The following is a 114,742-nucleotide window of genomic DNA, read 5'->3' as shown; positions in this document are numbered from 1 at the left end:
CCGGTCGCAGGGCCGCGGCACGTTCACGGCCAGGCCGACGGGGTATGCCCCGGCGCCGGCCGAGACGGCGGTCCGGCGGTAGCGAAGGAATGGCCCTCCCGTACCGGGGAGGGCCACTCCTCACGTCGGGGCCGGTTCAGCAGTCCCTGAACTCCGGCGACTGGTTCAGCACCTGCGAGCGCACCGACGTGAAGCGGGCGTACGTCTCACCCGTGGCCGACTCCGGGCGGAACGCCGCCACCCGGTGGCAGTTCTGGAAGGCCAGGACCACGCCGAAATGGCGCTCCAGGCTGCCGCGGATGGCGTCGCTTGCGAGGGCGCGCAGGAGCTGGCCGCGCTCCTGCTCGGACGGGGGAGGGGTCTGGTTGTCGGTGAACTCGGCGATGCCGCCCTTGAGTCGGCCGGCGAGGCCGGCGATCAGGTCGTAGGCGTAGGGGAGGGAGGTGCGGACGGTGTCCACGAAGTCCTCCTCGCGGACGGTGCCCTGTTCGGCTTCGGCGAGGAGCTTCGGGGAGACGTCGAGAGACATGCGCTGCGGTTCCTGTTCTGTCGGGGGACGGGGTCAGATGAGGGAGGCGGGGCCCGGTACGAAGTCCGGGTCCACCTGTGAGGCCAGGTCGAGGCCGGTCGCCGCGTTCGCCCAGGCGCGGGCGTTGCGGAGGTGGAACTCGACCGCGTGCCCGTGGAGGGCGGCCCAGTCGCGGGGGTGGGCGTCGACCGTGTCGCGCAGGACCGACAGGGCATGCCGGTTGTGGGGTTCCAGTGACTCCAGGCCGCCCTCCGCGCGGCCCTGTTCGGCCGCCCGCACCCAGGGCGACTGGACCAGGTGGGTCACCAGGTCGTCACCGACGTGCTCCTTGAGGAAGAGCAGGTCGTCCTCGCCGGTCACCTTGTTGCCGACCACGGCGATCCGGATACCGAACTCCCGTGCGTGGTCCCGGTACTGGCGGTGGACCGAGACGCCCTTGCGGGTGGGTTCGGCGACGAGGAAGGTCACGTCGAAGCGGGTGAAGAGGCCGGAGGCGAACGCGTCCGCGCCCGCCGTCATGTCGACGACGACGTACTCGCCGGGGCCGTCGACCAGGTGGTTGAGGTAGAGCTCCACCCCGGCCAGCTTGGAGTGGTAGCAGGCCACCCCCAGGTCGCTCTCGTCGAACTCGCCCGTCACCATCAGCGGGACGTCACCCACCCGCCGGACGTGCCGGGCGTGCAACTCGTCGTCGCCCAGCAGGCGCAGCAGACGTGAACCGCGGCCCGGCGGAGTCGTCTTGACCATCGCCTCGCGCGAGGTGATGCGCGGATTGGTGCCGCGCAGGAGGTCCTTGATGCCGGCCACGTGTGCGCCCAGGGGAGGGGCGCCCAGGGAGGCCGGGTCGCCGTCGTGGCCGAGCGCCTCGGCGAGGTGCTGGTTGATGTCGCCGTCCACGGCCAGCACCGGTGCGCCGGACCGGGCCAGGTGACGGCAGAAGAGCGCCGACAGGGTGGTCTTGCCGCTGCCGCCCTTGCCGACGAACGCGATGCGCACTACCGCTCCATCTTTTTGAAAATGGATGTCATGTTGCTAGGTTCTATGGCGTCCGTTCGATCACTGTCAAATCGCCCCGCGATCAAGCTGGAAGGCTTAATGCATATGATGTGCAAGTGCGTAACTACAGCATCAGGGCCGCGGGCCCGGACGACCTCGACGGTGCGCGAGCCGTGATGCTCGACACCGTCTACCGCGACTTCGGAACCGGATACGTGCCCCGCTGGCACGGCGACATCGTCGACCCGGCCGCCGCCTACCTGGCCCCCGCCCGCCACACCCTCCTCGTCGCCCTCGACCCGAACGACCGCCGGACCGTCGTGGCCACCGCCGCCCTCGACTCCCGCGGCCCCGCCCACCCGCCGAACCCGCGCCGACTCGCCGAGCGCTACCCCTCGGGCGAGACCGCGCAGCTGCGCCGGATCTACGTCCGCCCCGAGCACCGCAGGCGCGGCCTCGCCCGGCGCATGGTCGCCGAGCTGCTCGCCTTCGCGGCCGCCGACGGCGGCTACCGCTCCGTCTACCTGCACACCGACCCGGCCGTCCCCGGCGCCGAACCCTTCTGGCGCTCCCTCGGCAAGGTCGTCCACGACGAACGCGAGACCACGGGCGGCGTCAGCAACGTCGTCCACTTCGAGATACCGATGGGGCGATAGAACCACCATGCGACGCCGACACCTGCTGGGCTCCCTGCTGCTCGCCCCCGTCCTCACCGCCTGCTTCGCCTCCGCGGGCGGCGACTCCTCCGGCCAGGGAGACGACGGCTCACGCCTGCGCGTCGCCCTCGCCTTCCCGCCCACCGAGAACCTCTCGCCGTACGGCGCCGACGCCACCCTCCTCAGCCGCCTCGGCGTCACCGAGGGCCTGACCGCCCTCGACGCCAACGGCGCCGCCGCCCCCGCGCTCGCCGAGTCCTGGCGCCGCGAGAACGACCGCAGTTGGCTGTTCACCCTGCGCGAGGCCACCTTCCAGGACGGCTCCGAGGTCACCCCGGCCGCGGTCGCCGCCGCCCTCACCCACGCCACCGGGGCCAGGCCCGCCCCGGCCGCGCTCGCGGGCGTGACGCTGAAAGCAGAGGCGGCGGGGGACGCCGTACGCGTCACCACGAGGACGGCCGACCCGGTGCTGCCGCTGCGACTGTCCAGCCCCAACCTCGCAGTGCTCGCCCCCAAGGCCTACACCGGCGCGGACGTCGACCCGGTCGGCACCGCCACCGGACCCTTCGAGCTGACCAGGGTCACCGGCTCCAGCTCCGCCGCCCTCGACCGCTTCGACGACTACTGGGGCGGCCGCGCCCAGGCCTCCGGCGTCGACGCCCGCTTCGTCGCCGACGGCACCGCCCGCGCCAACGCCCTGCGCACCGGCCAGGTCGACATCGCCGAGGCGATCCCCGTCGCCCAGGCCGCCGCCCTCGACAGGGCCACCCTCAGGGAGACCGCGACCACCCGCACCACCAGCCTCCAACTCAACACGGAATCCGGCCCGTTCAAGGACCCCGAGCTGCGCGCCGCCGCCCGCGAGGCCGTCGAAGGCTCCGCACTCGTCAAGGGCGTCTTCGAGGGGTACGCCGATCCCGGCGCCGGCATCTACGGACCGGCCGTGACCTGGGCCGAGGGCAAGCGCGTCCAGCCCACCGGACGGGCCGCCGCCGCGCGTCCTAACGGCACCGCGATCACCCTCGCCACCTACGACAACCGCCCCGAACTCCCCGAGGTCGCCCAGGTCCTCCAACAGCAGCTCCAGAAGGCCGGGTTCAAGGTCAGCCTTCAGGTGCGCGAGTACTCACGGCTCGAAAGCGACGCGCTCGGCGGGAAGTTCGACGCGTTCGTCGGAGCCCGCAACAGCCTCGTCGACACCGGCGACCCGGTCGGCGTCCTCGCGAGCGACTACACCTGCGACGGCGGCTACAACCTCGCCCAGCTGTGCGACAAGAAGGTCGACAAGGCGGTCGCCGCCGCCGACCTCGTGTCCGACACCGGTGAACGCCAGGAGGCGGCCCTGCGCGCCGAGGCGGCGATCCTCGGCACCGACGCCGTGGTCCCGCTGGCCCACCAGAGCATCATCGTCGGCGTCGGCACCGACGTGCGGGGGGTGCGCCTCGACCCGTACGAGCGCACCCTGGTCGGCACCGGAACGCGACGCTGATCCATGCGGCACCGCGTCGCCACCCTCCTGTGGCGGGCCCTGCTCGCGGCGGCCCTCGTGTGCGGGATCGGCCTGCTGCCGTGGCTGTCCCGCACCGACCCGGCGCTCACCGTGCTCAAGGCCCGCTCGGCGGACCGGGACCCCGACCCTCGCACGCTGGCCGACATCAGAGCCCAACTCGGCCTGGACCAGGGCCCCTTGCACCTGCTCGGCCAGTGGCTCGGCGGACTGCCCCGCGGGGACGCGGGACGGTCGTGGCTGAACGGCACGGAGGTCACCCCGGCCGTCGTCCAGGCGCTCGGGGTGTCCCTGCTGCTGGTGACGGCGGCACTCGTGGTGGCCGCCGGCACCGCCGCCCTGGTGTGCGCCCGCACCCTCGGCCTCGGCGCACAGCGGCGTCTGGACGGGCGGCGGGCCGGCGGCGGCGCCTCGGCGATGCTCGCCGCACTGCCCGAGTTCCTCACCGCCTCCGTGCTCGCCACCGTCGTCGGCGTACAGCTCGGCTGGCTGCCCGCCCTCGGCTGGTACGGCCCGCGGTGGACGGTCCTGCCCGCCCTCGCCCTGGGCCTGCCCGCCGGGGCCGTGCTCGGCCGCCTCCTCGACGACCTGCTGCCCGGCGCCTTCGCCGAACCCTGGGCGCTGGCCGCCGAGGCGCGCGGGCTGCGCGGCCGTACCGTCGCCGCCCAGGCGGTCCGGCGCTGCGTCCCCGCCCTGCTGCCCAACCTCGGCCTGTTCGTCGTCGGCCTCACCGCCGGATCCGTCGCCGTCGAGCAGATCTACGACATCCCCGGCCTCGGCCGCACCACCCTCCAGGCCGCCCTCGCCCAGGACCTGCCCGTCCTCCAGGCCGGCACCCTCGCCCTGCTCCTCCTCGCGGCCGCCGCCACCGGCCTCGCCGCCCTCGCCGTCCGTCTCGTCACCGGCCCGGCGCTGCGCGACGGCGCCCTCGACTCGCTGCACCGGCCGCGCCCGTCCGCCCGCAGCACCCTGCCGTTCGTGTACGGCGGTCTCCTCACGGCCGTCGTCACGCTCGGCCTGCTCCGCGACCCGCTCGCCCTCGACACCGGCGCCCGGCTCCAACCCCCCTCCTGGGCCCACCCGTTCGGCACCGACGCGCTCGGCCGTGACCTGCTCGCCCGGGTCGGACACGGTGCCCTCGACACCCTGCTCGTCGCCGTGGCCGTCAGCGTCGCCGCACTGGTCGTCGGTGTGCTGCTCGGGCTGCTGCCCCGGCTGTCCGGACCGCTCGTCGACACCGTCAACGCCGTACCGCCGGTGCTCGCCGCGCTGCTCGTCACCGCCGTCGCCGGAAGCGGGGCCACCACGCCCGCCGTCGCCGTGGCCACCGTCTCCTGGGCGGCGCTGGCCGCGCACACCTCGTCCCTGCTCCGGCAGGAGCGCGCCACCCCGCATCTCGCCGCCACCCGCGGCCTGGGCGCGAGCCGCTGGTATCTCCTGCGCCACGAACTGCTGCCCGCGGTCCTGCCGCCCGTCACCCGGCACGCCCTGCTGCGGCTGCCCGGTGTCGCCCTCGCCCTCGCCTCCCTCGGCTTCCTCGGTCTCGGCACCCAACCGCCGTCCCCGGAATGGGGGTTGATCCTCGCCGAGAACCAGCCCTACGCCGAACGCGCCCCCTGGGCCGTCCTCGCCCCGGCCGCCGCGCTGGCCCTGCTGGGAGCGCTCGCGGTGAGTGCGGCGGGCGGGGTGCGGTGGCCTCGGCGACGCGTGCCGCGAGCTCGTACCGCTCCCTCGGACTCCGAACGGCTCGTACCTGCACGGGAGTTGGTGGAGACCGGATGACGTCCACCTCGGTCGAGACACCCCGGGTCGGGCTCTCGCCGCTGCTGCGGTTGCTGATCCTCACCCAACTCGCCTTCAACATCGGCTTTTTCGCCGTGCTGCCCTTCCTGGCCGACCACCTGGGACAGGCCGTCGGGATGGCGGGCTGGCTGGTCGGGTTCGTGCTCGGGCTCAGGACCTTCAGCCAGCAGGGGCTGTTCGTGGTGGGCGGGGCGCTCGCCGACCGCTACGGGATCCGGCCCGTCGTCCTCGCCGGATGCGCGCTGCGGATCGGCGGGTTCTGGTGGCTCGGGTACGCCGAGCGGACGGGGTCGGTCATCGGGGCGGTGCTGCTCATCGGGTTCGCGGCCGCGCTGTTCTCGCCGGCCGTGGAGTCGGAGGTGGCACGGCAGGCCGTCCTGCACGAGGAGGCGGGCGGCCACCGTACCCGCGTCCTCGCGTTGTTCACCGTCGCGGGGCAGGCGGGCGCGTTCGTGGGGCCGTTGCTCGGCGCGCTGCTGCTGTCGGTGGACTTCCGCACGGTGTGCCTCGCGGGCGCCGGGGTCTTCGTGCTCGTCCTCGCCGGGCACGCGTGGCTGCTGCCGCAGCGTGTTCCGGGACGGCGGCAGGTACAACTCAAGGGCGGTCTCGGGGTGTTGGCCCGCAACCGCCGTTTCCTCGCGCTGTGCTGCGCGTACGGCGCCTACCTGCTCGGCTACAACCAGCTCTACCTCGCCCTGCCGGAGGAGGTGGAACGCGCGACCGGTTCGCAGTCGGCGCTGGCCTGGCTGTTCGCGCTGTCCTCGCTGCTGGTGGTGACCGCCCAGCTGCCCGTCACCCGCTGGGCCGGCACCCGGCTGGCGCTGCGCCGGTCCATGGCGGCGGGACTGCTGCTGATCGGCGCCGGGTTCGCGGTCGTCGCGGCGGCCCGGCCCGCCGACTGGACCGGCGTCCGGGGACTGGTGCCGTCGGCGGGGTTCGTCGTCCTGCTCACCCTCGGGCAGATGCTCGTCGCACCGGCGGCCCGCGCCTGGGTCCCCGACCTCGCGCCGGAAGGACGGCTCGGCCTCTACACCGGCGCGCTGTCCTCGGTCTCCGGCCTGATCGTCCTGGCCGGCAGCTCCCTCACCGGGTCCCTTCTGGTCGCCGGCCTGCCGCCCGCGGTGCCGTGGCTGGTGCTGGCCGCGGTACCGGTCGCGGCGATCGGCCTCCTGCCGCGCGAGGAGGACACCGATCGCCTGTCCGGGGCGCCGGGTTCGTGAGGCGCTGTCTCACGGGGCCTGCCGAGGATGAGTGTCGCCTACGGGGGTGCCGGGTGAAGTCGCGGGCGGGTGCGGGTGCGTCGGGGCTGGTCGCGCAGTTCCCCGCGCCCCTGGGGAGGTGCAGCCGACGCGCGCTGCAACGGAAACCGTGCCCAGCCCAAGCGCAGGCCCTCGCGAGTCCCCACCGGTCGCCCACCCCCTGGGCGCCCGGCTCAACCTCACCCGGCACCCCCACAGGCCCCCCGGCGATAAAGTCCCCCCATGGAGACTCAGGACATCCAGGTGGAGATCGTCCAGGAGGCGGGGCAGGAACTCGTCGACGCCTTCGGGCGGATGCTGCCCCAGCTGTCCTCGACCGCCGAGGCACTCGACCTCGCCGCGCTCGACCGGATCCTGGCCTGCGACGCCAACACCATGCTGATCGCGAGGGCGTCGGGCGGGCCGGTCGTCGGCACCCTCACCCTCGTCATGTTCCCGGCACCCGCGGGCCTGCGGGCCCGTATCGAGGACGTGATCGTCGATCACGCGGCCCGCGGGCAGGGTGTCGCCGGACTGCTGATCAGGGAGGCCATCCGGCTCGCCCGGGAGGCCGGGGCCCGGACCGTCGACCTCACCTCGCGCCCCGACCGGGCGGCGGCCAACCGGCTGTACGAACGCCAGGGGTTCCGACAGCGGGAGTCGACGGTGTACCGGGTTCCCCTGAAGGGCTGAGCCCCCTTCAAGCCCCTCTCGAAGCCCCGTTCAGATCAAGGCCCCGCTTCAGGAAGCCACGACCTGCCGCCGCGCCGGCACCAGCTCCAGCAGCTCCTCCACCGCCGCCTGGTCCGCCCGGTGCGTGCGCCACAGCCACAGGACGTCCCGGCCGAACGACCAGAGCAGGGTCCCGAGGGCCAGCGCCACCACCCCGAAGGTCGCCGCGAACGGCAGGTACCCGGACGCGGCCACCAGCAGCAGGATCCCCTGGAGCGCGGCCACCGTCTTGCGGGCCATGCTCGGCGGCAGCGGGGCGTTCAGCCAGTTCCAGACGCGGGCCGCCGCCACGAAGCCGTAGCGCATGCCGCCGATGAGCAGCACCCACGGACCCTGCGACATCGACACGTACACGCTGAGCACCAGGATCAGGAACGCGTCGACCTCCATGTCGAACCGCGCGCCCAGCGGGGTCGAGGTGCCCGTCGCCCGGGCCACCTTGCCGTCGACGCCGTCGAGGATCAGCGCCACCGCCGTCAGACCGACGAAGAGCGTGACCGGCGGGGAGTCCTGGAAGGAGTCCGCGACCAGGGCCGTCACGCCGCCGACCAGGGTGGCCCGGCCGAGCGTGACCCGGTTGGCCGGACCGAACGATCGCGGCCGGGTGCGGTGCAGCGCCCTGGAGAGCACGGCCCAGGTGGCGACGGCGAAGGCGAGGCCGGTCAGCCAGCCCGCCGGCCCCATGCCGATCGCCGTGCCGAGCAGAGCCAGCAACAGGATCTGAACGCCCGCTCCCACAGCGGTCTCCTGCTGGACCAGCCTTGCTTCGTAAGTGTTGTTCAGGGCCACCGCTGATTCCTCCGGCCAGATGACAGAGTCGATCAAGGCCGCGTACTGTGCGCGGCCTGTGCACACCTCGGTTACGTGACGAGGTACGTGCACGGGTTCCCGATCGTTCAGGAGGGTTTCGATGAAGGCCGCCGCACGCGCGTTCTGGCTCCGCTCGCCGGGGGAGGGCGAGCTGCGGGAGGTCGCCCTCCCCGCCCCCGGCGAGGACGAGGTGCTGGTCCGCTCGCTCTACTCGGGAGTCAGCAGGGGCACGGAGACACTCGTGTTCCGCGGCCAGGTGCCCGAGAGCCAGCACGCGGCCATGCGGGCACCCTTCCAGGAGGGCGACTTCCCGGGACCGGTGAAGTACGGCTACCTCAGCGTCGGTGTGGTGGAGGAGGGGCCGTCCGCGCTGAAGGGCAGGACCGTCTTCTGTCTGCACCCGCATCAGACGCGGTACGTAGTGCCCGCGAGCGCCGTGACGGTCGTACCGGACGACGTGCCGCCTGCCCGGGCCGTCCTCGCCGGCACGGTCGAGACCGCCGTGAACGCCCTGTGGGACGCGGCCCCCCTGATCGGCGACCGGATCGCGGTGGTCGGCGGCGGCATGGTCGGCAGCTCGGTCGCCGCCCTTCTCGCCCGCTTCCCCGGCGTCCGCGTCCAGCTGGTGGACTCCGACCCGGCCCGCGCCGAGACCGCCGAGGCCCTCGGCGTCGGCTTCGCGTCCCCCGCGGACGCCCTCGGCGACTGCGACCTCGTCGTCCACGCCAGCGCCACCGAACAGGGCCTCGCCCGCGCCCTGGAACTCCTCAGGGCCGAGGGCACGGTCGTCGAGCTGAGCTGGTACGGCGACCGCCGCGTCGGCCTGCCCCTCGGCGAGGCCTTCCACTCCCGGCGGCTGACCGTGCGCAGCAGCCAGGTCGGCACCGTCTCCCCGGCCCGCGCCCACCGCGGTTACGACGGCCGGCTGGCCCTCGCGCTGGAACTGCTCGCCGATCCGAGGCTGGACGCCCTCATCACCGGGGAAAGCGCGTTCGAAGAACTCCCGGAGGTGATGCCTCTGCTGGCCAGTGGGGAGATTCCGGCCCTCTGTCACCTCGTGAGGTACGACAAGACCGCCTGACCTGAGAAAAGAGTGAGATCCGGCTGAACAAGGGGACACGGAGAGCCGTACTACACGGCATCCCCCGGCAGGGATCAGCCGGGGGACCAGACGCGCCGCACCTGGAGGGTCGTCCGTTGTTCAGCATCACCGTCCGCGATCACATCATGATCGCCCACAGCTTCCGCGGCGAGGTCTTCGGCCCCGCGCAGCGACTGCACGGAGCGACGTTCCTGGTGGACGCCACGTTCCGGCGCGAACAGCTGGACGACGACAACATCGTCGTCGACATCGGCCTGGCGACCCAGGAACTCGGTGCCGTCGTGAGCGAGCTGAACTACAGAAACCTCGACAACGAACCGGACTTCGCCGGAGTCAACACCTCCACGGAGTTCCTGGCGAGGGTCATCGCGGACCGGCTCGCCGAGCGCATCGAGAAGGGCGCTCTCGGCGAGGGCGCCAAGGGTCTCGCGGGACTGACCGTCACCCTGCACGAGTCGCACGTCGCCTGGGCGAGTTACGAGCGTGCCCTGTGACCGACCTGACCACCGGGCGGGCGGCCACGCTGGACTACGTGCCCGTGCAGCACGCCGCCCTGAAGAAGGCCGAGATCATCCCGATGTCCCTGCGTTCCGTGCACTTCGTGATGCCCGGCGGCGTGGACGACCCGACCGCGCCGAGCGGCGGCAACGCCTACGACCGGCGGGTCTGCCTGGACCTGCCCGGCTTCGGCTGGCAGGTCGAGCGGCACGCGGTGGCCGGCAGCTGGCCCCGCCCGGGAGCGGCGGCCCGCGCCGAACTGGCCCAGACCCTGCGGGACCTGCCCGACGGCACAACCGTCCTCATCGACGGCCTGGTCGCCTGCGGGGTCCCGGAGATCATCGCCCCCGAGGCGGAGCGCCTCGGCATCGCCGTCCTCGTGCACCTGCCGCTCGGCGACGAGACCGGCCTAGAACCCGGGCTCGCTCTCGAACTCGACGCCAGGGAGCGCGAGGTGCTGCGGGCCGTGCCCGCCGTGATCGCCACCAGCGACTGGGCCGTACGCCGCCTCGTCTCGCACCACGGCCTCGCCCCCGAGCGGGTCCATGTGGCCACCCCGGGCGCCGACATCGCGCCTCTCGCCTCCGGCACCGACGGTGTCTCCCGGCTGCTGTGCGTGGCCGCGGTGACGCCCCGCAAGGGCCAGCACCGGCTGATCGAGGCCCTCGCCGGCGCCCAGGACCTGCCGTGGAGCTGCGTGTGCGTCGGCGGGATCACCCAGGACCCCGAGTACGTCGCCCACCTGCGGATGCTCATCAAGCGGTACGGCCTCCAGGACCGCCTGCACCTCGCGGGACCCAAGGCCGGGGCCGAGCTCGACGCCAGCTACGCCGCCGCCGACCTGATGGTCCTCACCTCCTACGCCGAGACCTACGGCATGGCGGTCACCGAGGCCCTCGCGCGCGGCATCCCGGTGCTGGCCACCGACGTCGGCGGAGTGGCCGAGGCGGTCGGCCGCGCCCCCGACGGAGGGGTGCCCGGCATCCTCGTCCCGCCGGAGGACCCCGCCGCCCTCGCCGCCGAACTGCGCGGCTGGTTCGGCGAGGCGGACGTACGACGCAGGCTCAAGGCGGCTGCCCGGGGCCGGCGGGCCGCCCTGGACGGCTGGGCGACCACGGCCCGCAGCCTGGCCGGAGTGCTCGGCCGACTGCCGAACGAACCCAGGAGGGCGGCATGAGGAAGACGGCGACCAAGGAGAGCGGGAAGATCCCGGCACAGCCGGCCCCTCGAGAGGTGACGTCGGTGAAGCCTGCTGTCCCGTCCGACACGGAAGCGGTCATCCCCGGTGCCGGACCCAGTGTCCGTCCCGGTGAGCGGCCCACCGTACGGCTGAGGGACGCCGGTCCCGACGACGCCCCCCGGTACGCGCCCGAGTGGCTGGAGCTGCGGGAAGGCCCCGACGCGGCCGCCCGGTCCGGGGACCTGATCGACCCGCTGCGGATCCGGCTCGCCAACCTGCCGGGCAAGGCCGGTCTCGTCATCCACGACCTGGGCTGCGGCACCGGCTCCATGGGCCGCTGGCTCGCGCCCCGCCTGGACGGCCCCCAGCACTGGATCCTGCACGACCGGGACCCCTACCTGCTGCACTTCGCGGCCGTCGCCTCCCCGCGCTCCGCCGCCGACGGCAGCCGGGTCACCGTCGAGACCCGCCGCGGCGACGTCGGCCTGCTCACCCCGGACGCCCTCGCCGGCGCCTCCCTGGTGACGGCCTCCGCGCTCCTCGACGTCCTGACCCGCGAGGAGATCGGCACCCTCGCCGCGGCCTGCACCGGCGCCGGCTGCCCGGCCCTGCTCACGCTGTCCGTGGCCGGCCGCGTCGAGCTCAGCCCGGCGGACCCGCTGGACGAGGAGATCGCCGACGCGTTCAACGCCCACCAGCGGCGCGGCGGACTGCTCGGCCCGGACGCCATCACCGTCGCCTGCGAGGCGTTCTCCGACCGGGGCGCGACCGTACGGCTGCACCCGAGCGCCTGGCGTCTGGGTCCCGCCGACTCCGCGCTCACCGTGCAGTGGCTGCGCGGCTGGGTCGGCGCCGCCGTCGAGGAGCGGCCCGAGCTGAAGGAACGCGCCGAGCGCTACCTCCAGGACCGGCTCGAGGCGTGCCGCGCGGGCGTGCTGAACGTCGTCGTCCACCACAGCGACCTGCTGGCGCTGTCCCGGCCGACGGGCGGAGCGTCATGAGCGTGGAGACGGTGCGACCGGCCGGCGAGCGGCACGCGACGAAGGCCGACCGGCCGAGCCTGCCGGTCCGGAGCGCCGACCGTGACGCGGCGGGGCCCCGGGAGTCCGGCACGGTGTCCCACCGCGCCCTCACCCTGCGTACCGAGGTGCTCCAGACGGGCAACGACGTGCTCACGGCCCGCGCCGACGCCCTGGTGGCCCGCGCCGAGATCCTCGAAGCGGCCGGGGAGTCCGCCGCCGACCTGCGCGCTGCCGCGGCCGTCTCCGGGGACCGCATCGGTGTGATCGTGACCGAAGGCCGGCCCCGCCCCGCGCGGTGGCGCGGCGCCCTGCGGTCCGTCCTCGACTCCCGCGCCCTGCGCACCCACTTCGGCACGGTCGCCGGTGTCACCATCCTCGCCGTGCTGCTGTGGCGCCTGGGCACCGGCGTCTTCGTGGAGGGACTGCGCCGGATCGACACCCCGGCCCTTCTCGCGGCGCTCGCGATCGGCGTGCTGACCACCGTGTTCAGCGCCTGGCGCTGGCAGTTGGTGGCCCGCGGCCTGCGCATCCGGCTGCCGCTGGGCCCCGCCGTCGCCGACTACTACCGTGCCCTGTTCCTGAACGCGGCCCTGCCCGGCGGCGTCCTCGGCGACGTGCACCGCGCGGTACGGCACGGACAGAGCTCCGGGGACATGGGCCGCGGAGTGCGCGCGGTCGTCCTCGAACGGGCCGCGGGCCAGATCGCGTTGGCCCTCGTCGGCGGTGCCGTCCTGCTCACCATGCCGTCCCCGGTGCAGGCCGACGCCCGCCAGCTCGCCCCGGTCCTCGGCCTCGCCGGCCTGGGCGCGCTCGCCGTCGTCGCGGCCCTGCGCATGAACCGGGCCCCCTCCTCGCGCCGGGGCCGGGCCCTGCGAGCGACCCTGGCCGAGGCGCGCGAGGCACTGCTGTCCCGCCGCAACTGGCCCGGCGTCACGCTCTCCTCGGCCGCCGTCCTCGCCGGCCACCTCGGCATGTTCGTGCTCGCCGCCCGCATCGCGGGTTCGGGTGCCTCCGTCGCCGTACTGCTGCCGCTGGCCGTGCTCGCCCTGCTCGCCATGGGACTGCCCCTGAACATCGGCGGGTTCGGCCCCCGGGAGGGCGTCACCGCCTGGGCGTTCGCCGCGACGGGCCTCGGCGCCGAGGCCGGCCTCGCGACCGCGATCGTCTACGGCGTCCTCAGCTTCGTGGCGAGCCTGCCGGGCGCGGCCGTCCTGGTCGTCCGCTGGTACCAGGGACTGCGGCGCCCGGCGGAGGAGTCCTACTCGGCGCCGGACGCGGTACCGGCCCCGGATTCGGCCCCGGTGCCGGATTCGGTCAGCATCGAGAAATACGTTCCGAAGGAAGCCGCGAGGCTCTCAAGCAACGCTTTCCCTTTTTCCGCGGAGCCCAGCGAAGGGCGCCCGATGACACCGGAATCGGTGTAACCGGACATACCGAGGGTGAGGAGATGACGACGGTCGTCCGCGATGAAATCGGAGGTCTCGTAACCGGGGCGGAGCGATTCGGGGTGCGTGTGCAGAAGAATGGAGGTCTCGATTTCTCCCGCGTGCATGTCGGTGAGCAGCGAGGTGACCACTCCCGCGTCCAGCCGGGCCGCCTCCCAGTCCTCCGCCGCCGGGAACAGCGCCGTCCGCTCCCCGCGCGCGGACGCCTCCTGGACGACGTTTCCCAGCACGTAGTTGCCGCCGTGCCCGTTGACCACCACCAGGGCCTCGACGCCCGAGCGGCGCAGCGAGTCCGCGATGTCCCGTACCACCGCGTGCAGGGTGACGGAGGAGATGCTGACGGTCCCGGGCCAGGCCGCGTGCTCGTGCGAGCAGGAGATCGTCACCGGGGGGAGGAGGTGCACCGGGTACGCCGCGGCGATCTGCCGCGCCACGGCACAGGCGACGAGGGTGTCGGTCGCGAGCGGAAGGTACGCACCGTGCTGTTCGAAGCTTCCGACCGGAAGGACCGCGACCTGTGTTGAGACACCCGCCCCTCGTGTCCGTACGTCTTCCGTAGTGTCCGTCGGCAACAGACCGTACGCCGCCGACCGTATTTCCGAACCACTCATCTTTTCTCGGCCTTTCGTCTCTGCTTAGGAACCAGATCATGACAGACAAAGTTGGCGTACTCGGCAAGAAGGCACCACAGCGTACGGGTGTGGAGCGCGTGGTGAATGCCCCGCTGCCCACCGTGTACGGGAAATTCCAGGCAGTCGGTTACCTCGATCACGACCGGGGTGACGAACAAGTCGCCCTGGTGCACGGTGACATCGGCTCGGAGAACGTTCTCGTCCGGCTGCATTCCGAGTGCCTGACCGGAGACGCGTTCGGCTCCCAGCACTGCGAGTGCGGCGACCAGCTCGACGCCGCGCTGCGGGCCGTGGTCAAGGCGGGCAGCGGGATCGTCGTGTACCTGCGCGGCCACGAGGGCCGGGGGATAGGCCTGCTCGCCAAGCTGCGCGCGATGGCGCTCCAGGCGGAGGGCCTGGACACCGTGGAGGCGAACCTCGCGCTCGGCCTGCCCGTGGACTCCCGGGACTACGGCGTCGCCGCCGGGATCTTCCACGACCTGGGCGTGAACTCGGTGCGGCTGATGTCCAACAACCCGCGCAAGCGCGAGGCCCTCGAGCGGCACGGCATCGAGGTCACCGAGACGGTGCCCCTGCTGATCACCCCGTGCGAGAGCAACATCACCTATCTGCGCACCAAGCGGGAGCGGCTGGACCACGTCCTGCCGCATCTGGACGCGGTGGCCCACCTGTCCTGATCGCCGGACGGATTCCGGGCCGGGAAATCCGGACAGGAAGAGGGAATGACCGACGACGTCCTCTTCCTCTCCGGAGAACAGGTCACCCGCCTGCTCGACACGGATGCGGCCATCGCCTCGCAGCGCGCGGCCTTCACCGCGCTCGGCTCCGGGTCCGTCACCCGGGCGGTGGTGCGTGCCGCGGCGCGGGCCGCACAGGGGGAGTCCGGATGAGCGTGGTCGTCGTCGGCGGCGGGGTCATGGGCACGAGCATCGCCCGCCACCTGGCCCGGGCCGGGGTACCGGACGTGGTCCTCGTCGAGCGGGACGAACTCGCCTCCGGCTCCACCTCCAAGGCGGCCGGCGGGGTGCGGGCGCAGTTCTCCGACGAGCTCAACATCCTGCTGGGGGCCCGAAGCCTGGAGGCGTTCGGGCGCTTCGAGCAGGACACCGGGCAGGACATCGGGCTGCACAGGACCGGCTATCTCTTCCTGCTGTCGACGCCGGAGGAGGTCGCCTCCTTCGAGGCGGGCGTCGAGCTCCAGAACTCGCTGGGCGTCCCGAGCCGCATGACCGACCCGGCCGAGGCCCGGCGGCTCTCCCCGCTCATCACCACGGACGGCCTGCTCGCGGCCGCCTTCTCGCCCGAGGACGGCCACTGCACCCCCGAGTCGGTGGTGCACGGCTACGCGGCCGACGCCCGCCGCCACGGCGCGACGATCCTGCGGCACACCGAGGTCACCGGCATCGAACTCCGCGGCGACACCATCACGGCCGTGGTCACCACCCGGGGCCGGATCGCCACCGACACGGTGATCTGCGCGGCCGGAGCCTGGTCGCGGGCCCTCGGCGCGATGGTCGGCGTCGACCTGCCGGTGCAACCGCTGCGCCGCCAGATCGCGGTCACCGGACCGGTGCCGGGACTCCCGCCCGACCTGCCCATGACCATCGACTTCACCAGCAGCCTCTACTTCCACGGCGAGGGCCCCGGCCTCCTCCTCGGCATGTCCGACCCCGACGAGAGACCCGGCTTCGACACCGCGACGCACGACCGATGGATCCCGCGGCTGGCCGAGGCGATGGCCCACCGCGCCCCCGCCCTCCTCGACCTGCGCCGCACCGGCGGCTGGGCCGGCCTCTACGAGATCACCCCCGACCACAACGCCCTGATCGGCGAGGCCACTTCGGTCTCCCGCTTCCTGTACGCGACCGGCTTCTCCGGCCACGGCTTCCTCCAGGGACCGGCCGTCGGCGAGGTCGTCCGCGACCTGTACCTGGGACGCGTACCCTTCGTGGACATCAGCCCGCTCAGCGCCGGCCGGTTCGCGGCCGACGCCCCGCGCCCGGAGGCCAACCGCGTATGACCGAGCTCCATCTGTGGCTGCGCCACGAGGTCCGTTCCACCGAGCGGCGCACGCCCCTCGTGCCGTCCGACGCCCGGCGCCTCGTCGAGGCCGGGGCGACGCTGACCGTCGAGGAGTCCCCGCAGCGGATCTTCCCCGTCGAGCAGTACGAGGCGGCCGGCTGCGCGGTCGCCCCCGCGGGCTCGTGGGCGTCCGAGGCGCCACGGGACGCGGTGGTCGTCGGCCTGAAGGAACTCCCCGACGAACCCGCCGCCCTGACCCACCGTCATGTCTACTTCGGACACGCCTACAAGCAGCAGCCCGGCGCCCCCGAACTGCTGCGCCGGTTCGCCGCCGGGGGCGGGGCACTCCTCGACCTGGAGTACCTGGTCGACGACCAGGGCCGCAGACTCGCCGCGTTCGGCTACTGGGCCGGTTACCTGGGCGCCGCTCTGGCCGTCCTCCAGCACCGGGGCAGGCTGACCGCGCCCCTCACGCCGACCTCGCAGGAGGAGCTGGAGGAAGTCCTGCGGCCGGTCGCCGGGGACGAGGAGTTCACGGCGCTGGTGGTCGGCGCCCTGGGCCGCAGCGGCCGGGGCGCGCGCGTCGCGCTGGGGGCCGCCGGACTCGACCCGACCTGCTGGGACCTCGAGGAGACGAGGAACCTGGACCGGCCCGCCCTGCTCGCCCACGACCTCCTGGTGAACTGCGTCCTCGCCACCAGCCCCGTCCCGCCCTTCGTCCGCGAGGAGGACCTGGACGACCCGGCGCGCAGACTGCGCACCCTCTCCGACGTCACCTGCGACGTCGGCTCCCCGCTGAACGTCCTGCCGGTCTACGACCGCGTCACCGAGTGGACCGAACCGGTCCGCCGGCTCCACAAGGAGCCCCCGCTCGACCTCATCGCCATCGACAACCTGCCGTCCCTGCTCCCGGAGGAGTCCAGCACCGGCTTCTCCGGCTCGCTGCTGCCCCTGCTGCTGGAGTTCGGCACCGGTGGGCCCTGGGGGCGCTGTCTGGAGCGGTTCCGTCAGGCGTGCCGTGAACTCGGCATCACGGAAGGAGGATCCCTCAGTGTCTGACCCGGTTCCCGCCACCGGCACCGTCCACTGGATCGGCGCCGGACTCTCCACCGGCAGCGGTCTGGCCGCACTGTGCGACACCGCCGACCGCGTGCTGCTGTGGCACCGCACCGAGGAACGGGCCGAACAGGCCCTCGAAGGACTGCGGCTCAACGGCCGGGCCGTGCCCCGCGCCTACACCTTGGCCGCGCTCACCGCCGAACTGGCGCCCGGGGACGTCGTGGTGTCGATGCTCCCCGCGTCCGAGCACTCCGGCCTCCTCGCCGCCTGTGTCCGCGAGCGGGCCCACTTCGCCTGCTCCAGCTATGTGTCCGACGCCCTCCTCGAACGCGTCCCGGAGGCGGAGAAGGCCGGCGTCGTCGTCCTCACCGAGGCCGGACTCGACCCCGGGATCGACCACCTCTTCGCGCACGACCTCGTGGCCAGGGCCCGCGCGGCGATCGGCGGCACGACACCGGCGTCGTACGCCCTCACCTCCTACTGCGGCGGTGTCCCGGCCGTCCCGAACGACTTCAGGTACCGCTTCAGCTGGGCCCCGCTCGGTGTCCTCAACGCCCTGCGCTCGCCCGCCCGTCACCTCGACGACGGCACCCCCGTCACCGTCGAGCGGCCCTGGGAGGCGACCCGGCGCCACGTCGTGGACGGTGAGACCTTCGAGGTCTACCCCAACCGCGACAGCGTGCCCTTCGTCGAGCAGTACGGGCTGCCGGCCGCGTGGACCCCGCGGACCTTCGTGCGCGGCACCCTGCGCCTCGACGGCTGGCTGCGTGCCTGGGAACCCGTCTTCGAGGAGCTGCGGACCGGCGACGACGCCCGGATCGCGGCCCTGGCCCAGGAGTTGGCGGCCAGGTATCCCACCACGGACGCCGACCGCGACCGGGTCGTCCTCGTGGTCTCCCTCGACGTGCGTGCGCAGGACGGCCGCACCTGGTCCGGCGGGTACCTCCTGGACACGGTGGGCGACGAGGACGACAGCGCGATGGCGCGCTGCGTCTCCCGCACCCTCGCCCTGGGCATCGGCCACATCCTCGACGGCACCCTGCCGGCGGGCCTGAACCGCGCCGCCGAGACGGCCGCCCGCTCGCGGCAGTGGCTGGGCGAACTGTCCCGGGCGGGCCTGCACTTCACGCTGCGGGTGGACCAGGAGGGCGACGGGGCTAGTTGACGACCGCCTCGTGGACCAGACGCTTCAGGTCGGGGAAGACCTTCAGCGTCTTCGGCCGTACCTGGGTGTAGAACTGCACGCTCAGATCGCGGACCGGATCGACCCAGAAGGTCGTGGACGCGGCCCCGCTCCAGCCGAACGTGCCGAGGCCCGCGGGGGCGACGGTGCGGGCGGGGTCGACCACCACGGAGACGCCGAGACCGAATCCGAGGCCGTCGTTGCCGGGCTCGTCATGGGCGGGCTTCGTGCCGAACGCGCGCAGGTCGGCGCCGCCCGGAAGGTGGTTGGAGGTCATCAGGTCGACCGTCTCGGCGGACAGCAGCCGGGTGCCGTCCAGTTCGCCCCGGCGGCGCAGCATCTCCGCGAAACGGTGCACGTCGTGGGCCGAGGCCGCCAGTCCGCCGCTGCCGGACAGCAGCCGGGGGCGTCCCCGCAGCGGCAGCCCGGGCACCGGCTCGATCGTGCCGTCGTCCTTCTCGCCGTACAACTCCGAGAGTCTGTGCGTCTGTTGCTCGCTCACCCAGAAACCGGCGTCGGTCATCCCGAGGGGGCCGAAGACACGTTCGGCGAAGAAGGCGTCGAGCGTGGTCCCGGAGACGATCTCGATGACCCGGCCCAGCACATTGGAGGCGACCGAGTAGTTCCACTGCGTGCCCGGCTCGAACTGGAGCGGCAGGCCCGCGTACACGGCGACCGTCTCGGCGAGGGTCGAGCCGGGCAGCACCGACGAGTCCAGACCGGCCTCGCGGTAGAGCGCGTCGACCGGGTGGGAGTGGTAGAACGCGAAGGTCAGGCCCGCGGTGTGGGTCATCAGGTGCCGGATCCGTATCGGACCGTCGGCCGGGCGGGTCGTGAGGGTGTCACCGGCCCCATCCACGTACACGCGCGGTTCGGCGAACTCCGGGAGGTGGTCGGCGACCGGGTCGTCCAGGGACAGCCGCCCCTCCTCCACCAGCAGCAGGGCCGCGACCGCGGTGACCGGCTTGGTCATCGAGTAGATCCGCCACAGCGTGTCGGTCTCGACGGGCAGTCCGGCCGCGAGGTCGCGCCGGCCGTGGACGGTGAGGTGCGCGACGCGGCCACCGCGGGAGACGCAGACCAGGAAGCCGGGCATCCGGCCCTCGTCGACGTAGTGCGCCAGGTGCTGGTCGAGGCGGTCGAGGACCTTCTCGTCCAGCCCCACCTCACCCGGATCGACCTCTTGCCGCAGCTGTGCCATCGTTCTCCTCCGTCACGTCCGTCGAGGCGCGGACCGGATACCCGCTCCGGACCGCCCTCAGACATCATCGTCGCTCAGGAAACCGCGACCGGCCGCGGGTCGGCCGGGAACGGCCGGAACGGGAATGCGGGGCGCGGGCGGTCCGGTTGACCGGGATATGACTCAGGACGCGACGCAGGACGCACTGCTCCGGCTGCTCTCCCAGGGCCACGGCGGGGTACTGACCACGCTCAAGCGCGACGGCCGCCCCCAGCTGTCGAACGTCACCCACGCCTACTATCCCGACGAGCGCGTCATCCGGATCTCCCTCACGGACGACCGTGCCAAGACCCGCAACCTGCGCCGGGACCCCCGCGCCTCCTACCACGTGACGACTCCGGACCGCTGGGCCTACACGGTCGCCGAGGGCACCGCCGACCTCATCCCGGTGGCGAAGGACCCCCACGACGACACGGTCGAGGAACTGATCCGCCTGTACCGCGACGTCCAGGGCGAGCATCCGGACTGGGACGACTACCGCGCGGCGATGGTCCGCGACGGACGCCTGGTGCTGCGCCTGCGGGTGGAGCGCGCGTACGGCATCCCGGCCAGGGGCGACGAGGGCTGAGGGCCGGGGCCGGGGGCCGGCGCCGGGACGGGGCGGCCTGCGACGCCGACGCGGTCCTGCGGAGACACGGGGCCTGCGCAGACACCGGGCCCCCTGCGGACCGACTCGCCGCAAGCCGTGGGCGGTCCTACGACCCGGGGCGCAGGGCCGACGGCCGATGTGCCGGGCGGGGTCGGCTGCCTACGCTGAGCGGCACACCGACATCGCGTGAAGAGGTCACCATGCCCGTGAACGGCCGCAGTCACATCCGGATCGCCCGTCCCTCCCGGGACCTCGCGGCCGCCGAGCGGTTCTGGGTCGAGGGGCTCGGGCTGGGGGTCGTCTGGCGCGCGGAGGGCGGTCCCGAACCCGGCGAGCACGACCTGCTGATGCTCGGCTGGCCGGACGCCGGCTGGCACCTGGAACTCGTCCGGGAACAGAGCCGGCCCGTCGAACCCCGGCCCACCGAGGAGGACCTCCTGGTCGTCTACGTCGACGGGCCGGTACCGGACGACCTGGTGGCCCGCCTGGAGACGCACGGCGGGAAGCGGGTGCCCTCGCCGAACCCGTACTGGAACGAGTGGGGCGTCACCGTCGAGGACCCGGACGGGTACCGCCTCGTGCTGTGCACCCGGGGCTGGAGCAACGCGTAGGAAGCGACGCGGGGAGCGCGGCCGGGCCCCCGGAGCCGTGACGGCGTCCGGGGGCCCGGGGGATGTCCGCGTCGGGTCAGGCCGTGACCCTCTCCGGCCGTGGGACCTCGCCGGGGGTGCGGGTGCCGAGGTCCTCCGTGGGGACCTTGTGGGTCTCGCGGGCGGTCAGGGCGGCGATCACCGGGGGGACGCACAGGGCCGCCGTGAACAGGGCCACCGACGACCAGTCCGTCCCGTCGGGCCCCGCGATCTGCGCCGCGAAGGTCACCGCGAACCCGGCCACGGCGAAGCCGATCTGCGTGCCGATCGCCATCCCGGACAGCCGGACCCGGGTGGAGAACATCTCCCCGTAGAAGGACGGCCACACCCCGTTCGCCGCGCTGTAGACGACACCGAACGTGACGATGCCGAGCAGCAGGATGAGCGGGTAGGTGCCCGTGGAGACCGCCCACAGGTACAGGAACATCATCACCGCGCTGCCCACCGCGCCGATCAGGAAGACCGGGCGTCGGCCGATGCGGTCCGAGAGCGTGGCCCACAGGGGGATCGCGGCGAGCGCGACCAGGTTGGCCAGCGCGCCCACCCACAGCATCGAGGAACGGCTCATCCCGACCGCGTCGCTCGTCGCGTACGCCAGCGCCCACACCGTGAAGATCGTGGACACCGAGGCGATGACCGCGCCGCCGATCACCCGCAGCACGTCCGCCCAGTGCTCCCGCAGCAGCACCGCCAGCGGCAGCTTCACGACCCCCGCGGAGGCGGCCTGCCGCTCGAACGCAGGGGTCTCGGCCAGCTTGCGGCGGATCACGAAGCCGGCCACGGCGACCCCGACGCTCAGCCAGAACGGCACCCGCCAGCCCCAGGACAGCAGTTGGTCCTCGGGCAGCGCGGCGACCGGCAGGAAGACCAGCGTGGCGAGCAGCTGTCCGCCCTGGGTGCCGCTGAGCGTGAAGCTGGTGAAGAAGCCCCGCCGGTGCGCCGGCGCGTGTTCCAGGCTCATGGAGTTGGCGCTGGCCTGCTCGCCGGCCGCCGAGATGCCCTGGAGGACCCGGCACAGCACCAGCAGGACCGGGGCGAGGGTGCCCACCTGGTGGCGGGTGGGCAGACAGCCGATGAGGAAGGTCGACAGGCCCATCAGGATCAGCGTGAAGACCATGATCTTCTTGCGGCCGACCCGGTCGCCGAAGTGCCCCATGAAGAGCGCCCCGACCGGCCGGGCCGCGTAGGCGACCCCGAACGTGGCCAGGGACAGCAGGGTCGCGGTGGCCGGGTCGGACTCGTCGAAGAACACCTTGGGGAAGATCAGGGCGGCGGCGCTGCCGTAGATGAAGAAGTCGTAGTACTCCAGGGCGCTGCCGATCCAGGCGGCGGTGGCGGCCTTTTTCGGTTGCCCGACGGCGTCGGCGGGGACGGACACGGCGGTGCTCCTTCGGGGGGACTCCGGGAGCTACCCAGTTAATTAACCCACTGGGTAGTTAGTAGCGGTTGCCGAGGATGGTGCGCCCGCGTTTCCCGCGTGTCAAGGGTCCGGGACGGAGGGATTCAGTCCCCGGCGCGGTCCGCGGTCAGGTACGCGATCACCATGTCCCCGAGCATCGCGCGGTAGTGCTCGCGCTGCTCCGGCGCCACCAGGTCGCGGCCGAACAGCGCCCCGAAGGTGTGCCGGTTGGCCACCCGGAAGAAGCAGAACGAGCTGATCATCGCGTGCAGGTCCACCGCGTCCACGTCGGCGGTGAACAGCCCGGACTCCTGTCCCGAGGCCAGGATGCGGCGGATCACGTCGAGCGCCGGGGAGCCGATGCGGCCGAGCTTCTCGGAGGCGGCGATGTGCTCGGCCCCGTGGATGTTCTCGATGCTGACCAGGCGGATGAAGTCGGGGTGCTGCTCGTGGTGGTCGAAGGTCACCTCGGCGAGGCGCCGGATCGCCGCGACCGGGTCCAGGTGCTCGACGTCCAGTTCCTGTTCGGCCTCGCGGATCACGCCGTAGGCCCGCTCCAGGACGGCCGTGAACAGCTGCTCCTTGCCGCCGAAGTAGTAGTAGATCATCCGCTTGGTGGTGCGGGTGCGCGCGGCGATCTCGTCGACCCGGGCGCCGTCGTAGCCGGCCCGCGCGAACTCCTGGGTGGCCACGTCCAGGATCTCGGACCGGGTGCGGGCCGCGTCGCGGATCCGTCCGTGCGGTCGTGCCGGTTCGTCGACGCTGGTCATCGGGTCCCTTCGGGAAGTGCGGCCGGTGCCGCAGATTCTAGAAGGCGCGGGCGAACCCTTCCCCGGCGGCGGTCCGGCTGATATAGCTAACGTACTGGTTCGTACATTAATGACGATTCACCGATCAGCTCAGGAGGTCCGCGTGGCCAAGGACTCGTTTCTCGTCGGACTGATCGGCGCGGGTGTCGGGCCCTCGCTGAGCCCGGCGCTGCACGAGCGGGAGGCGGACCGGCAGGGCCTGCGCTATCTGTACCGGCTCATCGACATCGACGCCCTCGGCGTACCCCCCGAGGCGGTCGGCGACCTGGTACGGGCCGCCCGTGACCTGGGCTTCGACGGGCTGAACATCACCCACCCCTGCAAGCAGCTGGTCATCGGGCACCTCGACGCGCTCGCCCCGCAGGCCGAGGCGCTCGGCGCGGTCAACACCGTCGTCTTCGAGGACGGCCGGGCCACCGGCCACAACACCGACGTCACCGGTTTCGCGGCCTCCTTCGCGCGCGGGCTGCCCGACGTGCCCCTGGAGCGGGTCGTGCAGCTGGGCGCCGGCGGCGCGGGTGCGGCCGTCGCGCACGCCGCGTTGACCCTGGGCGCCGAGCGGGTCACCGTCGTGGACGCGCTCGCCGACCGGGCCGCCGCTCTCGCGGACGCCCTGAACCGGCACTTCGGCGAGGGACGCGCGGCCGCGGCCGGCCCGGAGCGGCTGCCCGCACTGCTCGCCGGGGCCGACGGCGTGGTGCACGCCACCCCCACCGGCATGGCCGCCCACCCGGGACTGCCCTTCCCGGCCGACCTGCTCCGCCCCCAGCTGTGGGTCGCCGAGGTGGTCTACCGCCCACTGGAGACCGAACTGCTGCGCACCGCCCGCGCGTTGGGCTGCGCCACGCTCGACGGCGGCGGCATGGCGGTCTTCCAGGCGGCGGACGCGTTCCGGCTGTTCACGGGCCGCGAGCCGGACTCGGCACGGATGCTCGCGGACATCGCGGAGCTGGCGGGCGAGGTCGCCGCACCCGGACAGACCGCGCGCTGACATCAGGGCCGCCTCCGCAACCTCCGCCCGTTCACTGCCGGTTGACGGTACGGGTGACCCCCGCGAAGACCGTGGTCGCGAGGATCCAGCCCGCGATGACGAGGGCGTACGACAGCCACTGGTACCCGCCGCGAGGCGCGAAGGCGCCCTCCTGGCCGAAGGAGATCACCGGCAGCAGCAGGTCGAGGGTGAAGAACAGCGCGTTGAAGCGCGGGGCCTCGTCCGCCTTGAGCGGCGGCGGGTGGTGCAGGCCGTAGGCGATCGTGCCGACCGCGAGCAGGGAGACCAGCCAGACACCGGCGCGCAGCGGATGGAAGCCGTAGCCGACGGCCGCGTCCTGGACGTGACCCCACAGCCGCCCGTACCAGGGAAGGGTGGCGCGGCGGCGCCGCTGCTTGGCGAGCTGGACCTGCCGGGCCGCGTAGTCGTCCCCGATCCTGCGGTACGCGGCGGTCAACTGCTCGTAGGCGTGCGGGACATAGCCCTCACGGTCCCGCTCCAGCATCGGCAGCCGGCGCGCGGGCGGTTCCTGCGGGGTCAGCGAGGTGTAGACGAGCCCGTTGAACTGCACCTCGTCCGGCACCGACTCCGGCTCCAGGAACAGCTCGTCGATCTGTGCGCGGCGCAGGGTGAGGGCGCCTTCCATGGCGGGGCCCTTGCGGATCCACAGCTCCCCGATGGTGCTGCTGCTCGCCCTGAGCGCCGCGTCACCGGGGTTCGACAGGTGCGCGTAGGAGAAGTCGAGGCGGCCCGCGATCCGGGCGCCCCGCAGGCCGATCCAGCCGAAGGTGTGCACCCGGCGCAGATGGACGTCGCCCTCGACGCTCAGGGTCTGGGCGTCGAGCACGAGGTCGCCCGGGTTGCTGAGCCGGGCGTCGTTGAGGTTGACGGAACCGGCCACGGACGTGCCGTTGAGCCGTACCTCGCCGTGGCAGCGCAGACCCGGCGCCCACAGGTCGTCGCCGATGCTCATGTGGTTCAGCTGCAGCGCGGGCTCCCCGGCGCCGTCCGCGACGATCTCGGCACGGTCCATGAACAGGGCCCCGGCGATCTGCGCCCCGCCCAGCCGAACCGGACCTGTCACCCGGCAGTCCGTCAGCCGCAGCACCGCCTCGACGTGCAGGGTGGCGGCGGTCAGGCCGGGCAGCACGGAGTTGCTGAGGTTCAACTGGCGCAGCCGGCAGCCGTAGAGCAGCGGTACGTCGTCGAAGTGGCAGTGGCTGAGGCGTACGGCGTGGCCGACCGTCCCGTACTGGAGGGCGAGCACACCGGTGATCCGGGCGCCCGCCAGCTTCAGAGCGGGTATCTCCCCGTCCTCCTGCGGCCCGTTGAGCATCAGGAACCGCAACACGGAGGCGCGCACGGTGCGTTCGGGGCCCCAGTCGGCACCGCCCGCCACGTCCTCGTCGTCCGCCGCCCGGAAGTCCACGGCCTCGCCCCGGGGAAAGGCGCGCCACACCCGCCGTTCGGCCGGGGTCAGGTTGTTGATCTCCATCAGCGGTGACTCTCCAACGCACGCGCCCCGGTGTCAACAGGCCCTCGACGACGCGGACGGCCCGGGAGGCGTGCTCCCGGGCCGTCCGCAACTGCCGTACTAGGCGCGTGTGTTCCACTCCGCGATCACCGGCCGGTCGTGCTCCGTCGACAGCCGGCTCACCGTGCCCGTGGCCAGCTGGAAGAGCCGGCCGTCCGCCGGGGCGAGCCCCAGCCGGCGGGCCGTGAGGACCCGCAGGAAGTGGGCGTGGGCCACGAGGATCACGTCGCCGTCAGTGAGCGCCGTGTCCACCCGGGCCAGCACCCGGTCGGCCCGCCGGCCGATCTGCTCCGGCGACTCCCCGGGGTGCCCTTCGGGCCCGGGCGGGACCCCGTCGGTCCACAGGTCCCAGTCGGGCCGGGTCCGGTGGATGTCGACCGTGGTGACGCCCTCGTAGGCGCCGTAGTCCCACTCGTGGAGGTCGGGGTCGGTCACGGCCCCGGTGATGCCCGCCAGTTCGGCGGTGCGTATCGCGCGGCCCAGCTCACTGGTCAGCGCGAGCGAGAAGGTCCGGCCCGACAGGAGCGGAGCGAGCAACTTGGCCTGTTCCTCGCCGTGCTGGGTGAGGGGCAGGTCGGTCCAGCTGGTGTGTTGTCCCGACACGCTCCACTCCGTCTCGCCGTGGCGGACCAGAAGAAGATCCCCCACGACGCGCCTACTTCTTCGCTTCGACGGCGTGACCGCCGAACTGGTTGCGCAGCGCCGCGATCATCTTCATCTGCGGGGAGTCGTCCTGACGGGACGCGAACCGCGCGAAGAGCGAGGCGGTGATCGTGGGCAGCGGCACCGCGTTGTCGACTGCCGCCTCCACGGTCCAGCGGCCCTCGCCGGAGTCCTGCGCGTAGCCCTTCAGCTTGTCGAGGTGCTCGTCCTCGTCGAGGGCGTTGACCGCGAGGTCGAGCAGCCACGAGCGGATGACGGTGCCCTCCTGCCAGGAGCGGAACACCTCCCGCACGCTGTCCACCGACTCGACCTTCTCCAGCAGCTCCCAGCCCTCGGCGTACGCCTGCATCATGGCGTACTCGATGCCGTTGTGGACCATCTTGGAGAAGTGCCCGGCGCCGACCTTGCCCGCGTGGACATAGCCGTACGGCCCCTCGGGCTTGAGCGCCTCGAAGATCGGCTGGAGCCGCTCCACGTCCTTCTTGTCGCCGCCGACCATCAGGGCGTAGCCGTTCTGGAGGCCCCACACGCCGCCGGAGACACCGGCGTCGATGAAGCCGATGCCCTTGGTGGCCAGCTCCGCGGCGTGCTTCTCGTCGTCCGTGTAGCGGGAGTTGCCGCCGTCGACCACGGTGTCACCGGAAGACAGGAGGTCGCCGAGCTCGTCCACGACGGACTGGGTGGCGGCGCCGGCCGGCACCATCACCCACACCACACGCGGGGCTTCGAGCTTGTCGACCAGCTCGGCGAGGCTCGCCACGTCGGAGACCTCGGGGTTGCGGTCGTAGCCGATGACGGTGTGGCCCGCGCGGCGGATCCGCTCGCGCATGTTGCCGCCCATCTTGCCCAGGCCGATGAGTCCCAACTGCATGTCAGAGCACTTCCTTCAGTTCACGGTAGGCGGCCACCAGGGCGGTGGTGGAGGGGTCGAGACCGGGGACGTCCGCGCCCTCGGTCAGGGCGGGCTCGACGCGCTTGGCGAGGACCTTGCCGAGCTCGACGCCCCACTGGTCGAAGGAGTCGATGTTCCAGACCGCGCCCTGGACGAACACCTTGTGCTCGTAGAGGGCGATCAGCTGGCCGAGGACGGAAGGGGTGAGCTCCTTCGCGAGGATCGTGGTCGTGGGGTGGTTGCCCTGGAAGGTGCGGTGCGCCACCTGCTCCTCGGGCACGCCCTCCGCACGGACCTCCTCGGCGGTCTTGCCGAAGGCGAGCGCCTGTCCCTGAGCGAACAGGTTGGCCATCAACAGGTCGTGCTGCGCCTTGAGTTCGTCACTCAGCTCGTCGACCGGGCGGGCGAAGCCGATGAAGTCGGCCGGGATGAGCTTGGTGCCCTGGTGGATCAACTGGTAGTACGCGTGCTGTCCGTTGGTGCCGGGCGTGCCCCACACCACCGGACCGGTCTGCCACTCCACCGGACGGCCGTCGCGCTGCACCGACTTGCCGTTGGACTCCATGTCCAGCTGCTGGAGGTACGCGGTGAACTTGGACAGGTAGTGGCTGTAGGGCAGCACGGCGTGCGACTGGGCGTCGTGGAAGTTGCCGTACCAGATGCCCAGCAGGCCGAGCAGCAGCGGGGCGTTGGCCTCGGCGGGGGCGTTGCGGAAGTGCTCGTCGACGATCCGGAAGCCGTCGAGCATCTCCCGGAAGCGGTCCGGGCCGATGGCGATCATCAGGGAGAGCCCGATCGCCGAGTCGTAGGAGTAGCGGCCGCCGACCCAGTCCCAGAACTCGAACATGTTGTCCGGGTCGATGCCGAAGTCCGTGACCTTCTCGGCGTTCGTCGACAGGGCCACGAAGTGCTTCGCGACGGCCTTGTCGTCGTGGAGTCCGGCGGGGCCCTCGAGGAGCCAGGAGCGGGCCGAGGTGGCGTTGGTGATCGTCTCGATCGTGGTGAACGTCTTCGACGCCACGATGAACAGGGTCTCCGCCGGGTCCAGGTCCCGCACCGCCTCGTGCAGGTCGGCGCCGTCCACGTTGGAGACGAAACGGAAGGTCAACTCCCGTGCTGTGAAGGCCCGCAGGGCCTCGTACGCCATCGCGGGACCGAGGTCGGAGCCGCCGATGCCGATGTTGACGACGTTCCTGATCCGCTTGCCGGTGTGGCCGGTCCACTCGCCGGAGCGGACCCGGTGCGCGAAGTCGCTCATCTTGTCCAGTACGGCGTGCACACGGGGCACGACGTTCTCGCCGTCGACCTCGACGACCGCGTTCGCGGGAGCGCGCAGCGCGGTGTGCAGGACCGCCCGGTCCTCGGTGAGGTTGATCCGCTCACCGCGGAACATGGCGTCCCGCAGGCCGAACACGTCGGTGGCGGTGGCCAGTTCCTGGAGCAGGGCCAGGGTCTCGTCGGTGATCAGGTGCTTGGAGTAGTCGATGCGCAGATCGCCGACGCGCACGACGTAGCGCTCCGCGCGCCCCGGGTCCTTCGCGAACAGCTCGCGCAGACGGGGGGTCCCCTCGGCGCGGTGGTCCTCCAGGGCCGTCCACTCGGGGCGGCGCGTCAGCAGGGGGGAGTCAGACATGAGCAGGGGTCTCCTTGCTTCCCTCGCCCCGGAGGGCGACGGCGTACATCTCGTCGGCGTCGAGGCGGCGAAGTTCCTCGGCGATGAGTTCGGAGGTGGTGCGGACCTTGAGGGCGAGGGTGCGGGAGGGCTGGCCCGGCAGGGACAGCGTGGCCAGCGGGCCCTCGGGGCGGTCGATGACGATCTCGCCGTTCGCGGTGCCCAGACGGACGGCCGTGACGACCGGACCGGCGGTGACGACCCGCTCGATCCGCACCTTGAGGCGGGCCTCCAGCCAGCGCGCGAGGAGTTCGGCGGCGGGGTTGTCGGCCTCGGCCTCCACGGCCCCGGAGATGATCTGCGCCCGGGCCTGGTCGAGGGCCGCCGCCAGCATCGAGCGCCACGGCGTCAGTCGGGTCCAGGCGAGGTCGGTGTCGCCGGGCGCGTAGGAGCGGACCCGGGTGTCCAGCACCGCGAGGGGGTCCTCGACGGCGTACAGGTCGGTGATCCGGCGCTGGGCCAGTGCGCCCAGCGGGTCCTTCGCCGGGTTCTCCGGCGCGTCCACCGGCCACCACACGACCACCGGGGCGTCCGGCAGCAGCAGCGGCAGCACCACGGAGTCGGCGTGGTCGGAGACCTCGCCGTAGGTCCTGAGGATCACCGTCTCGCCGGTGCCGGCGTCGGCGCCCACGCGGACCTCGGCGTCCAGCTTGGAGGACATCCGGTCGCGGGCGGTGCGGGCGTGCCGCTTGATGACGACCAGGGTGCGCGAGGGGTGCTCGTGCGAGGCCTCCTCGGCCGCCTTGATCGCGTCGTAGGCGTTCTCCTCGTCCGTGACGATCACCATCGTCAGGACCATGCCCACGGCGGGCGTCCCGATGGCGCGGCGACCCTGCACCAGCGCCTTGTTGATCTTGCTTGCCGTGGTGTCGGTCAGGTCGATCTTCATGGCCTGCGCCAGCTCCGTCCGTCTCGTGCGAGCATCTCGTCGGCTTCCTCGGGTCCCCAGGTACCCGACGCGTACTGCGCCGGACGGCCGTGGTGGGCCCAGTGCTCCTCGATCGGGTCGAGGATCTTCCAGGACTCTTCCACTTCCTGGTGACGCGGGAACAGGTTGGCGTCCCCGAGGAGGACATCCAGGATGAGCCGCTCGTAGGCCTCCGGGCTGGACTCCGTGAACGACTCGCCGTACGCGAAGTCCATCGTCACGTCCCGGATCTCCATCGAGGTGCCCGGCACCTTCGACCCGAACCGGACCGTCATGCCCTCGTCCGGCTGCACCCGGATGACGATGGCGTTCTTGCCGAGCTCCTCGGTGGCCGTGTGGTCGAAGGGGGAGTGCGGGGCGGACTGGAAGACGACGGCGATCTCGGTCACGCGCCGGCCCAGCCGCTTGCCGGTCCTCAGGTAGAACGGCACGCCCGCCCAGCGGCGGTTGTCGACGTTCAGCCTGATGGCCGCGTAGGTGTCCGTGGTGGAGTGGGGGTCGATGCCCTCCTCCTCCAGGTACCCGAGCACCTTCTCGCCGCCCTGCCAGGCACCCGCGTACTGCCCGCGCACGGCGCTCTTGCCGATGTCCTCCGGCAGCTTCACGGCCCGCAGGACCTTCAGCTTCTCGGTGAGCAGCGACTCGGCGTCGAAGGCGGCCGGCTCCTCCATGGCGGTCAGGGCCATCAGCTGGAGCAGGTGGTTCTGGATGACGTCACGGGCGGCGCCGATGCCGTCGTAGTAGCCGGCCCGGCCGCCGATGCCGATGTCCTCGGCCATCGTGATCTGCACGTGGTCGACGTACGACCGGTTCCAGATCGGCTCGTACATCTGGTTGGCGAAGCGCAGTGCCAGGATGTTCTGGACGGTCTCCTTGCCCAGGTAGTGGTCGATCCGGAACACCTGGTCCGGCTCGAACACGTCGTGCACGAGGGCGTTGAGCTCGCGGGCGCTCTTCAGGTCGCGGCCGAACGGCTTCTCGATGACCGCGCGCCGCCAGGACCCCTCGGGGGCGTCCGCGAGACCGTGCTTCTTGAGCTGCTTCACGACCTTCGGGAAGAACTTCGGCGGCACGGAGAGGTAGAAGGCGTAGTTGCCGCTGGTGCCGCGGGCCTTGTCGAGGTCCTCGACGGTCTGGCGCAGCTGCTTGAACGCCGTGTCGTCGTCGAAGTCGCCCGGGATGAACCGCATGCCCTCGGAGAGCTGCTGCCAGACCTCCTCACGGAACTCGGTCCGCGCGTGCTCGCGCACTGAGTCGTGCACGATCTGCGCGAAGTCCTCGTCCTCCCAGTCCCGGCGGGCGAACCCGACGAGCGAGAAGCCCGGCGGGAGCATGCCGCGGTTGGCGAGGTCGTAGACGGCCGGCATCAGCTTCTTGCGGGACAGGTCGCCGGTGACGCCGAAGATGACGAGACCGGAGGGCCCGGCGATCCGGGGGAGACGCCGGTCGCGCTCGTCGCGCAGCGGGTTCTCCCAGTCGGCGGTGATGGTCATTCCGCGTCAACTCCCTTGCTGTTCAGCGACTTGGTGACGGCGTCCAGCAGGTCCTGCCAGGCCACCTCGAACTTGGCGACGCCCTCGTCCTCCAGCTGCCGCACGACCTCGTCGTAGGAGATCCCGAGCGCCTCCACGGCGGCCAGGTCGGCGCGGGCCTGCGCGTAGCCGCCGGTCACCGTGTCGCCGGTGATGCCGCCGTGGTCGGCGGTGGCGTTCAGCGTGGCCTCGGGCATGGTGTTGACCGTGCCGGGGGCGACCAGGTCGTCGACGTAGAGGGTGTCCTTGTAGGCCGGGTCCTTCACGCCGGTCGAGGCCCACAGCGGGCGCTGCCGGTTGGCGCGGGCGCCGCCCAGAGAGTTCCAGCGCGCTCCGGAGAAGACCTCCTCGTACGCCTGGTAGGCGAGCCGCGCGTTGGCGAGCGCCGCCCTGCCCTTGAGCGCGAGGGCCTGCTCCGTGCCGAGGACGGTGAGCCGCTTGTCGATCTCGGAGTCGACCCGGGAGACGAAGAACGAGGCGACCGAGTGGATCGTGGAGAGGTCGAGGCCCTTCTTCGCGGCCTTCTCCAGGCCGGCCAGGTAGGCGTCCATGACCTCGCGGTAGCGCTCCAGCGAGAAGATCAGCGTGACGTTGACGCTGATGCCGAGGGCGATGACCTCGGTGATCGCGGGGAGGCCGGCCTTCGTCGCCGGGATCTTGATCATGACGTTGGGGCGGTCCACCAGCCAGGCGAGCTGCCTGGCCTCGGCGACCGTCGCCCGGGTGTTGTGGGCCAGACGGGGGTCCACCTCGATGGAGACCCGGCCGTCCCGGCCGCCGGTGGCGTCGTACACCGGGCGCAGCACGTCGGCGGCGGCGCGGACGTCGGCGGTCGTCATCATCCGGACGGCCTCGTCGACCGTCACGCCCCGGGCGGCGAGGTCGCTCAGCTGCTCCTCGTAGCCCGCTCCGGAGCCGATGGCGGCCTGGAAGATGGAGGGGTTGGTGGTGACGCCGACGACGTGCTTCGTGGCGACGAGCTCGGCGAGGTTCCCTGACTCGATCCGCTTGCGTGACAGGTCGTCCAGCCAGATGGAGACGCCCTCGTCGGACAGGCGCTTGAGTGCTCCCGCGGTGGCGGTAGCTTCGGTCACTTTGATCATCTTCTTTCTGGCGGTCGGATCAACCACGCGCGGCGGCCAGCGATTCCCTGGCTGCTGCGGCGACGTTCTCGGCGGTGAAGCCGTACTCGGCGAACAGGGTCTTCGCGTCGGCGGAGGCGCCGAAGTGTTCGAGGGAGACGATGCGTCCTGCGTCACCAATGAAGCGGTACCACGTCAGACCGATACCGGCCTCGATTGCGACGCGGGCTCGCACGGACGGCGGAAGGACCCGCTCGCGGTACTCCTTCGGCTGCTGCTCGAACCATTCCACGGACGGCATCGACACCACCCGGGTGCCGACCCCCTCGGCCTCCAGCCGCTCCCGCGCGGCGACGGCGAGCTGGACCTCGGAACCGGTGGCGATGAGGACGACGTCGGGGGTCTCCTTCGACGACTCGGCAAGGACGTATCCGCCCCTGGCCGCGTCCGGGTTCGGCGCGTAGGTCGGCACGCCCTGGCGGGTGAGCGCGAGGCCGTGCGGGGCCGGGTCGGTGGCGTGCCGCTTCAGGATCTCGGCCCAGGCGATCGCGGTCTCGTTGGCGTCGGCCGGGCGGACCACGTTCAGGCCCGGGATGGCGCGCAGCGACGCCAGGTGCTCGACCGGCTGGTGCGTCGGGCCGTCCTCACCGAGACCGATGGAGTCGTGTGTCCAGACGTAGGTGACGGGCAGCTGCATCAGCGCGGACAGCCGGACCGCGTTGCGCATGTAGTCGGAGAACACCAGGAAGGTGCCGCCGTAGATCCGGGTGTTGCCGTGCAGCGCGATGCCGTTCATCTCGGCGGCCATCGAGTGCTCGCGAATCCCGAAGTGGACCGTTCGGCCGTACGGGTCGGCCTCCGGCAGCGGGTTGCCCTCCGGGAGGAAGGAGCTGGTCTTGTCGATCGTGGTGTTGTTCGAGCCGGCGAGGTCGGCGGAACCGCCCCACAGCTCGGGCAGCACCGGGCCGAGCGCCTGGAGGACCTTGCCGGAGGCGGCCCGGGTCGCGACCGAGGCGCCCTCCTCGAACACGGGGATCGCGGACTCCCAGCCCTCGGGGAGCTGGCCCGCGACCACCCGGTCGAAGAGCCGCGCCCGCTCGGGCTGCTCACCGCGCCAGGCGGAGATCTGCTTGTCCCAGGCCGCGTGCGCCTCGGCACCCCGGTCCAGGGCCTGCCGGGTGTGGGCGAGGACCTCGTCGGCGACCTCGAAGCTCTTGTCCGGGTCGAAGCCGAGGACGCGCTTGGTGGCGGCGACCTCGTCGGCGCCGAGCGCGGAGCCGTGGGCGGCCTCGGTGTTCTGGGCGTTCGGGGCGGGCCAGGCGATGACCGTGCGCATCGCGATGATCGAGGGGCGCCCGGTCTCGGCCTGGGCCGTCTTCAGGGCCCCGTACAGGGCCTGTACGTCGATGTCGCCGTCGGCGCCGGGCTCGATGCGCTGGGTGTGCCAGCCGTAGGCCTCGTAGCGCCCCAGGACGTCCTCGGAGAACGCGGTCGCGGTGTCGCCCTCGATGGAGATGTGGTTGTCGTCGTAGAGGAAGACCAGGTTGCCGAGCCTCTGGTGGCCGGCGAGGGAGGAGGCCTCGGCGGAGATGCCCTCCTGGAGGTCGCCGTCGGAGACGATCGCCCAGATGGTGTGGTCGAAGGGGGACTCGCCCTCGGGGGCCTCGGGGTCGAACAGGCCGCGCTCGTAGCGGGCGGCCATCGCCATGCCGACGGCGTTGGCGACACCCTGGCCGAGCGGACCGGTGGTGGTCTCGACGCCCGCGGTGTGCCCGTACTCGGGGTGACCGGGCGTCTTGGAGCCGTGGGTGCGGAACGCCTTCAGGTCGTCGAGCTCCAGCTCGTACCCGGAGAGGAAGAGCTGGGTGTAGAGCGTCAGCGAGGTGTGGCCGGGGGAGAGGACGAAGCGGTCACGGCCGGTCCACTCGGGGTCCGCCGGGTCGTGCCGCATCACCTTCTGAAAGATCGTGTACGCCGCCGGGGCCAGGGCCATCGCGGTCCCCGGGTGTCCGTTGCCGACCTGCTGCACGGCATCGGCCGCCAGCAGGCGGGCGGTGTCGACGGCACGCCGGTCGAGTTCGGTCCATTCGAAGGTGTCCGGTGTCTGCGTGCTCATCTTCAAGAAATCCTCGATCGGAGCGGGATTGCTGGTCTGACGTGTTCGAACTTAAAAGTCTGACTTTTACGGGGGAAGGTCGCGGTGTGCCAGCCTGTGGTGAAAGTGGGACACGGAACGCTTCAGGCGGGCGGCGCGAGAAGGACATGGCGGACAGAACGACCCAAGGCTCCATCCAAGGCGGAGCCGATGACGGCCAGGTGGACGGGATCAGAACGTTCCCCTTTCCCGTCGAGCTCAGCGTGGGCGGAGTGGGCATGCAGGTGGGGCCCATGGGAACCGACCGCACCTGGCATGCGGATGCCCCGCTGGAGCGTGTGCACCGCATCGACTTCCATGTCGTGATGCTCTTCGACGGCGGACCCGTCCGCCACATGATCGACTTCGCCGAGTACGAGGCGACGGCGGGCGACCTGTTGTGGATCCGCCCGGGTCAGGTCCACCGTTTCTCCCCGACGAGCGAGTACCGCGGAACCGTGCTCACCATGCAACCGGGGTTCCTGCCGCGGGCGACGGTGGAGGCGACGGGGCTCTACCGCTACGACCTGCCGCCCCTGCTGCGGCCCTCGGAGCCGCAGTTGGCCGGACTCAAGGCGGGACTGGCCCAGCTCCAGCGGGAGTACGAGGACACGGCGACCCTCCCGCTGAGCCTGCACACCGCGGTCCTGCGGCACACCCTGACGGCGTTCCTGCTGCGCCTCGCCCATCTGGCGGCGAGCTCGGCGGACGCGGGGCGGCAGGCGGAGTCGACGTTCACCCTGTTCCGGGACGCCGTGGAGAAGGGGTTCGCCACCAACCACAGCGTCAGCGCCTACGCCGACGCGCTCGGTTACTCCCGCCGGACCCTGGTGCGCGCGGTCCGCGCGGCGACGGGGGAGACGCCCAAGGGGTTCATCGACAAGCGGGTGGTCCTGGAGGCCAAGCGCCTGCTGGCCCACACGGACCTGCCGATCGGCCGGGTGGGGGCGGCGATCGGCTTCCCGGACGCGGCGAACTTCTCGAAGTTCTTCCAGCAGCACACGGAGATGACACCGGCGGCGTTCCGGGCGGAGTTGCGGTGAGTTCCCGGGGAGTTGAGGCTCCGTCAGGTTTGTCATGTCCATTTGACTGGGTCTTTGCCGTGCATGACCTGTGCGAGAGGCGAACTTTGCCCGGCATGACCCGCGGTTCGCCCGGCCTTCACTCGGGGCCGGCCCGAGCCCCCTACTGTTGCCGCGCCGCCACCCCCACGAACGTCCGTCACCTCTGTCCGGAGGACAGTCATGGCCGCCGTCAAGGCACCCTCGCGCAAACGACGTTCCCTCTCCGCGCTCGCCGGAGCCCTCGCCCTCACCGCCGCCTCGGTCGGCGTGTGGGCGGCGACCGCCACCACCGCCCAGGCCGCCGCGCTCCCCACCCCCGACCACGTGGTCGTCGTGGTCATGGAGAACCACGCCTACTCCCAGGTCATCGGCAGCTCCAGCGCCCCCTACCTCAACAACACGCTCAAGGCGGGAGGCGCGGACCTCACCCAGTCCTACGGCCTCACCCACCCGAGCGAGCCCAACTACTACATGCTGTTCTCCGGCTCCAACCAGGGCCGCACCGACGACAGTTGCGTGAGCGTCGGGTCGATCTCCGCCCCCAACCTCGCCTCGGAACTCATCGCCGCGGGCAAGACCTGGGCGAGCTGGAACGAGTCGCTGCCCAGCCAGGGTTCGACGACGTGCAGCAGCGGGAACTACGCGCAGAAGCACAACCCCTGGTTCGGCTTCTCCAACGTGCCGACCAGCACGGCCAAGACGTTCGCGCAGTTCCCGAGCGACTACACGACCCTGCCCAAGGTCTCCTTCGTCGTCCCGAACCTGTGCAGCGACATGCACGACTGCTCGGTCTCCACAGGTGACACCTGGATCAAGAACAACCTGGGCGCGTACGCCACCTGGGCCAAGACCCACAACAGCATCCTCGCCGTCACCTTCGACGAGGACAACAAGCTCTCCGGCAACCGGATCCCCACCCTCTTCTACGGGCAGCACGTCACGCCGGGCAGCACCAGCTCCACCACCTGCAACCACTACAACGTGCTGCGCACGATCGAGGATTTGGCCGGCCTGAGCACCCACGCGGGCAACGCCGCCTCGGCCGCCGACATCACCGGCATCTGGAACTGACGCCGGTGTACCTCGCGGACTCCCGCTCCACGGACGCCCGCGGCACCAGGGCCGCCGCCGCACCGGACACCCCTCCGGTGCGGCGGCGGGCCGTCGTGCCGTCCACCGTGCTCGCCCTGGGCGCGGTCAGCCTGATCACGGACGTCTCCTCCGAGATGGTCACCGCCGTCCTGCCGCTGTACGTGGTCGCGGGCCTCGGCCTGTCCCCGCTCGGCTTCGGCCTCCTCGACGGCATCAACAACGGCGTCGGCGCCCTGGTCCGGCTGGCCGGCGGCCATCTCGCCGACCGGGGAGGACACCGGCACAAGCTCGTCGCGGGCCTCGGCTACGGCCTCTCGGCGCTGTGCAAACCCCTGCTGCCGCTGGCCCACACCCTGCCCGTCCTCGGCGCGGTGCTCGCGGTCGACCGCACCGGCAAGGGCCTGCGCACGGCCCCGCGCGACGCGATGATCTCGCTGGCCACCGAACCCGCCCACCGCGGACGGGCGTTCGGCGTCCACCGCGCCATGGACACCACCGGCGCCCTCCTCGGCCCCCTGGTCGCCTTCGCCGTCCTGCGGGCCACCGTCGACGGCTACGACGCCGTCTTCACGGTCAGCGCCTGCGTGGCCGCGCTCGGCGTCCTGGTGCTGGTGCTGTTCGTGCCCCGGCACAACGCCGCTCCCACGGATGCCGTACGACCGTCCCCGGCCCCTGATGCCGTACGACCGTCCCGCTCACCCGAGCCGTCCCGGCCCCCGGCGTTGCGCGACGCGCTCGGGCTGCTGCGACGGCCGGAGCTGCGGCGGCTCACGGTGTGCGCGGCCCTGCTCGGCCTGACCACCGTCAGCGACTCCTTCCTGTACCTGCTGCTCCAGCGCGAGGGCGACCTGCCCGCCCACCTGTTCCCGCTGCTGCCCCTCGGTACCGCCGCCTCCTTCCTGCTGCTCGCCGTCCCGCTGGGCGCGCTCGCCGACCGCGTCAGCCGCCGCCGCCTCTTCCTGGCCGGCCACGGCGTCCTCCTGCTCGGCTACGGCCTGGTGCTCTCCCCGTGGCACGGCGTCCCGGCGGTGCTCGCCGTCCTCGTGCTGCACGGCACCTTCTACGCGGCCACCGACGGAGTCCTCGCGGCCGCCACCGCCTCAGTCGTCCCGGACCGGCACCAGGGCGCCGGGCAGGCACTCGTCGGCACCGGCCAGGCACTGGCCCGGTTCGGCTGCTCGCTCGCCTTCGGCGCCGCCTGGAGCCTGTGGGGCGGCCGGACCGCGCTCGCCGTGGCCGCGGCCGGGCTGGCGGTCAGCGCCGCCGCGGCCGCGTTCCTGCTCCGGACCGGCGACGAGACGGCAGCGACCGTCCCGGAGGTGCGCGCATGACACGGACGACCCGTCTGCTCACCCTTCTTGTCGCCGTCCTCCTGCTGGGCGCGGTCGGCACCGGGGCGGTGCTGCACGCCGCCCACCGGTCGGACCGGAAGGACGAGCAGCAGGCCGACGGACCCACCGTGCGGGCCGGTACCGTCCCGCTGCGCCCGACGGCCCCGCGCCGGCTGCTGGTCCGCAACCTGGCCTGGGGCCCGCACCGCGACGAGATAGCCGCCGTGCCCGCCGACGACCCCGAGGGCCCGCGCACCGCGTCGGGCGTGAAGTGCCTGCGCTTTCACGCCGCGGCCGGCACCGGCATCTGTCTCCAGGCCGTGCACGGCGCTCTGGAGGACACCTACCGTGCGGTGGTGCTCGACTCCCACCTGCGTGTACGGCACCGCTTTCCCGCCGCGGGCATCCCCACCCGGGCCCGGGTCTCGCCCTCCGGACACCTGGTCGCCTGGACGGTGTTCGTCAGCGGCGACTCGTACGCCGGGACGAACTTCTCCACCCGCACGGCGATCGTCGACACCCGCACCTGGACGGTCGACGACAACCTGGAGACCTTCCGCGTCATCAAGGACGGCCGGACTCACCACGCGGCGGACACCAACATCTGGGGCGTCACCTTCGCCGACGACGACCGCTTCTACGCCACGCTCGCCACCGGTGGCCGGACCTACCTGGTGCGCGGCGACGTCACCGCCCGCACCCTCACCACCCTGCACGGCAACGTGGAGTGCCCGTCCCTGTCGCCGGACGGTACCCGCGTCGCCTACAAGAAACGCGTCAAGGGGGCCTCGCCGGAAGCCCCTTGGCGGCTGTACGTCCTGGACCTGCGGACCATGAAGGAGACCGCGACCGCCGAGTCCCGCAACGTCGACGACCAGGCCCTGTGGTCCGACGACCACACCCTCGTCTACGCCCTGCCCGGCGACTACGGCTCGGACCTGTGGACGGTCCCCGCCGACGGCACCGGCGCGGCCCGCCGTCTGATGAAGTCGGCGGTCGCACCTGCGTACCTGGGCTGACACGGGACTGTCCGGGAGACCAGGACCGGCCTCCCGGACAGCCCGACCACCCTGTCAGTGACCGAAGTTGAACCAGTTCACGTTCACGAAGTCGGCCGGCTGGCCGCTGGTGAAGGTCAGATAGACGGAGTGGGTGCCGGTGACCCGGCCGATGTTCGCCGGGACCGTTCTCCAGGACTGCCAGCCACCCGTGTTGGCGACCGAGAAGCTGCCGACCGGAGTCGCCGTCGGGCTGTCCAGCCGTACCTCGACCAGACCGCTCACCCCGCCGGCCGCGCCGCTCGCCACCCGGGCGACGAACTGGGTGGCCCCGGCGGATCCGAAGTCGACGTTCTGGTAGAGCGCCCAGTCGCCGTTGGCCAGCGAGGCGATGTTCTGGCCGCCCCCGGTGTCGGTCGTGGTCTCGGTGCCGACCCCGTTCTGGCCGTTGAAGGACTCCGCCTGGATCGTGCTGTACGCGTCCCGGCCGCCGCTCGGCGGGGGAGTGGTACCGCCACCCCCCGCGGAGAGCACCTGAACGTAGTCCACGACCATGGGCACACCGGACTGCGTGCCGGAGTCCAGCCCGCCGCCGAACGCGTCGGGGAACGCGCCGCCCATCGCCACGTTGAGGATGACGAAGTACCCGTGGTTGGTGGCGTTGGCCCAGGTCGTCGCGTCCACCTGGCTCGCGTTGACGGAGTGGAACTGGGTGCCGTCGACGTAGAAGCGGATCGTCTCGGGGCTCACCGAGCGGTCCCACTCCATGGTGTAGGTGTGGAACGCGGACTGGCAGGTGGAGCCGGGACAGGGGACGTTGTTGCCGATGCCCGTCGTCTCGTTGCAGGGGCCGCCCGGGTTGGTGCCGCAGTGCATGGTGGCCCACACGCGGTTCATGCCCTGGACGTTCTCCATGATGTCCAGCTCACCGACGCCCGGCCAGTTCTGGTAGTTGCCGCGGTAGGGCGCGCCCAGCATCCAGAACGCGGGCCAGTAGCCCTCGGCGGCGGTGCCGGTGACGTTCGGCATCTGGATGCGGGCCTCGACGCGCAGCTTGCCGCCGGCCGGCGGCTGGAAGTCGGTGCGGTTGGTCTCGATGCGGCCCGAGGTCCAGTTGCCGGCCGCGTTGCGCAGCGGGGTGATGCGCAGGTTGCCGTTGCCGTCCAGCGCCACGTTGCTGGTGCTGTTGGTCATCGTCTCGACCTCGCCGGTGCCCCAGTTCGCGGGGCCGCCCGGATACGAAGTCCCGGTCGCGTACTGCCAGTTCGAGGTGTTGACGCCGGTCCCCGCGGTGCCGTTGAAGTCGTCGACGAAGACCTGTGACCAGCCGGTCGGCGGGGTGGGGGCGGAGGCGTCGGCGGGGAGGGTGGCGGCGGTCGCGAGGGCCGCGGCCAGACCGAGGGTGCTCAGGACGGCGACGAGGGCCCGCCGCCGTCTGGGTATACCGGAGGTTTCACTCATGGGGGTGCCTCTCGGGTACGGGGAGAAGTGAGCGCGGGTGTCTTCGGGAGCCGTTGAGAGCGCTCTCAAAGTGGGCCCAATGTGCTCGCAGTCACTCCGGCCGTCAAGAGGTTGAGCCGTGAAAGTCCTTTCGGCCCCGGTGAGTTCACCCTCTGAAACCGGGCGCACCCGCTAGACGGCGCTGCCCGCCTTCCAGTCCGCCCACGACAGGTTCCAGCCGTTGAGCCCGTTCGACGGCTCCACGGTCCTCTCGCCGGAGTTCCTCACGATCACGACGTCGCCGAGCATGGAGCTCTTGTAGAACTTGTAGCCGTTCACGGACGGGTCGTTCGCGCCCTTCGCGTCGTGCAGGCCGACACAGCCGTGGCTGGTGTTCTGGTGACCGAACACCGAGGTGGACGCCCAGTAGTTGCCGTGGACGAAGGTCCCGGAGGTGGTCAGGCGCTGGGCGTGCGGGACGTCGGGGATGTCGTACTCGTCGCCGAGGCCGACCGTCGAGGACTCCATGCGGGTCTGCTGGAACCGCTCGCTGATGACCATGATCCCGGACCAGGTGGTGTGGCCGGAGTCGCCGCCGGAGACCGGGTAGGTGGCGATCGCCGAGCCGTCGCGCCTGACCGTCATCTCCTTGGTGGCCAGGTCGACCGTGCTGATCTGCTCGCGGCCGATGTGGAAGGTGACGTCCTTCGACTGGACGCCGTAGACGCCGTCCGCGCCCTGCACGTCCTTGAGCCGGAGACCGAGCGTGATCTTCGTGCCGGGCGCCCAGTAGGTCTCCGGGCGGAAGTCGAGCCGGGTATCGCTGAACCAGTGGCCCACGATCTCCACCGCGGGCTCCGCCGTCACAGTGATCGCCTTCTGGACGGCGGCCCGGTCGGACACGGCGTGGGTGAAGTTGACCGACACCGGCATGCCGACGCCGGAGGTGGAGTTCGCCTCGGGGGTGAAGTAGCCCACGAAGGTCTCGCCGGGGGACCTGGTGGTGAAGGTCGTGGTCTGCGCGGTGCCGGTCTGCGCGGTCGCCGTCACCGTGTACTTCGTGCCCGAGTACGGGTTCCTCGTCGAAGTCCACCTGGTCCTGGCCTCGTCGAGGGTTCCGGCCAGCGTGGAGCCGTCGTTGCCGGTCACCTTCACGGAGGCCAGCGTGCCGTCGGTGACGGTGACCTGGACGGGGCTCGCGAAGTCGGCCTTGGTGGTGCCGTCGGCGGGGGTGACCGCGATGGTCGCCTTCTTCGCGGCGGCCCGTGCGGACGGGGCCGCTGTCGGTGTCGCGGACGCCTCCGAGGCGTCCGCGGAATCGCCGCATCCCGTCAGGACGACAGCGGCCGGCACGGCACCCAGAACGGCGAGCACCCCGCGCCGGGACCACCTCTCCCTCTCTCGTCCGGACCGGTTCGATATGTGCGGGACGCCCACGGCACACCTTCCTGAGAAATCCGCCTCTGCGGGTGCATGCTGCCGCGCGCACCTGTGCTGATCCTTGGAATCAGCGGTCCGCCGCCTGAGATTCCGGTGAGGACTCGGCACGGAGGGGCGGTGCGGGCGCCGTCTCCCGCAGCCCGAACCGTTCGTGCGCCCGGCGCAGCGACTTCGGGGCCCACCAGGCACGCCTGCCGAGCAGCGCCATCGTCGCCGGGACCAGCAGCATCCGTACGACCGTCGCGTCGATCAGCACGGCCAGGGTCAGCCCGAGGCCGATCTGGAGGATGGGCGAGAAGCCGCCGGTCATGAAGGCGCCGAAGACCACCGCGAGCAGCAGCGCGGCACAGGTGACGACCCGCCCCGAGCGGCGCAGCCCGGTCACCACCGCCTCCCGCTCGTCCCCGCCGTGCCGGCGGGCCGTGGAGCCCGTCGGCAGACCCCTGCCTGCCTCGCGACGCCCGGAACGCACGCCCGCGCCGTGGCCGGACCGCTCACGTGGCTCCTCGCCCGCGCTCGAAGCCGCTCGCGCGGCGGGCCCCCCGTCGAGGGCGCCCCGGCGCCTTGCGATCGCACGCGCCGGCGGCCGCGACGCACGGTCGGCGAGGGTGCGACTCCGGTCGGCCGACAGGCTCTCCCGCATCCGGGCCAGGATGAAGATCTCGTAGTCCATGGCCAGCCCGAAGGCGATCGACACGATCAGCGGAGGCGCGGTCAGGCTCAGCGCGCCCAGCCCCTCGCCGCCGAGCAGCCCGGCCCCGTGGCCGTCCTGGAAGACCCACACCACCACCCCGAGCGCGGCGCCCAGGCTGAGCAGCGTGGTCGCGACGGTGCGCAGCGGGAGCAGTACCGAGCCGGTGAAGGCGAACAGCAGGACGAAGATGGCGGCCAGGACGGTCAGCGCGGCCCAGGGTGCCCGCTCGGCGAGCATCGCGCGGAAGTCGACCAGCCGGGCCGCGACCCCGGTGACCTGGACGGGCTCGTCGCCGCGTATCTCCCGGACCCGTTCGACCAGGCCGGTGGCCGCCCCGCCGTCCACGCTGCCCGGCGGTGGCAGTTCCACGACCGTGGTGCCGCCCGGCAGGTCACGGGACTCGGCCTGCGGGACCAGGGCGCGGATCCGGTCGGCGGTCGCGGGGGAGGTGCCGGGCCCGAGGACCACCACCACGGGGGAGACCCCGGTGCCCTTCGGGAAGTGCGCGTCGACCGTGTCGTACAACTGCCGAGCCTCGGTGGACGCGGGCAGCTGCCGGGCGTCCCCGATGGCGATGCGCAGGCCCGTCACGGGCACGGCCAGGAGCAGCAGGACCGGGACGACGGTGACCAGGACGGCGGTCCGGCGGCGCTGCGCGAAGCGGGCGAGGCGGGCGAAGACCCTGCCCTCCTCGTCCTCGGAACGCGCCTTCGAGGGCCGGATGCGCCCGCCGAACCTGGTGAGCAGCGCGGGCAGCAGGGTGACCGCGGCCAGCATGTCGACCACCACGACCGCAGCGACGGCCAGGCCCATGCTGCGCAGGAACACGCTCGGGAAGACCAGCAGTCCGGTCAGGGAGACGGCCACGGTGAGCCCGGAGAACAGGACGGTCCGGCCGGCCGAGGCGACCGTGCGGTGCACGGCCTCCACCACGTCGTCGGTGTGCCGGCGTTCCTCGCGGAAGCGGACCAGCGTCAACAGGGCGTAGTCGACGGCGAGTCCGAGGCCCAGCATGGTGGTGACCTGGATCGCGTAGACCGAGATGTCGGTGACCTGGCTGAAGACGAACAGGCCGAGGAACGCGCCCGCGATCCCGCTCACCGCGATCACCAGCGGCAGTGCGGCGGCGCGCAGTCCGCCGAACACGACGAGCAGCAGGGCGAGGACGACCGGCAGGGAGACCGACTCGGCTTTCTTCACGTCCTGCTGGGCCCGCTCGCCGAGCTGCCTGCCGAGGAGTTCGCCGCCGCTGACGTGCACGTCGGGCGCGTCGATCCGCTTGATGGTCTCCACCGCCGAGTCCGTGGCCTCCTCCTCGGCCTCGTCGCCGAGACCGCCCTCGAAGGTGACGGGGATGACGAGGGCCTGTCCGTCACGGGCGGTGAGACCGGGGGTGGTGTACGGGTCCGGTACGTCGGCGACCCCGGCGATCCGGCGGACCTCGGCGACGGTCCGCTCGACCTGGGCGCGCAGGGCCGCGTCGGACACGGCCTCGCCCGCGACGACCGCGGTGACGGACTCGCCGGTCGGGTCGATGCGCGAGAGGTGGTCGTCGGCCAGGTCGGACTCGGTGCCGGGGACATCGGGCACGTCGTCGGAGAGGTCGGCGAAGACCCCCGTCCCGAGGCCGAAGCCCAGCAGCAGGAACGCGGCCCAGAGGCCGATGACGGTGAGCGGGCGACGGGTCGCCGCCCGGGCGAGCGTGGAGAGCACGGGGGCCTCCCGGCGGGTTGGCGGTGGCTGGTGGCACCGGTGGTCGAAGGCACGGCGGTCGAAGGCGCGGTGGTCGAGAGCGCCGGTGGTCGATGGTTCCCTCAGACTGATGCGGTGGGCCTGCTCGCCGGATCGCCGCCGCGGGCGGTTTCGGAGGCTCCGCCGGAGGGATGAGACCCGGTGCCGTCTCACTCCCACGGGGGAGGAATCTTCGGTACCGGTCCGGGAGTTGACCTTGAGGACACCTACCAGGAGGTCATATGTCCGAGGTACCGCCCGCCGTCCGTGAACTCCGTCTCGTCGTCACCGCGGACGACTACGACGAGGCGTTGCGCTTCTACCGTGACGTGCTCGGCCTGCCCGAGCGGGCCGCGTTCTCGTCGCCCGACGGCAGGGTCACGATCCTGGAGGCGGGGCGGGCCACGCTGGAGCTCACCGATCCGAACCATGCCGCGTTCATCGACGAGGTGGAGGTCGGCAAGCGGGTCGCCGGGCACATCCGGGTCGCCTTCGAGGTCGACGACTCGACGGCGGTCACGGCGAGGCTGGCCGAGGCCGGGGCGGACGTGATCGCCGAGCCGACCCGCACGCCGTGGAACTCCCTCAACTCCCGCCTGGAGGCGCCGGGTTCACTCCAGCTCACCCTGTTCACCGAACTCGGGGACCAGGGGGAACCCGGCTAGGGCGAACCCGGGGTCACCAGACCCGTCTCGTACGCGCGGATCACCGCCTGGACCCTGTCCCGCAGACCCAACTTGCTCAGGACGTTGCTGACATGGGTCTTCACCGTGTGCTCGCTCACGAACAGCGTTGTCGCGATCTCGGCGTTGGACAGGCCCCGCGCCAGCATCCGCAGGGTCTCCACCTCCCGGGCCGTCAGGACGTCCAGGCGGTCCGGGGTGGCCTCCGTGGCCGTCTCCTCCCGGCGGCGGCGCACGATGTCCGCCACCAGACGGCGGGTGACGGCCGGGGCGAGGAGGGAGTCGCCGCCCGCCACCACGCGGACCGCGTGGACGAGGTCGTCGCGGCGGACGTCCTTGAGGAGGAAGCCGCTGGCACCCGCGTACAGGGCGTCGTACACGTACTCGTCGAGGTCGAACGTGGTCAGCATGACCACCTTGCAGCCGGACCCCGCGCACACGCGCCGGGCCGCCTCCAGACCGTCCATGACCGGCATCCGGATGTCGAGGAGGAGGACGTCGGGCGTGTGCCGCCGGACCGCGGCGACCGCCTCAGCGCCGTCCCCGGCCTCCGCGACCACCTCGATGTCCGGCTGCGCCTCCAGGATCATGCTGAAGCCGCTGCGGACCAGTTCCTGGTCGTCGGCGACGACCACCCGGATGCTCACCCGAGCGCCGCCTCCCGGCCGGCACGGGCGGGCAGTCGTACGACGACCCGGAAGCCGCCTTCGGGTCCCGGCCCGGTCTCCGCGCTGCCCCCGCAGGCCACCGCCCGCTCCCTGAGGCCGATCAGCCCGTGCCCGCCGTCCGGGTGCCCGGGCCCGGTGCCGTCGTCTGTCACAGTGAGTGTCAACTCGTCGTCCCCCCAGTCGAGTTCCACCTGTGCACGGGAAGCGTACGCGTGCTTGACGGTGTTGGTCAGGGCTTCCTGCGCCGCGCGATAGGCGGCGACCTCGGTGTCCGGAGGAAGGGGGTGTGGCCGGCCGCGGACACGGAAGTCGACCCGCAGGCCGGTCGATTCGGCGACCTGGCGGACCAGGGACGGGAGCGAGGCGAGATCGGGCTGCGGCAGCCGGGTGGCGCCGCTCCGGCGCTCCTGCTCCTTCAACACCCCGAGGATCCGCCGTAGTTGGCCCATGGCGTCCCGCCCGCTGGCGGCGATCGCGTCGAACGCCGCCTCGGCACGGGCCGGGTCGCTGCGCACCACGACCGGTCCGGCCTCCGCCTGGACGACCATCAGGCTCACCGCGTGCGCCAGGATGTCGTGCATGTCCCGGGCGATCCTGGCCCGTTCCTGGGCGATGGCCCGCGCGGTCTCCGCGGCCCGCTCCCGCTCCAGGCGGGCGGCCCGGTCCTCGACGGCCGCGGTGTACGCGCGCTGGAGGCGGGCCAGCACACCGAGGCCGTAGGCGCAGACCATGCCGGTGAGGTGGAAGGCGTACTCGAAGGGCTGGGCGTGCTCCTTGTACTGCATGGTCAGCACGGCCCCGAGCAGCCAGCTCGCCAGCATGCTGCGGCGCTGCCGGGGCAGCCCCTGGACGGCCATGGTGTAGAGGACGACGAGGCCGCTGTAGGCGACGTCGGGCGGGGGCGCGTGGTAGTAGGCCATCGCGGTGGTGGCCGCCGAGACGGCCAGGGCGGTCGCGTAGGGGAAGCGGCGCCGCCAGATCAGCGGGACCGCCGTGGCGGCTCCCAGCAGCCAGCCCGCCAGGGTGAGCCGGTCGTCCCCCTCGTCCGGGAACATCCACTGCAGGGACGCGGCGAACAGCAGCAGCACGGCGAGCGCGCTGTCGACGGCGTACGGGTTGGCCGACCTGAGGCGGTTCACGACCAGGTCGTACGGATGCGCCGACCTCGCGCGGGTCACGACCAGGCAGTACAGGGACCGTGCGGCGGACATGGGCGGCTCCTCGGGGCCGGGGCCGTTCCAGTATCACGAGCCGCGCCCGCCGGGGACGTCACCGATACGGGGGATATCCACCGCCCGCGTAGCACAGCCGGGTACAGACCCGCTGTTCTCCGGATGGGGCGGCGGCCCGCGCCCTACACTCGCCACTCGAATCATCGCCCGGAGCCCAGGGGGGAATCATGCGCGTGGTCATCGCTGCTCCGGATCACGAGGACGGGCACCTGCTCGACGAACTCCACGACTGGCTGGTCGGCGACGGCGAACTGCACCGGACCGCTGAGATCCGCCGGGTGCCCCTCGACACGGCCGGCACCATGGGCGCGCTCGACGTCGTCGAGGTCGTGGTCGGCCAGGGCATCGCCGCGCTGAACCTGGCGATCGCCTACGCGAGTTGGCGCTCCACCCGGCCCGCTGCGCCCGGTGTCACGGTCACCTTCCCGGACGGCGCGACGGTCACCGTGACGGACGACGGCCCCGAGGCGTTGGAGCGTGTCCTGGCCCTGCTGCGGGAGAGTGCGGACAACCGGCCGCGAGTGACGGCGCCGCCGGATCAGGACGGCCCCGCCCGCCGGCCGGACGAAGGCACCGTCGCCGGCAGAGGCCGGGAAGGGGTTCACGGCCATGGCACTGCCTGACCCTTCCACCGCTCGCGCGGTCATCGTCGGCGTACAGAACTACTCACTCCTCGAGTCGCTCCCCGCGGTCGCCAACAACGTGGCGCGTCTGAGCGAACTCCTGCGCGACCCCGGCCTGTGGGGACTGTCCGCCGAGCACTGTCAGGTCCTGCTGGACCCGCAGTCGGACCGCGAGGTCCTCGACGCCGTGCACAAGGCCGCCTCCGAGGCCGAGGACACCTTCCTGCTGTACTTCGCGGGACACGGTCTGCCCGACCAGCCCGACGGCCTCCAGCTCGCCCTGCCGGACACCTCCCGGGAGCACCTCTACAGAGCCCTGTCCTACGACCGCGTCCGATCGGTGATCCTCGGCGCCTGCAAGGCCCGGCACAAGGTGGTCATCCTCGACACCTGCTTCAGCGGCCGCGCTCTGAAGGGCGTCATGGGACCGTCGGGTGTCGCCGACTTCGCGGCGGTCGACGGCACGTTCCTGATGACCTCCTCCGCGGAGAACCGGACGTCGATGGCACCACCGGGCGCCCGCTACACCCTGTTCACCGGAGAACTCGTGAAGGTGCTGGAACAGGGCGAACCCGACGCCGACGATCTGCTGGACATGGACACCATCTACCGCGCGGTGGACCGCGCCCTGCGGGCCGCGGGCGGGCCCCTCCCGCAGCAGCGGGCCCGCAACGCCGGCGCCCGCATCACCTTCGTACGCAACCGGGCAAAGGCCGGCCCGCTGGTCCGGCCGCCTGCCGGCCTGCTCACGGCGAGTCCGCCACCCGGATACGAGAGCCTGCTGGACGAGACCGTGCCGGGCCTGGTCGGTCAACTGAACGCTTTGGCCCGCTCGCAGCGGGCCGCCGACGCGGACGCCGTGCTCACCGCGGTCGCCGCGCGTTGGCCCGAGCAGCAGACGGCGGCACTCCTGGTGGAACTGGTCCACCGGGGCATGACCCGCGAGGCGCAGCTGGCCTGCCAGGTCGTCGTCGGCCGACCGCCGCGCGACGTCGCCGCATGTCTGCACGTCCTCGACCAACTGGGTGCCGGTCCCGTGGTCGACGCCGTCTCCACGGCGCTTCTCGCGGCGGGCCCGGCAGCCGTCGCCGGAGTGGCCCGGCAAGTGCGCGAGTACGGGCACCCGATGACGGAACGCCTGCTCCACGCCGCACTCACCGAGGCGGGCCCGGAGGGGTCGGCCGACCTCCTGCTCGCCCTGCACCGGCACGACCTCGGCGACCAGGCGCTGAAGCTGCTGCGCGCGCTGGTGTCCGAACACCCCGATCCGCGGTACGTCCGGGCCGCCGACGCGTTGGTGGAGAGCGGCGCCACCGCGTCCGCGTACCGGCTGTACGTGATCCTCCCCACGGCGCTCGCCGCATCCCGTACGGCGGAGGAGACGGCCCGGCTGCTGCGTGCCATGGCGGAGAGCGGGGAGCGTACCCTCGCCGGGACACTGCTGGACGGCCTGATCGCCGTCCCCGGGGAGAGGGGACCGGCCGACTGGGCGCTGGCCCTGCACACCCAGGGCCTCGACTGGGCCGACGCGGGCGCCCGGGACGTCCTCGCGAGGGCTTCCGTCGAGGAGGTGCTGGATCTCATGGAACGGATCCGGCGCACCCGGCCCGCCGACCTGGTCACCGTCGTGAACTGGGCGACCCACGACGGCAGGAACGCCGCCGACGTCGTGGCCCTCACCGCGGCGCTGCGCAGCTACGGCCTGCCTCTGGACGCCCTGCGCGTCCTCACCGAGGCTGCCGACACGGATCTGCGGCAGGCCGCGGCCCTTGTCTCGGCGCTTCGCCCCGAACGGGGTGACGAGGCGTCGAAGCTGCTGAACCGGGCCTGCGCGCGCCCGGTCGCGGAACGGGTCGCTCTCGTGGCGGCCCTGCGCGGACACGGGGCGCGCGAGGAGGCCGAGTTCGTCCTGACCGGCGTCATGGACCTTCCCGCGGGGGAGGTGCTCTCCGAGCTTCCTCTCCTCGCGAGGGAGGTCGACGTGGAAACGCTCCACAGGCACATCGCGCCCGACGCTCTCGGTGAGCACCTGGCCCGGCTTCTCCTCGTGTACTGGCAGGACGAGCGGCACGCCGACGGAGAACGGCTCCTCGCACTGATCGCCGCACGCGACCCGTCCATGCTGGGCGAGACCCTGTGGCAGTTCACGCGCATGGGGCAACCGGCCACGCGGCGCGCGGAACAGCAGTCGTGGCTCGCCCGCACTCTTCCGCGGCTCGGAGTTCCGACGCTCGTCAGTCTCAGCGTCTACGCGGTCGTGGTGGAATGGCGCGTCGCGGGCCTGGTGGCCGAGACCCTCGTCCGCATGGACTCTTCCCTGGTGCTGGAACTGGTCACCGAGCTTCGTGGACGGCGGCCCGGACGGTCGGGTCCGCGTGAGACGAAGCCGCTGCTCTGGGTCCTCGGCACCGCCCTGTCCGGGCGGGCAGACGCGCCACAGCTGTTGGCGCACCTCCGTGAGGACGCCGAGCACAGCCTCGACGACCTGCGCGGACTGCTGGCCACGGGCGGACTGGAACACGCCACCGCGACCTACTGGCTGCTGGCCCGCGGCGGCGGACTCCTGGACGTCTCCCTGCTCTCCGCGCTGGCCGACCGGCCGGACCTGACCGCCGTACTGGAGCGGTTGTACGCCGACGGGTTGTCACGGGGTGACGCGATGCGTATTCGGCGGGCCTCGGCGACACCGAGCGCGCCGCGCCTGAGCAAGGCCGTCGAGGAGGTCATCGAGCAGGCTGTGGGAGTCCACACGGCGACGGTGCTGAGAGACGCGGGCAGATATCTCAAACCCCACGAACTGGCGGAACTCCTGGTCGTGTTCGCCGTGTCGGAGCGCGGCTACGACCTGAACCGCGTCCTCGATTCCGTGGTGCAGCGCACTCCGCTGGAGGAGTGGATGCCCGAGGTGCTGGCGGTGCTGGGCGGCGCCCGGCTCGACGGCCTGACCGCGCAGCTGATCCGCAAGGTGGTCCGCCGCTCGCGGGTCTCCGACGTGGAGCATCTGGTGAAGTGCGTGCGCCAGGAGGGTATGACCGAACAAGCCGGTCTGCTGGAGGAGGCGAACGGCCGCGGCCGACTGACGCGTTGGCTCTGACCGGCCCCGCGACACCACGTCAGCGGGTCTCCGGCCGCCACCCCGTCGCCCGCGAGATCCCCAGCGCCGCCAGCCGTACCGCCGGGACCAGGGCCGGTACCTGGTCCTCGGCCCGGGGCACGACGACCGACACGGCCGCGATCACCGTGCCGTCCGGGCCGCGCACCGGGGCGGCCACCGACAGGGCGTCGTCGGTGACCTGACGGCTGCTCACCGCCACTCCTGAGCGCCGCACTTCGGCCAGCACCCGGCGCAGCCGTGCCGGATCGGTGATCGTGTGCGGGGTGAACACCGCGAGCGGACCGGCGCAGTACTCCTCCTGCTCCTGCGGCCCGCAGTGCGCCAGCAGCACCAGACCGACCCCGGTGGCGTGCAGCGGCCAGCGCGCGCCGACCCGGATGTGCACCCCGACCGCCGAACGCCCCGAGATCCACTCGATGTAGACGACGTCCGAGCCGTCCCGCACTGCCAACTGCACGTTCTCGTGGGTGGCTTCGTACAGGTCCTCCAGATACGGCAGCGCGAGCTGCCGCAGCGCGACCCCGCGCGGAGCCAGCGCCGCGACCTCCCACAGCCGCAGCCCCACGTGGTAGATCCCGGTGTCGTCCCGCTCCAGCGCGCCCCACTCGGTCAGCGCGCCGACCAGGCGGTGGGCCGTGGTCAGGGTCAGTCCGGCCCGCCGGCTGATGTCGGTGAGGGAGAGCGCCGGGTGGTCGTGGTCGAAGGCGGCGAGCACGGACAGCAGCCGGTCCGGCGCGGTGGGGCTCCCTCCGCGCGCACCTGTCCTGGAGTGGGGGGCCACGGTCATGGCCGGTCGGCGACCCTCAGCAGGAGGGCCTGGAGCGTCTCGCGTTCGGCGGCGTCGAGCGGGGCGAGCAGGTCGTTGGTGACCCGTCTGCCGGCCTCGTCGGTGCCGCGCAGGAAGGCCCGGCCGTCCTCGGTCAGCACGACGATCTTGCTGCGCCGGTCGTCGGGGGAGGGGCGGCGCTCGGTCATGCCCAGCCGCTCCAGGTCGTCGACCAGGCCGACGATCGCGCTCGGGTCGTAACCGAGCCGGGTGCTCAGCTCCCGCTGGAGGGCGCCCTCGGAACCGGCGAGATACCGCAGCACCGCGTAGTGCCGCAGCCGCAGCCCCGACTCCTGGAGGAACGTGTTGAAGAGCTGGCCCGAGCGCAGGCCGAGGCGGTACAGCAGATAACCGGTGTCCGCGTGCAGCCCGCGCATCCACGGCTCCTCCGCGTCCATGGGCTTCGGGGTCACGTGCTGGCTGGTGATGGCGAGCTCCCTGGGTCGGTACGACGTACAGATTCCAGCATGACTCACCCGGAGGTCTCCAACAACTATTGACGTCACCAATTATTGCTCTTAACTTCGATCTCGCAGTCGTACCCCTCGGGAAGGGACCCGCTCGTGCCCAGCATCGATCTCTCCGGCAAGGTCGCCGTCGTCACCGGCAGCGGCCGGGGCCTCGGCCTCGCCTACGCGCACGCCCTCGCCGCCCACGGCGCCTCGGTCGTCGTCAACGACGTGGACGAGGCGATCGCCGAGCAGGCGGTGAAGAGCATCACCGAGGCCGGCGGCCGGGCCGTCGCCGAGGTCGTCCCGGTCGGCACCACCGAGGCCGCCGAGCGGCTCGTGAACCGCGCGGTGGAGGAGTTCGGGCGGCTGGACATCCTGGTCACCAACGCGGGCATCCTGCGCGACAAGGTGCTGTGGAAGATGACCGACGACGACTTCGACGCGGTGATCACCACCCACCTCAAGGGCACCTTCACCTGCGCCCGCGCCGCCGCCGTGCGGATGCGCGAGCAGGGTGAGGGCGGCTCGCTGATCCTGGTCGGCTCCCCGGCCGGGCAGCGCGGCAACTTCGGCCAGACGAACTACGCCGCCGCCAAGGCCGGCATCGCCGCCTTCGCCCGCACCTGGTCGATGGAACTGGGCCGCGCGAACATCACCGTCAACGCGATCGTGCCGGTCGCAGCCACCGCGATGACCGAGACCATCCCCGCTTTCGCCCCCTACATCGAGGCCATGCGCAACGGCGAGCCGCTGCCGGACTTCCTGCGCAAGGGCGAGGGCTTCGGCACCCCCGAGGACTGCGCGGCCCTCGTGCCCTTCCTCGCCTCCGAGGCCGCCCGGGGCATCACCGGACAGGCCATCGGCATCGGCGGCGACAAGGTGGCACTCTGGTCCCATCCGCAGGAGATCAAGGCGGCGTACGCCGACGGCGGCTGGACCCCCGACTCCCTCGCCGACGCCTTCCCCACCTCCGTCGGTGCCGAGCTCCAGTCGGTCGGCATCCCGGCGCCCAAGTTCCCGGAGGCATGATGGCCCCCTCGATGAACGTCGACGACCTGGTCGCCATCGACGTCCACACCCACGCGGAGGTCTCCTCCAAGGGCCACTCCTCCCTGGACGACGACCTCCACGACGCCTCCTCCGCCTACTTCAAGGTCGAGGGCAAGCGGAAGCCCACCCTGGAGGAGACGGCCGCCTACTACCGCGAACGGAGGATGGCCGCCGTGATCTTCACGGTGGACGCCGAGTCCGCGACCGGCACGGCCCCCGTCCCCAACGAGGAGGTCGCCGAGGCGGCCGCCGGCAACTCGGACGTGCTGATCCCCTTCGCCTCCATCGACCCCTTCCGCGGGAAGGCGGGCGTGAAGCAGGCCCGCCGCCTGGTCGAGGAGTACGGGGTCAAGGGCTTCAAGTTCCACCCCAGCATCCAGGGTTTCTTCCCCAACGACCGCTCGGTGGCCTACGACCTCTACGAGGTGATCGAGGAGACGGGCACCATCGCCCTCTTCCACACCGGGCAGACCGGCATCGGTGCCGGGGTCCCGGGCGGCGGCGGCATCCGTCTGAAGTACTCGAACCCGCTGCACGTGGACGACGTGGCGGCCGACTTCCCGCACATGAAGATCATCCTGGCGCACCCGTCCTTCCCCTGGCAGGACGAGGCCCTCGCCGTCGCCACCCACAAGCCGGGCGTCCACATCGACCTGTCCGGCTGGTCGCCGAAGTACTTCCCGCCGCAGCTCGTGCAGTACGCGAACACCCTGCTCAAGGACAAGGTCCTCTTCGGCTCCGACTTCCCCGTCCTCACCCCCGACCGCTGGCTCGCCGACTTCGAGAAGCTGTCGATCAAGGATGAGGTGAAGCCGAGGATCCTCAAGGAGAACGCCGCCCGCCTGCTCGGGCTGACCAAGCCGTAAGGGGCCCCAGATGCGCAACGAGGGACTGGGTTCGTGGCCCGCACGCCGGGCCCGCAAGACCCCGCACCGCACCGCCCTGATCCACGGCGGCACCACACTCTCGTACGCCGAGCTGCACCACCGCGTCACCCGCCTCGCGCACGCCCTGCGCGCCCGGGGCATCCGGCGCGGCGACCGGGTCGCCTACCTCGGCCCCAACCACCCCTCCTACCTGGAGACGCTGTTCGCGGCCGGAGTCCTCGGCGCGGTCTTCGTCCCGCTCAACACCCGCCTCGCCGGACCGGAGATCGCCTACCAGCTCTCCGACTCCGGGGCCAGGGCACTGGTCTACGGCCCCTCGCACGCGGGCCTGGTCGCCGGACTGCCGGGCAGCACCGACGTCCGTACGTACGTCGAAGTCGGCCCCGAGTACGAGCAGTTGCTCGCCGGGGCGGCGGCCGAACCCATCGACGAGCCGGTGATCCCCGACGACACCTGCATCATCATGTACACCTCGGGCACGACAGGGCGGCCCAAGGGCGCCATGCTCACCCACGGCAACCTGACCTGGAACGCGATCAACGTCCTCGTCGACCACGACCTGATCGCCGACGAACGCGCCCTGGTCTCGGCCCCGTTGTTCCACACGGCGGGCCTGAACATGCTGACCCTGCCGGTGCTGCTGAAGGGCGGCACCTGCGTCCTGGTCGAGGCCTTCGACCCGGACGCGACCTTCGACCTGATCGCCCAGCACCGGATCACCTTCATGTTCGGGGTGCCGACGATGTTCGAGCAGGTGGCCCGGCACCCGCGCTGGGCGGACGCGGACCTGTCCTCCCTGCGCATCCTGACCTGCGGCGGCTCCCCGGTGTCGACCTGGCTGATCACCGCGTACGGGGAGCGGGGGCTCACCTTCCTCCAGGGCTACGGCATGACCGAGGCGTCCCCCGGCACCCTGCTGCTGGACGCCGAGCACTGCGCCAGCAAGGTCGGCTCGGCGGGCGTCCCGCACTTCTTCAGCGACGTCCGGGTCGTACGGCCGGACCTGGCGCCCGTGGACATCGGCGAGACCGGCGAGGTCGTGCTCAGGGGCCCGCACGTCATGCCCGGCTACTGGGGGCTCCCCGAGGAGACCGCCGCCTCCTTCACCGACGGCTGGTTCCGCAGCGGGGACGCGGCCCGGATCGACGAGGACGGCTACGTCTACATCGTCGACCGCATCAAGGACATGATCATCTCCGGTGGCGAGAACATCTACCCCGCCGAGATCGAGGACCTCCTCCTCGGCCATCCGGACATCGCCGAGTGCGCGGTCATCGGCGTCCCGGACGAGAAGTGGGGCGAGGTGCCGAGGGCGGTCGTCGTCCCGCGCGAGGGCGCCACGCCCGACCCCGACGAGATCCTGGCCTCCCTGGCCGGACGGCTCGCCAAGTACAAGATCCCCAAGTCGGTGGTGGTCGCGGACGAACTCCCGCGCACCGCCTCCGGAAAGCTCCTCAAGTCCCGGGTGCGCAAGCGCTACGGCAACAGTTAAGGAACCCCATGAGCCTCACCGTGAACGGCCTCGACGAACTGAAGAAGCTCGCGGGCAGCGACCTCGGCACCAGCGAGTGGATCGAGGTCACCCAGGAGCGGATCGACACCTTCGCCGACGCCACGGGCGACCACCAGTGGATCCACGTGGACCCCGAGCGCGCCAAGGACGGCCCGTTCGGCGCCCCCATCGCCCACGGTTACCTCACCCTCTCCCTGTTCATCCCCCTGTTCACCGAACTCCTGGACGTCCAGGGCGTGACGACGAAGGTCAACTACGGGTTGAACAAGGTCCGTTTCCCCTCGCCGGTGAAGGTCGGCTCCCGCATCCGCCTGGTCGGCAAGCTGGCCGAGGTCGAGGAGGTGCCGGGCGGTGTCCAGATCACCGTCGACGGGGCGATCGAGATCGAGGGCGGCGCGAAGCCGGCGGCGGTGCTTCAGAGTCTTTCCCGGTTCTACGCCTAGGACGTCCGGGCGGAGGCAGTGGGGAACCGCGGGACCGTCGTGGCTGGTCGCGCAGTTCCCCGCGCCCCTTTGGGGCGTCGAACTCAGCCGGTGACGTCGACGAAGACCGGGTTCGAGTAGAACCAGGTGTCCGCCCACGGGTCGCCGTCGCCCGGTGCGTGCGGAACCGGGCCGTGCGGGTCGACGGCGGCACCGAGATATCCCGCCCCGTGCCGGTTGCCGTCGCTGCCGCGCAGGCGGACGTAGAACGACTCGTCCCCGGCGGTCAGCGGGATCCGCAGGGTGTACGTGCCCTTGCGTCCCGACACGTCCCTGGTCTGTACGACCTTGGTGTCCGGCGCCCGCCAGCCGTCCCGGTCCGCCACCGGACCCCGCACCGCGCCCCGGATCACGTCCACGTGCGCCAACTCGGGCAGGATTCCCTGGGGGTTGGGGCGGGACGCGGAGGTGACCGTCACGTACAGCGTGAGCTTCTCGCCCCTGCGGACCCGCAGCCGGCCGCCCAGCGTGACCCCGCGCCCGGGGTCGCAGTCCCGCTTCACCCGGACGTCGAGCCCGTCCAGAAGGTGCCCGTGGTCCACCCAGACGCGGCCCGCGCGCAGGCCCGCCATCACCGAGCGGTAGCCGTAGCGCGTCACGCCGACGTGGGTGCGGCTGAACTCGCCCGGCCAGAAGTCGCTGCCGGGCTGCGGGGTGTCGGTGTTCACCGGGTCGGGAAGCTTGCCGGTGTTGTCGAAGTTCTGCCCGGCGGGCCAGTCGCCGTTCTTCCAGGTGTCGAAGACCGTGCGGTGGTTGTCGGAGTTGGTGGTGATCGAGTACAGGCTGCCCTCGGCCAGCATCGAGTCCCACAGCCCGCCGACCGTCGCGGTCGCCCAGTCGAAACCGCCGTACGTCACATAGGCCTCGGCCGGATAGCCCGCCCAGGACTGCGCCGACGGCTTGTTCTCGTACTCGCCCCGGATCGACGTGGCGCCCCGCCAGCCGGGGATCGCCGCACCCTGGGCGCCCGGCGCGCCCTCCATGCCGATCATGATCTCGGGGGCCGCGTCCCGCCAGTTCCGCATCTCGTGCGGGGAGTCGATGCCGAGCCGCAGCGGATGGTTGGCGATGACGAGCACGTCATCCACGTAGCCCGAACGGCGCTGCTCCGCCAGCCACTTGATCGCCTTCACGGCGTGCGCCTCGTTGCGGGCGGTGTCCGCCGCGCCCGCGGAACCCTCGGTGTAGCCGAGCAGCTTGCCGTCGTAGGCCAGCTCGAACTGCGTGAGCAGATCGGTCTCGTGGGGGCCGGGAGCCGCGAACACCGTGCAGTGCTCGGCGGCCGGGATGTACCACTCCAGGCCCTGGAAGATCAGCTGACGCGGGTTCGCGGCGCGGGCCTTGACGATCTCCGCGTGCTCCAGCTTCGCGCCGAGGTTCGCGTGCCCGAAGTTGGAGTGCTCGTTGAACACCATCCAGTCCAGGCCGTACTTGGCGGCGGCCCGTGCCTGCTGGGAGAAGGTGTACTTCGCGTCGTGGCTGTAGACGGAGTGCACGTGATGGTCGCCGACCAGGTAGGCGAGGTGCGGGTCATGGCCGCCCAAGCCCGGCTTCCCGGAGGAGGCGAGCGCGGGGGTGGCGGCCGACCCGAGCGCGAACGCGGCGCCGAACAGGCCCGCACGGCGCAGGAGTCCCCGTCTGGACACACCCTGGGCGTCGAGGTCGGCGGGGGAGACGGCGGGGTCGGCCCAGGAGGGGAGCTGCTGCTCGGTCATGGTGATCCTCGACAAGGGGTCAGTGAGTCATGAAGGACGAGACGGGCAGCGCCCGCGAGACGATCCGGACGTCGCCGAGGCGGCCGTAGAAGATCTGGTCGATCTTGTCGGCGTAGGTGTAGCCGCCGAGCAGCCACGGCTCGCCGACCGAGGTGATCCCGACGGCGGAGGCCTTCGGGTTGCGGACCACCGGGCAGCCCTGGACGTACAGCGTGGTGTGCCTGCCGTCGTTGACGACGGCCAGGTGCCACCAGGTCTCCAGCGGTGTCTCCTGGCCCCAGTTGGTGGCGATGCCCTGCTGGTTGAGCGGCCGCATCGCCCACTGCGGCTCGCGGTCGTTGGAGAGCGACAGCGTGGCGAGCGGCTCGTCGGGGTCGTCGCCGGTCTTGCCCGCGGCACCGCCGGTGCCCCGCCGACTGACCAGCCCCGCCCAGGCGTTGTGGTCCGGGTCCCAGTCGGCGGGCATGCGGTAGAACACCTCGATGGTGTAACCGTCCTTGAACACCGCCGAGTTGAGCGGCGCCTTGTCGACGGTCTGCAGATAGGCGCCCTTCAGCGGCGACTTCCAGCCCTGGAACTCCAGGCTGCCATGGCCGGGCTGGTCGGGGTGGTGGTCCGCGGACCAGCCGAGCGAACCGCCGCCGACGGAGACGACGGTGAGGTCGTTGCCGCGACCGGAGAGGTCATGGACGGTCCCCGACACCGCCGAGTCGAAGCGCCAGTACGCGGCCGTGCCGGGGATCAGCATCTTCGACGCGGGACGGGCGGCCCGCGCCGGCACCGGGTCGAAGCCGGCGAAGCGCTCTGCGAAGTCGACCTCGACCGTGAACCGGTCGGCGTCGCCGCTGAGTTCGATCTCCTGCCGCTCCAGCTCGTTGAGGCCCTTCCCGGCCCGGCCGAGGATCCACGGGGAGACCGTCTCCACGTCGATCACCCCACGGTCCAGGTCGAAGCGGTACAGGCGGATCATGGCCGCACCGCCGAAGTACCGGTTCTGGTAGTTCGTCAGGTGCAGGTGGACGTCGTTGCCCGCGCTGTTCTTCCGGGTCGCCCGGCCGGCCGGCCAGTAGTGGCCGTTGAGGGTGAGGAAGATCTGGTCGTGGTCCTTGACCAGCCGGTCCCACAGCTGCTGCCCGTAGTCCGACAGGGTGTCGTCCTCGACGACCAGCTCGTGGGTCGTCAGGATCACCGGCGTCTTCGGGTGGGCGGCCAGGACGCTCCGCGCCCACGCGTACCCCTGGTCCGACAGCCGCCAGTCCAGGGCCAGGACCAGCCACTCACGCCCGGCGGCCCGGAACAGGTGGTAGGTGTTGTAGCCGTCGGCGGAGGCGCCCCCGAAGGTCCGGTGCCCCTTGAACCGGGACGGCCCGAACGCGTCCAGGTACGGCGTCGCACCGCGCTGGTCGGTGCTGGACGACTTCACGTCGTGGTTGCCCGCGAGGACGCTGTAGCCCACGCCCCGCCGGTCGAGCAGCCGGAACGCGTCGCTGATCGCGCCGAACTCGGCCGCCGCCCCGTTCTGCGTGAGGTCGCCCAGGTGGGACAGGAAGACGATGTTCTCGTCCTTCCCGTGCTCCAGCAGATACCGCAACGAGGCCTCGACGGGCGCCTTGTCGATGCTCGGCCCGTCGAAGAGGTACTGGGTGTCCGGCATCACGGCGAGCGTGAAGCGCCGGCTGTCGGGGTCGGGGCGATGGCCGGACACCGAGGCGGGAGCCGCCTCCGCCACGGCGGGAAGGGTGACCGCGGCGCCCGCCGCGGCGCCCAGCAGCGCCGTGGCCCGCAGGAAACTGCGCCGGCCGGCACCGGCCTGCGGGGCCTCCTGGCCGTGGTCGTGCTCATGCGAAGTACACACGTGTGCTCCAAGACGGACGTGAAGATCGGTGAGAGGTGTTCAGAGGGCGCGCAGCGTCCAGCTCCAGCGGTGGGCGCCCGGCGTGACGAGACAGGAGGCGGTGGTGTCGGGTCCGCACGAGGCGGTGCCGAGCCCCCGGTGGGCCGCGTCGATGTGCACCACACAGCCCGCCCTCGGGACGAGCTCGTCGTGATGCGCCACCGCGGTGAGATCCGCGGCGCGGTACCGGCTCACCCCGACCTGGCGCGGTTCGTCCAGGACGACCGAGAGGCCGGTGGCGTCCGGCGCCGAGAGCGTGAAGTGCCGTACACCGTGACGGCCGCCGCTCTCCTGCGGACGCAGATAGGGGGTGAACAACTCGTCCACGGGCAGCGAGTGGTGGCCGACCGGTGCCCCGAAGGCACGGTCCGGATACGACTCCCAGGGGCCCTGTCCGAACCACTCCATGAGGTCGAGCCCGGCGACCGTCTCGAACACCGACCCGACCCGTGCCACGTCGTTCAGTTCCTCCGGCAGCTCGGCCGACTCCGCCACGTGGATCCCGCCCTCGACCGCGGTGAGGACCTGCACATGACGGACCACGCCCGCCGCGCAGGCGTACTCGGCGTGCACGGTGACCCGGCCCTCGGACCGCCGTACGTCCCCGACCTTGCGGACCAGCGCGTCCAGGCCCCAGTTCCGCCAGCGCGGGGCCATGCCGCCGAGCTCGTCGTTGTCGGTGGGCGCCCGCCACAGGGAGAGCGCGGGGGCGGCCGTGAGCAGCGGATGGACCAGGAGGCCCTCGTCGTCGACCTCGACGGAACGATGCGGCACCGCGAGCGCCGGTCGGGGCGCGGCCTTGCGCAACCGGACCTGCGGCACGCACACCTCCGTCCCGCGCGGCGCCCAGGGCTCGTCCCCGGCGGTCGTCACCCGCAGGGTCAGCCACGCCTCGCCGCCGTCCTCGGGCAGCTGGAACGGCAGCGGCACCGCGGCCGTCTGACCGGGCCGCAGATCGGGCAGTTCGGCGGGTGCGGTCAGGGTGCGGCCGTCGGCCAGGGACAGCTCCCACTCGGCGGCCAGCCAGTCCAGGCCCCGGAAGTGCTGGTGGTTGCCGAGCACGATGCCCTCGTGCCGGAAGCACTCGATGCGCACCGGCGCGGCGATCTCCCGGTGCTCGTACATCACCGGCTTGGGCGTGCGGTCGGGGAAGACCACCCCGTCCGCGATGAAGGCACCGTCGTGGTCGGCCTCGCCGAAGTCGCCGCCGTACGCCCAGCGGAGTCCGGGCGCGGCGACACCGTTGTCATAGAGCCCGGCGCCCCCACGCCCGACCGGTCTGCCGTCGTTCACACGCTGGAGGATGCCGTGGTCCCAGAACTCCCAGATGAACCCGCCCTGAAGACCCGGCGTGGACTCGATGGCCACCCAATGGTCGGCGAGCGTGCCGTTGCTGTTGCCCATGGCGTGGGAGTACTCGCACCAGATCAGCGGCTTGGTCTGCCGCCCGGAGAGCGCGTGCGCCACGCACTCCTCCAGCGGGGCGTACATGGGGCAGGCGATGTCGGTGGCGTCGCCGGCCGCCGCCCAGTCGAGCTTGGCGGCACCCTCGTACTGCACCGGGCGGGTCGGGTCGTGCCGCCGCAGCCAGCCCGCGGCGGCGTCGTGGTTGGCGCCGTAGTCGGACTCGTTGCCCAGCGACCAGATGATGACCGACGGGTGGTTCTTGTCCCGCAGCACCATCCGGGAGACCCGGTCCACGAAGGCGTTCAGGTAGCGCGGGTCGTCGGCGATCTCGTGGGCGTGGTCGTGCGACTCGATGTCCGCCTCGTCGACGACGTAGAACCCCAGTTCGTCGGTGAGGCCGTAGAGCGCGGGGTCGTTGGGGTAGTGGCTGGTGCGGATCGCGTTGAACCCGAAGCGCTTCAGCGTGACCAGGTCCGCGCGCAGGTCGTCGTACGACACCGTCCGCCCGGTCAGCGGGTGGAAGTCGTGCCGGTTCACGCCCCGGATGAAGACCCGCTCACCGTTGACCAGCAGGTCCCGGCCGGAGACCTCGACGTCCCGGAAGCCGATCCGGTGCCGTGAGGAGTCGGCGACCGTGCCGTCGGCCCGGTGCAGCCGTACGGTCAGGTCGTACAGCTCGGGCGTCTCGGCGTTCCAGGTGCGCACGTCCTCGACGACGGCCCGGATGCGGGCCTCGCCGAGGAAGTCGGAGACCCGCTCGTCCTCGCGGTTGAACCGGTCGAACTCCGCGTCCTGCGTCAGCGCGAGGCCGTCCAGCTCCCCGCTGACGTACCAGCCCTCGGGCAGCGCGCCCCCCGCGTCCCGCACCGCGCAGTCGACCCGCAGCGAACCGTCGACGGAGGCCCGCACGGTCACGTCCGCCAGATGCAGCGGATCCGTCGCGTGCAGCAGCACCGACCGGGTGATCCCGCCGTGCCACCACTGGTCCTGGTCCTCGAGGTGCGAGGCGTCCGACCACTTGACGACCGTGAGGCGTACGACGCTCCGGGCGCCGGGGCTCACGAGTCCCGTCAGGTCGAACTCGGCGGCCAGGTGGGAGTCCTTGGAGATCCCCACGGGTCGCCCGTCCACGTGCACGAGGAGCACGCTCTCGGCGGCCCCGACCTGGAGCACGATCCGGCGTCCGGCCCACTCCGCGGGGACGTCCACCTCACGCTCGTACACCCCCGTCGGGTTGGCGGCGGGGGAGTGCGGCGGGAACTCGGGGAACGGCATGCGGACGTTGAGGTACTGAGGCAGGTCGTCGGTGCCCTGCATCGTCCAGACACCGGGCACGTGGGTCGTCGACCAGGCACCGCCGACCGGCGCGTCCGGAGTGGGCAGCAACTGGAAGCGCCAGTCGCCGTCCAGGGGGAGTGCTCCGGAGCGCCGGTCGACGGCGTTCATGGGCAGCCGCCCCCACGAGGTCACCTCGGGTGCCTCCCAGGGGCGCAGGGCGATCAGGGGGTCGGTGGGGCGGGGGCCGCGGGATGCGTCGGTCATGACCGTTCCGTTGTCGGTGGTGCGGGGGCGTGGCAGGACTGTCGCCGGCCGTGCAGGACCCGGCCCTGGAGACCCCAGGCGGGGTCGATGTGGACGCCGAGCCGGTCCAGTGCGGTGGGGGCGATGTCGACGAGGCGCGGGGTGTCGAGCCGGGTGCCGCCCGTCATGCCGGGCTCGGCCAGCACGACGAACACCTCCCGCTCCGCGCGGGTGGCGCCGCCGTGGCCGCCGGTGTCGAGGTGCCCGTGGTCCGTGGTGACCAGCACGGTCCAGTGCTCCCGGGCACGGGCGGGGTCCAGGCGCCGGTTCTCGACGGCCGTCAGCAGCCAACCGAGGTGGGTGTCCTGGGCGAGCAGGGCCCGGTCGTAGGCGGGGCTGTGCGGGCCCTCGGCGTGGGCGGCCTCGTCGGTGGCGCCGAAGTACACGAACACGGCGTCCGGGTCCTCCTGGGTGAGCCAGCGTTCGGCGGTGCGGGCGACGAGGCGGTCCGCGGTGCCGTAGCCGTCGGTCTCACCGTCGTAGCGGACCCGGCGGCCGACGGCGGGGCCGAGGGTGCCGCGCCGGATCAGCTCCGGCCAGGACACCGCGGCGGCGGTGCGCAGCCGGCGCCGGGCGGTGCCGGCCCGGCTCAGGAAGTCGGGGTAGCGGGCGTAGTCGGCGCCCTCGAAGTCGTTGCCGCGCACACCGTGCCGGTCGGGCCACACCCCGGTCAGCACGCTCGACCAGCCGGGCCCGGAGTCGGTGTACGCCATGCTGGTGGACGGCCCGTCCGGGGCCTGGCCGTCCACCTCGCCGTAGGGCAGCAGGCTGGTGCCGTGGGCGCCGGCCGCCATCAGGCCGTGCAGCACGGGTGCCACCGCGGGGGAGCGGGTGAGCAGGTCGTACCGCAGCCCGTCCATCCCGACCACGAGCACCTTGCCGACGGTGTGACTCACCGCCCACCCCCTTCTCCCGCCGACCGCCCGGCCGGGCCGGACGTGGTGCGGCTTGCTCCGGCGGGCCGCCTGTCCGGAGCGCGGTGGGGCGGCGCGCCGGTTGCGTGGGCGCGCTGTGGGCCGTTCCTGTGGACCGTGGTGTGGCTCCCCGCGCGCCCTCTTTCCTGTTGCGGCGGGCCGGCCGGTGCGGACTCGGTGCGCGGTGTCCTGGCGGGCGGCCGGGGCCTGCGCGGGGCGTGGTGGCCCGTCGGGCCGTGGGGCGGCGCGCCGGTTGCCCGGGTGCGCTGCGGGCCGTTCCTGTGGACCGTGGTGTGGTTCACCGCCCACCCCCTTCCTCCCGGCACCCGCTCAGGTGCCCTGGACCGCGCCCTCGGTGGCGCCCGCGATGAACCCGCGGGCGAAGATGCTGAACACGATGACCAGCGGGAGTGCCGCCATCAGCACACCGGCCATGACCATGCTGTAGTCGGTGGTGTGGCCGACGTTGAGCTGGGCCAGCTCCACCTGGAGGGTCACGTGGCCCGGGTCGGTGAGCACGACCAGCGGCCAGATGTAGTCGTTCCAGCAGTTGACGAAGGCGTAGATGGCGAGGAACGACAGCGCGGGCCTGATCATCGGCAGTGCGATGTTCCAGTACTGCCGGAAGAACCCGGCGCCGTCGATGCGGGCGGCGTCGAGGAGTTCGTCGGGCACGCCGTTCTGGATGTACTGGTGCAGCCAGAAGATGCCGAAGGCGTTGGCGAGGGACGGCAGGGCCAGCGCCTTCAGCATGCCCACCCACCCGATCTTCGACATCAGGATGAACTGCGGCAGGATCGCCAGCTGGAGCGGCAGCATCATGAACAGCAGCAGTGTGCCGAAGAGGATCTTGCGCCCGGGGAAGTCGAACTTGGCGAAGGTGAAGGCCGCCAGGGAGTCGATGAACAGCACCAGGACGGTGGTGACGGTCGCGACCATCACCGTGTTGAGCATCGACCCGAAGAAGTCGATGGTGTTCAGCACGTGCCGGATGTTCTCCAGCAGATGCGAGCCGAAGGTGAACTTCGGCGGGCTCTTGTAGATGTCCTGCGTGGTGTTGGTCGCCATGATGATCGTCCACGCGAACGGGAAGACCGAGACCAGGACGGCCACGACGAGAACGATGTGTGCCGTGAGGCCCTTGGGGCGGCGGAGTTTCCTGCCCACCTTGGCCGGCCGTGCGGTGTCGAGGGCGGTCATGCCTTCCTCCCTCGTGTGGTGAGGCGCCAGTTGACGGCGACCAGGATGATGATCAGGACGAAGAAGGCCCACACGATGGCCGCGCCGTAGCCGTAGTCGTTGTTGAGGAAGGCCGACTGGTAGAAGTACAGCAAGGTCGTCAGGCCCGCCTGGCCCGGGCCGCCGAGGTTGGCGTTGGCGGCGTTGCTGGCGAACAGGACCTGCGGTTCGCTGAAGCTCTGGAGTCCGTTGATGGTCGAGATGATGACCGTGAACAGGATGATCGGCCGCATGATCGGAATGGTGATCTGGAAGAACGTGCGGATCGGGCCCGCGCCGTCCATCTTCGCCGCCTCGTAGATCGAGCCCGGGATCGCCTGGAGACCGGCCAGGTAGATGATCATGTTGTAGCCGGTCCACTGCCAGGTCATCAGCAGCGAGATGACCACCTTGATCAGCCACGGGTTGCTCAGCCACGGGACGGGCGAGATGCCGACCACGCCCAGGATCGCGTTGACCAGACCGAAGTTGTTGCTGAACACCGCGCCGAAGAAGATCGCCACGGCGACGATCGACGTCACGTTCGGCACGTACAGCGCGATGCGGTAGAAGCCCTTGAACCGCCGCACCGAGTGCAGCAGCGTCGCCAGCATCAGGGCGCCGAACAGGGTCGGCACGGTGGACAGCACCCAGATCACCAGGGTGTTGCGGATCGACAGCCAGAAGACCGGGTCGTCCCACAGGAACCTGAACTGCTGGAGCCCCACGAACTGCATGTCGCCCAGGCCGTCCCAGCGCTGGAACGACAGGTACAGCGAGTAGAAGACCGGGAAGAACGAGAACGCGGCGAAGATCAGGTAGAACGGCGAGATCGCCAGGTACTGCCGCCAGTACGCCAGCGGACCGCGCCGTTTGGGCCGAGCCGAACCCGCGGGTGCGGTGCGCCGCGGGCGGAACCGGGCCGGGCCCGGCCCGCCGCGGTGCGTGGGCACCGCGGCGGGACCGGTGACCGGAGGGGACGTCACCTCAGCTCACCCCCTGCCGCCGGGCGATCTGCTTGGCCTGGCTGACCGCGTCCTTCCAGGCGTCGTCGGGCTTCTTGCCCTTGGCCTCGATGTTGGTCAGTTCCGTCATGAAGGGGGCCATGACGGCGGCGTCGGCGGGCGCCTCGTAGGCCACCTTGATGGCCTTGGCGGCCGGGCCGAAGACCTCGATGACCTTCTGTCCGCCGAAGAAGGCGTCGGGACCGGTCATGGCCGGCATCGCGTACGCGGCGGGCGCGGCCGGGAAGATGGCGGCGTCCGTGAATCCACGGGCGTCGTTGGCGGGGCTCAGGATCCAGCTGATGATCTTGAACGCCTCTTCGGGATTGCGGCACTGCTTGGGCAGGGCCAGGTAGGAGCCGCCCTGGTTGGCCGGTCCGACCGGGTTGGCACAGACCCGCCACTTGCCCTTGGTCTGCGGTGCCGCCTGCTCGATGTCCAGCGCGTGCCAGGCCGCGCCGAGCTCGGTGAGCAGGTTCTTGCCGACGGCGGCGTTCCAGGTGTTGTCGTTGATCTTGGCGTCGATGCCCAGGGTGTAGGGGCGTACCGCCGTGGTCCACGCGGCGCGGATGTGGTCCCCGTCGCCGATGAAGTGGTTGTCCTTGTCGATGAACCGCTGGGTGCCCTGGCCGACCGCGATGTTGAAGACGGAGCCGATGTTGTTGACCAGGTAGGTGCCGGGGTTCTTCTTCTGGAGCTGGACCCCGAGCTGGAAGTAGTCCTCCCAGGTCTGCACGAGCTCGGCGACCTTGGCGGGGTCGGTGTCCACCCCGCCCTTGGCGAAGAGGTCCTCGCGGTAGAAGAGCGCGGTGGGGCCGATGTCGATCGGGAAGCCGATCTGCTTGCCGTCCTCGGTCTGGGCCAGCTTGGTCTTCCAGTCCAGGTACTGCGAGGAGACCTTCTTGAAGCCGAGGTCGTTCAGGTCGAGGAAGCGGCCGGCGTTGGGCAGGAAGGACGCGATGTCCTCGCCCTTGATGCCGGTGATGTCGGGCACGGAGGTGCCCGCCGCGATGGTGGTGGTGAGCTTCTGCTTGAAGTCGCCGCCGATGGAGGCGGAGGTCAGCTTGACCTGGCCGGCGAAGTGCGTCTTGGCCTCGGCGACCACCTTGTCGCTGAGCGCGCCGCCCCAGTACCACAAGGTCAGGTCCTTGCCGTTCTTGGTGCCGCCCGAGCCCGAGCCGCCGCCGCAGGCGACGGTCAGTCCGGAGGCGGCCGCGGTGAGCGCGGCGGCCTGGAGGAAGCCTCTACGTGAAAGGTCCACGGGTCACTCCTGTTGTTCCTGTTCGTGGTGCTGAGGGGTGTGGGACGGACTGTGGGGGCGTTGTGAGGGTCAGTGGGGCCGGGGCGGGGTGACCGGGGCGTGGTGCACCGGCGGGCCGACGTCGGCCGGCAGCCGGTCGGTCAGGAAGCCGTACGCCTTGCGCAGCTCGGGGTCGGTCAGCGAGCGCCACCATCGGTCGACGCCGTACCAGCCGGGGGCCGCGAGGGCTCCGCCGTGCTGCTGGACGGAGAGCCCGGCCGCGAGCACGGCGAACCGCAGCCGTTCCTCCAGTGGCCAGCCGCCCAGGGAGGCGGCGACGAACGCGGCGCCGAAGACGTCACCGGCGCCCGTCGCGTCCAGGACGCCCACGTCGAGGGCGGGGACGTCCGCGTACTCGCCGGTGCTCTGGTCGACGGCCACCGCGCCGTCGCCGCCGCGGGTGACCACGGCCACCGGCACCAGCTCGGCGAGCGTGCCGAGGGCCGCGACCGCGCTGTCGGTGCGGGTGTAGGCCATCGCCTCGGTCTCGTTGGGGAGGAAGGCGTGGCACAGGGCCAGCTGGTCCAGGAGGTCCTTCGACCACTCCTGGGTGGGGTCCCAGCCGACGTCCGCGTAGATGTCCGTGCCGTTCGCGGCCGCCTTGGCGAGCCAGGCGCGCGGCTCGGCCTCCAGGTGGACGAGGGCCGTGCGCGCCTCGGGCGGGTCGCCCATCAGCGCGTCCTGGGAGTACGGCGGCTCCTGGCCGTGGGTGACCAGGGCACGGTCGGTGCCGTACGCGAGGGCGACGGTGACGGGGGTGGGCCAGCCGTCCGCGGTACGGGAGAGCGAGAGGTCGATGTCCTCCTGGTCGCACAGCACGTCCCGGCAGTGGTCGCCGTAGAAGTCGTCGCCGAAGACCGTGGCCAGCGAGGTGCGCAGGCCGAAGCGGGACGCGGCGACCGCCAGGTTGGCGATGCCGCCGGGGCCGCAGCCCATGCCGGCCGTCCAGATCTCCTCGCCGGGTGTCGGCGGCTTCCCGAGCCCGGTGAGGACGAGGTCGTAGAAGAGCAGCCCGGTCAGGAGCACGTCGGGCCTGTCGTCGTCCACGCGAAGAGCCTCTCGTCAAAACTCGTCAATTTCGATGACGGGAATCGTGCGCTGCTCCGAGAGATTGGTCAATACCCGAGCAGAACTGAGCATGGATTTGATTGAAGATGACGAGTAGTGTTCACGCCGTGCTGGCAGAACGACGACACCAACTCATCCTGCGGGCCCTGCGCTCCGGTGGTCCCGCGTCCGTGACCGATCTCTCCGAGCAGCTGGGTGTGAGCCCCGCCACGATCAGGCGCGACCTGGTCAAACTCGAGGAGGACGGCCTGCTCACACGTGTCCACGGCGGCGCCGTCGTGGAGGAGGGCGACCAGCCCTTCGCCGAGGTCGCCGAGGTGCGCGTGTCCGAGAAGGACGCCATAGCCGAGCGGGCCGCCGCCATGGTCGCCGACGGCCAGTCGGTGCTGCTCGACATCGGCACCACCGCCTACCGGCTGGCCCGCCAGCTGCACGGCCGCCGCCTCACGGTGATCACCAGCAACCTGGTGGTCTACGAGGAACTCGCCGACGACGAGGGCATCGAGCTGGTGCTGCTCGGCGGCATGCTCCGCCGCGAGTACCGCAGCCTGGTCGGCTTCCTCACCGAGGACAACCTGCGCCAGCTGCACGCCGACTGGCTCTTCCTCGGCACCAGCGGAGTGCGCCCCGGCGGGCAGGTGATGGACACCACGGTCGTCGAGGTGCCGGTCAAACGGGCCATGATCAAGGCCGGTGACAAGGTCGTCCTGCTCGCCGACGCCGCCAAGTTCCCGGGTACCGGGATGGCGAAGGTCTGTGGTCCCGAGGACCTGGACGTGGTGGTGACGAACGCCCCGGCCGACCCGGTCACCCGCGCCTCTCTGGAGGAGGCGGGCGTCCAGGTGGTCGAGACAGGAAAGGTGCAAGAGTGAGGCTCACGATTCTGGGCGGCGGCGGTTTCCGCGTGCCGCTCGTGTACGGCGCCCTGCTGGGCGACCGCGGCGAGGGCAGGGTCACCGAGGTCGTGCTGCACGACCTGGACGGCCGCAGGCTCTCCGCGGTGACCCGGGTGCTCGACGAACAGGCGGCACGCGTCCCCGACGCCCCCGCGGTGACCGCGACGACCGACCTCGACGAGGCCCTGCGCGGCGCCGACTTCGTCTTCTCGGCGATCCGCGTCGGCGGCCTGGAGGGCCGGGCGAACGACGAGCGGGTGGCGCTCGCCGAGGGCGTCCTCGGCCAGGAGACCGTCGGCGCCGGCGGCATCGCCTACGGCCTGCGCACGGTCCCTGTGGCCGTCGACATCGCCCGCCGGGTGGCCCGGCTCGCCCCGGACGCCTGGGTCATCAACTTCACCAACCCGGCCGGACTGGTCACCGAGGCCATGTCCCGCCATCTCGGCGACCGCGTCATCGGCATCTGCGACTCCCCGGTCGGCCTCGGCCGCCGTATCGCGCGTGTGCTCGGTGCCAACCCCAACGAGGCGTGGATCGACTACGTCGGCCTCAACCACCTCGGCTGGGTCCGCGGCCTGAAGATCGCGGGCCGCGACGAGCTGCCCCGGCTGCTCGCCGACCCCGACCTGCTCGGCTCCTTCGAGGAGGGCAAGCTCTTCGGCGTCGACTGGCTCCAGTCCCTGGGCGCGATCCCCAACGAGTACCTGCACTACTACTACTTCAACCGCGAGGCCGTGCGCGCCTACCAGCAGGCCGAGAAGACCCGCGGCGCCTTCCTCGCCGACCAGCAGGCGCACTTCTACGACGAGGTCACCGACCCGGGCGTGAAGGCCCTGGACGCCTGGGACCGCACCCGCGCCGAGCGCGAGGCCACCTACATGTCGGAGAACCGGGAGACGGCCGGCGCCGGCGAGCGCGACGCGGACGACCTCTCCGGCGGCTACGAGAAGGTCGCCCTCGCCCTGATGCGGGCCATCGCCCGCGACGAGCGCACCACCCTGATCCTCAACGTCCGCAACCGGCGCACGCTCTCCGTGCTCGACGACGACGCCGTGATCGAGGTGCCCTGCCTGGTCGACGCCAACGGCGCCCACCCGGTGGCCGTCGACCCGCTGCCCGGCCACGCCACCGGCCTGGTCTGCTCGGTCAAGGCGGTGGAGCGCGAGGTGCTGGCCGCCGCCGAGTCCGGCGCCCGCACCACCGCCGTCAAGGCCTTCGCCCTGCACCCCCTGGTCGACTCCGTGGGCGTCGCCCGCCGCCTGGTCGAGGGGTACACCTCGGTCCACCCGGGGCTCGCGTACCTTAAGTAGCGCCCGCTTCCTGGAAAGCGCTTTCTCGAAGCTCTTCCGCCCTCCCTGGAGACTTTTCATGCACGACGAACGCACCCGCATCGAGGAGCGCGTCCAGCGCGCGCACGACCAGCGCATCAAGCCCGCGATCTACGCGGCCACCGTGCCCCTCGAGGTCGAGGCCTGGCAGGCGCCGGGTGAGCCGGTCTCCTTCGAGGAGGCCTCGGCCGCCCGCTACGAGCCCTTCGCGATGAACACCCCGTGGGGGCCGCCCTGGGGCACCACCTGGTTCCGGATGCGCGGCCAGGTGCCCGCGGAGTGGGCAGGGCGGCGCGTCGAGACCGTCATCGACCTCGGCTTCGTCGGCGACTGGCCCGGAAACCAGGCCGAGGCCCTCGTCCACCTGGTCGACGGCCGCCCCCTGAAGGCCGTGAACCCGCTCAACCAGTACGTCCCCGTCGCCAACCCGGCCGTCGGCGGCGAGCAGATCGACTACCTGGTCGAGGCCGCCTCCAACCCGGACATCCTCAAGGACAACTTCTCGAGGACCACGCCGATGGGCGACAAGCTCACGGCCGGCTCCGCGCCCCTCTACACCTTCCAGCGCGCCGACCTCGCGATCCTCGACGAGGAGGTCTTCCACCTCGACCTCGACCTCCAGGTCCTGCGCGGGCTGATGGTCCACCTCCCCGAGCACGAGCCCCGCCGCCACGAGATCCTGCGCGCGCTCGACCGTGCCATGGACGCCCTCGACCTGGACGACGTCGCCGGCACCGCGGCCGCCGTCCGCGAGGTGCTCGCCCCCGTCCTGGCCAGGCCCGCGCACGCCAGCGCGCACACCGTCTCCGGCGTCGGCCACGCCCACATCGACTCCGCCTGGCTCTGGCCCATCCGCGAGACCAAGCGCAAGACGTCCCGCACCTTCTCCAACGTCACCGCGCTCGCCGACGAGTACGACGACTTCATCTTCGCCTGCTCCCAGGCCCAGCAGTACGAGTGGGTGCGCGACAACTACCCGCACGTGTGGGCCCGCATCCAGGAGTCCGTGAAGAAGGGCCAGTGGGCGCCGGTCGGCGGCATGTGGGTCGAGGCCGACGGCAACCTGCCCGGCGGCGAGGCCATGGCCCGCCAGCTCATCCACGGCAAGCGGTTCTTCATCGAGCACTTCGGCATCGAGACCAAGGGCGTCTGGCTGCCGGACTCCTTCGGCTACACCGCCGCCTACCCGCAGTTGGCCAAGCTCGCCGGCAACGAGTGGTTCCTCACCCAGAAGATCTCCTGGAACCAGACCAACAAGTTCCCCCACCACACCTTCTGGTGGGAGGGCATCGACGGCACCCGCATCTACACGCACTTCCCGCCCGTCGACACCTACAACGCCCGCTTCTCCGGCGAGGAGATGGACCGCGCGGTCCGCAACTACTCCGAGAAGGGCGGCGGCACCCGTTCGCTGGCCCCCTTCGGCTGGGGCGACGGAGGTGGCGGCCCCACCCGCGAGATCATGGAGCGCGCCCGGCGCCTCGCCGACCTGGAGGGCTCGCCCAAGGTCGTCATCGAGCACCCGGACGACTTCTTCGCCCAGGCCCGCGCCGAGTACCCGGACGCCCCCGTCTGGGTCGGCGAGCTCTACCTGGAGCTGCACCGCGCCACCTACACCTCCCAGGCCCGCACCAAGCAGGGCAACCGGCGCTCCGAGCACAAGCTGCGCGAGGCCGAGCTGTGGGCGACCACGGCCGCGCTGCACGCGCCGGGCTACGCCTATCCGTACGAGAAGCTGGACCGTCTGTGGAAGACGGTCCTCCTCCACCAGTTCCACGACATCCTGCCCGGCTCCTCCATCGCCTGGGTGCACCGCGAGGCGGAGGCCGAGTACGCCCGCGTCGCCGAGGAACTGGAGGCGCTGACCGCCGAGGCGGTGGCCGCGCTGGGCGCCGGGAGCACCCGCGTCTTCAACACCAGCCCGTACGCCCGCTCCGAGGTGGTCCGTACGTCCGCCGGGACGCCGGCCTTCGTCGAGGTCCCCGCGAACGGCAGCGCCCCGCTGGCCGACGCGCGGCCCGAGCGACCGGTGACCGTCTCCGGCCGGGTGCTCGACAACGGCCTGGTGCGGGTCTCGGTCGCCGAGGACGGCACCCTGGAGTCCGTCTTCGACCTGCGCGCCGGCCGGGAGGTCCTCGCCTCCGCGGGCAACCTGCTCCGGCTGCACACCGACCTCCCGAACTACTGGGACGCCTGGGACATCGACAGCCACTACAAGAACCGGTACACGGACCTCCTGGAGGCCACGGCGATCGAGGTCGTCTCCGAGGACCCGCTGGAGGGCGCGATCCGCGTGACCCGCTCCTTCGGCAAGGGCTCGAAGATCACCCAGACGATCTCCGTGCGTGCCGACAGCCCCCGCATCGACTTCGCGACCGAGATCGACTGGCACGAGGCCGAGAAGATCCTCAAGGCCGCCTTCCCGGTGGACGTCCGCGCCGCGCACTCCTCCGCGGAGATCCAGTTCGGCCACGTCCAGCGGCCCACCCACACCAACACCACCTGGGAAGCGGCCCGGTTCGAGGTCTCCGGCCACCGCTGGGTCCACGTCGCCGAACCGGGCTACGGCGTCGCGGTCCTCAACGACTCCACCTACGGCCACGACGTCTCCCGCACGGTCCGCGAGGACGGCGGCACGACCACCACGGTCCGCCTCAGCCTGGTCCGCGCCCCGCGCATCCCGGACCCGGAGGCCGACCAGGGCAAGCACCGCTTCACCTACTCGCTGCTGCCCGGCGCGAGCATCGACGAGACCGTCGCCGAGGGCTACTCCCTCAACCTCCCGCTCCGGGTGGCGGACGCGGCCGGTGCCCCCGAGCCGGTCGTCTCGGTCGACGGCCAGGGCGTGACGGTCGAGGCGGTCAAGCTCGCCGACGACGCGTCCGGTGACGTGGTGGTCCGCCTCTACGAGTCGGGCGGCGGCCGCGCCCAGGGCGTCCTGCGCACCGGCTTCCCGCTGGCCGGCGCCCAGGTCACCGACCTGCTGGAGCGCCCGCTGGAGGACGCGGTCGTCGAGGACGGCGGCGTGCGCATCTCGCTGCGTCCCTTCCAGGTGCTGACGCTGCGGTTGCGGAGGGGCTGACGGATGGCGATGCAACCCTGGTTCACCGACGCCAAGTTGGGGATCTTCATCCACTGGGGCATCTACGCCGTCGACGGCGTGCAGGAGTCCTGGTCGTTCTACGACGACATCGTCCCGCACGACCGGTACATGTCCCAGCTGGAGCGCTTCACGGGCGCCAAGTACGACCCGCGCGAGTGGGCCGACCTGTTCGCCCGGGCAGGCGCCAGGTACGCCGTCCTGACGAGCCGTCACCACGACGGAGTCGCCCTGTGGGACACCGGGTTCGGCGACCTCAACCTCGGCAGGGACTACCTCGGCCCCTACGCCGAGGCCCTGCGGGAGAAGGACCTCAAGGTCGGCTTCTACTACTCCCACTCCGACTGGAACCACCCGGACTACGCCTCCACGCGCAAGCCGGGCCGTCCGCCGGAGCAGGAGGACAACCGCTACTCCGAGGTGGCCGCCGAGGACGAGGACCTGGAGGCCTGGGAGCGGTTCATCGCCTACCGGGACGGCCAGATCCGAGAGCTGGCCTCCCGCTACCGACCCGACCTGATGTGGTTCGACGGCGAGTGGGACCGCAGCGAGGAGCAGTGGCGCATCCCCGAACTCGCCGCGCTGATCCGCTCGTACGTGCCGGACGTCGTCTTCAACGCGCGCATGCTCAGCGAGGGCGACTACGCCACCCCCGAGCAGGGTGCTCCCATCGAACCGCCGGACGGTCCCTGGGAGTTGTGCCTGACGATCAACGACTCGTGGGGGTACCAGCACCACGACCACAACCACAAGTCGTTGGCCCAGCTGATCCGCTACTTCACCGAGACCATCGGCGGAGGCGGCAACCTGCTGCTCGACGTCGGCCCGATGGAGGACGGCACCATCCCGCAGCCGCAGGTCGAGCGGCTCGAGGGACTGGGGGAGTGGATCGGGAAGCACTCCGAGGCGGTGTACGGCAGCCGGCGCGGACTGCCCGCCGGGCACCACTACGGACCCAGCACCCTCTCCGCGGACGGCCGGACGTTGTACCTGGTCCTCTTCGACGCGCCCCGCGCCGAAATCGGCCTGCGCGGACTCGTCACCCCGGTCCGCAGGGTCACCGTCCTCGGCACCGGCACGGAACTCGGCCACCGGATGGTGGGCGGCCTCCACGACGCCGTCGGCATCGTGTGGATCGACCCGCCGGCCGCGGCCGACCTCGACCCGTACGCCACGGTGCTCAAGGTCGAGCTGGACGGGGAGCTGGAGCTGTACCGGGGCTCGGGCCGGTTCTGACGGCGCGGTGGTGCCTGCCGGTTGAGGGACCGGCAGGCACCACCCCGCTCAGCCGGTGAAGCCGGCCGTGATCGAGGTGAACTGCCAGTTGTTCTGGCTGATCCCGGAGCAGTTGCTCACCACACCGCCGCCCGGGCAGGGCCGGTCCCGGTTGACCGACCAGAACGCGAGCCGGGCGATGTGGTGGGAGTTGGCCCAGTCCCTGATCTGGGTCCAGATCGCCGGGGTCGTGTTCTCCTGCTGGTCGGAGAGCCCGTTCATGCCCGAGATGCCGATGTGCGCGTAGGCGGTCGCGTCGTCCCAGCCGAAGGTCGACTTCAGCTTGGCCTTCAGCCCCTCCGTGGCGTTCACGGTGTTGCCGTACATGTCGGAGCCGCCGCCGAAGTCGAACGGCATGATGGTGAACACGTCGATGTTCGCGCCGAGCGACTGCGCCTGCTCGATGAGCCGGTTGCCGTAGTAGGTCGGCCCGGTGGTCGAGGTGCCGAAGGTGACGATGGTCTTCAGGCCCGGGTTGTTGGCCTTGACCGTCTTCAGCGCGGTCAGGATCCTCGCCTGCACGGCCTCGTTCTCGAACTCGTCGGAGTTCTCGATGTCCATGTCGATCGCCTTGAGCGAGTAGGCGTCGATGACCTTCTGGAGGGCCGCCGCGAGCGCGCTCGCCGAGGAGCAGTTGGCGCCGAGCTTGCTGCCCTGCCAGCCGCCGAACGACGGCACGACGTCACCGCCGGCTGCCCGGATCTGGTTGATGGCGGTCTGGTCGACGCCCCCGGTCAGCGGCCGGGTGCTGTCCCAGGCGGGGTTGCAGCCGCCGGAGTCCAGCATGAACGCCATCGTGAACCACTTGACGCCGGTCGCGCTCATCACGGTCGTCGGGCTCGGCGGATCGCCCCAGCCCTCGTACAGATAGGGCGCGGCCTGCTTGAAGCCGGTGCCGCCACCGGTGCCCGCGTCCGTCGTCACGCTCACGGAGCCCGAGGCGCCGGAGGTGTTGCCGGCCGCGTCCCGCGCCTTGACGGTGAAGGTGTACGCCGTGCTCGGCGAGAGCCCGCTGACCGTGGCGGTCGTACCGGACACACTGAGGACGTTGTTCGAGCCGCTGTACACGTCGTACGCCGTCACCCCCACGTTGTCCGTCGCCGCGTTCCACTTCAGCGACACGCTGGAGGAGGTCTTGCCGGTGGAGGTCAGTCCGGTGGGCGTGGTGGGCGCCTGGGTGTCCGAACCGCCGCCACCGCCGGGGCCGTCGAGGCTGATGTCGTCGGCCCAGTAGGTGCCCTGGGCGTACCAGCCGTGGACGTAGATCTGCGCGCTGGTCTGCGTGGAGCCGGTGGTGAAGCTCGTGGTGAGCTGGCCGTACGCCGACGGGGAGGTCGTCCAGGTGGAGGGTCCGCCGGTGACGCCGAGGTACACGTACGAGCCGCGCACCCAGCCGCTGAGCTGGTACGTGGTGTTGGGCTGCACGGCGACGGTCTGGCTGCACTGCGCGTTGTCGCTCGAACTCACCGCGCCCTGAAGGGCTTTGGAGCCCCCGTGCACGGGAGAGGAGACGACGGACCCGAGGTTGCCGGTGCAGGTCCAGGGGGAGAGGCTCCCCGACTCGAACCCGGGATTGCCCAGGATGTTGGCCGCCTGGGCCGTACCCGGAAGAGCGACGGCCCCACCGAGCGCGAGGCCGGCGGCACCGAGGAACGCGAGAACTCTGGAACGTCTGAGTGGGTTGCGCACGCGATCTCCCTGAAGAAATGGGGGTGTTCGGGAGTGCAGAGAGGAGCGGGGGGTGCGCAACCAAGTTGGTATGGACCAATGCCCCTGTCAAGACAGCGGACGGGAACTGGAACCTACCCAGGGGTGCGGGGAACTGCGCGACAAGCCACAATTCACCCGCGCCCGGCAGTCAACCTAAAGCGGCAGTACCTCCGCCGCAGCCTCCATCGCAGGGGCCGGCGCGGGAACGGAGGGCAGCAGGGGCTGCTCCACCTCCTCCACCCGCTGACGCGGCACCGGCACCGACGCCGGCCGAAGCTGCCGCGGCCCCGACACCACCGTGTAGTCCTGCCCCAGGAACGGCGGCTCGATCACCCCGGTCTCCTCCCCGAGCGCCAACTGCACAGCCGCCCAAGGCACGTTGACCCCGCAGAGGGACAGCTGGTGCAGCCCGCCCGCCGGCCGCGTGTTGACGTCCATCAGCACCGGACGGTCGCCGAACATCCGGAACTGGATGTTGGACAGGTAGTGCAGTCCGAACCCCTCGGCGATCAGCCGCGCCGGCTCCAGCCACTGCTCGTCCTGCGTGAACCCGCGCCGACGGCCGTTCTTCGTGCGGCCGATCGCCAGCCGCACCCGGTTGTCGGTCCCGGTGAGCGTGTCCACCGACACCTCCGGCTGCTCGAGGCGCGGCATGACCAGCCAGTCCACCTGCTCTCCGGCCTGCTCGAGCGCCTCGACGACCATGTCCAGCGAGACGTACGGGCTCGGGAAGCCGTTGAGCTGCGCGAGCGAGAAGGGGGTGCGGGTGATCACGCGGAAGCCCACCCCGCCGGCGCCGGACGCCGGCTTGAAGCACGCCTTGTGCCCGTCCGCCTCCAGCGCCTCCACGGCCGTCACCAGCTCGGCCGCGGTCCGCACCCGCCACCACGGCGGCACCGGGACCCCGATCGCCTGGACCGCCTCGTAGGCGACGACCTTGTCGTGGAAGACGGCCACACCCTCCGGCGGCGGTGCCAGCAGCGCCGTACCGACGGCCGCGAAGTCGGCCCGGTGGGCCACGATCGCCGCCTGGTGCAGCCGGGGCACGAACACGTCGATGCCGCGCCGCTGGCACTGGTCGAGCGCGAACTCGACATAGGCGGCGGGGGACAGGCCCTCCGGCTCCAGTTCGGCGGTGTCCGCCGCGGCCAGCACGGGCGAGTCGGGGTCGCCGTGCGTCGCGTGGATCTCGACGGCGCGATCGCTGGGATTTCGCCGCAACTGATCCATGAAGAACACGTTCTCCGCGTACGTGCGGTTGAGCCAGACGCGTACGCGAGAGAGCATGCAGGCCGCCTTTCGGGCATTTTCGGGCAGGGCGAAGCGGGCCCGTGCCCGGGCAGGGTGATTGGAGGGACACCAAACCGCCCCTGGAAAGGGAAGTTCCATGCGGTGGTGTTGGGGCGATCATACGGCTTTCCCGGGGTCCCGCGTGCAACGCCCGTGTTACGGATTACCCGATCATGAACCCGCCCCGGGCGGTTCACTCTTGTACCGGGAAACCAAATGTGTTGTCGTGGTTCCACTCGGTGCTCGGAGGGGGCGAGAGGTGACGTCTACGGCCGGTGCCGCGGCACAGCTCCTGGCCATCAGCGATCTGCACATCGGCTACCCCGAGAACCGCGCCCTCGTCGAGGCGCTGCGCCCCGGGACCGACGACGACTGGCTCCTGGTGGCCGGTGATGTCGCGGAGACCGTCGCCGACGTCCGCTGGGCACTCGAAACCCTCGCCGGCCGCTTCCGCCAGGTCGTCTGGGCACCCGGCAACCACGAACTGTGGACCCATCCCAAGGACACCGTCACCCTGCGCGGGGTGGCCCGCTACGAGCACCTCGTCGCGATGTGCCGGGACCTGGGCGTCCTCACCCCCGAGGACCCCTACCCGGTCTGGGAGGGTCCCGGCGGCCCGGTCGCCGTCGCCCCGCTCTTCCTGCTCTACGACTACTCGTTCCTGCCGGCCGGCTGCACCACCAAGGAACAGGGCCTGGAGTACGCCCACGGCACCGGCATCGTGTGCAACGACGAGTACCTGCTGCACCCCGACCCGTACCCGACCCGTGAGGCATGGTGCCGGGCCCGGGTCGCCGAGACCGAGCGCCGGCTGGACGCCCTCCCCGCCGGCCTGCCCACGGTCCTCGTCAACCACTACCCGCTGGACCGGCACCCCACGGACGTCCTGTGGTACCCCGAGTTCGCCATGTGGTGCGGCACCACGCTGACCGCCGACTGGCACCGCCGCTTCCGTGTCGAGACGATGGTCTACGGCCATCTGCACATCCCCCGCACCACCTGGCACGAGGGGGTCCGCTTCGAGGAGGTCTCGGTGGGCTACCCACGGGAGTGGCGCAAGCGGCCGGAACCGCCGGGCCGGCCGCGCCTGATCGTGCCCGGGGAGGTGGGTGCCCGGTGATCGGGGAACTGCTGCCGGACCCGGTGGTCGCCGTCGAGGCGTACGGCGCCGACGAGCGGGACCATGCCGGGCTGTACTCCGTGGAGGCCGGGCACGCCGGGCTGTACCCCGAGGAGGCCGCGCTCGTCGCGCACGCCGTTCCCAAGCGCCGCCGGGAGTTCACCCTGGTGCGCGCCTGCGCCCGGCGGGCCATGGAGAAGCTCGGTGTGCCGCCGCAGCCGCTCCTGCCCGGCGAACGGGGCGCCCCGCGCTGGCCGGCCGGTCTCACCGGCAGCATGACCCACTGCGACGGCTACTGTGCCGCGGCCCTGGTCCGGGCCGCGGACCTGGCGTCCCTCGGCATCGACGCCGAACCCCACGGTCCGCTCCCGGAGGGTGTGCTGGAGAGCGTGTCCCTGCCGGGGGAGCGGGTCAGGCTGCGGGAGCTCGCCGGGCGGCATCCCGCCGTCCACTGGGACAGGCTGCTGTTCAGCGCCAAGGAGTCCGTCTACAAGGCGTGGTTCCCCCTCACCGGCACGTGGCTGGACTTCTCCGAGGCCGACATCACGATCCACGTCGACCCCGAGGGGCCTCCCGGTGGCACCCTGCGCGCCGAACTCCTCGTGCCCGGCCCGCTGGTGGGTGGTGTGCGCCGCGGGGCCTTCGAGGGCCGCTGGACGGTCCAGGGCGGTCTCGTGGCGACCTCCGTGACCGTGCCGCACGCCTGAGCGCGCGGCACGGCCCCCGCCACTCCCGTGGTGCAGGGACGGACGCCCTTATGGCTCCGGCGGGCACCACCCCCGCAGCAGCCTGAAGAACTCCTCCTCGTTGCCCGCGAGGCCCGCGTCCGCCAGGGCCTGTTCGGCCTCGGCGAGGACCGCCGGCGGGACGACCGGTGGCCGGGCGGTGTCGGGCGGCCCCGACGCGGTGTCGAAAGCGGCTCGGACCGTGTGCAGCAGCCGCAGATACGCCTGGACGGCGGTGCGCTCACGGTCGGTCAGTACGGCGGTGGGCATCGGCGGCTCTCCCCAAGTCGTGGCCGGACATACGGCTGTGTGTCTCCAGCTTGCCGTCCACCACTGACAATCCGGTCTCCGTGCCCTGTCGTTCGCCCGCTTAGCGGAGGCGAAACCTCCCCGAAATCACCCTGGGAAAAGGGGTTCTACGCTGGGAGGAAGGGCTTTCGGCCGCCTCGCGGCGGCCGGTGGGACGGAGGGAGGTGGGCGTGTGATCGACGACCCGCGCGGACGCCCGGCGCGCGCCGTCCGGCTGCGCCCGGTCGGCGACGCCGCACCGGAGCTGCGGTACCGCGTGGTGCACGGTTACCGCCGTGCCTACCGCATGGCAGGCGAGGGCCCGGCACTGGTGCTCGTGCACGGCATCGGGGACTCCTCGGCGACCTGGGCGGACCTGATCCCCCCTCTCGCCCGCACCCACACCGTGATCGCCCCCGACCTGCTCGGGCACGGCGACTCCGACAAGCCGCGCGCCGACTACTCGGTGGCCGCGTACGCCAACGGCGTGCGGGATCTGCTCACCACCCTGGGCATCGAGTCGGCCACCCTGGTCGGGCACTCGCTCGGCGGGGGCGTGGCCATGCAGTTCGCCTACCAGTTCCCGGAGCGCACCGAGCGGCTCGTGCTGGTCGGCGCGGGCGGGGTGGGCCGCGAGGTCAACCCCGTGCTGCGGCTGGTCTCGCTGCCGGGTGCGCACCTGATGCTGTCGGCGCTGCGGCTGCCCGGGATGCGGCTCCAAGTGGGCCTCGCCGTCCGCCTGATGAAGCTCCTGGACACCGATCTCGGCCAGGACGCGCCGGACATCCTGAACCTCGTCGACGCGCTCCCCGACGAGACCTCCCGCAACGCCTTCATCCGCACCCTGCGCGCGGTCGTCGACTGGCGCGGACAGGTCGTCACCATGCTGGACCGCTGCTACCTCACCGAGGGCATGCCGACCATGCTGCTGTGGGGCGACCGCGACAGCGTGGTGCCCGTACGGCACGCCCACCGGGCCCACGAGGCGATGCCCGGCAGCCGTCTGGAGATCTTCGAGGGCGCGGGCCACTTCCCGTTCCACACCGATCCCGCCCGGTTCGTCGCGCTGGTCGAGGAGTTCACGGCCACGACGGGCCCGGCGCACTGGAGCCGGGAGCACTGGCGGGAACTGCTGCGCGAGGGACGGCCGGACGGCCCACGCGCGCGTGCCGTGGAGCGGGACCTGAGGGAGGCGAGCGAACGCAGCGCCACGTGAGCGGGAGCCTCAGCCCCGGACTGAGGGGCGTCTCAGCCCTGGGGCCCGCGGTAGCCGAGCGACGCCTCGATCCGCCCCGCCAGACGGTCCCGCTGCGCCGGTCCCCGCAGCGGCGAACCCGCCAGCAGCGTCCGGCACTTGCTGGCCAGCAGCAGACCGAAGCTCTCCGCGTCCCGCTCGTCGGCGAGCTCGAAACGGCTGCGCGCGGCGACCTTGCGGACCGTGGCCTGGAGGTCGGCGTCGTCGTGGAGGAGACGGGCCGCGACCGCGGCGCCCTCGACGTGGTGGGAGCAGTGACCGGCGTTCATGTGCCACAGCTCGTGGCCGAGGATCACCAACTGGTGGTCCGGCGCGGTGCGTTCCTCGATCACGACGAGATCCTGGTCGGCCATGTCGAGCCACAGTCCGCTGGCGGTGCCGGGCGGGAAGGGCGCCGTACGGAAGTGGACCGGGCGGCCCCGGCGTCTGCTCATCGCCTCGCACAGGGCGCCGTACAGGCGCTCGGGCCGGGCCGGCGCGGTCAGCTCCAGTTCCGCGACCAACTCGCCGCTGAGGCGGCGCATGTGCTTACCGATGCCCACAGTTGTCTCCCGGATCAGGACTCGGGCCGCTTGACGCTCTCCAGGAGCATGTCCAGCCACTCGGCGACCTTGTCACGGTGCTGGTCGGTCGGCAGCTGCGCGGCCCGCCAGGCGATCCCCCGGACGCCGTGGTCCTGGAGCAGCCGCTCCAGCGGGTCGTGCGCGGCCGCGGCGGCCTCCCGCTCCCGGTCGGCGAGCTTGTGCAGCAGTTCCTGCTCGGTGCGCTGGAGCGCGCCCGCGAGCGCCTCGGGATCCTCGGCGGTGAGGAACCCGGCGTGCACCCGGAAGAACCGCTGGATGGCGTCGCAGTGCTCCATGGTGGGGCGGCGGTCGCCGTTGATGAGGGCGCCCGCCTGCTGCCGGGACATGCCGGCCCCGTCGGCGATCTCCTGCTGGGTGTACTTGCGGCCGCCCGGCTTGAGCCGGGTGCGGCGCAGCAGGTCGAGCCGTTGCAGGAACCGTGCCTGGACGTCCGGTTCGCCGGCCGGGCGTCCGCTCAGCAGCGCCTTGACGACGGGCTCGGGGACGCCGGAGGCGACGGACAGCCGCCCGGTGTCGAAGGCCTGCGCGTGCGGGACGCCGAGCCGGTCGGCGAGTGCGGTGACGCGGGCGACGACGGCCGTCAGCACGACCGTTGCCGCGTCGTCCGGGCTCTCGAAGCCATCCGACACCGACAGATCTCCTACGTCTCTCACCCGACTTCTCACAGGCCCTCGCCGTGAACTTCCCGGAGAGTAGCCCCTTGTTCGAACTCACATCCAGGTCTCGCCACAACTGTGGCCAATTTCAGCCGTCAACCGCCGTGGAATGCCACGATAGTTGACACGCCTCCTCGCGGGGAAGCAGGATCAAGGCGCCGCGTGAAGGCCGCATAGGCAAGAGGGGTGACCTCCCGATGGCACATCAGGCAGGTGGGCAGCCGTCGGAACCGCGGCCGGGCCCCGAGGGGCTCGAAGCCCAGGCGTACCTTCAGGACTACGCCACGCTCCTGGAAGCCGTCCCCTTCCCGTCCGTCGTCCTCGACCACCGCTGGGACGTCGTTCTCGCCAACACCGCTTTCGCGTCACTTTTCCGCGCTGTGGGCCCGCATCCGACAGCCATGCCGGGTGACAACTTCCTCCGCTTCGTCCTGTTCCATCCGGATGCGAGCTCCGTCCTCGGTGAGCACGAATCGCGCTGGTGTCTGCCGCTGCTCGCGCAGTTCGCCGCCGCGGTCGAGCGGCACGGCCATGACCACGGGCTGCAGGCGATCCGCCGGGACATCGCCCAGGACCCGATCATGGAGGCCGCCTACCGGCACGGGCTGCCGCACTGGATCCGCGCGGTCGGCGAACAGGCCGTGCAGCACGACGGCTCCGTGCGCCCCCTGGTGCACCCGGATCCGCGGTGGGGGGCCACCGACTGCCGGGTCGTCGACGAGACCCCGCCCACGCTGCGCGAACTGGGCTGCACCAGACTGACCCTGGTGCTCCGCCCGGCCGGCGCCCGGCGCCGCCCGCGCCGCACCGCCGGTCACCTCACGGTGGTGCCCGCCCCCGAGGCCTGACGGGCACCGTCGGCGTTCAGGTCGCCGACGGCGCCTCGTCAGTAAGCCTCCCCGATCCGCGGACCGGCCCCCTCGATTCACGGGCCCGCTCCCTGTCGGGATTACGCAAGCGGCTTGCATTTCTTGCGCTATTCTTGCGCTCATGACGCGACGACTTGCCGAGGTGGCGAAGAAGGTCGGGGTCAGCGAGGCCACGGTCAGCCGGGTTCTCAACGGCAAGCCGGGAGTCTCCGAGGGCACCCGGCAGGCGGTCCTGTCCGCGCTGGACGTGCTCGGCTACGAGCGGCCCACGCAGCTGCGCGGTGAGCGGGCCCGGCTGGTGGGACTGGTGCTGCCGGAGCTCCAGAACCCGATCTTCCCCGCGTTCGCCGAGGCCATCGGCGGAGCGCTGGCCCAGCTCGGGCTGACGCCGGTGCTGTGCACCCAGACCAGGGGCGGGGTGTCCGAGGCGGACTACGTGGAGCTGCTGCTGCAGCAGCAGGTGTCCGGGGTCGTCTTCGCCGGCGGCCTGTACGCGCAGGCAGACGCCCCGCACGACCACTATCGGCTGCTCGCCGAGCGCAGGATCCCGGTGGTGCTGGTCAACGCGTCCATCGGGGATCTCGGCTTCCCCGGCGTCTCCTGCGACGACGCGGTGGCGGTGGAGCAGGCCTGGCGGCACCTCGCCTCGCTGGGCCACGAGCGGATCGGGCTGGTGCTGGGGCCGGAGGACCATGTGCCCTCGGCGCGCAAGCTGGCTGCCGCGCGAACCGTCGGGGACCTGCCTGACGATCATGTTGCCCGCGCGATGTTCTCGATCGAGGGCGGGCACGCGGCGGCCTCGCGTCTCATCGACCGGGGTGTCACCGGCATCATCTGTGCCAGCGATCCGCTGGCGCTCGGCGCGATCAGGGCCGCCCGTCGCAAGGGCCTGGACGTGCCCTCCCGGGTCTCGGTCGTCGGTTACGACGACTCGGCGTTCATGAACTGCACCGAGCCTCCGCTCACCACGGTCCGGCAGCCCATCGAGGCCATGGGCAGGGCGGCCGTCGAGCTGCTGAACACGCAGATCGGCGGCGGTTTCGTGGCGCGCGAGGAGCTGCTGTTCGAGCCCGAGCTGGTGGTGCGGGGCTCGACGGCCCCGCCGCCCCGTTCCTGAGATCCACCTGACTGTCAAATAATTTCAGATTGCGCGCGACATCTTGCGGACGGATGTCGCCGGTGCTTGAGTGTGCCCCGCCCACCGCTCCTGCCCAGAGGGGTCCACCGATGAGAAGCACCGGGTTCCGCCGTACGTTCGTCGCACTCAGCGTCGGCTCGCTCGCCCTCGCCCTGACCTCCTGCGGGTCCGGCGACGACGGTTCCGCCGGCGGCAAGACCCGCATCACGGTCAACTGCATGCCGCCCAAGAGCGCCGAGGTCGACCGCAGGTTCTTCGAGCAGGACATCGCGTCCTTCGAGAAACAGAACCCGGACATCGACGTCGTCGCTCACGACGCGTTCCCCTGTCAGGACCCCAAGACCTTCGACGCCAAGCTCGCCGGCGGACAGATGGAGGACGTCTTCTACACGTACTTCACCGACGCCCGGCACGTCGTGGACATCCACCAGGCCGCCGATCTCACCCCGTACGTCAAGGAGTTGAAGAGCTACGGCACCCTCCAGCAGCAACTCCGCGACATCTACACCGTCGACGGAAAGATCTACGGCATCCCCCGCACCGGCTACTCGATGGGCCTGATCTACAACAAGCGGCTCTTCGAGAAGGCCGGCCTCGACCCCGAGCAACCCCCGGCCACCTGGGAGGAGTTGCGCGCCGACGCCAAGAGGATCGCGGAACTGGGCGACGGCACCGTCGGGTACGCCGACTACAGCGCGCAGAACCAGGGCGGCTGGCACTTCACCGCCGAGCTGTACTCCCAGGGCGGCGACGTCGTCAGCGCCGACGGCAAGAAGGCCACCGTCGACACCCCCGAGGGCCGTGCCGTCCTCCAGAACCTCCACGACATGCGCTGGACCGACGACTCCATGGGCAGCAAGCAGCTCCTCGTCATCAACGACGTCCAGCAGCTGATGGGTTCGGGCAAGCTCGGCATGTACCTCTCCGCCCCGGACAACATCCCGATCCTGGTCAAGGAGAAGGGCGGCGACTACAAGGACCTCGCCCTTGCCCCGATGCCCGGCGGCAAGGGCACGCTCATCGGCGGCGACGGCTACATGGTCAACAAGAAGGCGAGCCCCGACCAGATCAGGGCCGCCCTGAAGTGGCTCGACCACATGTTCCTCACCCCCGGAGCGGGCTTCCTCGGCGACTACGCCCGTGCCAGGAAGGCCGACGCCCCGGTCGGCCTGCCCGAACCGCGGCTGTTCACCGGCGCCGCCGACGCCAAGGACCAGCAGGTCAAGAAGGCCAACGCCAATGTGCCGGTGGAGAACTACCAGGCCTTCCTCGACGGCAACCAGAGCCTGGACATGAAGATCGAGCCCCCGCACGCCCAGCAGATCTACTCCGTCCTCGACGGTGCCGTCTCCGCCGTCCTCACCAAGAAGGACGCCGACATCGACCAGCTCCTGGAAGACGCCTCGACCAAGATCGACGGCATCCTGGCCCGGGGCTGACCGCCATGACGAAGACGGCCGAGCGGCTCCACGAAGTCGCCGTCCCCCCGATCCAGGCGCCGCCTCCCGCAGGGGACCGGAGGCGGCGCCGCCTCGCCGACCAGGCCCGTGCCCACGGCTTCCTCCTCGGCGGACTGCTCTGCTTCGCCCTCTTCTCCTGGTACCCGGCGATCCGTGCCGTCGTGATCGCCTTCCAGAAGTACACGCCCGGCTCCGACCCGGAGTGGGTCGGCACCGCCAACTTCACCCGCGTCTGGCACGACCCGGAGTTCACCGCCGCCTGGCGCAACACGTTCACCTTCACCCTGCTGGCCCTGCTCATCGGGTTCGCGATCCCGTTCGTCATGGCCCTGGTGCTCAACGAACTCCGGCACGCCAAGGCGTTCTTCAGGGTCGTGGTCTACCTCCCGGTGATGATCCCGCCGGTGGTCAGCGCCCTGCTGTGGAAGTGGTTCTACGACCCGGGGGCCGGCCTCGCCAACGAGGCGCTGCGCCTGGTCCACCTGCCCACCTCGAACTGGTCCAACGGCACCGACACCGCGCTCGTCTCCCTGGTGATCGTGGCGACGTGGGCCACCATGGGCGGCACCGTCCTGATCTACCTGGCCGCCCTCCAGTCCATTCCCGGCGAGCTGTACGAGGCCGCCGAACTGGACGGCGCGAACCTCCTCCAGCGCATCCGCCATGTGACGATCCCTCAGACGCGGTTCGCCATCCTCATGCTGATGCTCCTTCAGATCATCGCGACCATGCAGGTCTTCACCGAACCGTTCGTGATCACCGGCGGCGGCCCCGAGAACGCCACGGTCACCGTGCTCTACCTGATCTACAAGTACGCCTTCCTCTACAACGACTTCGGCGGTGCCTGCGCGCTGAGCGTCATGCTCCTGCTGCTCCTGGGCGCCTTCTCCGCCGGGTACCTGCGCCTCACCCGGTCCGCGGAGGGGGATCCCGGATGACCACCCGCACCCTGATCTCCCCGGCGGCGCTCGCCCGCCCCCGCGGCAAGGCCGTCTACTGGACCGTCCTCGCCTCGGTCGTCGTCCTCTTCGCGCTCGCCTTCCTCTTCCCGGTGTACTGGATGGTCACCGGCGCGATGAAGTCACCGGACGAGGTGGCCCGCACCCCGCCCACGCTCGTCCCCGAGCATTGGCACCTCGGCGGCTACACCGACGCCTGGGAGCTGATGCAGCTCCCGCAGCACCTGTGGAACACCGTGGTCCAGGCCGCCGGAGCCTGGGCGTTCCAGCTGGTCCTGTGCACGGCGGCCGCCTACGCCCTGTCCCGGCTGAACCCCGCCTTCGGCAAGGTGATCCTGGGCGGCATCCTCGCCACGCTGATGGTCCCCGCCCAGGCGCTGGTCGTACCGAAGTACCTGACGGTGGCCGATCTGGGGCTGCTGAACGACCCGCTCGCGATCTGGCTGCCGGCCGTCGCCAACGCCTTCAACCTGTATCTGCTCAAGCGGTTCTTCGACCAGCTCCCGCGCGACGTCCTGGAGGCCGCCGAGATCGACGGGGCCGGGCAACTGCGCGTCCTGTGGTCGATCGTGCTGCCCCTGTCGCGGCCCGTGCTCGGAGTGGTGTCGATCTTCGCGCTGGTCGCCGTGTGGCAGGACTTCCTCTGGCCGCTGATGGTCTTCTCCGACACCGACAAGCAGCCCATCGGCGTGGCACTCGTCCAGCTGTCGCAGAACATCCAGCTCACCGTGCTGATCGCGGCGATGGTGATCGCCAGCATCCCGATGGTCGCGCTCTTCCTCGTCTTCCAGCGGCACATCGTCGCCGGGATCAGCGCGGGCGGCACGAAGGGCTGACCCCCTCCCTCCGCAGAAAGTCCGCAGAAAGGCAGGCTCCGTGGCACAGCAGGACTGGTGGCGCTCCGCCGTCATCTACCAGGTGTACGTCCGCAGCTTCGCCGACGGTGACGGAGACGGCACCGGGGACCTCGCCGGGGTCCGCGCCAGGCTGCCGTATCTCGCCGAACTCGGCGTGGACGCCCTGTGGTTCAACCCCTGGTACCTCTCCCCGATGAAGGACGGCGGTTACGACGTCGCCGACTACCGCGCGATCGACCCGGCCTTCGGCACCCTCGCCGAGGCGGAGAAACTCATCGCCGAGGCGCGGGAACTGGGCATCCGGACGATCGTCGACATCGTGCCCAACCATGTATCCGACCAACACCCTTGGTTCCAGGCGGCCTTGAAAGCCGGCCCCGGCAGCCCCGAACGCGAGCTGTTCCACTTCCGGCGCGGTCGCGGCCCGCACGGTGAACTGCCGCCCAACGACTGGCCGTCCCAGTTCGTCGGCTCCACAGAGCCCGTGTGGACGCGGCTGCCCGACGGCGACTGGTACCTGCACCTGTTCACCCCGGAGCAGCCCGACCTCAACTGGGCCCACCCGGCCGTCCGCCAGGAGCACGAGGACATCCTGCGGTTCTGGTTCGAGCGCGGAGTGGCGGGCGTCCGCATCGACTCGGCCGCCCTGCTCGCCAAGGACCCGGACCTGCCCGACCTCGCCACCGCCCCCCACCCGCACCCCTTCGTCGACCGCGACGAACTCCACGACGTCTACCGCTCCTGGCGGGCCGTCGCCGACGAGTACGGCGGCGTCTTCGTCGGTGAGGTCTGGCTCCCCGACACCGAGCGCTTCGCCCGCTACCTGCGCCCCGACGAGCTGCACACCGCCTTCAACTTCTCCTTCCTGTCCTGCCCCTGGGACGCGGAGCGGCTGCGCACCTCGATCGAGACCACCCTCGCCGAGCACGCCCCGGTCGGTGCCCCCGCGACCTGGGTCCTGTGCAACCACGACATCACCCGCACGGTGACCCGTTACGGCCGGACCGACACCGGCTTCGACTTCGCGGCCAAGGCCTTCGGCACCCCGAGCGACCTCGCCCTCGGCACCCGGCGCGCCCGCGCGGCGGCACTGCTCTCGCTCGCCCTGCCCGGGGCCGTCTACGTGTACCAGGGCGAGGAGCTCGGCCTGCCCGAGGCGGAGATCCCCCGCGAGCGGATCGAGGACCCGATGCACTTCCGGTCGGGCGGTACCGACCCGGGGCGGGACGGATGCCGGGTGCCCCTGCCGTGGACGGCCGACGCCCCGCACGCCGGGTTCGGCGGCGAGCCCTGGCTGCCGCAGCCCGACGGCTGGGCCGCGTACGCCGCCGACCGCCAGGCCGCCGACCCCGCGTCGATGCTCGCCCTCTACCGCGAGGCGATCAGGCTCCGCCCGGCCTTCGGCGAGGGGCCGCTCACCTGGCTTCCCGCACCCGAGGGCATGCTCGCCTTCACCCGGGACACCGGCGTGCGGTGTCTGGTGAACCTCGCCGACGCCCCCGCCGAGCTGCCCGCCCACTCCCGTGTCCTGCTGGCGAGCGGCCCCCTGGACCCGCGGGGACGCCTGCCGAAGGACACCGCGATCTGGCTCCGAGCCTGAACCCCCCCCCCGCCGAGACCTGAACCCCACCCCCACCGAGAAGGGATCAGCACATGCACAGATCTGTCAGGAGCATGTCAGCAGTGATCGGCGTGGTGCTCACCGCCGGCCTCCTCACCGCCCTCGCCCCCACCGCCCACGCGGCCGCCGGCGCCACCCTCCCCTTCACCTCCGTCGAGGCCGAGTCCGCCACCACCACCGGCACGAGGATCGGCCCCGACTACACCCAGGGCACCCTCGCGTCGGAGGCGTCCGGCCGCCAGGCGGTACGGCTCACCGCCGGTCAGCGCGTGGAGTTCACCGTGCCGCGCGCCGCCAACGCCGTGAACCTCGCCTACAGCGTCCCCGACGGCCAGTCCGGCACCCTGAACGTCTACGTCAACGGGACCCGGCTCGCCAGGACCGTCCCCGTGACCTCCAAGTACTCCTACATCGACACCAGTTGGATCCCCGGCGCCAGGACGCACCACTTCTACGACAACGCCCGCCTGCTGCTCGGCCAGAACCTCCAGGCCGGGGACAAGGTCGCCTTCGAGTCGACCGGTACCCAGGTCACCGTCGACGTGGCCGACTTCGAGCAGGTCGCGGGAGCCGCCGGTCAGCCCGCCGGGTCCGTGTCGGTGACCTCGAAGGGGGCCGACCCCACCGGCAACGGCGACTCCACCCAGGCCTTCCGGGACGCGATCTCCGCCGCGCAAGGGGGAGTGGTGTGGATCCCGCCGGGCGAGTACCGGCTGACGTCCTCGCTCGGCGGCGTCCAGAACGTCACCCTCCAGGGCGCCGGCAACTGGCACTCGGTCGTGCACACCTCCCGCTTCATCGACCAGACCAACTCCTCGGGAGGCGTCCACATCAAGGACTTCGCGGTCGTCGGCGAGGTCACCGAACGCGTCGACTCCAGCCCGGACAACTTCGTCAACGGCTCCCTCGGCCCCGGCAGTTCGGTGTCCGGTATGTGGCTCCAGCACCTCAAGGTCGGACTCTGGCTGACGGGCAACAACGACAACCTCGTCGTCGAGAACAACCGCTTCCTCGACATGACCGCCGACGGCCTCAACCTCAACGGCAACGCGCGCGGAGTCCGGGTGCGCAACAACTTCCTGCGCAACCAGGGCGACGACGCCCTCGCCATGTGGTCCCTGTACGTACCCGACACCGACAGCAGCTTCGACAACAACACCATCACCCAGCCCAACCTGGCCAACGGCATCGCGATCTACGGCGGCACCGACATCGCGGTCAGGAACAACCTGGTCTCCGACACCAACGCCCTCGGCAGCGGTATCGCGATCTCCAACCAGAAGTTCCTCGACCCCTTCTTCCCCCTCGCCGGGACCATCACCGTCGACGGCAACACCCTCGTGCGCACCGGCGCGATGAACCCCAACTGGAACCACCCCATGGGGGCGCTCCGGGTCGACTCCTACGACAGTGCCGTCAACGGCACCGTGAAGATCACCAACACGACGATCACCGACAGCCCCTACAGCGCCTTCGAGTTCGTCTCGGGCGGAGGTCAGGGCTACCCGGTCCGGAACGTCACCGTGGACGGGGCCACCGTCCGCAACACCGGGACGGTCGTCGTGCAGGCGGAGGCCCAGGGCGCCGCGACCTTCCGCAACGTCACGGCCGGCTCGGTGGGCTCCGCCGGCATCTACAACTGCCCCTACCCGGCGAACTCCGGCACCTTCGCCCTCACCGACGGCGGCGGCAACTCCGGCTGGAACACCACCTGGTCGGACTGCTCGACCTGGCCCCAGCCCGGCCAGGGCAACCCCGAACCGGACCCGAACCGCAACCTCGCCAAGGGCCGCCCCGCCACCGCGACCGGCTCCCAGGACGTCTACACACCCGGCAAGGCCGTGGACGGTGACCCGAACAGCTACTGGGAGTCGGCCAACAACGCCTTCCCGCAGTCCTGGACCGTCGACCTCGGCGCGAGCCAGACCGTACGACGACTCGTGCTGAAGCTGCCCCCGTCCTCGGCGTGGGGTGCGCGCACCCAGACCGTCACCGTGCTCGGCAGCACCGACGGCACCGGCTGGTCCACGGTCGTGGGGGCACAGGGCTACCGCTTCGACCCCGCGACCGGCAACACGGCCAGCGTCTCCCTGCCCGCGGGCACCACCTTGAGGTACCTCCGCCTCTCCGTCAGCGCCAACACCGGCTGGCCCGCGGGGCAGTTCAGTGAAGTGGAGGCGTACTCGACTCCGTGACCACGGCGTCCTGCACGGTCCCGCGCTTCGCCGCCTGGATCTGCTCGTACACATGGGTGCGCAGTTCGGCGAAGCGCGGGGCCACCCGGGTGTGCACCTGGTCCCGCTCCTCGGGCAGATCGACCTTCAGCTGCTCCCGCACGACCGTGGGCGAGGCCGAGAGCACGATGACCCGCTCGCCCAGGTAGACCGCCTCGTCGATGTCGTGGGTGACGAACAGGATCGTGATGCCCCGCTCGCGCCACAGCCGTCGTACGAGATCCTCCAGGTCGGCGCGGGTCTGTGCGTCCACCGCCGCGAACGGCTCGTCCATCAGCAGGACGTCGGGCTCGTACGCCAGCGCGCGGGCGATGGCGACCCGCTGCTGCATCCCCCCGGAGAGCTGCCACGGGTAGGCGCCGGCCGCGTCCGGGAGGCCGACCGACTCCAGTGCGTCGGCGACCAGCTCACGGCGTCGGGCCCTGGTCACGTCCTTGTGCTTCAGGGGGAGTTCGACATTCTCGGCGACCCTCATCCACGGGAACAGGCTGCGGCCGTACTCCTGGAAGACGAAGGCCATGCCGGGCGGGGGGCCGGTCACCTTCCGGCCGGCCAGGCGGACCTCGCCCCCCGTCGGGGTGAGCAGACCGCCCATGCACTTCAGCAGGGTCGTCTTGCCGCAGCCCGACGGGCCCACCAGACAGACCAGTTCGCCGCGGTCGACGGTGAAGGTGAGGTCGCGGACCGCCTCCACCCGGCGCCCCGACCCCTCGTAGACCTTGTTCAGGCCGGATACGCCAAGAAGTCCCTGCATGGACCGCCCTTTCGCGTTCGGGGAACTCACGGGGACCGCCGGGCCGAGGCGCGCAGGCCGTGATACCAGGCGAGCACCCGCCGCTCGACCAGCTGGAACACCACGGAGAGCAGACAGCCCAGCAGACCGAGCACGATGATCCCGGTCCACATGTCCGGTACCGCGAAGCTGCGCTGGAACTGCACGACGGTGAAGCCGATGCCGTTGCTGGCCGCGAACATCTCGCTGATGACCATCAGGATGATGCCGATCGACAGCGCCTGCCGCAGACCCGCGAAGATCTGCGGACTCGCCGAGGGCAGCACCAGGTGGCGCAGGCGCGACGGGCCCGAGATGCCGTAGGTGCGGGCGGTCTCCAGCATCACCGGGTCGACCGCGCGGACGCCCTCGACCGTGTTGAGCAGGATCGGCCAGACGCATCCGCTCGCGATCACCGTGACCTTCATGGTGTCGCCGATGCCCGCGAAGAGCATGATGACCGGGATCAGCACCGGCGGCGGGATCGCCCGCAGGAACTCCAGGACCGGTTCGCACACCGCCCGCAGCCGCCGGTAGGAGCCGATGACGGTGCCGAGAGCCACCCCGGCCACGGCGGCCAGCGCGTAACCGGCCGTGAGCCGCCAGAGGCTGGGCAGCACGTCGTGACGCAGCCGCTCGGCGGTCCACACGTCCGGGAAGGTCTTCAGGATCGTGCGCAGCGGCGGCCAGAAGACATCGGTACTGTCCGCCGACGCAACCCACCAGCCCGCGAACAGCAGAACGGGCAGGGCGAGCGCGAAGACCAGGTGAAGAGCGATCCGCCTCACACCGCCACCTCCCCGCGCACCGACTGGTGCCAGGCCAGCGCCCGTCGCTCCACGGTCCGCGCGCCCACGTTGACGAGCAGCCCCAGCAGACCGGTCACCACGATCAGCGCGTACATCTCCGGCACCGCCTGCGAGCTCTGCGCGACCCCGATCCGCGCGCCCAACCCCGGGGCGCCGATGACGAGTTCACCGGTGACGGCGAGGATCAGCGCGACGGCCGCGGCCAGCCGGACACCGGTGAAGACATACGGCAGCGCGCTCGGCCACAGCACGTGCCGGATCCGTGCCCAGGTGCCGAGGCCGTACGACCGCGCGGTCTCGTCGGCGACGGGGTCGACGTCCTGGACGCCGTAGAGCGTCTGAACGAGGACCTGCCAGAAGCCGGCGTAGACGACGAGGATCAGCACCGAGCGCAGTTCGCTGCCGTACAGCAGCACGGCCAGCGGGATCAGGGCGACGGAGGGGATCGGGCGCAGGAACTCGATGGTCGACGCCGTCGCCTCGCGCAGGTACGGCACGACCGACAGGAGGACGCCGGTGACGATGCCCGCGCAGGTGGCGACGGCCAGGCCCAGCGCCCAGCCGGTGAGGGTGTCGCCGAGGGCCGTCCAGAAGGCGCCGTCGGAGACCTCGTCGGCCAGGGCGCGGGCGATACGGCTGGTCGGCGGGAAGTACTCCTCCTTGACCAGGCCGAGTCGCGGCACCGCCTCGCCGAGGAGGAGGAAGGCCGCGAGCCCGGCGGTGCCCAGCAGCGCGTTCTGGAGCCTCACGGAAGGAGCGCGTCCACGTCGGGGGTCTTCTTGAAGAACCCGTCCTTCTCACCGAGCTTCGCCAGCGCCTCGATCGAGGCCTTGTCCGGCTCGGCCGGCCACTTCGGCAGGATCACCTGCTCCAGCACCGGTGCCGGGATCTTCGTGTACGTCGTGGCGATCTGCCGGGCCTCGTCCGGGTGGGCGTCGGCGTAGGCGAGGGACTCGGCGGTGGCTTGCTGGAACCGCTTCACGACGTCGGCGTTCTGCTGCTGGTACCGCTCGGAGGTGAAGTACAGGGCGACCGTGGTGTTCGCGGCCACGTCCACCAGCGGGGAGGCGATCACCTGGCCGCCCTGGCCCTTGATGGCAGCCAGCGCGGGCTCGACCGCGCAGGCCGCGTCGACCTGGCCGGCGTCGAGCGCGGCCGGCATCTGGTCGAAGGGGAGCTCCACGAAGCTCACCTTGTCCGGGTCGCCGCCGTCCTTGCGGACCGACTCGCGCACCGCCGACTCGTTGATGTTTCTGAGGGCGTTGATGGCGACCTTCGTGCCCTCCAGGTCCTTCGCGGACCTGATCGGGCTGCCCTTCTTCACCGCGACGCCCGCGAAGTCCTTGCCCGCCAGGCCAGTTGAGGCGATGGCGTTGGAGACCGCCTTGACCGGGACGCCGTTGGTCCGGGCGATCAGCAGGGAGGTGACGTTGGAGAACCCGAACTGGAACTGGCCGCCGGCCACCCCCGGGACGATCGCCGCGCCGCTGGACGCCTTCGAGATCTGGAGCCTCAGCCCGTGCCTGCCGTAGAAGCCCTTCTTCTGGCCCAGATAGACCGGCGCGACGTCGACGATCGGAACGAGGCCGAGCTTGACGGTGGCGGTGCCGCCGGACGACGATCCCGAGCCCGAGGCCCCCGAGCCACCGGACGAACCACAGGCCGACGCGGTGGCCAGTAACGCTCCGGCCGCGAGGGCGACGAGCAGACGACGCATGGCTCCTCCTGTGCAGACTTCGTCGTTCCGACAGGCTGTGCGCAGACCGCACGGTACAACGTCGGCGTCGCGCAGGCCCAGATCGCCGACCCGCATCCGGAGCAACTGGTTGAGAACACAACGGACTTACAGGTCCAGCACCAGCCTTTTCCCCCGGCACCGGGACACGCAGATCATCATCGTCTCCCCGGCCTCCCGCTCCTCGTCCGTGAGCACCGAGTCCCGGTGGTCCGGGGTGCCTTCGAGGACGTCGGTCTCACAGGTGCCGCAGGTGCCCTCGGTGCAGGAGAACAGCACCTCCACCCCGGCGGCGCGCACGGCGTCGAGCACCGACACGTCCGGGGCGACCGTGACCGTCGTGCCGGTCTGCGCCAACTCCACCTCGAACTCGGTGTTCTCGCCCTCCTCCTGCTCCTTCGGGGCGAACCGCTCCACATGCAGCAGTCCGGCCGGGCAGCGCTGCTCCACCGCGTCCAGGAGCGGGCCGGGCCCGCAGCAGTACACGAGGGTGCCCTCGGGGACGCCGTCGAGCACCGACGGCAGGTCCAGCAGCCCGGTCTCGTCCTGCGGAGCCACGGTGACGCGGTCGCCGTAGCTGCTCAACTCCTCGGTGAAAGCCATGGAGTTGCGGGTCCGGCCACCGTACAGCAGGGTCCACTGAGCACCCTCGGTCTCCGCGGCCGCGAGCATCGGGAGGATCGGGGTGATGCCGATGCCGCCCGCGATGAAGAGGTAGCGCGGTGCGGGACGCAGGGCGAAGTGGTTGCGCGGACCGCGCACCCGCACCTTGTCGCCCTGGTTCACCTGCTCGTGCACATGGGCCGATCCGCCGCGCCCCACCGGCTCGCGCAGCACGGCGATCCGCCAGTGGTCGCGGTCGGCGGGGTCGCCGCACAGGGAGTACTGGCGCTCCAGGCCCGGTCCGAGCAGCACGTCGATGTGGGCGCCGGGCTCCCAGGCCGGGAGCTGTTCGCCCAGCGGGTGGCGCAGGGTGAGGGCCAGCACGCCGTCGGCCACCGACTCGCGGCGCTCGACGACGAGTTCGGCTTCGTACGCGTCGCTCATGAACGGTGTCCTCGCGGCTCGGGTGCGGACGGCTCGTGACCCTGTGGGTGGGCGAGCATCCACTCCCACATCTCGATCGGGTCCTGCGCGGTGTGCTCGCGGCCGCAGTGGCAGGTGCCGTGCAGGGTGTCGGTGCCCGGCAGCCAGTCGATGCGGTAGATCTCCCCGGTGGGTCCGGCACTCACAGGACCTTCTCCACGGGCTTGTCGCCTTCCTCGACGAGACGGGCGAGGATACGGCGGGCGGCGAGACCGCCGGTGTCGATGTTGATGCTGAGCTCCTGGTAGCCGGCGCGCTCGGTGCCGAGCGTCCGCTGGAGCAGGTTGAGGGCGTCCACGTCCTGCATGACCACCGTGTGGTTGTTGCCCCGCAGGAACTCGGTGACCTCGGTGTCCTCGGTCGCCCAGTCGCGCGAGACCATCCAGAAGTCGTACACGTGCCCGTCGGTGGACGGCGTGATCGCGTACGTGATCTCTGTGTGGAAGCCGTTGGGGTCGCTGCCGTCCGCCTCCGGCAGCACGCCGACCGGGGCGATGCGGCTGTGCAGCAGGTACAGACACGGAGCGTGGTACTCGATGTCCTGCCAGCGGGTGATCCGGCCTTCGATACCGGTGGACTTGGCGTAGAAGGGCGGGCACGCGGCGTCGTCCATGTGCCGGCTCACCCGGACGATGCCGGCGCCCTCGTCAACCTCCGTGGTGATCGGCGTCTCGGCGACCTCGGGGGTGCCGATGTAACCGCCGTGCAGATAGGTCTCGTGGGAGAGGTCGAGGAGGTTGTCGACCAGCAGGCCGTAGTCGGCGTCGATCGGTTCCATACCGCGGACGGTGACCCAGCCGGGGGAGTCGAGGTGCCGGGCGCGGGGGATGGTGTCGGCGTCGGCGAGCGCCGGGTCGCCTATCCACACCCAGACCAGCGAGTCCTGCTCGACCACGGGGTAGGAGGCGACCCGGGCGGTACGTGGTACGCGCTTCTGCCCCGGCACGTACACACAGGTGCCCGTGGTGTCGTAGGTGAACCCGTGGTAGCCGCAGACGAGTTTGTCGCCGTCGAGCCGGCTGGGCTTCTCGTGCAGCGGGAACCGGCGGTGCACACAGCGGTCGGCGAGCGCGACGGGCGTGCCGTCCTCCTCGGTCCGGTAGAGGACGAGCGGCTCGCCGAGGACGGTGCGTCCGAGCAGTTCCTCGCGGCCGACCTCGTGGCTGTAGGCGGCGACGTACCACTGGTTCCTGGCGAAGGCGGTCATGTGCGGCATCGTTGCGGCTCCCGTCTGTCGTGGTGGTGGCATCGTCTTGGCGGCGGCGGGGGCCCGGCAACACCACTTCCGTCTCACGGAAGGAGAAGGGTGCGCCGGTCACCAGGCAGGGCTCGGCAAGCTAATTGTAAAGAACCTTGACAGTTAAGTGGTCTAGTCCAATCATGGGCATCGATCCGATCCGACCGATCCACACGGCCCACCCCTGGGAGCGTCAGTGAGACGACTTCGCACACTGCTGTCCTGTCTGAGCGTCAGCGCTCTGTCCGCCGGGCTTGTCGGCCTCGGGGGAGGGGGTGCACTCGCGGCGCCCCTCTCGCCCTCGTCCGCGTCCTTCGGCAAGCCGCTTCCGGCCCAGGTGGCCGCGCCCTACGTCGAGTCCTGGACCGGCGCGAGCCCCGCCGACCTCGCCGCCGCCTCCGGCAACAAGTACCTCACCCTGGCCTTCCTCCAGACGGCCGCGCCCGGTTCCTGCACCGCCTACTGGAACGGCGACACCACCCAGCCGATCTCGAAGGCGGCCTTCGGCCGGGACATCGCCACCCTCCAGGCGCGCGGCGGCAACGCCATCCCGTCCTTCGGCGGCTGGTCCGCGGACACCACCGGCACCGAACTGGCGGACAGCTGCACCAGCGTCGACGCCATCGCCGGGGTCTACCGGAGCCTGGTCACCACGTACGGCATCACCCGTATCGACCTTGACGTCGAAGGCGACTCGATCGACAACGCCGCCGGCATCGACCGCCGCAACAAGGCCATCGCCCAGGTGCAGCGCTGGGCCGAACGCACGGGCCGCACCGTGCAGTTCTCCTACACCCTGCCGACCTCCACCAAGGGCCTGGAGGCCAACGGCCTCGCCGTGCTCCGCAACGCCGTCGACAACGGCGCCCGCGTGGACGTCGTCAACCTCATGACCTTCGACTACTACGACGGCGCCACGCACGACATGGCTGCCGACACCGTGACGGCCGCCGAGGGGCTGCACGCCCAACTGGCCGCGCTGTACCCGAAGAAGAGCTCCGCCCGGCTGTGGCGCATGATCGGCGTCATCGAGATGCCCGGCATCGACGACTACGGCCCCGAGGAGACCTTCACGGTCGAGAACGCGGTCGCCGTCGAGAAGTGGGCCGAGGCCAGAAGGATCAACACCCTCTCTTTCTGGGCCCTCCAGCGTGACAACGGCGGCTGCCCCGGCACCGGGGGCTCCGACTCCTGCTCCGGCATCGCCCAGGACACCTGGGCCTTCAGCCACACCTTCGAGCGGTTCACGAGCGGGGGTCACAGCTAGACCACAGCCAGAGGTGCGCCTCTGGGCGTGGGCGCGGGCCCGGTGCGGAGAACGCACCGGGCCCGCGCCGCGTCGATTTCGCTACACGTTCCGAAATTATTCGGGGCGAGGACGGCCACGTGGCCGAAACACGCGGTTTCTAGCGTCGGAACACACCACGCCACCGACCTCAGTACTCGTGAGGAATCCCGTGTCACAGGAGTCCCCGTGCCCCACATCTCCCGCCGCACCGCCCTGCGGCTGACCGCCGGAACGGCCCTCGGCGCCGCGCTCCCCCTGGCCGGCTGCGGGCGCGAAGACGACGCGGCCGCCACCTCCGGTGCCAAGAAGGTCGACGCGTCCCCGGCCACCGGCACCGTGAACGTCTGGGCCGCCCAGGGCGACGCCGACGTGCTCGGCTCGGTCGTCAAGCCGTTCAAGGCCGCCAACCCCGACCTGGTCGTCAAGATCACACTGATCCCGAACGCGGAGTACTACACCAAGCTCCAGGCGGCCGTCGCGGCGGGCAAGGGACCGGACGTGGCCCAGTTCTTCCCCGAGTCGCAGGCCCAGTTCCTCGACTCCTCGACCCTGCGGCCCGTGCCGGACGGCCTGGTGGATCCGGGCAGCTTCTTCCCGAGTCTCTGGGACGCCGGAGTCGTGGGCGACGTGGCCTACACGGTGCCCTGGTACGCGTACACGTACGCACTGGTCTACCGATCGGATCTGGCCAGGAAGGCGGGCGTCGAGGCGCCGACCACCTGGGCCGGGATGGAACCCTTCCTCAAGGGCCTCCAGAGCGCCGGTGCCGCCCACGCCCTCGGTGCCGACATCGGGTGGGACATCTTCAACGGCCAGGACGTCGCCATGTACGCCTGGCAGGCCGGCGGCTCCCTCGTCACCCCCGCAGGCAAGTGGAACCTCGACACGCCCCAGATGATCGACGCCCTCGACTACAACGCGTCCTTCTTCACCGCCGGGACCGCCGACACCGGTGGGCCGACCTTCCTCGACGCACAGCCGTACTTCGTCTCGGGGAAGACAGCGAGCATGATCACCGGCCCCTGGGTCATCGGCCAGCTCGACACCGCCGCCAAGAAGAGCGGCTGGACAGCCTCCCATGTCGCCACGGCCCCACTGCCCGCCGGAGCGTCGAGCAGCGTCTCCTTCTCCGCGGGCGGAACCTGGGGCGTCCTCGCCGACAGCGGCAACCCGGACGCCGCCTGGAAACTCGTCCGGTACCTGGCCGAGCCCACCACCCAGGTCGCGCAGTACAAGGCGTACGGATCGCTGCCGTCCGTCGTCTCCGCCTGGGACGACCCGGTGATCAAGGGCCAGCCGCTCATGGCCGCCTTTCTCACGCAGCTCAAGAACACCCGGGCGTTCCCTCAGATCAGCACCTGGCAGCAGGTCGCGACCCGGCTGGGCAAGGAGATGGAGGCCGTCGCCAAGGGCAGGCAGACCGCGGCGAAGGCGGCCGCGGCCATCCAGGCGTACGCCGAGAGCGTCGGCACGGGCAGGAAGTGATGACCACGACTGCCGTACCGGCCACCAAGAGGACCCGGGCCGTCCCGAGGACGGCGGCCCCCAGGGCGTCCCGGGCCCGCCGCACCGCGGTCGCCTGGCTCTTCCTCGCCCCCTTCGGCGTCGTCTTCCTGGTCTACACGGCGATCCCCACGGTCGCCGCGCTCGCCCTGAGCCTCACCGACATCCGCGGCGCCGACCTGCGCACCCCGTTCGCCGTCGACTTCACCGGCCTCGACAACTACCTCCGGCTGTTCCAGGACGACACCTTCGTAAGGGACATCCTCAACACCGCCCTGTTCGTGGCCGTGGGCGTGCCCCTGACGATGGGCGTCGGACTCACGCTGGCCCTCGTGCTGAACTCCGGCGTCAGCAGGCTGCGCGGTGTCCTGCGCACCGTCTTCTTCGCCCCCGTCGTCACCAACGTCGTCGCCGTCGCACTGATCTGGCAGTACGCCTTCCACGTCGACGGTACGGTCGACAAGCTGCTCGGCGCGTTCGGATTCGCCGGACCGAACTGGCTGGACGACCCCGACCTGGCCATGCCGGTCGTCATCCTGCTCGGCGTCTGGCGCAACTTCGGCACCGCCATGGTGCTGTTCCTCGCCGGTCTCCAGGCGGTCCCCCGGGACGTGTACGAGGCCGCCGCCCTGGACGGGGCCGGACGGTGGCGCCAACTCCGTCACATCACCCTGCCGTTGCTGCTGCCCACCACCCTCATGGTCTCCGTCCTGCTGACCGTCTTCTACCTCCAGGTCTTCGACGAGCCCTACCTCCTCACCGGCGGCGGACCGCTCGGCTCCACCGAGTCGGTCGCCCTGTACACCTACCGCCAGTTCGGCGCGGGCGAGTTCGGGATGTCGTCGGCTGCGTCCTTCGTGACGCTCGCCCTGGTGACCGTGGTCAGCGTCGTCCAGTTCCGGCTGCTGAGGTCCCGCACATGAACCGTGCCGCCCGCCCCCTGCTGTACGCCGCCCTGGTGCTGTGCGCCCTGCTCACCCTGCTGCCCTTCGCCTGGGGGGTGAGCGGCTCGCTGCGCAGCCTGGCCGAGATCCGCTCCGACCCGGGGGCCCTGTTCCCGCACCACCTCACCTTCGGCAACTTCACACGGCTGTTCGAGACCCAGGGCTTCGGCCGGTTCCTGGTCAACAGCGTCGTCGTCGCGCTGATCGTGGTCGCCGGGAACATCCTGGCCGCGTCGGCCGCCGGGTACGCCCTCGCCAAGCTCGACTTCGCGGGCCGCCGACTCGCGTTCGGCGCGGTCATGGCGGCCATGATGGTGCCGTTCACCGCGGTGTTCGTCACCCAGTTCGTCATCACCGTGGACCTGGGCCTCGCCGACACCCTCACCGGGATCGCCCTGCCCGGCGCCGCGCTTCCGCTGTCGGTCTTCATCATGCGCCAGTACGCCCTGTCGGTCCCCGACGAACTCCTCGAAGCGGCCCGCATCGACGGCGCCGGCGAGTTCCGGATCTTCCTCAGGGTCTTCCTGCCGCTGGCGGGCCCCGCGGTCGCCACGATCACGATCATGTCGTTCCTCAACTCGTGGAACAACTTCATCTGGCCGCTGGTCGTCGCCCAGAGCATGTCCACCTACACCCTCCCGGTCGGCCTCGCCGCCACCAGCCAGGCCGCGGCCCATGTCACCGACTACGGCCTGCTGCTCGCCGGCGCGATCGTCGTGATGCTGCCGGTGCTGCTGCTCTTCCTCTTCCTCCAGCGCTACTTCGTGCAGGGCATCGCCGGAACGGGGCTGCGATGAGCGCGCCGGTCACCGTCCGGACCCGGGCGGGCGACGAGTCCGCGGTCGGCACCAGGGGCGGGCACCACCCGGTGACGGGAGGAGACGCGTGCTGATCGCCGGCATGAACCAGAGCGCCGTACGACGGGTCAACACCTCGGTGATCCTGCGGGCGCTGGCGGTGTCGGCCGGGCCGCGGAAACTCACCGAACTCGCCGAGCAGACCGCCCTGTCCCGTCGCACGATCGAACTGGTCCTGGACTCGCTCGTCGAGGCGGGCTGGGTCGCCGAACTCGACCGGGTGCCCATCAGCGGCTGCGCCGGACGCCCGGCCCGCCGCTACGAACTGCGGGCTGAACACGCCCTGTTGGCCGCCGTGCGCGTCACGACCGTCGACGCCTCCGCCGTCGTCGCCGACGTGCGCGGCCACGTCCTCGGCCGGGCCCACGGTCCGCTGCGCGCCTACGAGGACCCGGACACCACCCTTGACGACGCCGCCGGACTGGTCCGCCGGGCCCTCGACGACGCCGGCGGCTCGGTGGACCGGCTGCGCGCCGGGGCCGTCGCCGGCGGCGGTGCCATCGACGACGAGGGAGTCGTACGGCGCCTGGTGCACACCACCCGCTGGGAGGGAGTGCACCTGCCCGAGGAGCTCGGCCGGCGCATCCCGGTGCCCTGGTTCGCCGACAACGACACCAACCTCGGTGCGCTGGCCGAGCGTTGGCGGGGCATCGCCGCGGATCACGACAACGTCGTCTGGGCGATGCTCGGGAACCGGACCGGGCTCGGCATCCTCATCAGGGGGGCCGTGCACCGTGGGCTCGACGGTGCCGCGGGCGAGATCGTCGAGGCACGCTCGATGCCGGCCGGCTCGGTCGAGGACCGGCCGGTCGCCGCCCTGACCTCACCGCTGGCCGCCCAACGCGCCCTCGCCCAGGCCCGGTTCGAGGCGGCCCGCGCCGGTGACACCGCCGCGCTAGCCGAGGTCGACGAGTTCGTGGAGAACATCGCCTCGATCCTCATCACCCTGTCCTGGACGGTCGCCCCCTCGCTCATCGTCCTCGGCGGCGGCCTCGAGGACGCGGCCGACGTCCTGCTGCCGCGGGTGCGCGCCGCGCTGCGGGACGCCCGGGCCCCCGCGGTCGAACTGCGGGCCACCGCGCTCGGCCGCGACGCCCCGCTCGTCGGCGCGGTCAGACTCGCCCTGGACCGCATGGACACCGAACTGTTCGGACCGCTCGTCCCGGTCGACTGACCCCACACCCCACGCACCCGGAGCTCCCCGTGACCCACACTCCCCGCACCGACGTCCTCATCGTGGGCAGCGGCATCATGGGCTCCCTCGTGGCCCGCCTGCTGCGCCGGAGCGACCCGGCGCTGCACATCACCATGGCCGACGGCGGCAGCCCGATCGGCGGTGCGCCGGGGCGGCACCTGCACGACCTCGACGACCCCGAGCTGTGGGCCCGCTACAACGAGAAGGTCGCCACCGGCATCCAGGGCATGTACACGGGAGCGGAGGTGGTCCGGGAGGTCGCGGACAGCCTTCCCGACCTCACTCCCGGCATGTTCCACGCGCTCGCCTTCGGCCAGGACGCCGAGGCGATGCCGCAGGCCGCGCTCGCCTGGAACGCGGGCGGCATGGGCGTCCACTGGACCGCCGCCACCCCGTGGCCCGCCCCGGACGAGGTCTTCGACTTCGGTGACCCGGACGCCTGGGCGGCCGACCTCGACACGGCACGCAGGCTGCTCGCCGTCACCCCCGCCGCGATCGGCCCGACCAAGGTGGGCGAGCTCGTCCTCGACGTCCTGCGCCGACGCTACGGCGGCGCGGGACCCGCCGACCGGACCCCGCAGCCCATGCCCATGGCCGTCACCCCCACCCCCTCGGGCCCCATGCCCCGCACAGCCCCCGGGACGATCTTCCCTGCCCTCGCGCAGGGCGGCGATCCGGCCTTCACCCTGCTCACCGGCACCCTCGTGACCGCCCTCGGCACGGAAGACGGCCGGGTCACGGGGGCCCGGCTGCGCCGCGTCGCCGACGGCACCGAGTCCGAACTGCGCGCCGGCACCGTGGTGGTGTGCGCGGACGCCCTGCGCACCCCGCAACTCCTGTACGCCTCCGGCATCCGCCCCGAGGCCCTGGGCCGCCGGCTCAACGAGCACGCCTTCGTCACCGCCCGCGCCCTGCTCGACCTCGACCGGTTCGGTCTGGACGCCGATGCCCTGCCCTTGCCGCGTCCTGGCGAGTTCAGCACGGACTCGCTGTGGCTGCCGTGCAACGGGCCCGCCCAGCCCTTCCACGGCCAGATCATGAACCGCACCTACGTCGACGGGACGGGCCGGCCGCTCGCGCACTCCGTTGGTCTGTCGCTGTACGTCCCCGTCGAGTCGCGACCGCAGAACCGGCTCGTGTTCTCGGCGAGCGAGACCGATCTCGCCGGACTGCCCCGCATCCGCGTCGAGTTCGGCTACTCCGAGGCCGACCGTGCGCTGATCCGCCGGGCGCTGGACGAAGTCCGTTCCGTCGCCGAGCAGTTCGGTCCCTTCGATCCCGCGACCGAGTCCGCCGTGCTGCCGCCCGGTTCCTCGCTGCATCTCACCGGCACGGTCCGGGCAGGCGTCAGCGACGACGGCAGCAGCGTGTGCGACCCGGACGGGAGGGTGTGGGGCTTCGACAACCTGTATCTGGCGGGGAACGGAGTCGTTCCCACGGCGATGGCCGCCAACGTCACCCTGACCGGTGCCGTCACCGCGGTACGGGCCGCCCGTGCCGTGACCGCACGCACCTGAACCATCCGAGAGGAACAGCACAGTGATCGACATCGCCAGGGAGTACCGCGTCGCCCTGCCCGCCTGGATCGACGACGAACTCGTCGACGCGCCCGCCGCCCTGCCCTCCCGCGAGGACCGGATGCGTCTGGTGCACCGCCTCGCCGACCGCAACTGGCGCGAGGGCAACGGAGGTCCGTTCGCCGCGCTCGTCGCCGAGCGTGTCTCCGGCCGGATCGTCTCCGTCGGCGTGAACGTCGTCCTGTCCACCGGAGTCTCCAGCGCGCACGCCGAGGTCGTGGCACTCGGCCTCGCCCAGATCGCCACCGGCAGCTGGGACCTCGGCGGCGACGGTCTGCCGTCCCACGAACTGGTCGTCAACTGGCGCCCCTGCGTGCAGTGTTACGGCGCCACCATGTGGTCGGGGGTGCGCGGGCTGGTGGTCGCGGGTGAGGGGCCGGAACTGGAGGAGATCACCACCTTCGACGAGGGCCCGGTCGGCTCCGACTGGGCGGAGCAGTTCGAGAACCGTGGCATCGAGGTCGTGGGAGACGTCCTGCGGGACGAGGCGCTCGCGGTGTACCGCAACTACCGCAAGGCCGTCGACGAGTCCGACGTCGTCGTCTACAACGCGCGCGGGGGAGCGGAATGAGCCCCCGCTTCGCGACCGACGTCGTCACCTTCCACCATCCCGGCTTCTGGGACCTCGACTCCGCCGACGCGGTCCGCGCCTGGGCCGCGGATCACCCGGACCGCTTCTGGGGGCGAGTGCTGGACACCCTCGCCGAGACCGAGGTCACCGGCATCGAGCTGACCTTCGCGCCCGGCGGCATCGACTCGGCGCTGCGCGCGTACGGCAGCGCACAGGGGTTCCGCCGCGCACTGGCCGGCCGGGGCCTCACCGTCGTCAGCGCCTTCGTCGCCGACAGCGACGCCCCCGACTGGCGGCACGGCGGCAACCTGCCCGCGATCGTCGCGGACGCCGAGCGCCGCGCCGCCTTCCTGGCCGAGGTGGGTGCCGAGGTCCTCGTCGCCGGACTGCCGATGAGGACGACGTACGGCACCCGCCCGCCCTTCTTCGTCGACGCCGCCTACATGAACCGGATGGCCGACATCGCGCACGCGGTGGGCGAGGCGGTGTCCCGGTCCGGGGTGCGCCTTGCGTTCCACACCGAGTCCCACAGCACCCTCTGGTACGAGCGGGACATCGACCTGTTCATGGCCCTGACCGACCCGCGCTACGTCTGGCTGTGCCCGGACTCCTGCCACATCGCGCTGGGCGGCGGCGACCCCGTCGCGGTGGCCCGGCGCCACACTCCGCGCATCACGCTGGCCCACTGGAAGGACGCGGTCGCTCCGATCGACGTCCATCTCACCGTCGACGACACGGTGTACTCCCGGCAGCAGCCGTACATGGCGGAGCTGGGCAGGGGGATCGTCGACTGGGACGGCTGGGCGGACGCGATGTCCCGTACGGCCGGCGCGGACACGGTCCTGATCGAACTGGACGAGGCCGCCGATCCGGTGGCCGCGCTCACGTCGGGCACGGCCGTCGCGAAGCGGGTGCTAGCGGCGCAGTTCGCCGTGGGCGGTCTCCGGGAGCCGTAGATAGACCAGTGACGAGCCGAGGCAGAGCAGGGCCACGTACCAGGGGAACAGCCCGGCGTGCCCCACCTCCTTGAACAGCGTGCCGATGTACGGCGCCGTCCCGCCGAACAGCGCGACCGTCAGCGAGTACGGGAACCCGATCCCGGCCGCCCGCACCCGGGGCGGGAACACCTCGGCGTTCACCGCCGCGCTGATCGAGGTGAACCCGGTCAGCAGCACCATCCCCGCGCACTGCACGAGCAGCAGGACCGCGAACGAGTCCCGCAGAGCGTGCAGCAGCGGCACGCTCAGCAGCGCGAACCCGACCCCGAAGAACAGCAGCAGCGGCCGCCGTCCGAACCGGTCCGACAGCAGCCCGCCCAGCGGCTGGAGCAGACCGAAGAAGGCCAGCGAGATCGTGCCCGCGAGCAGCGCGTCCGACTTGTCGACACCGGCGTTGAGTTCGGCGTACGTGGGCAGGTACGACGTCCAGGTGTAGTACGCGATCGTGCCGCCCATGGTGATCCCGCAGATCAGCAGCGACTCGCGGGGATGGCGTCGCAGCGCCTCCAGCAGCGCGGGGCGCGGCGCCGACCGTTGCTCCTCGCTGCGGGTCTCCTGCGCGCCCTGCCGGATCCAGAAGCCGACCAGGGACAGCGCGGCCCCGAGCACGAACGGCACGCGCCAGCCCCAGGCGTCCATCCGCCCCTCGCTCAGTGTGTCCACCAGCACGGTGGCGATCCCGGACGCGAGGAGCTGCCCCGCGGTCGTCGACACGTACTGGAAGCTGGAGAACAGCCCGCGCCTGCCGGGACCCGCCGACTCGACCAGGAACGTCGTCGAGGCCGCGAACTCCCCGCCCACGGACAGTCCTTGGAGCAGTCGCGCGAGCACCAGGACGACCGGGGACAGCACGCCCACCGCCGCGTACGTCGGCGTCAGACCGACCAGCAGGCTGCTGCCGCCCATCAGCAGGATGGTGACCGTCAGCGCGGCCCGCCGCCCGTGCCGGTCCGCGATCGCCCCCATCAGCAGCCCGCCGACCGGTCGCATGAAGAACCCGACGGCGAACACGGCGAACGTCGAGAGCAGTGGCACCAGCGAGTTGTCCGCGCCCTTGGGGAAGACGGCGGCGGCGATGTAGGTGGCCAGAAACGTGTAGGCGTACCAGTCGTACCACTCCACGGCGTTGCCCACGGAGGCAGCGAGCAGCTGGCGTACGGGCCGTTTCGTGGGCGGCGCCACCGGACGTGTCGTCTCTGTCATGATCGCGACCATCCCCCGCTCTCGTCCCGGCACACCTCCCGTACCCGCGACTTTCACATCAGCGCCACCAGACCCTTCCCTGCCGTTCGGTGGACTTGGAAAACTCGCTGCGCGCACCTTCCGTCACGTTCCGGCCACCGATGCGCAGGATGAGAGGACCCCCTCACTCATGACTGACGTCAACCGGCGCAGATTCCTCCAACTCGCGGGTGCCACCACGGCCTTCAGTGCCCTGTCGAACAGCATCCAGCGCGCCGCCGCCCTCCCGGCCCACCACCGCACCGGGACCATCGAGGACGTCGAGCACGTCGTCGTCCTGATGCAGGAGAACCGCTCCTTCGACCACTACTTCGGCTCGCTCAGGGGCGTGCGCGGCTTCGGCGACCCGCGCCCGGTCACGCTGGACAGCGGCAAGTCCGTCTGGCACCAGACCGACCGGAACGGCAAGGAGATCCTGCCCTTCCGCCCCGAGGCGAACGACCTGGGCATGCAGTTCATCCAGGACCTGCCGCACGGCTGGAACGACGGACACGCCGCCTTCAACGGGGGCAAGTACGACAAATGGGTCCCGAACAAGGGGTCCACGACGATGGCGTACCTGACCCGCGAGGACATCCCCTTCCACTACGCCCTCGCCGACTCCTTCACCGTCTGCGACGCCTACCACTGCTCGTTCATCGGCTCGACCGACCCGAACCGCTACTACATGTGGACGGGTTACACCGGCAACGACGGCCAGGGCGGCGGCCCGGTCCTCGGCAACGACGAGGTGGGGTACGGCTGGACGACCTACCCCGAGCGCCTGGAGGAGGCCGGGGTCTCCTGGAAGATCTACCAGGACGTCGGCGACGGGCTCGACGCGAACGGCTCCTGGGGCTGGATCCCGGACGCCTACCGGGGCAACTACGGCGACAACTCGCTGCTGTACTTCAACCAGTACCGCAACGCCAAGCCCGGCGACCCGCTGTACGACAAGGCCCGCACCGGAACCGACTACACCAAGGGCGAGGGCTACTTCGACCAGCTCAAGGCCGACGTCAAGGCCGGGAAGCTCCCGCAGGTCTCCTGGATCGTCGCCCCCGAGGCCTTCACCGAGCACCCCAACTGGCCTGCGAACTACGGCGCCTGGTACGTCGCCCAGGTCCTGGACGCGCTCACCTCCGACCCGAAGGTCTGGGCGAGGACGGCCGTGTTCATCACCTACGACGAGAACGACGGCTTCTTCGACCATGTCGTCCCGGCCCACCCGGCGGGCTCGGCCGCGCAGGGCAAGTCCACGGTCGACCCCGCGCTCGACCTCTTCAAGGGCGACAGCAGCCACCCGGCCGGCCCCTACGGCCTTGGCCAGCGCGTGCCCATGCTCGTCGTCTCGCCCTGGAGCAAGGGCGGTTACGTCTGCTCCGAGACGCTCGACCACACCTCGATCATCCGCTTCCTGGAGCGCCGCTTCGGCGTCCACGAGCCCAACATCTCGCCCTGGCGGCGGGCCGTGTGCGGCGACCTCACGGCGGCCTTCGACTTCTCCCGCAAGGACACCAAGCCGGTGGCCCTGCCGGACACCGACGGCTTCGAGCCGCCAGACCGGGTGCGCCACCCCGACTACGTGCCGGTCCCGCCCGCCGTCGGAGCCCTGCCGAAGCAGGAACGCGGACTGCGCCCGGCCCGCCCGCTCAAGTACGCCCCGCACGTGGACGGTTCGGTCGACGCGAAGGGCGGCAGGTTCACGCTCGCCTTCGCCTCCGGAGCCAAGGCCGGCGCCGCCTTCCTGGTGACCTCCGGCAACCGCACGGACGGGCCCTGGAGTTACACCACCGAGGCCGGCACGTCCGTCTCGGACACCTGGAACTCGGCGTACTCGAAGGGGTCGTACGACCTGACCGTGCACGGCCCCAACGGCTTCCTGCGCTCCTTCAAGGGGTCGAACAAGGCCGCCGGGCCCGAGGCCACCGCCCGTCACCGCGGTGACGACATCGAGCTGACCTTCACCAACAGCGGCTCCGGCCTGGTCCGTCTGAAGGTCGAGAGCGGCTACGGCGACCGGGTGCGGACCTTCACCGTGCGGCCCGGCACCACCGTCCGGCACACCTTCGGCCTCGCCAGGAGCCACCGCTGGTACGACCTCACGGTCACGGCCGACGCGGACCCGGCGTTCCTCAGGCGATTCGCCGGACATGTCGAGAACGGGCGCCCCGGAGTGAGCGACCCGGCCGTCATCACCGGGTAAAGCCGCTGCGCAAGCCGCCGAACAGGTGGCCGGATCGCGATGGTCCCGGGGTAATGTGCCCCGGTGACCACGCATTCGAACACACCTGCCGGTTGGTACCCCGATCCGCACGGAGCGCCCCAGACGCTCCGTTACTGGGACGGGGCGCAGTGGACCCAGCACACCAACGGCCAGCAGCAGGCGGCGGGCCAGGCCCAGGCCGTACAGGCCCCGCCGGCCCAGCAGGCGCCCCAGATACCGCAGCAGGCGGCCGGCCCCGACGCGCGCGTGCAGCGTCAGGTGCAGCAGCAGGCCGGGGTCGCCGCGGGCGGTGCGGGCGGCGGCACGCTCTTCACCGAGCCGGTGCTGGTGGTGAACCAGAAGGCCAAGCTGATCGAGCTGACCAACGAGTACAAGGTCATGGACCAGCACGGTCACCAGATCGGCTCGGTCACCCAGGTCGGACAGAGCGCGCTGCGGAAGATCGTGCGCTTCCTGTGGAGCATCGACCAGTTCATGAAGATCAGGCTGGAGATCCGGGACGCCCACGGGCAGCCGGTCCTGCTGCTGACCCGGCCGGGGAAGATCTTCAAGTCCCGGGTGATCGTGGAGCGTCCGGACGGTTCGCCGGTCGGTGAGATCGTCCAGCAGAACATGATCGGGAAGATCAACTTCGCGCTGATGGTGGACGGCCAGCAGGTCGGCGCCATCAAGGCGGAGAACTGGCGGGCGTGGAACTTCGCGATCGTCGACCACGCGGGGAACGAGGTGGCCCGGATCACGAAGACGTGGGAGGGGCTGGCCAAGACGATGTTCACGACCGCGGACAACTACGTCCTCCAGATCCACTACCAGCTGCCCGAGCCGCTGCTGAGCCTGGTGGTCGCCACGGCGCTCACCGTGGACACGGCGCTGAAGCAGGACGCCCGCGGGTTCGGCTGACCGGGCCCGGAGCGGTCAGAGCGGTGTGAGGTGCCCCGGTTCGGAAGGCCGGGGCACCGTCACGTCCCGCAGTGACGGTTCCAGTGCCAGGACCGCCGCCACCGGGTGGTCGTCGGGCACCTCGGCGGGAGCGACCCGGCTCAGCAGCACCACGCCCCACGAGGCCAGGCCCGCACCCGCCAGCGCCAGCAGCACCCCCGCCGCTCCGCCGCGCAGGCCCTCACCCAGCAGCGAGAGTCCGATGACCGCCGCGGCCAGCGGGTTGGCCAGGGTGACCACCGCGAGCGGGGCACCCAGACCGTCCCGGTAGGCCGTCTGGGAGAGCAGGAGCCCGCCCGCCGCGAAGGCCGCGACGAGCAGCGCCACGCCGATCACCTGGACGCTGAGCAGCGACCCGGAGCGATCCGTGGCGGCCACCGTCACGGTCTGGGTGAGCGCGGAGGCGACACCCGAGGCGACCCCGGACGCCGAGGCGTGCCGTACCCCGGGCCGGGCGCCGGGGCGGGCCAGCAACCCGATGAGGGCGGCCGTCGCCCCCGCCACCGCGACCGCCTCGGAGGTGCTCAGCACCTTCCCGGGCGCGGACCCCGAGGCCACCACCAGGATGGCCGCGAGCCCCGCCAGCGTGTACGCCGTGCCCCGCCACTCCGTCGCCGTGACCCGGCGGCCCGCGATCCGCGCGCCCAGCGGCACCGCGGCGACGAGCGTGAGCGCGCCGAGCGGCTGGACCACGGTCAGCGGGCCGTACTTGAGGGCCACCACGTGCAGCAGCGCGGCCGACGCGTTGAGGGCGACGGATCCCCACCAGGCACCCGAGCCCAGCATCCGCAGCACACCGGAGCCGGGGTTGCGCGAGGCCAGGCGCTCCTGCGCGACCGCGGCGGCCGCGTAGGCGACCGAGGAGAGCAGGCTCAGGGCCACGGCGATCAGGGTGGCGTTCATCGGCCCGCTCCGACCAGGACGTTCTTCTTCTCCGGGTCGGCCGGTGCGAGCTCTTCCTTGGCCCGCCCCGCCGTGGTGACCGTGCGGTGCGGCGCGTGGATCACCGCGAGGGCGATGCCGAGCAGCGCGGCCGCGACGATCGCGTCCAGCCAGTAGTGGTTCGCCGTGCCGACGATGACCGTCAACGTCACCAGCGGGTGCAGCAGCCACAGCCACCGCCACCGCGAGCGGGTCGCCACGATCAGGCCGATCGCCACCATCAGCGCCCACCCGAAGTGCAGCGAGGGCATCGCCGCGAACTGGTTGGAGAGGGTGTCGGTCTGCGGCGGGCCGTACACGGAGGGGCCGTAGACCTTCGCGGTGTCGACCAGTCCGGCCGCCGCGAGCATCCGCGGCGGGGCCAGCGGGAAGACCAGGTGCAGCACCAGGGCGGCGCCGGTCAGCGAGGCGAGGACACGGCGGGCCCAGACGTAGTGCGCGGGGCGCTTCAGGTACAGCCAGACCAGGAAGGCGACCGTGGCCGGGAAGTGGACGGTCGCGTAATAAGTGTTGGCAATGTGCGCGAGGGTGTCGCCGTGCAGCAGCAGCGACTGCACCGAGCGTTCCGAGGGCAGGTGCAGGGCCCGCTCCCAGTCCCAGACGCGGCCGGCGTTGCGGAAGGCCTCGGGGGTGTGCCCCGCGACCAGTTGCCGGCCGAACTTGTAGACGAGGAAGAGTCCTACGACGAGCAGGAGCTCACGGACGAGCGGCGGCCGCGCTGTCGCGCCCGGCTCCGCTTCTGAAGGCTCGGTGCGGGCATTCATCCCCCGGCCCTTTCGCTGACGGTGGTGCGGGTACTGGATCCGGACAGGGTGATGACCCGTCCCGATCCCCAAACTCATCGATACGACATCGTACCGATACGCCAGTGTACCGATACGGACGGGTACCGGTACACTGGCGTATCGATAGACGAACGACACATGGGAAACCGGGAATGAAACGCGCGGACCGCGCAGCAGGCCCGGCGCCCCGTGAGTGAGGAGAAGGGCAGATGACGTCGCAGGCCGCGGACGGACCGGAGACGGTCGCCGCCTCGCGCCGCTCCAAGATCACGCCGGAGCGTGAGCAGGAGTTCTTCGACGCCGTGCTCGAACAGATCCGTGAATGCGGATACGACGCCGTGACCATGGAGGGCGTCGCCTCCAGCACGCGGTGCAGCAAGTCCACGCTCTACCGGCAGTGGAAGACCAAACCCCAGTTCGTGGTGGCCGCGCTGCGCTCCCGCCGCGTGGCCAAGTTCGACGGCATCGACACCGGATCGCTCGCCGACGACCTGCGCGAGGCCGCCCGGGCCGCGGGGCGGTGGTCGACGCGCGACACCAAGCTCCTCCAGGCGCTCGGCCATGCGGCGACCCAGGACGAGGAGCTCGCGCGGGCCCTGCGCGAGGCGCTGGTCGACCCGGAGATCGCCGCCCTGAGGCACCTCCTCCAGCGGGGCGTCGACCGGGGTGAGATCGCCGCGGGGCACCCGGCGCTGGAGTACATCCCGGTCCAGATGTTCGGCGTGATCCGCGCCCGGCCGGTCATCGACGGGGAGTACGCCGACCAGGACTACCTGGTCCGCTTCGTCGAGGCCGCCGTACTGCCGGCCCTCGGCCTGACCTGACCCGGGCCGCCGTCCACGGGATGACTGGACGGCGACCTGCTCGCGCCGCACCGTGGGGACGGGGGCGGCGCGGACCCCCGGCCGGGTGGGGCGCCTCCCGAGCGGAGAGGCCCCCCACCCGGCCGTCCTGGCGTTGGGGCGCGGGCGTTTCGGCTGGGGGGCATGGCCGTCCTGGCGTTGGAGCGCGGGCGTTTCGGCTTGGAGTCCCCGGCCGTTCTGGCGTTGGGGGCGCGGGCGTTTCGGCTTGGAGCCCTGTGCGTCCAGGTGTTTGGGACGCGGCCATTCCGACGCCGGAGCCCCGGCCGTCCCGGCTTTCGAGGGCTCGGCGCCGACCCCGCTCCGGAGCCCCGGTGTCACACGTTGCTGCCGCTGCCGCCGCCCGTCGACACCTTGATCCCCTTGGTGATGTCGTCGATCACGCCCTGGCCCTCGCCGACGTCCACACCGAAGCGCACCACCACGATCTGCTGCGGGTTAGCGGGGGCGGGGAAGGCCAGTGACTGGACATAGCCGTCGGAGCCCTTGCTGGTGACCGCCGTCCAGCGGACCAGGTAGCCCTTCTGCCCGGCGACGTTCACCGCCTTGGAGTCGAGTACGTCGTGCGAGGTGATCGAGCCGTAGGTCTTGCCGCCGTAGGACTGCTCGGCGTTCGCCTGGATGTCGGCCTTGGCGACCTGCTCGGCCGTGCTGCCCTTGCTGCCGAGTGCCAGGGCGGGCGCCGAGTAGGCGCCGCCCTTCGTGCACGACGCGGAGGCGTCTCCGGGGCAGGCGTAGGAGTCCTTCGAGGTGACGGACGCGCCGACCTGGATCTCCTGGCCGTACCAGCCGTCCGGGATGGGCAGGCTGATCCCGTCGATCGAGTCGGTCACCGAACCGCTCTCGATCCTCGGCGCCTCGGAGCCCTGCGGGGAGGGCGTCCCGCCCCCGGAACCGCCGTTGCCGCCGTCACCCCCGGAGCCGCCGTTGCCGCCGAAGGGCCCGCCCTGTCCGTTCTGGCCCCCGTTGCCACCGAAGGGCCCGCCCCGGCCGCCCGGCCCCTGCGAGTCGGCGGTGTCCTTGCTGCCGCCGCCGTGGTCGGTCAGCGCGTACACGCCGACGCCTATGCTCGTGAGGACCACGATCGCCGCAGCCACCGCCACGGCTATGCCGACCACGCCGCGTCGCGACGTGGTCGGCGGCTGCGCGGGATACGCCGGGTACGCCGGATGAGTCGCGTACTCCCCGGGGCTCGCGACCTGCTCCGGGGGACCCCATGCGGCGGCCGATCCGGTGGGACGGGTCTGCTCCGTCCACGCCCTGCCGTCCCACCAGCGCTCGGTGGCGGGACCGTCACTTGTCTGCCCGGGGTCGGGGTACCACCCGGGGGGAGTCTCCTGCGTCATGTCCCCACCGTAAGAGCACTCGGTGAAAGGGGGATGAGAGGGGTCCGCTCCATTCCGGCCGAGTTCCCCCGCGCACGTCGGGCGATCAGTCCACCACGTGCGCGCGCCGGCCGCCGGCGCCCGTGACGCAGCGGTCGGCGAGCAGGGCCGCCGCCCCCGGCCGACAGCCCGGGCGCCACGGTGCACGACCGACACGCCTCGCACTCCCGGTGCCCCTCACCTCCCGCTGTCGGAACGACAACTGACCAATGGTCAGGTTTGTCGACGGCTGGTCACGGGCAAGGTGCGTCGCCTCTGCGTACCCCGGATCACCCGTCACGGCAACAGGTACCCCGACCGCCCTCCGCTTCCGCACCGGTACGGCTACGCTCGAGATCTGTACGTCGTCCGGGCGACTTGGGGAGGTAGCGGGATGACGGAGGTACGGCCCATTGCGGCCGCCCCGGCCTCGCTGTGGGAGCGCGACGAGGAACTCACCGCCGTCGAACGCGCGGTCGACTCTCTGTGCGAGGACCAGGCGTCCGCGGGCAGTGT

General features: G+C 71.5%; 101 protein-coding genes and 1 pseudogene (2 of these 102 cut by a window edge). 56 read left to right on the top strand and 46 right to left on the bottom strand.

Annotation, left to right across the window (positions count from 1 at the left end):
* Positions 1-82 carry the final stretch of an elongation factor G gene (fusA, locus tag H295_RS0111935; RefSeq protein WP_020135595.1) on the top strand. Its footprint begins 1,955 nt before the window's first position, so only the last 82 of its 2,037 coding nucleotides appear in the window; the start codon falls outside the window, past its left edge; the stop codon is at positions 80-82.
* 54 nt (positions 83-136) lie between these two features.
* Here the strand turns inward: fusA and H295_RS0111930 are convergent, their stop codons facing one another.
* Together H295_RS0111930 and H295_RS0111925 are read right to left on the bottom strand one after the other, a co-directional pair.
* Positions 137-529, bottom strand: coding sequence for an SCO5389 family protein (locus H295_RS0111930; RefSeq protein ID WP_020135594.1), 393 nt, complete (start codon positions 527-529; stop codon positions 137-139).
* A gap of 33 nt (positions 530-562) precedes the next feature.
* A complete protein-coding gene (locus H295_RS0111925) occupies positions 563-1,525 on the bottom strand; it encodes an ATP-binding protein (RefSeq protein WP_020135593.1) in 963 nt (320 codons plus the stop codon).
* 116 nt (positions 1,526-1,641) lie between these two features.
* On the opposite strand from H295_RS0111925, the gene H295_RS0111920 reads away from it, so the two are divergent.
* From H295_RS0111920 to H295_RS0111900, 5 genes are all read left to right on the top strand, one after another.
* Positions 1,642-2,181 (top strand): GNAT family N-acetyltransferase, encoded by a 540-nt coding sequence (locus H295_RS0111920; RefSeq protein ID WP_020135592.1) that lies wholly within the window; start codon positions 1,642-1,644, stop codon positions 2,179-2,181.
* A gap of 7 nt (positions 2,182-2,188) precedes the next feature.
* On the top strand, positions 2,189-3,670 hold the full coding sequence (locus tag H295_RS0111915; protein WP_020135591.1) for an ABC transporter substrate-binding protein: 1,482 nt from the start codon (positions 2,189-2,191) through the stop codon (positions 3,668-3,670).
* 3 nt (positions 3,671-3,673) lie between these two features.
* On the top strand, positions 3,674-5,470 hold the full coding sequence (locus H295_RS0111910) for an ABC transporter permease subunit (protein WP_020135590.1): 1,797 nt from the start codon (positions 3,674-3,676) through the stop codon (positions 5,468-5,470).
* Positions 5,467-6,711, top strand: coding sequence for an MDR family MFS transporter (locus H295_RS0111905; protein WP_020135589.1), 1,245 nt, complete (start codon positions 5,467-5,469; stop codon positions 6,709-6,711). Before H295_RS0111910 ends, H295_RS0111905 begins: the two co-directional genes overlap by 4 nt.
* Positions 6,712-6,972: 261 nt before the next feature.
* Positions 6,973-7,422, top strand: coding sequence for a GNAT family N-acetyltransferase (locus tag H295_RS0111900; RefSeq protein ID WP_028809273.1), 450 nt, complete (start codon positions 6,973-6,975; stop codon positions 7,420-7,422).
* A 48-nt stretch (positions 7,423-7,470) separates the two neighbouring features.
* Here the strand turns inward: H295_RS0111900 and H295_RS0111895 are convergent, their stop codons facing one another.
* Positions 7,471-8,250, bottom strand: a complete 780-nt coding sequence (locus H295_RS0111895; protein ID WP_020135587.1) for a CDP-alcohol phosphatidyltransferase family protein — start codon at positions 8,248-8,250, stop codon at positions 7,471-7,473.
* Positions 8,251-8,371: 121 nt separating this feature from the next.
* On the opposite strand from H295_RS0111895, the gene H295_RS0111890 reads away from it, so the two are divergent.
* From H295_RS0111890 to H295_RS47890, 5 genes and pseudogenes are all read left to right on the top strand, one after another.
* On the top strand, positions 8,372-9,352 hold the full coding sequence (locus H295_RS0111890; protein ID WP_020135586.1) for a 3-hydroxyacyl-CoA dehydrogenase NAD-binding domain-containing protein: 981 nt from the start codon (positions 8,372-8,374) through the stop codon (positions 9,350-9,352).
* Positions 9,353-9,468: 116 nt separating this feature from the next.
* Positions 9,469-9,867, top strand: coding sequence for a 6-pyruvoyl trahydropterin synthase family protein (locus H295_RS0111885; RefSeq protein ID WP_020135585.1), 399 nt, complete (start codon positions 9,469-9,471; stop codon positions 9,865-9,867).
* Entirely contained in the window at positions 9,864-11,048 is a 1,185-nt protein-coding gene (locus tag H295_RS0111880; protein WP_020135584.1) for a glycosyltransferase family 4 protein, read from the top strand. Before H295_RS0111885 ends, H295_RS0111880 begins: the two co-directional genes overlap by 4 nt.
* Complete coding sequence (locus H295_RS0111875; RefSeq protein ID WP_020135583.1) at positions 11,045-12,052, top strand: class I SAM-dependent methyltransferase; 1,008 nt, start codon at positions 11,045-11,047, stop codon at positions 12,050-12,052. Before H295_RS0111880 ends, H295_RS0111875 begins: the two co-directional genes overlap by 4 nt.
* Positions 12,049-13,215: pseudogene (locus H295_RS47890) on the top strand (lysylphosphatidylglycerol synthase transmembrane domain-containing protein); the annotation flags it as partial. The gene H295_RS0111875 and the pseudogene H295_RS47890, both read left to right, overlap by 4 nt.
* Positions 13,216-13,331: 116 nt before the next feature.
* On the opposite strand, the gene H295_RS45390 reads toward H295_RS47890, so the two are convergent.
* Positions 13,332-14,129, bottom strand: a complete 798-nt coding sequence (locus H295_RS45390) for a creatininase family protein (RefSeq protein ID WP_078616626.1) — start codon at positions 14,127-14,129, stop codon at positions 13,332-13,334.
* A gap of 38 nt (positions 14,130-14,167) precedes the next feature.
* On the opposite strand from H295_RS45390, the gene ribA reads away from it, so the two are divergent.
* The 5 genes from ribA to H295_RS0111835 are packed head-to-tail and all read left to right on the top strand — an operon-like array spanning position 14,168 to position 18,396.
* Positions 14,168-14,827 carry a GTP cyclohydrolase II gene (gene ribA, locus H295_RS0111855; RefSeq protein ID WP_028809272.1) on the top strand — a complete coding sequence of 220 codons (660 nt, stop codon included), beginning with the start codon at positions 14,168-14,170 and terminating at the stop codon, positions 14,825-14,827.
* Positions 14,828-14,872: 45 nt separating this feature from the next.
* Positions 14,873-15,040: a hypothetical protein gene (locus tag H295_RS47885; RefSeq protein ID WP_020135578.1), complete on the top strand. Its 168-nt coding sequence runs from the start codon at positions 14,873-14,875 to the stop codon at positions 15,038-15,040.
* Complete coding sequence (locus H295_RS0111845) at positions 15,037-16,170, top strand: NAD(P)/FAD-dependent oxidoreductase (RefSeq protein ID WP_020135577.1); 1,134 nt, start codon at positions 15,037-15,039, stop codon at positions 16,168-16,170. Before H295_RS47885 ends, H295_RS0111845 begins: the two co-directional genes overlap by 4 nt.
* On the top strand, positions 16,167-17,231 hold the full coding sequence (locus tag H295_RS0111840; protein ID WP_020135576.1) for a saccharopine dehydrogenase: 1,065 nt from the start codon (positions 16,167-16,169) through the stop codon (positions 17,229-17,231). Before H295_RS0111845 ends, H295_RS0111840 begins: the two co-directional genes overlap by 4 nt.
* Complete coding sequence (locus H295_RS0111835; protein WP_020135575.1) at positions 17,224-18,396, top strand: saccharopine dehydrogenase family protein; 1,173 nt, start codon at positions 17,224-17,226, stop codon at positions 18,394-18,396. The genes H295_RS0111840 and H295_RS0111835 overlap by 8 nt, the downstream gene beginning before the upstream one ends.
* Here the strand turns inward: H295_RS0111835 and H295_RS0111830 are convergent.
* Complete coding sequence (locus tag H295_RS0111830) at positions 18,389-19,615, bottom strand: serine hydrolase domain-containing protein (protein WP_020135574.1); 1,227 nt, start codon at positions 19,613-19,615, stop codon at positions 18,389-18,391. The two genes, H295_RS0111835 and H295_RS0111830, sit on opposite strands and share 8 nt — an antisense overlap.
* A gap of 157 nt (positions 19,616-19,772) precedes the next feature.
* Here H295_RS0111830 and H295_RS0111825 point away from each other — a divergent pair, with 157 nt between their 5' ends.
* Both H295_RS0111825 and H295_RS0111820 read left to right on the top strand, forming a co-directional pair.
* Positions 19,773-20,222: a PPOX class F420-dependent oxidoreductase gene (locus tag H295_RS0111825; protein WP_020135573.1), complete on the top strand. Its 450-nt coding sequence runs from the start codon at positions 19,773-19,775 to the stop codon at positions 20,220-20,222.
* Positions 20,223-20,443: 221 nt separating this feature from the next.
* The gene (locus H295_RS0111820; protein WP_020135572.1) at positions 20,444-20,854 is read left to right on the top strand and encodes a VOC family protein; all 411 of its coding nucleotides are present in this window, start codon (positions 20,444-20,446) and stop codon (positions 20,852-20,854) included.
* 76 nt (positions 20,855-20,930) lie between these two features.
* On the opposite strand, the gene H295_RS0111815 is transcribed toward H295_RS0111820, so the two are convergent.
* Entirely contained in the window at positions 20,931-22,271 is a 1,341-nt protein-coding gene (locus H295_RS0111815) for an MFS transporter (protein ID WP_020135571.1), read from the bottom strand.
* 125 nt (positions 22,272-22,396) lie between these two features.
* Positions 22,397-23,062, bottom strand: a complete 666-nt coding sequence (locus H295_RS0111810) for a TetR/AcrR family transcriptional regulator (RefSeq protein WP_020135570.1) — start codon at positions 23,060-23,062, stop codon at positions 22,397-22,399.
* A 142-nt stretch (positions 23,063-23,204) separates the two neighbouring features.
* On the opposite strand from H295_RS0111810, the gene H295_RS0111805 reads away from it, so the two are divergent.
* On the top strand, positions 23,205-24,092 hold the full coding sequence (locus H295_RS0111805; RefSeq protein ID WP_020135569.1) for a shikimate dehydrogenase: 888 nt from the start codon (positions 23,205-23,207) through the stop codon (positions 24,090-24,092).
* Between the two features lie 31 nt (positions 24,093-24,123).
* Here H295_RS0111805 and H295_RS0111800 read toward each other — a convergent pair whose 3' ends face one another.
* The 8 genes from H295_RS0111800 to tkt all read right to left on the bottom strand — a co-directional run bounded on the left by H295_RS0111800 (position 24,124) and on the right by tkt (position 34,511).
* Positions 24,124-25,587, bottom strand: coding sequence for a hypothetical protein (locus H295_RS0111800; protein WP_020135568.1), 1,464 nt, complete (start codon positions 25,585-25,587; stop codon positions 24,124-24,126).
* Positions 25,588-25,686: 99 nt separating this feature from the next.
* The gene (locus tag H295_RS0111795) at positions 25,687-26,274 is read right to left on the bottom strand and encodes a histidine phosphatase family protein (RefSeq protein WP_028809271.1); all 588 of its coding nucleotides are present in this window, start codon (positions 26,272-26,274) and stop codon (positions 25,687-25,689) included.
* Positions 26,275-26,281: 7 nt separating this feature from the next.
* Positions 26,282-27,160 carry a phosphogluconate dehydrogenase (NAD(+)-dependent, decarboxylating) gene (gene gnd / locus H295_RS0111790; RefSeq protein ID WP_020135566.1) on the bottom strand — a complete coding sequence of 293 codons (879 nt, stop codon included), beginning with the start codon at positions 27,158-27,160 and terminating at the stop codon, positions 26,282-26,284.
* Position 27,161: 1 nt separating this feature from the next.
* Positions 27,162-28,814: a glucose-6-phosphate isomerase gene (pgi, locus tag H295_RS0111785; RefSeq protein ID WP_020135565.1), complete on the bottom strand. Its 1,653-nt coding sequence runs from the start codon at positions 28,812-28,814 to the stop codon at positions 27,162-27,164.
* On the bottom strand, positions 28,807-29,742 hold the full coding sequence (gene opcA, locus H295_RS0111780) for a glucose-6-phosphate dehydrogenase assembly protein OpcA (protein ID WP_020135564.1): 936 nt from the start codon (positions 29,740-29,742) through the stop codon (positions 28,807-28,809). Before opcA ends, pgi begins: the two co-directional genes overlap by 8 nt.
* The gene (gene zwf / locus H295_RS0111775) at positions 29,739-31,274 is read right to left on the bottom strand and encodes a glucose-6-phosphate dehydrogenase (protein ID WP_020135563.1); all 1,536 of its coding nucleotides are present in this window, start codon (positions 31,272-31,274) and stop codon (positions 29,739-29,741) included. Before zwf ends, opcA begins: the two co-directional genes overlap by 4 nt.
* The gene (tal, locus tag H295_RS0111770; RefSeq protein ID WP_028809270.1) at positions 31,271-32,416 is read right to left on the bottom strand and encodes a transaldolase; all 1,146 of its coding nucleotides are present in this window, start codon (positions 32,414-32,416) and stop codon (positions 31,271-31,273) included. The genes zwf and tal overlap by 4 nt, the downstream gene beginning before the upstream one ends.
* A 19-nt stretch (positions 32,417-32,435) precedes the next feature.
* Positions 32,436-34,511 (bottom strand): transketolase, encoded by a 2,076-nt coding sequence (gene tkt / locus H295_RS0111765; protein WP_020135561.1) that lies wholly within the window; start codon positions 34,509-34,511, stop codon positions 32,436-32,438.
* A gap of 146 nt (positions 34,512-34,657) precedes the next feature.
* Here tkt and H295_RS0111760 point away from each other — a divergent pair, with 146 nt between their 5' ends.
* The 4 genes from H295_RS0111760 to H295_RS0111745 all read left to right on the top strand — a co-directional run bounded on the left by H295_RS0111760 (position 34,658) and on the right by H295_RS0111745 (position 39,035).
* The gene (locus H295_RS0111760; protein WP_028809269.1) at positions 34,658-35,572 is read left to right on the top strand and encodes a helix-turn-helix domain-containing protein; all 915 of its coding nucleotides are present in this window, start codon (positions 34,658-34,660) and stop codon (positions 35,570-35,572) included.
* A 201-nt stretch (positions 35,573-35,773) separates the two neighbouring features.
* Positions 35,774-36,664, top strand: coding sequence for an alkaline phosphatase family protein (locus tag H295_RS0111755; protein WP_020135559.1), 891 nt, complete (start codon positions 35,774-35,776; stop codon positions 36,662-36,664).
* A gap of 5 nt (positions 36,665-36,669) precedes the next feature.
* Entirely contained in the window at positions 36,670-38,016 is a 1,347-nt protein-coding gene (locus H295_RS0111750; protein WP_020135558.1) for an MFS transporter, read from the top strand.
* Positions 38,013-39,035, top strand: coding sequence for a TolB family protein (locus tag H295_RS0111745; protein WP_020135557.1), 1,023 nt, complete (start codon positions 38,013-38,015; stop codon positions 39,033-39,035). Before H295_RS0111750 ends, H295_RS0111745 begins: the two co-directional genes overlap by 4 nt.
* A gap of 54 nt (positions 39,036-39,089) precedes the next feature.
* Here H295_RS0111745 and H295_RS0111740 read toward each other — a convergent pair whose 3' ends face one another.
* The 3 genes from H295_RS0111740 to H295_RS0111730 all read right to left on the bottom strand — a co-directional run bounded on the left by H295_RS0111740 (position 39,090) and on the right by H295_RS0111730 (position 44,301).
* The gene (locus H295_RS0111740; RefSeq protein ID WP_020135556.1) at positions 39,090-40,475 is read right to left on the bottom strand and encodes a glycoside hydrolase family 16 protein; all 1,386 of its coding nucleotides are present in this window, start codon (positions 40,473-40,475) and stop codon (positions 39,090-39,092) included.
* A 171-nt stretch (positions 40,476-40,646) separates the two neighbouring features.
* The gene (locus H295_RS0111735) at positions 40,647-41,891 is read right to left on the bottom strand and encodes a L,D-transpeptidase (protein WP_028809268.1); all 1,245 of its coding nucleotides are present in this window, start codon (positions 41,889-41,891) and stop codon (positions 40,647-40,649) included.
* A gap of 70 nt (positions 41,892-41,961) precedes the next feature.
* Positions 41,962-44,301 (bottom strand): MMPL family transporter, encoded by a 2,340-nt coding sequence (locus tag H295_RS0111730; RefSeq protein ID WP_020135554.1) that lies wholly within the window; start codon positions 44,299-44,301, stop codon positions 41,962-41,964.
* A 260-nt stretch (positions 44,302-44,561) separates the two neighbouring features.
* On the opposite strand from H295_RS0111730, the gene H295_RS0111725 reads away from it, so the two are divergent.
* Positions 44,562-44,984, top strand: a complete 423-nt coding sequence (locus tag H295_RS0111725; RefSeq protein WP_020135553.1) for a VOC family protein — start codon at positions 44,562-44,564, stop codon at positions 44,982-44,984.
* Here the strand turns inward: H295_RS0111725 and H295_RS0111720 are convergent.
* Both H295_RS0111720 and H295_RS0111715 read right to left on the bottom strand, forming a co-directional pair.
* A complete protein-coding gene (locus H295_RS0111720; RefSeq protein WP_020135552.1) occupies positions 44,981-45,649 on the bottom strand; it encodes a response regulator in 669 nt (222 codons plus the stop codon). The genes H295_RS0111725 and H295_RS0111720 overlap by 4 nt on opposite strands.
* On the bottom strand, positions 45,646-46,881 hold the full coding sequence (locus H295_RS0111715) for a sensor histidine kinase (RefSeq protein ID WP_020135551.1): 1,236 nt from the start codon (positions 46,879-46,881) through the stop codon (positions 45,646-45,648). The genes H295_RS0111720 and H295_RS0111715 overlap by 4 nt, the downstream gene beginning before the upstream one ends.
* 188 nt (positions 46,882-47,069) lie before the next feature.
* On the opposite strand from H295_RS0111715, the gene H295_RS44740 reads away from it, so the two are divergent.
* Both H295_RS44740 and H295_RS44735 read left to right on the top strand, forming a co-directional pair.
* Positions 47,070-47,525: an effector-associated constant component EACC1 gene (locus H295_RS44740; protein WP_020135550.1), complete on the top strand. Its 456-nt coding sequence runs from the start codon at positions 47,070-47,072 to the stop codon at positions 47,523-47,525.
* The gene (locus tag H295_RS44735) at positions 47,512-50,619 is read left to right on the top strand and encodes a caspase family protein (protein ID WP_051135534.1); all 3,108 of its coding nucleotides are present in this window, start codon (positions 47,512-47,514) and stop codon (positions 50,617-50,619) included. Before H295_RS44740 ends, H295_RS44735 begins: the two co-directional genes overlap by 14 nt.
* 19 nt (positions 50,620-50,638) lie before the next feature.
* Here the strand turns inward: H295_RS44735 and H295_RS0111700 are convergent, their stop codons facing one another.
* Both H295_RS0111700 and H295_RS0111695 read right to left on the bottom strand, forming a co-directional pair.
* Positions 50,639-51,427: an IclR family transcriptional regulator gene (locus tag H295_RS0111700; protein ID WP_020135549.1), complete on the bottom strand. Its 789-nt coding sequence runs from the start codon at positions 51,425-51,427 to the stop codon at positions 50,639-50,641.
* Positions 51,424-51,843, bottom strand: coding sequence for a MarR family winged helix-turn-helix transcriptional regulator (locus H295_RS0111695; RefSeq protein WP_028809266.1), 420 nt, complete (start codon positions 51,841-51,843; stop codon positions 51,424-51,426). The genes H295_RS0111700 and H295_RS0111695 overlap by 4 nt, the downstream gene beginning before the upstream one ends.
* Positions 51,844-52,029: 186 nt before the next feature.
* Between H295_RS0111695 and H295_RS0111690 the strand changes: the two genes are divergently transcribed.
* From H295_RS0111690 to H295_RS0111675, 4 genes are read left to right on the top strand one after another with little or no spacing between them, the layout of a single operon-like run.
* The gene (locus H295_RS0111690) at positions 52,030-52,947 is read left to right on the top strand and encodes an SDR family NAD(P)-dependent oxidoreductase (RefSeq protein ID WP_020135547.1); all 918 of its coding nucleotides are present in this window, start codon (positions 52,030-52,032) and stop codon (positions 52,945-52,947) included.
* Between the two features lie 11 nt (positions 52,948-52,958).
* Positions 52,959-53,834 (top strand): amidohydrolase family protein, encoded by an 876-nt coding sequence (locus H295_RS0111685; RefSeq protein WP_028809265.1) that lies wholly within the window; start codon positions 52,959-52,961, stop codon positions 53,832-53,834.
* A 10-nt stretch (positions 53,835-53,844) separates the two neighbouring features.
* Positions 53,845-55,347, top strand: coding sequence for an acyl-CoA synthetase (locus H295_RS0111680; protein ID WP_020135545.1), 1,503 nt, complete (start codon positions 53,845-53,847; stop codon positions 55,345-55,347).
* Between the two features lie 8 nt (positions 55,348-55,355).
* A complete protein-coding gene (locus H295_RS0111675) occupies positions 55,356-55,811 on the top strand; it encodes a MaoC family dehydratase (RefSeq protein ID WP_020135544.1) in 456 nt (151 codons plus the stop codon).
* An 83-nt stretch (positions 55,812-55,894) separates the two neighbouring features.
* Here H295_RS0111675 and H295_RS0111670 read toward each other — a convergent pair whose 3' ends face one another.
* The 8 genes from H295_RS0111670 to H295_RS0111635 form a co-directional block, all read right to left on the bottom strand.
* Positions 55,895-57,565, bottom strand: a complete 1,671-nt coding sequence (locus H295_RS0111670; protein ID WP_020135543.1) for a histidinol-phosphatase — start codon at positions 57,563-57,565, stop codon at positions 55,895-55,897.
* A gap of 19 nt (positions 57,566-57,584) precedes the next feature.
* Positions 57,585-59,420 carry a LamG-like jellyroll fold domain-containing protein gene (locus H295_RS0111665; RefSeq protein WP_020135542.1) on the bottom strand — a complete coding sequence of 612 codons (1,836 nt, stop codon included), beginning with the start codon at positions 59,418-59,420 and terminating at the stop codon, positions 57,585-57,587.
* Positions 59,421-59,459: 39 nt separating this feature from the next.
* Positions 59,460-62,408, bottom strand: coding sequence for a glycoside hydrolase family 2 TIM barrel-domain containing protein (locus H295_RS0111660; RefSeq protein ID WP_020135541.1), 2,949 nt, complete (start codon positions 62,406-62,408; stop codon positions 59,460-59,462).
* Positions 62,405-63,343, bottom strand: coding sequence for an alkaline phosphatase family protein (locus H295_RS0111655; protein ID WP_020135540.1), 939 nt, complete (start codon positions 63,341-63,343; stop codon positions 62,405-62,407). The genes H295_RS0111660 and H295_RS0111655 overlap by 4 nt, the downstream gene beginning before the upstream one ends.
* 348 nt (positions 63,344-63,691) lie before the next feature.
* A complete protein-coding gene (locus H295_RS0111650) occupies positions 63,692-64,561 on the bottom strand; it encodes a carbohydrate ABC transporter permease (RefSeq protein ID WP_020135539.1) in 870 nt (289 codons plus the stop codon).
* Positions 64,558-65,532, bottom strand: a complete 975-nt coding sequence (locus H295_RS0111645) for a carbohydrate ABC transporter permease (RefSeq protein WP_199788579.1) — start codon at positions 65,530-65,532, stop codon at positions 64,558-64,560. The genes H295_RS0111650 and H295_RS0111645 overlap by 4 nt, the downstream gene beginning before the upstream one ends.
* A gap of 34 nt (positions 65,533-65,566) precedes the next feature.
* Positions 65,567-66,844 (bottom strand): ABC transporter substrate-binding protein, encoded by a 1,278-nt coding sequence (locus H295_RS0111640; RefSeq protein ID WP_020135537.1) that lies wholly within the window; start codon positions 66,842-66,844, stop codon positions 65,567-65,569.
* A 69-nt stretch (positions 66,845-66,913) separates the two neighbouring features.
* Entirely contained in the window at positions 66,914-67,930 is a 1,017-nt protein-coding gene (locus H295_RS0111635; protein ID WP_020135536.1) for a carbohydrate kinase family protein, read from the bottom strand.
* A 128-nt stretch (positions 67,931-68,058) separates the two neighbouring features.
* Here H295_RS0111635 and H295_RS0111630 point away from each other — a divergent pair, with 128 nt between their 5' ends.
* Genes H295_RS0111630 through H295_RS0111615 form a run of 4 tightly spaced genes read left to right on the top strand, consistent with a single transcriptional unit; the run spans position 68,059 to position 74,511 of the window.
* Positions 68,059-68,823, top strand: a complete 765-nt coding sequence (locus H295_RS0111630; RefSeq protein ID WP_020135535.1) for a DeoR/GlpR family DNA-binding transcription regulator — start codon at positions 68,059-68,061, stop codon at positions 68,821-68,823.
* A complete protein-coding gene (locus tag H295_RS0111625; RefSeq protein WP_020135534.1) occupies positions 68,820-70,157 on the top strand; it encodes a 6-phospho-beta-glucosidase in 1,338 nt (445 codons plus the stop codon). Before H295_RS0111630 ends, H295_RS0111625 begins: the two co-directional genes overlap by 4 nt.
* 58 nt (positions 70,158-70,215) lie before the next feature.
* A complete protein-coding gene (locus H295_RS0111620; RefSeq protein ID WP_020135533.1) occupies positions 70,216-73,257 on the top strand; it encodes an alpha-mannosidase in 3,042 nt (1,013 codons plus the stop codon).
* A gap of 3 nt (positions 73,258-73,260) precedes the next feature.
* Positions 73,261-74,511, top strand: a complete 1,251-nt coding sequence (locus H295_RS0111615; RefSeq protein WP_020135532.1) for an alpha-L-fucosidase — start codon at positions 73,261-73,263, stop codon at positions 74,509-74,511.
* A 48-nt stretch (positions 74,512-74,559) separates the two neighbouring features.
* Here the strand turns inward: H295_RS0111615 and H295_RS0111610 are convergent, their stop codons facing one another.
* Positions 74,560-76,239, bottom strand: coding sequence for a carbohydrate binding domain-containing protein (locus H295_RS0111610; protein ID WP_020135531.1), 1,680 nt, complete (start codon positions 76,237-76,239; stop codon positions 74,560-74,562).
* 174 nt (positions 76,240-76,413) lie between these two features.
* Positions 76,414-77,547, bottom strand: coding sequence for an ATP-grasp domain-containing protein (locus H295_RS0111605; RefSeq protein ID WP_020135530.1), 1,134 nt, complete (start codon positions 77,545-77,547; stop codon positions 76,414-76,416).
* 262 nt (positions 77,548-77,809) lie between these two features.
* Between H295_RS0111605 and H295_RS0111600 the strand changes: the two genes are divergently transcribed.
* Both H295_RS0111600 and H295_RS0111595 read left to right on the top strand, forming a co-directional pair.
* A complete protein-coding gene (locus H295_RS0111600; RefSeq protein WP_020135529.1) occupies positions 77,810-78,670 on the top strand; it encodes a metallophosphoesterase family protein in 861 nt (286 codons plus the stop codon).
* On the top strand, positions 78,667-79,377 hold the full coding sequence (locus H295_RS0111595; protein WP_020135528.1) for a 4'-phosphopantetheinyl transferase family protein: 711 nt from the start codon (positions 78,667-78,669) through the stop codon (positions 79,375-79,377). The genes H295_RS0111600 and H295_RS0111595 overlap by 4 nt, the downstream gene beginning before the upstream one ends.
* 48 nt (positions 79,378-79,425) lie before the next feature.
* Here the strand turns inward: H295_RS0111595 and H295_RS0111590 are convergent, their stop codons facing one another.
* Entirely contained in the window at positions 79,426-79,665 is a 240-nt protein-coding gene (locus tag H295_RS0111590) for a hypothetical protein (protein ID WP_020135527.1), read from the bottom strand.
* 211 nt (positions 79,666-79,876) lie between these two features.
* On the opposite strand from H295_RS0111590, the gene H295_RS0111585 reads away from it, so the two are divergent.
* A complete protein-coding gene (locus H295_RS0111585) occupies positions 79,877-80,899 on the top strand; it encodes an alpha/beta fold hydrolase (RefSeq protein ID WP_020135526.1) in 1,023 nt (340 codons plus the stop codon).
* Between the two features lie 32 nt (positions 80,900-80,931).
* Here the strand turns inward: H295_RS0111585 and H295_RS0111580 are convergent, their stop codons facing one another.
* Both H295_RS0111580 and H295_RS0111575 read right to left on the bottom strand, forming a co-directional pair.
* The gene (locus H295_RS0111580; protein WP_043217406.1) at positions 80,932-81,462 is read right to left on the bottom strand and encodes a hypothetical protein; all 531 of its coding nucleotides are present in this window, start codon (positions 81,460-81,462) and stop codon (positions 80,932-80,934) included.
* A 32-nt stretch (positions 81,463-81,494) separates the two neighbouring features.
* On the bottom strand, positions 81,495-82,151 hold the full coding sequence (locus H295_RS0111575) for a helix-turn-helix domain-containing protein (RefSeq protein WP_020135524.1): 657 nt from the start codon (positions 82,149-82,151) through the stop codon (positions 81,495-81,497).
* Positions 82,152-82,375: 224 nt separating this feature from the next.
* Here H295_RS0111575 and H295_RS0111570 point away from each other — a divergent pair, with 224 nt between their 5' ends.
* From H295_RS0111570 to H295_RS0111540, 7 genes are all read left to right on the top strand, one after another.
* Positions 82,376-83,026 (top strand): hypothetical protein, encoded by a 651-nt coding sequence (locus H295_RS0111570; protein ID WP_020135523.1) that lies wholly within the window; start codon positions 82,376-82,378, stop codon positions 83,024-83,026.
* A 142-nt stretch (positions 83,027-83,168) separates the two neighbouring features.
* Positions 83,169-84,164 (top strand): LacI family DNA-binding transcriptional regulator, encoded by a 996-nt coding sequence (locus H295_RS0111565; RefSeq protein ID WP_199788577.1) that lies wholly within the window; start codon positions 83,169-83,171, stop codon positions 84,162-84,164.
* Positions 84,165-84,274: 110 nt separating this feature from the next.
* Entirely contained in the window at positions 84,275-85,624 is a 1,350-nt protein-coding gene (locus tag H295_RS0111560) for an ABC transporter substrate-binding protein (RefSeq protein WP_020135521.1), read from the top strand.
* 5 nt (positions 85,625-85,629) lie between these two features.
* A complete protein-coding gene (locus tag H295_RS0111555; protein ID WP_020135520.1) occupies positions 85,630-86,583 on the top strand; it encodes a carbohydrate ABC transporter permease in 954 nt (317 codons plus the stop codon).
* Positions 86,580-87,440, top strand: a complete 861-nt coding sequence (locus tag H295_RS0111550; RefSeq protein ID WP_020135519.1) for a carbohydrate ABC transporter permease — start codon at positions 86,580-86,582, stop codon at positions 87,438-87,440. Before H295_RS0111555 ends, H295_RS0111550 begins: the two co-directional genes overlap by 4 nt.
* Positions 87,441-87,480: 40 nt before the next feature.
* Positions 87,481-89,061, top strand: a complete 1,581-nt coding sequence (locus H295_RS0111545) for an alpha-amylase family glycosyl hydrolase (protein WP_020135518.1) — start codon at positions 87,481-87,483, stop codon at positions 89,059-89,061.
* 74 nt (positions 89,062-89,135) lie between these two features.
* Positions 89,136-91,277, top strand: a complete 2,142-nt coding sequence (locus tag H295_RS0111540; RefSeq protein ID WP_420706208.1) for a discoidin domain-containing protein — start codon at positions 89,136-89,138, stop codon at positions 91,275-91,277.
* Here H295_RS0111540 and H295_RS0111535 read toward each other — a convergent pair.
* The 7 genes from H295_RS0111535 to H295_RS0111505 form a co-directional block, all read right to left on the bottom strand.
* Positions 91,246-92,070 carry an ABC transporter ATP-binding protein gene (locus H295_RS0111535; protein ID WP_199788576.1) on the bottom strand — a complete coding sequence of 275 codons (825 nt, stop codon included), beginning with the start codon at positions 92,068-92,070 and terminating at the stop codon, positions 91,246-91,248. The two genes, H295_RS0111540 and H295_RS0111535, sit on opposite strands and share 32 nt — an antisense overlap.
* Before the next feature lie 26 nt (positions 92,071-92,096).
* Positions 92,097-92,876, bottom strand: a complete 780-nt coding sequence (locus tag H295_RS0111530) for an ABC transporter permease (RefSeq protein WP_020135515.1) — start codon at positions 92,874-92,876, stop codon at positions 92,097-92,099.
* Complete coding sequence (locus H295_RS0111525; RefSeq protein ID WP_020135514.1) at positions 92,873-93,646, bottom strand: ABC transporter permease; 774 nt, start codon at positions 93,644-93,646, stop codon at positions 92,873-92,875. Before H295_RS0111525 ends, H295_RS0111530 begins: the two co-directional genes overlap by 4 nt.
* Entirely contained in the window at positions 93,643-94,614 is a 972-nt protein-coding gene (locus H295_RS0111520; RefSeq protein ID WP_020135513.1) for an ABC transporter substrate-binding protein, read from the bottom strand. The genes H295_RS0111525 and H295_RS0111520 overlap by 4 nt, the downstream gene beginning before the upstream one ends.
* A 126-nt stretch (positions 94,615-94,740) precedes the next feature.
* Complete coding sequence (locus H295_RS0111515; protein ID WP_020135512.1) at positions 94,741-95,679, bottom strand: PDR/VanB family oxidoreductase; 939 nt, start codon at positions 95,677-95,679, stop codon at positions 94,741-94,743.
* Entirely contained in the window at positions 95,676-95,864 is a 189-nt protein-coding gene (locus tag H295_RS0111510) for a hypothetical protein (protein ID WP_020135511.1), read from the bottom strand. The genes H295_RS0111515 and H295_RS0111510 overlap by 4 nt, the downstream gene beginning before the upstream one ends.
* The gene (locus tag H295_RS0111505; protein WP_028809263.1) at positions 95,861-96,934 is read right to left on the bottom strand and encodes an aromatic ring-hydroxylating dioxygenase subunit alpha; all 1,074 of its coding nucleotides are present in this window, start codon (positions 96,932-96,934) and stop codon (positions 95,861-95,863) included. Before H295_RS0111505 ends, H295_RS0111510 begins: the two co-directional genes overlap by 4 nt.
* A gap of 217 nt (positions 96,935-97,151) precedes the next feature.
* On the opposite strand from H295_RS0111505, the gene H295_RS0111500 reads away from it, so the two are divergent.
* From H295_RS0111500 to H295_RS0111465, 8 genes are all read left to right on the top strand, one after another.
* Entirely contained in the window at positions 97,152-98,222 is a 1,071-nt protein-coding gene (locus H295_RS0111500) for a chitinase (RefSeq protein ID WP_020135509.1), read from the top strand.
* A gap of 207 nt (positions 98,223-98,429) precedes the next feature.
* Entirely contained in the window at positions 98,430-99,728 is a 1,299-nt protein-coding gene (locus H295_RS0111495) for an extracellular solute-binding protein (RefSeq protein ID WP_020135508.1), read from the top strand.
* Entirely contained in the window at positions 99,728-100,669 is a 942-nt protein-coding gene (locus H295_RS0111490; protein ID WP_020135507.1) for a carbohydrate ABC transporter permease, read from the top strand. The genes H295_RS0111495 and H295_RS0111490 overlap by 1 nt, the downstream gene beginning before the upstream one ends.
* Positions 100,666-101,487: a carbohydrate ABC transporter permease gene (locus H295_RS0111485; RefSeq protein WP_020135506.1), complete on the top strand. Its 822-nt coding sequence runs from the start codon at positions 100,666-100,668 to the stop codon at positions 101,485-101,487. The genes H295_RS0111490 and H295_RS0111485 overlap by 4 nt, the downstream gene beginning before the upstream one ends.
* An 88-nt stretch (positions 101,488-101,575) precedes the next feature.
* Positions 101,576-102,721, top strand: a complete 1,146-nt coding sequence (locus H295_RS0111480; protein ID WP_020135505.1) for an ROK family transcriptional regulator — start codon at positions 101,576-101,578, stop codon at positions 102,719-102,721.
* A gap of 29 nt (positions 102,722-102,750) precedes the next feature.
* On the top strand, positions 102,751-104,259 hold the full coding sequence (locus H295_RS0111475; RefSeq protein WP_020135504.1) for a GMC oxidoreductase: 1,509 nt from the start codon (positions 102,751-102,753) through the stop codon (positions 104,257-104,259).
* Between the two features lie 22 nt (positions 104,260-104,281).
* The gene (locus tag H295_RS0111470) at positions 104,282-104,890 is read left to right on the top strand and encodes a nucleoside deaminase (RefSeq protein ID WP_020135503.1); all 609 of its coding nucleotides are present in this window, start codon (positions 104,282-104,284) and stop codon (positions 104,888-104,890) included.
* Complete coding sequence (locus H295_RS0111465; RefSeq protein WP_020135502.1) at positions 104,887-105,846, top strand: sugar phosphate isomerase/epimerase family protein; 960 nt, start codon at positions 104,887-104,889, stop codon at positions 105,844-105,846. The genes H295_RS0111470 and H295_RS0111465 overlap by 4 nt, the downstream gene beginning before the upstream one ends.
* On the opposite strand, the gene H295_RS0111460 is transcribed toward H295_RS0111465, so the two are convergent.
* The gene (locus tag H295_RS0111460; protein WP_020135501.1) at positions 105,805-107,103 is read right to left on the bottom strand and encodes an MFS transporter; all 1,299 of its coding nucleotides are present in this window, start codon (positions 107,101-107,103) and stop codon (positions 105,805-105,807) included. The two genes, H295_RS0111465 and H295_RS0111460, sit on opposite strands and share 42 nt — an antisense overlap.
* Before the next feature lie 157 nt (positions 107,104-107,260).
* Here H295_RS0111460 and H295_RS0111455 point away from each other — a divergent pair, with 157 nt between their 5' ends.
* Together H295_RS0111455 and H295_RS0111450 are read left to right on the top strand one after the other, a co-directional pair.
* A complete protein-coding gene (locus H295_RS0111455) occupies positions 107,261-109,315 on the top strand; it encodes a phosphocholine-specific phospholipase C (RefSeq protein ID WP_020135500.1) in 2,055 nt (684 codons plus the stop codon).
* Between the two features lie 63 nt (positions 109,316-109,378).
* On the top strand, positions 109,379-110,236 hold the full coding sequence (locus H295_RS0111450) for a phospholipid scramblase-related protein (protein WP_020135499.1): 858 nt from the start codon (positions 109,379-109,381) through the stop codon (positions 110,234-110,236).
* A 15-nt stretch (positions 110,237-110,251) separates the two neighbouring features.
* On the opposite strand, the gene H295_RS0111445 is transcribed toward H295_RS0111450, so the two are convergent.
* Complete coding sequence (locus H295_RS0111445) at positions 110,252-111,178, bottom strand: hypothetical protein (RefSeq protein ID WP_020135498.1); 927 nt, start codon at positions 111,176-111,178, stop codon at positions 110,252-110,254.
* Positions 111,175-111,981 (bottom strand): phosphatase PAP2 family protein, encoded by an 807-nt coding sequence (locus H295_RS0111440; protein ID WP_020135497.1) that lies wholly within the window; start codon positions 111,979-111,981, stop codon positions 111,175-111,177. Before H295_RS0111440 ends, H295_RS0111445 begins: the two co-directional genes overlap by 4 nt.
* 230 nt (positions 111,982-112,211) lie before the next feature.
* On the opposite strand from H295_RS0111440, the gene H295_RS0111435 reads away from it, so the two are divergent.
* Positions 112,212-112,826, top strand: coding sequence for a TetR/AcrR family transcriptional regulator (locus H295_RS0111435; RefSeq protein WP_020135496.1), 615 nt, complete (start codon positions 112,212-112,214; stop codon positions 112,824-112,826).
* A 353-nt stretch (positions 112,827-113,179) separates the two neighbouring features.
* Here the strand turns inward: H295_RS0111435 and H295_RS0111430 are convergent, their stop codons facing one another.
* Positions 113,180-114,208, bottom strand: a complete 1,029-nt coding sequence (locus H295_RS0111430) for a DUF2510 domain-containing protein (protein ID WP_020135495.1) — start codon at positions 114,206-114,208, stop codon at positions 113,180-113,182.
* A gap of 412 nt (positions 114,209-114,620) precedes the next feature.
* Between H295_RS0111430 and H295_RS0111425 the strand changes: the two genes are divergently transcribed.
* Positions 114,621-114,742: the 5' portion of an ATP-binding protein gene (locus H295_RS0111425; RefSeq protein WP_020135494.1), read on the top strand. 2,548 nt of this gene lie beyond the right edge of the window; 122 of the gene's 2,670 nt are visible here — the first part of the coding sequence; it begins with the start codon at positions 114,621-114,623; its stop codon lies beyond the right edge, outside the window.

It is taken from the genome of Streptomyces sp. 351MFTsu5.1 (genome assembly GCF_000383655.1).
Lineage (GTDB): Bacteria > Actinomycetota > Actinomycetes > Streptomycetales > Streptomycetaceae > Streptomyces > Streptomyces griseorubiginosus.
This window is presented reverse-complemented; position numbering and strand designations above follow the sequence as displayed.

What these genes read in the sequence shown, in the direction of transcription:
- H295_RS0111820 (WP_020135572.1), top strand. Translation starts at nt 20,444, where the DNA reads ATGCCCGTGAACGGCCGCAGTCACATCCGGATCGCCCGTCCCTCCCGG.
- H295_RS0111590 (WP_020135527.1), bottom strand. Translation starts at nt 79,665, where the DNA reads ATGCCCACCGCCGTACTGACCGACCGTGAGCGCACCGCCGTCCAGGCG.
- H295_RS0111910 (WP_020135590.1), top strand. Translation starts at nt 3,674, where the DNA reads ATGCGGCACCGCGTCGCCACCCTCCTGTGGCGGGCCCTGCTCGCGGCG.
- H295_RS0111755 (WP_020135559.1), top strand. Translation starts at nt 35,774, where the DNA reads ATGGCCGCCGTCAAGGCACCCTCGCGCAAACGACGTTCCCTCTCCGCG.
- H295_RS0111515 (WP_020135512.1), bottom strand. Translation starts at nt 95,679, where the DNA reads ATGAGCGACGCGTACGAAGCCGAACTCGTCGTCGAGCGCCGCGAGTCG.
- H295_RS0111535 (WP_199788576.1), bottom strand. Translation starts at nt 92,070, where the DNA reads ATGCAGGGACTTCTTGGCGTATCCGGCCTGAACAAGGTCTACGAGGGG.
- H295_RS0111620 (WP_020135533.1), top strand. Translation starts at nt 70,216, where the DNA reads ATGCACGACGAACGCACCCGCATCGAGGAGCGCGTCCAGCGCGCGCAC.
- H295_RS0111700 (WP_020135549.1), bottom strand. Translation starts at nt 51,427, where the DNA reads ATGACCGTGGCCCCCCACTCCAGGACAGGTGCGCGCGGAGGGAGCCCC.
- tkt (WP_020135561.1), bottom strand. Translation starts at nt 34,511, where the DNA reads ATGAGCACGCAGACACCGGACACCTTCGAATGGACCGAACTCGACCGG.
- H295_RS0111605 (WP_020135530.1), bottom strand. Translation starts at nt 77,547, where the DNA reads ATGCTCTCTCGCGTACGCGTCTGGCTCAACCGCACGTACGCGGAGAAC.
- H295_RS0111670 (WP_020135543.1), bottom strand. Translation starts at nt 57,565, where the DNA reads ATGACCGAGCAGCAGCTCCCCTCCTGGGCCGACCCCGCCGTCTCCCCC.
- H295_RS0111695 (WP_028809266.1), bottom strand. Translation starts at nt 51,843, where the DNA reads ATGCGCGGGCTGCACGCGGACACCGGTTATCTGCTGTACCGCCTCGGC.
- H295_RS0111560 (WP_020135521.1), top strand. Translation starts at nt 84,275, where the DNA reads ATGAGAAGCACCGGGTTCCGCCGTACGTTCGTCGCACTCAGCGTCGGC.
- H295_RS0111810 (WP_020135570.1), bottom strand. Translation starts at nt 23,062, where the DNA reads ATGACCAGCGTCGACGAACCGGCACGACCGCACGGACGGATCCGCGAC.
- H295_RS0111715 (WP_020135551.1), bottom strand. Translation starts at nt 46,881, where the DNA reads ATGTCCGCCGCACGGTCCCTGTACTGCCTGGTCGTGACCCGCGCGAGG.
- H295_RS44735 (WP_051135534.1), top strand. Translation starts at nt 47,512, where the DNA reads ATGGCACTGCCTGACCCTTCCACCGCTCGCGCGGTCATCGTCGGCGTA.
- H295_RS0111570 (WP_020135523.1), top strand. Translation starts at nt 82,376, where the DNA reads ATGGCACATCAGGCAGGTGGGCAGCCGTCGGAACCGCGGCCGGGCCCC.
- H295_RS0111505 (WP_028809263.1), bottom strand. Translation starts at nt 96,934, where the DNA reads ATGCCGCACATGACCGCCTTCGCCAGGAACCAGTGGTACGTCGCCGCC.
- H295_RS0111615 (WP_020135532.1), top strand. Translation starts at nt 73,261, where the DNA reads ATGGCGATGCAACCCTGGTTCACCGACGCCAAGTTGGGGATCTTCATC.
- H295_RS0111745 (WP_020135557.1), top strand. Translation starts at nt 38,013, where the DNA reads ATGACACGGACGACCCGTCTGCTCACCCTTCTTGTCGCCGTCCTCCTG.
- H295_RS0111485 (WP_020135506.1), top strand. Translation starts at nt 100,666, where the DNA reads ATGAACCGTGCCGCCCGCCCCCTGCTGTACGCCGCCCTGGTGCTGTGC.
- H295_RS0111825 (WP_020135573.1), top strand. Translation starts at nt 19,773, where the DNA reads ATGACTCAGGACGCGACGCAGGACGCACTGCTCCGGCTGCTCTCCCAG.
- H295_RS0111445 (WP_020135498.1), bottom strand. Translation starts at nt 111,178, where the DNA reads ATGAACGCCACCCTGATCGCCGTGGCCCTGAGCCTGCTCTCCTCGGTC.
- H295_RS0111435 (WP_020135496.1), top strand. Translation starts at nt 112,212, where the DNA reads ATGACGTCGCAGGCCGCGGACGGACCGGAGACGGTCGCCGCCTCGCGC.
- H295_RS0111845 (WP_020135577.1), top strand. Translation starts at nt 15,037, where the DNA reads ATGAGCGTGGTCGTCGTCGGCGGCGGGGTCATGGGCACGAGCATCGCC.
- H295_RS0111520 (WP_020135513.1), bottom strand. Translation starts at nt 94,614, where the DNA reads ATGCGTCGTCTGCTCGTCGCCCTCGCGGCCGGAGCGTTACTGGCCACC.
- gnd (WP_020135566.1), bottom strand. Translation starts at nt 27,160, where the DNA reads ATGCAGTTGGGACTCATCGGCCTGGGCAAGATGGGCGGCAACATGCGC.
- pgi (WP_020135565.1), bottom strand. Translation starts at nt 28,814, where the DNA reads ATGTCTGACTCCCCCCTGCTGACGCGCCGCCCCGAGTGGACGGCCCTG.
- opcA (WP_020135564.1), bottom strand. Translation starts at nt 29,742, where the DNA reads ATGAAGATCGACCTGACCGACACCACGGCAAGCAAGATCAACAAGGCG.
- H295_RS0111490 (WP_020135507.1), top strand. Translation starts at nt 99,728, where the DNA reads ATGACCACGACTGCCGTACCGGCCACCAAGAGGACCCGGGCCGTCCCG.
- H295_RS0111675 (WP_020135544.1), top strand. Translation starts at nt 55,356, where the DNA reads ATGAGCCTCACCGTGAACGGCCTCGACGAACTGAAGAAGCTCGCGGGC.
- H295_RS44740 (WP_020135550.1), top strand. Translation starts at nt 47,070, where the DNA reads ATGCGCGTGGTCATCGCTGCTCCGGATCACGAGGACGGGCACCTGCTC.
- H295_RS0111555 (WP_020135520.1), top strand. Translation starts at nt 85,630, where the DNA reads ATGACGAAGACGGCCGAGCGGCTCCACGAAGTCGCCGTCCCCCCGATC.
- H295_RS0111800 (WP_020135568.1), bottom strand. Translation starts at nt 25,587, where the DNA reads ATGGAGATCAACAACCTGACCCCGGCCGAACGGCGGGTGTGGCGCGCC.
- H295_RS0111430 (WP_020135495.1), bottom strand. Translation starts at nt 114,208, where the DNA reads ATGACGCAGGAGACTCCCCCCGGGTGGTACCCCGACCCCGGGCAGACA.
- H295_RS0111460 (WP_020135501.1), bottom strand. Translation starts at nt 107,103, where the DNA reads ATGGTCGCGATCATGACAGAGACGACACGTCCGGTGGCGCCGCCCACG.
- H295_RS0111540 (WP_420706208.1), top strand. Translation starts at nt 89,136, where the DNA reads ATGTCAGCAGTGATCGGCGTGGTGCTCACCGCCGGCCTCCTCACCGCC.
- H295_RS0111875 (WP_020135583.1), top strand. Translation starts at nt 11,045, where the DNA reads ATGAGGAAGACGGCGACCAAGGAGAGCGGGAAGATCCCGGCACAGCCG.
- H295_RS0111565 (WP_199788577.1), top strand. Translation starts at nt 83,169, where the DNA reads ATGACGCGACGACTTGCCGAGGTGGCGAAGAAGGTCGGGGTCAGCGAG.
- H295_RS0111550 (WP_020135519.1), top strand. Translation starts at nt 86,580, where the DNA reads ATGACCACCCGCACCCTGATCTCCCCGGCGGCGCTCGCCCGCCCCCGC.
- H295_RS0111725 (WP_020135553.1), top strand. Translation starts at nt 44,562, where the DNA reads ATGTCCGAGGTACCGCCCGCCGTCCGTGAACTCCGTCTCGTCGTCACC.
- H295_RS0111900 (WP_028809273.1), top strand. Translation starts at nt 6,973, where the DNA reads ATGGAGACTCAGGACATCCAGGTGGAGATCGTCCAGGAGGCGGGGCAG.
- H295_RS0111840 (WP_020135576.1), top strand. Translation starts at nt 16,167, where the DNA reads ATGACCGAGCTCCATCTGTGGCTGCGCCACGAGGTCCGTTCCACCGAG.
- zwf (WP_020135563.1), bottom strand. Translation starts at nt 31,274, where the DNA reads ATGACCATCACCGCCGACTGGGAGAACCCGCTGCGCGACGAGCGCGAC.
- H295_RS45390 (WP_078616626.1), bottom strand. Translation starts at nt 14,129, where the DNA reads ATGAGTGGTTCGGAAATACGGTCGGCGGCGTACGGTCTGTTGCCGACG.
- H295_RS0111830 (WP_020135574.1), bottom strand. Translation starts at nt 19,615, where the DNA reads ATGGCACAGCTGCGGCAAGAGGTCGATCCGGGTGAGGTGGGGCTGGAC.
- H295_RS0111740 (WP_020135556.1), bottom strand. Translation starts at nt 40,475, where the DNA reads ATGAGTGAAACCTCCGGTATACCCAGACGGCGGCGGGCCCTCGTCGCC.
- H295_RS0111440 (WP_020135497.1), bottom strand. Translation starts at nt 111,981, where the DNA reads ATGAATGCCCGCACCGAGCCTTCAGAAGCGGAGCCGGGCGCGACAGCG.
- H295_RS0111660 (WP_020135541.1), bottom strand. Translation starts at nt 62,408, where the DNA reads ATGACCGACGCATCCCGCGGCCCCCGCCCCACCGACCCCCTGATCGCC.
- H295_RS0111465 (WP_020135502.1), top strand. Translation starts at nt 104,887, where the DNA reads ATGAGCCCCCGCTTCGCGACCGACGTCGTCACCTTCCACCATCCCGGC.
- H295_RS0111930 (WP_020135594.1), bottom strand. Translation starts at nt 529, where the DNA reads ATGTCTCTCGACGTCTCCCCGAAGCTCCTCGCCGAAGCCGAACAGGGC.
- H295_RS0111685 (WP_028809265.1), top strand. Translation starts at nt 52,959, where the DNA reads ATGAACGTCGACGACCTGGTCGCCATCGACGTCCACACCCACGCGGAG.
- H295_RS0111915 (WP_020135591.1), top strand. Translation starts at nt 2,189, where the DNA reads ATGCGACGCCGACACCTGCTGGGCTCCCTGCTGCTCGCCCCCGTCCTC.
- H295_RS0111580 (WP_043217406.1), bottom strand. Translation starts at nt 81,462, where the DNA reads ATGCGCCGCCTCAGCGGCGAGTTGGTCGCGGAACTGGAGCTGACCGCG.
- H295_RS0111455 (WP_020135500.1), top strand. Translation starts at nt 107,261, where the DNA reads ATGACTGACGTCAACCGGCGCAGATTCCTCCAACTCGCGGGTGCCACC.
- H295_RS47885 (WP_020135578.1), top strand. Translation starts at nt 14,873, where the DNA reads ATGACCGACGACGTCCTCTTCCTCTCCGGAGAACAGGTCACCCGCCTG.
- H295_RS0111905 (WP_020135589.1), top strand. Translation starts at nt 5,467, where the DNA reads ATGACGTCCACCTCGGTCGAGACACCCCGGGTCGGGCTCTCGCCGCTG.
- H295_RS0111650 (WP_020135539.1), bottom strand. Translation starts at nt 64,561, where the DNA reads ATGACCGCCCTCGACACCGCACGGCCGGCCAAGGTGGGCAGGAAACTC.
- H295_RS0111760 (WP_028809269.1), top strand. Translation starts at nt 34,658, where the DNA reads ATGGCGGACAGAACGACCCAAGGCTCCATCCAAGGCGGAGCCGATGAC.
- tal (WP_028809270.1), bottom strand. Translation starts at nt 32,416, where the DNA reads ATGATCAAAGTGACCGAAGCTACCGCCACCGCGGGAGCACTCAAGCGC.
- H295_RS0111890 (WP_020135586.1), top strand. Translation starts at nt 8,372, where the DNA reads ATGAAGGCCGCCGCACGCGCGTTCTGGCTCCGCTCGCCGGGGGAGGGC.
- H295_RS0111680 (WP_020135545.1), top strand. Translation starts at nt 53,845, where the DNA reads ATGCGCAACGAGGGACTGGGTTCGTGGCCCGCACGCCGGGCCCGCAAG.
- ribA (WP_028809272.1), top strand. Translation starts at nt 14,168, where the DNA reads ATGACAGACAAAGTTGGCGTACTCGGCAAGAAGGCACCACAGCGTACG.